Genomic DNA, 114,276 nt, shown 5'->3' on the forward strand with positions numbered 1-114,276 from the left:
CTAAGTACTCCTGCGCGACCGATAGCGAACAAGTACCGTGAGGGAAAGGTGAAAAGCACCCCGACGAGGGGAGTGAAATAGTTCCTGAAACTGGATGCATACAAACAGTCGGAGCCCGCAAGGGTGACGGCGTACCTCTTGTATAATGGGTCATCGACTTAGTCTAACTAGCAAGCTTAAGCCGTTAGGTGTAGGCGCAGCGAAAGCGAGTCTGAATAGGGCGTTAAGTTAGTTGGATTAGACCCGAAACCGAGTGATCTAGGTATGAGCAGGCTGAAGGTACGGTAACACGTACTGGAGGGCCGAACCCACGTCTGTTGAAAAAGACGGGGATGACTTGTTCCTAGGGGTGAAAGGCCAATCAAACTCGGAAATAGCTGGTTCTCCGCGAAAGATATTTAGGTATCGCCTCGGACGAATACCTTGGGGGGTAGAGCACTGGATGGGCTAGGGGGTCTCACCGACTTACCAAACCTAACCAAACTCCGAATACCCAAGAGTACTATCCGGGAGACAGACAGTGGGTGCTAACGTCCATTGTCAAAAGGGAAACAACCCTAACCTACAGCTAAGGTCCCCAAGTCACAGTTAAGTGGGAAAGCATGTGGGATTGCTTAGACAACCAGGAGGTTGGCTTAGAAGCAGCCATCCTTTAAAGATAGCGTAACAGCTCACTGGTCAAGCGATCCTGCGGCGAAGATGTAACGGGTCTAAAACTGTGCACCGAAGCTTAGGGTTTGCAACTTGTTGCAAGCGGTAGCGGAGCGTTCCGTAAGCCTGCGAAGCGGTACCTGTGAGGGGCCGTGGAGGTATCGGAAGTGCGAATGATGACATGAGTAGCGACAAAAAGTGTGAGAGACACTTTCGCCGAAAGTCCAAGGGTTCCTGCGCAATGCTAATCAGCGCAGGGTTAGCCGGCCCCTAAGTCGAGGCGGAAACGCGTAGACGATGGGAACCACGTTAATATTCGTGGGCCAGGTGGTAGTGACGGATCGCGCAGGTTCGTATCCCCTTATCGGATTGGGGGTGCGATGAGCCGGTTCCAGGAAATAGCTCCACCAATATTGACCGTACCCGAAACCGACACAGGTGGACTGGTAGAGCATACCAAGGCGCTTGAGAGAACTATACTGAAGGAACTCGGCAAATTGCACGCGTAACTTCGGGATAAGCGTGACCTCTATCGAGGCAACTCGGTAGGGGTGGCACAAAAGAGGGGGTGGCGACTGTTTATCAAAAACACAGGGCTCTGCGAAGTAGCAATACGACGTATAGGGTCTGACGCCTGCCCGGTGCCGGAAGGTTAAAAGGAGAGGTGCAAGCCTTGAATTGAAGCCCCGGTAAACGGCGGCCGTAACTATAACGGTCCTAAGGTAGCGAAATTCCTTGTCGGGTAAGTTCCGACCTGCACGAATGGCGTAACGACTTCCCCACTGTCTCCAGTATAGACTCAGCGAAATTGAATTCCCCGTGAAGATGCGGGGTTCCTGCGGTCAGACGGAAAGACCCCATGCACCTTTACTATAGCTTTACGCTGGCATTTGTGTCGGCATGTGCAGGATAGGTGGTAGGCTTTGAAGCCAGGGCGCTAGCTCTGGTGGAGCCGCAAGATGAGATACCACCCTTATCGTCATAGATGTCTAACCGCGGCATAACAGTGTCCGGGACAGCGTATGGTGGGTAGTTTGACTGGGGCGGTCGCCTCCCAAAGAGTAACGGAGGCGCGCGATGGTGGGCTCAGACCGGTCGGAAATCGGTCGCTGAGTGCAATGGCATAAGCCTGCCTGACTGCGAGACTGACAAGTCGAGCAGAGACGAAAGTCGGTCATAGTGATCCGGTGGTCCCGCGTGGAAGGGCCATCGCTCAACGAATAAAAGGTACGCTGGGGATAACAGGCTGATAATGCCCAAGAGTCCATATCGACGGCATTGTTTGGCACCTCGATGTCGGCTCATCACATCCTGGGGCTGGAGCAGGTCCCAAGGGTATGGCTGTTCGCCATTTAAAGTGGTACGTGAGCTGGGTTCAGAACGTCGTGAGACAGTTCGGTCCCTATCTGCCGTGGGTGTTGGAATATTGAGAAGAGCTGTCCCTAGTACGAGAGGACCGGGATGGACGAACCTCTGGTGGACCTGTTGTGGCGCCAGCCGCATTGCAGGGTAGCTAAGTTCGGACGGGATAACTGCTGAAAGCATCTAAGCAGGAAGCCTCCTTCAAAACGAGTATTCCCTTGAGAGCCGTGGAAGACCACCACGTCGATAGGCCGGGTGTGGAAGCGCAGCAATGTGTGAAGCTTACCGGTACTAATAGCTCGATTGGCTTGATCGTTCTCATTAATCTATGTCCGCATAGACTAGTCAGATGATCGGCTCAGAACACACCAACCAGTGCCCTTCAGCATGGGAAGCGCACTGGCAAAACAAAACAAACCAGAATTCACGAGCTTATGGTTTTCGCTGACCTTGTGGTTCTTGCGAGGGGCCCAGGACCCGATCCCATCCCGAACTCGACCGTCAAATCCCTCTGCGCCAATGGTACTAAGTCTCAAGACTTGGGAGAGTAGGTCACTGCAAGGTCTGCCAAAACCATAAGCTTCTCATTACACCGTCGAAACAAAAAAAGCCCCTCACACATCGTGAGGGGCTTTTTGCGTTTGGGGAGTTACTGAACAAAGAAGGCGCGGTGTCTCTGCAGGTACTGCTTGGTCTTCGCCAGTGCCTGTTTAGGTTTCCATTGGATACAATCCAGCAGGGTAGCCTTGATGCCAGGTTGCAGAAGGCTCGACTTCAAAATACGTCCATCGTCCTCCACCGCAATCAAGTGATGGTCGAACGCCCAATGTACCGACCCGGTCATGGGAACCGCATTGTCGATCTCGTCCGGTCCGAGGTCCACCAACCGGTGTATGTGGCAAACTTGAACTTCGGCATGTATTCCGTCAGGCGCCAGTTGCCCCCAGCCACTAAGCACGCACCTGGTTCCATGCCGAAGGAGAACTTGCATGCGGAGGCCCGGGTTCCGCTTGGCCCGTGTGCTACTCACCAACCGCCTGTTCACCACGGGTCCGGTGTCCACCTCCGGTGGAGGTCCGTAGTCGTAGCCCTGCTGAGCTTCATACGTGCGGACGGGCTTTTCATGGGGTATTTGGGCTAAGATGCGGGCGCTAACTTTCGCGCTGAGCCGCCGCACTCCGATAGAAAAGTGGCTGAAGGGGTGGCTCTCATCGGCAGCGTCAGCCTCGCGCTCACAACTTACGCCGTCGAGCCGTAGTGGAATGGTGACCGGAAAGACAAAGGCATCCGCCAATTCGGCCCACATGAAACGGTTGTTGGCGTGGTCTAGCTCCAAGTTGAGAAGTGTGGCCGACCCGAAGTAGCCGGGTCGCAAAGTGTCTCTCGGACCACACAGCAGCACCCTTTCACCCACTGCCTCAAGGGCCAAAGCGACTGACCTTCTTGGAAGCCTGACGAAACGCGGTATCGAATCCGCACTTTCAGAGCGAACCGTCAGGACCGCCGTAATCATGACCTGCGAGTTACTCCGCCTGTGCGTGATTACACCTATACCGTCTCCCGTTAAGCGCCGGTGAAGGCTGCGCACAGAGTGATGTTCGCTGAGCATTTGCGCATCTAGTCCAGCTTTGCAATGGTGGCGCCGACTCACATATCCGGCGGTTCGATGCGTTTTCTTGCTGTTCTCCTCCTCGCGCTTTTCTCCCTCACGACGATCGCTCAGGCGCAGATCCCTGGCTTGAACCTGTCGGGCGAAGAAGAGCCCGCTCCTGCCGCCAGTGATGCCGGCATCAACGAGCTCATCACCATCATCGAGAATGAGGAAACGCGGGCGGACCTGCTGGAGCGCTTGCGCGCGGTGGGTGCGCCACTTGAGCCCGCCGAGGAAGTGGTTGACCTCTCCATCGCCCGGCAGTTGGCCGAATATACCCAGGCGATAGCGGAAGGCGCTTCGGATGCGGTGGTCGCCACCGGGGTCTTCTTTGGCGAGGTGCAGGATGGGCTGAGCGGGAGCCTGGGAGCCGACTACGCCGTCTTGGGAAATCTCGCCCTCAACCTGCTGATGGTCGGGGCGGCGCTCTTTCTGAGCTTCTTTTTGTTGCGTCTGCTGGTCGCGTGGGCCGAGTTGCCGCTGGCGACGCGCGCCGCAGGACGGGGCTCCCTGGCGCGCACTGGCTTTGCCATTGGCGCGGGTCTGCTCGAGCTTGGGGCTGTGCTCCTCGCCTGGGCCGCGGGCTACGTCATCGCGCTATATGTTCTCGGCAACAGCTTTGGGCGCATCGGGATCAACCAGACCCTGCTGCTGAACGCATTCCTTGTGGTGGAACTGATCAAAGTGGCGATGCGCGTGGTGCTGTCGCCCCGCTTTCCCACACTGCGGCTTTTGCCAGTGGGCGACAACAACGCGGCCTATTGGTCGTTCTGGCTGGGCCGCATGATTTCGCTAATTGGTTACACTTTCATGTTCGTTGCTCCCGTGGTTGCCGCCAACCTCTCGGAGGTGCTGTCTGACGGGATCAAGGTGCTGGTGATGGTGACCGCCGTCGCGATCGGCATCCTCATCGTGCTGCAGTCCAAAGACGGTGTTCGCCTGTGGCTCAACGGCCTGGCCGCCAAGCGCGAGAACCGCGGGTTCGGGCAGGCGCTTGTCCTCTTGGGCCGCTACTGGCATGGAATCGCCATCCTCTATCTGGTGGCCCTACTGGTGCTGTGGTTCGCCAACCCGGAGACCGCGCTGCCCTTCATGATCGCGGCGACCATGCAGTCGCTCATCGCCATTCTCGTTGGCGCGGCGGTCGTCGGCTTCATCTCGCGCTTTCTCGGCGTGGGCCTGCACCTGCCCGAAGACGTCAAGGAGCGGCTGCCGCTCCTTGAGCCGCGGCTGCACACTTTTGTTCCCAAGGTGATGCAGGTTGTACAGTGGACCGTGATCGTCCTTGTGGCACTCGCCATCCTCCAGGCTTGGTCGCTGTTCAACTTCCTGGGCTGGATATCGAGCCCGGCCGGCCTGCAGGTGGTGGGTGCCGTAGTTTCCGCCGCCTTGATCGTGCTGGCCTGTATCATCGTTTATGTGGTGGTCGCCTCCTGGATCGAATACCGGCTCAACCCCAATTTCGGCAAGGTGCCCACCGCGCGTGAAAAGACGCTGCTGAGCCTGTTCAAGAACGCTTTTACGGTGGCGCTCATTGTCTTTGGTGCCATGCTGGCGCTCGCCCAGATCGGTGTGAACATTGCGCCGCTGCTCGCCGGTGCCGGTGTGGTCGGTCTCGCCATCGGTTTCGGCGCCCAGAAGCTGGTGCAGGACATCATCACCGGGATCTTCATTCAGCTCGAAAACATCATGAACGAGGGTGACGTTGTCGCGGTTGGGGATAAGACCGGCGTGGTCGAGAAGCTCACGATCCGATCGGTGACCATCCGGGACCTCGGCGGAACAGTGCATCTCATTCCGTTTTCATCGGTCGATCAGGTCAGCAACATGGTCCGCGGCTTCTCCTTCCACATTGCGGAAATCGGGGTCGCCTATGACAGCGATATCGATCAGGTGAAGCAGGCGCTGCGCGACGCGTTCGAGCGGTTGATGCAGAGCGAGCACAAGGAAGAGATCATCGACGAGCTCGACGTCCATGGCGTCACCGCCTTTGGGGATTCCGCCATCATGGTGCGCGTGCGCATCAAGACGCTGCCGGGTAGCCACTGGGCCGTCGGGAGGGCCTACAACGAAATCGTCAAGACGGTGTTCGAGGAACAGGGGATCGAAATTCCCTATCCGCACGTCACCTATGTCGCCCCGCCGCAGCGGGAGAAGCGCGGCGGCAAGCCATCTCTGCCCGACAGTGCTCCGCAGGCGGGCTGACGAAGGCGTGATCACGAACCGGTTTGCCTTAAGCGCATCTTAATTTGCTGCGTTAAAATGGTGTTACGCGCCCGTTGCGGCACAGCAGGGTGCGTGGGCGGACCTTACCTGTCCGTTGTGACCCAGGTTCATGCGTATCACGAGGCCCCGATGATCTCTTCGCCCCTTTCTCGCTCCGTCTGGTCGCGCCGTCTCTGCAGCGTGGCCGTCTCCGTGGCGCTGAGTTTTAGCGCCGCCGCACCGGCGTTCGCCAATAGCGCGGAGTTCGTGCGCAGTCTCTGGCCGCAAGCCGAGGCACGCGGCGTCAGCCGCTCCAGCTTCGAAGCGGCTTTTGCCGGCTATAACTACGTCCCGAAGGTCATGGAGCTCACGCGCAAGCAGCCCGAGTTCACCCAGACGGTAAAGCAATATCTCGACAAGCGCGTCACCGCAGCCCAGGCCAACAAGGGCAAGGCGATGTGGGGCGAGTGGGCGCAGACACTGGCCGCGGCCGAGCAGCGTTGGGGTGTGCAGCCCGAGATCGTTCTGGCGATCTGGGGCATGGAAACCAATTTTGGTGGCTTCATGGGCGGCGAGAACACCATTCACGCGCTCGCAACACTGACGGAAGGCGGGTATCGCGCCGATTTCTTCCGCGACGAACTGCTCACCGCCCTGCGGATCGTTTCTGATGGGCATGTAAGCCCCACTAACATGGTGGGCTCCTGGGCGGGCGCCATGGGGCACACCCAGTTCATGCCATCGAGCTTCATGCGCTACGCCGTCGATTTCAGCGGTGACGGTCGCAAGGACATCTGGAACTCGGTGCCCGATGCCTTGGGCTCAACGGCCAACTATCTCAAAAGCTTTGGTTGGCGGCCGGGCGAGACTTGGGGCTATGAGATCAAGCTCCCCTCGAATTTCGATTTCGCGGCAGCCCGCGGTATCGAGCGTGCGCCCTTAAGTCAGTGGCAAGCCATGGGTGTCCAGCGGGTTTCCGGCCGGCCATTCCCGCGGCCGACCGACAGTGCACGGCTCTACATGCCGGCAGGGGCGAGTGGGCCGGCCTTCCTGCTGTTGCCCAATTTCGATGTGATCAAGCGTTACAACAATTCCAATAGCTATGCCCTGGCGGTCGGTCACCTCGCCGACCGCATCCTGGGAAGCGGCGATTTCGCCACCCCATGGCCTGCGGGTGACTACGCGCTCACCAAGGCACAACGGGCAGAGGTCCAAACGCTGCTGAACCGCGCAGGATATGATGTCGGCTCGCCCGACGGGGTGGTTGGTCCCAAGACGCTGTCCGCGGTGATCGCCTATCAGACGCGGGCGGGCGTGCCGGCAGACGGACATGTCTCCGGGCGCCTCTTGGAGCGGCTTAAGCGATAGCTCGGCGGTAACACTCCGTTAACCATAAGCAGGCACGGTGTTGGTGCTTAAGCAGAGGGCAGGCAAATTCTCGGGCACCGAGAGGCCTGCCCTCGCCCATTTCTGGGTGGGTTTCCGAAACCCGTAGCTGCAGTGCTGAACCACAAAAAATCCGGCTTTGCCGAGTAGAAGGCGAATCGTTCTCCTTCAAGCGATTGCACCATGACCAAGATTTTTCGCCTCTTTCTAGCTGTGGCGTTCGCGACCCTCGTGGCGCTGCCGGCACAGGCTGTTTCCGTGATGGACCCGTTCAACCTGCCCGCGGCGATGGATGCCGGCACGGCCAAGGTGGGTGATGGCATTGCATATGCCGACGGACCACGGCACAAGCTCGACATCTATGCGCCCGAACAACGAGGGGATGCAGCACCCGTCGTCTTCTTCATCTATGGTGGCGGCTGGAGCCGCGGCGAGCGCTCCGACTATCAGTTTGCCGGGCGCGCCCTGGCTTCGCGGGGCTTTGTGACGGTCATCGCGGACTACCGCCTAGTACCCGAAGTGACCTATCCCGGATTTCTCGAAGATAGCGCCAAGGCGCTCCGGTGGGTTCAGGACAATATTGCGACCTATGGCGGTGACCCTAACCGCCTGTTCCTCGCTGGACATTCTGCCGGCGCTTACAATTCAGTGATGCTGGCGCTCGATCCCTCCTTCTTGCGGGACTATGGCGTAACACTGACCATCAGGGGCGTAGCCGCGCTGAGTGGGCCCTACGACTTCTATCCATTCGAATATGGGGAGGTGACGGCCGCTTTCGGATCAGCGCCAAATCCCCAAGGCACTCAGCCGATCAATCTCGTTACCTCGGATGCGCCCCCGATGTATCTGGCGACCGGCACCACCGATCCCATCGTGCGGATGCAGAACACCGAGCGGTTCGCGCAGAAACTGCAGCAGAACGGGGTGTGGGTTACGACGCGCTATTATGAAGGTTTCGGGCATATGGAGCCGGTGATCGCAATGGGCTCCATGTGGCGTTGGCGAATGCCGGTATTGGACGACATGGTCGCCTTTTTTCAGATGTTTGGTGCTTTCCCAAGCGGCGTGCCTTATGTGGCCGTTGCGCCCGAAGCACCCGAGCAGCTACCCGAGGCGATTGCCCCTATGGACCAGATCCTGACGCAACTCGACGCCATGTTCCAGCCCGTCGGGGACTGACGTCAAGGCGGGAATCGCGCTAGCTTTTCTCCATGGGGCAGCATCTCAGGTTTGCCGGCAAGGGCGAGATCGTGCAGCGGCGGGCGTTGGAAACGATCATCCGCGCTGATCCGGTGCTTATGGCCGTGCTGCGCGGTATGCGAGAGCTCGGCCTTCCAGATGCGCTGCTTGGATCGGGCGCGATCTACAATACGGTCTGGAACCTTACAGTTACCCATAAGTGCTCATGATGGGTCTTGAGCGATACGGGCGCCTTCAACGAGATCGGCGAGACGAGAGAAGCCTCTCCATACCACCGTGGTTCCGGGCGGCGCGTCGGAGCTTCGGTCGAGATACCCTCCGAGCCGCGCTACGGCGGTGATGTAGAAGTCAAGATTTCGGGTGTTGCCACGCTTGCGCTCTGGCATCGAACGCTCGAGTAGCCGGCATTCGATATCGGTGAAAACAGCGGCAGGTGATGCGGCCGGTGACCTGCGCCGAAGTATAGTCAGCCAGGACACGCGCCAAGCCACGACGCAACACAGCGCGATGCAGTTGGCCAGGCGATCGGCCGTAGTCAGGCGCAACTCCTCGATCCGGCATCCCGTCTTCAAAGTTTTGAAGAAGGTCTCGATGTTCCAGCGCAGGGCGTACCATTCGAGCTTGTGCACGGCGTCCGCGTGGGTTTTGACAGGCAGATTCGTGACTAGCTTCCACACGACCGGAGGCCGGCCTTCAGGCGGGTTGATCTCCTCAGCATAGACAATCTGCAATTCCTGATGCCGGTAGTTTTTCTGCTTACCGATTGGCGGGCGCACCGTCATCGTAGCGTGCCGGATTGACAGCACGGCATGCTGATCTTTGCCCTGTGCATCGCGGAACCGGATTTCATGCGTACCGCTAGACTGCACCGCCGCCATCACCTTGGCGATGGTCGTGTCGCCGTCCTCGGCAAGACGGTCCACGCAGCTCCGGACCAAGAAGCTGGTTCCGAGTTCCTCGGCCAGGCAGTAGAGTTCGTAGATGTCGCTTTCCCGGTCACCGATATGCACACAGCGCTCCGGCGCCCCCGTCAGTTCGGAGGAAAGGCGCAGATTGTCGAGCCAGCGCATGCTCTCTTTCTGATCGATCGGTACCCGTGTGGGGTTGATCTTGCGCTTGAGAGCGTCGGCACCCTTGAACTTGCTGCGCGACCAGAACTTGGCTGCTGTCAGGCCGAGCGGCAGGCCATCCGGCGTGATTGCCAGGCTGGCATGCATCAGCAGCCCGCAAACCGCACGCTTTTTATTGGTCCCGAACTTCGTGAACCCGATCTTTTCCGGTGCGGAACGCTTGAAGGAGAATTCCGTGGTGTCTTGCAAGATCAGAATGGGGCCATCGGTCGCCCGGATCCGAAGAGCCGAAGCCGCGAAGTGGCCCTCAAGAATTTTATCCTCGCTGATACTCTCATTAGAAAAGAAGCGGTACGCGGCCTTGGTGTTCGACCAGTCCTGAAACGCAGTCGGCAGAGACTTCCCCGGCCGCTCCCCCAATGCTTCGAGCATCGACCCAAGGCGCCGGTTCAACCGTGCATCGCCCAGGTCGCACCCCGCTAGTTCGTTATCGACCCACTTATCTCCAGCATCGTTCATGGCACCGTCCTCCGCGATTCGGTGCCAGACAAGGAATCACGGCGAATTCCTTCAGATCAAGGTTGGTCTGGTTCGGTCAGCATTTGTGGGTAACTTCAAGGTCTGGAACACGCTTACCGGGCGGCCGCCGCTGACCGGCATCAAGGATGCCGACGTGGTCTATTTCGATGACACGGATCTCAGCTACGAAGCCGAAGATGCCGTTATCCGCAGAGCTGCTGTTCAGTTCGCTGGTATTCCCCTGCCGGTGGAGGTGCGCAACCAGGCTCGCGTGCATCTGTGGTTTCCCCAGCGGTTCGGTTTTGCCTATCCGCAACTAAGCTGTAGCGCCGATATGATGCTCAACTTCGCCTCCAAGACGCATGCGGTCGCGGTGCGCCTGGAGGCAGACGAGAGGCTGCACATCGCTGCCCCTTTCGGCTTGGATGACATCTTCGCCTTCAGGGTGACGCCGAACGTGACCTTGCCGAACCGCGAAGCGCATGAGCGCAAAAGCGAACGAGCCAAGGCGGTTTGGCCGGAACTCACAATTGTGCTCTGGCCGGACTGATTGCGATCAGCCCCCTGGAAGTGGCTCCAGCACAATGGAGTCCGCCGAGCGCCTGACCGGGCCATGGTAGACTGCTTCGATGTTGTTCCCGTCGGGATCAAGGACGAAAGCGGCGTAGTAGCCGGGATGATAGTCGCGCTCGCCTGGAGCCCCGTTGTCGGTGCCGCCGGCGCGCAGGGCGGCGGCATAGAAGGCGTCGACGGTTGATCGATCTTTGGCCTGGAAGGCGAGGTGGATGTGGGTCGGCACAGACTTGGCATCCGCGGCATCGACAAACAACTCATCGACCTGGAACCAGCCTTCGCCCGAGACCTCGATCCTGATGCCGAGGACCGCCAGTACCGTTTCATAGAAGAACCGCGTATTTGGCAAGTTTCTGGCGCGGAGGTGGACATGATCGATCAGGCGACCGGTGTGATAGATCATGCGGGCATCCTTGTACTCAAAGAAAATCCCCGCCGGAGCGGGGATGATCATATTCGACAGGTCTCTTAATCCGCTTGGTCCGCAGAAGCGGCATTAAGCAGCCCATAGCGCTCTTCACCGATGCGGTTGTAGAGTTCAAGCTGGGTCTCGAGGAAATCGATGTGGCCTTCTTCGTCGGCCAGCAATTCGTCAAAAAGCTGCTTGGAGACGTGGTCGTGCAGTTCCGCGCAAAGCTCGCGGCTGTTCTTGTAGGCTTCGCGTGCTTCGTACTCACCCGCGAGATCTGCCTCGAGCACTTCCTTGATGGTTTGCCCGATGCGGAGCGGTGCGACGCGCTGCAGGTTGGGGTGGCCTTCTAGGAAGATTATGCGTTCGATCAAGCGATCGGCATGGTGCATCTCTTCGATGGATTCTGCGCGTTCTTTGGTCGCCAGCTTCTTGTAGCCCCAGTCGTCAAGAAGACGATAGTGCACCCAGTACTGGTTGACCGCGCCGAGTTCGAGAAAGAGGGCCTCGTTAAGCCGCTCGATGACCTGTGCTTCGCCTTTCACGACGTACTCCACTCCGTTGCTGCTTGAGCTTTGCAAGCCCGTTTTGTAGCGACACGAGTTCGCCTTCAGGGTGGGCCTGCTGTGAGTGGTACTTTTCGGTGACGCGAACGATAATGTCCACCACATTCGGGACACACCCGCCGCATTTTGCGCGCCGGTCGAGTTCCTTGTAGACCTTGGCGGGCACAACGAGCTGCCACGGATCAGCTTCGAGGAGCTCAAGGACGATGTCCTCGATCTCTTTCGACGTGATCATGTTGCACTGGCAGACGAGCATTGGCGCCCAAAGGTCCGGTGGAGCTATCGGGCGCATAAAGCGACCACATTAGCTGATTGTCAATGTCAGATATTGTCGCAAGTGGACATCCCCACAAGTGTGATCTCCTCACAACGGCGTGCAAGCGCTGAACCGGTCTTCCGTTGGGAGCGTATATCGTGACTGTCCGGAGTTATCGTTGCCTTGAAACTATTCAGTATCGCCAATGCGTTGGTCCCCAAGGACCTGAGTTCGTGCAGAGTAGCCCATGACATTTCCTATGGTCCGGCGGATCGGCACAAGCTGGACATCTATGCACCCAGACGCATGCGGAAGCCGCGCCCGGTGGTGTTCTTTATCTATGGTGGTTCGTGGCGGGACGGCGACCGCCGATATTATGAGTTTGCCGGCCGCGCCCTCGCTGCGCTGGGCTATGTGACCGTTATCGCCGACTACCGGCTGGTTCCCGAGGTGGAATATCCCGGCTTTGTTCAGGATGGTCTTGAAGCCTTCCGCTGGGTGGCGCGGCATATCGGCCAGTTCGGCGGGGATCCCAACCAGATCGCAGTCGCGGGGCACTCGGCCGGGGCCTACAATGCCCTGATGCTGGTGCTCGATGAGGCGTATCTTGCCCGTGCGGGATTGCTCAGCCGAGTGAAATGCGTTGTCGGCCTGTCTGGGCCCTACGATTTCTTTCCCTTCGATGGTCCGATATCCCTGCGGACCTTTGGTGCCGTGCCAGATCCGCGAGACACTCAGCCGATCCAACATGCCGGCAGCCATGTGCCCCCGATGTTTCTGGGGACGGGCGGCCAGGATCGGTTGGTACAACCTCGCAACACCGTGGCACTCGCAAAACGGCTCCGCACCCTCGGCGTGCCCGTGGTCGAGCGGCATTATGAGAAGCTCAAGCACGCCGGAACCGTGCTGGCGCTTGCGGTACCCGGCCGCTGGACCGCTCCTGTCCTCAAGGATGTTGCCGCGTTTCTGCGGGAGCATCTCGGCGAGTGAACGGGGCGCTCCTGCCGATCAGGAAACCTTCTGCTGTTCACCGGCATGGCGGCGGGCCGCGATCACGGCCGCCGAGGCGGCGGTGCGGTGCGCCGAGGAAAAGAACTCGCGATGGGCAAGGATGAGGATGGTGGCCACACAAACCGCGATGGAGAGCCATTCGGACGCGAACCAGGCGACCGTCGCCACCGAGAAATAGTAGGCGCGAATGCCGCTATTGAAGTTCTGCGCCCCCAGCGCGTTCATCCGCGCAATGGCATCCACCTCCGCCTCGCTGTTGGCGGTTTCCTGGTCCATGGCACCCAACATGATGCAGAAGTGATTGAACTGGCGGAGGGACAGGGTGAAGGCGAAAAAGGCCAGCACGAACATGGCCAGCATGACGACCAAGTGCAGTTGCACCTCGACGATGGAATAGGTGCGATCGAGAGACAGCGACTCCAGGGCCTGCATGAGGGCCGGCAATTGCCCGAAGACGGCGAACACCGCCAGCACCAGGAGAACCGCGGTCGACGCCAGGAAACTGACCGACTGCATGATGTTGCCAGAGAGAATGGCGTCGAATGGTGTGTCGCGGCGGGCCGCGTTGGCCACCCACCGGCGGCGCTGCAGGTTCATGATCACCGATAGGGAGGGCCGCAGCTTTTCCACCTGCGGCACCACGATGTTGTAGGCTAGGTAGCAGATCAGCGGGAAAAGGGTCGAAATCAGCGTCATGCCTGGCCTCCATCGTCCTCTTATAGCGTGATCCGCTCGCCGCGCGAGAGATCAGATTGGGCGAGGATAGCGGCGGTGTATCGCCTCGATTTCGTTGAGGATTTCAGGCGACAGGGTCACGTCCTGTGCCGCCAAGGCATTGGAGAGTTGGGCCGTACTGGTGGCGCCCACAATGACCGAGGTCATGAAGGGACGGGATAGGGCGAAGGCGATTGCCATCTGCGCCGGATCAAGGTTGTGCCGCTTGGCCAAGGTGACATAGTCGTTGGCAGCGGCTTCCGAGATCGGGTTCAGGCGCCAGAACGCCTTTTGATAGGCGGCGCGGCTGCCTTGGGGGATCTGCCCACCCGCATATTTTCCCGTGAGCAACCCGGCTGCAAGCGGCGAATAGGCCAGCAGGCCTACATCTTCGTGGTGGCTGAGTTCGGCAAGGTCGAGATCGAATTGCCGACGTATCAGGCTGTACTCATTCTGAACCGATACGAGGCGCGGCAGATTGCGCTCTTCAGCGATGCGAAGCCACTGCGCGATGCCCCAGGTGGTCTCGTTGGAAACCCCGACATGGCGGATCTTGCCCTGACTGACCAGATCACCGAGCGTCTCCAGCATGTCGGTGATATTGTCGATGACATCTGCAGTGTCCTGCATATGCGGCGCATAGCTCCAGCCATTGTCGAAGTTGTAGCTGCCACGCGATGCCCAGTGGATCTGGTAGAGATCAAGGTAATCCGTCTGCAATCGCTTGAGGCTGTCCTCGAGAGCAATGCGGATCGACGCGCCGTCGGCGCGCTGACCATTGCGGATGAAGCTATTGCCGCCGCCGGCGATCTTGCTGGCGATTATCCACCGGTCGCGCTTGCCTGCATTCTTCAGCCATTTGCCGATGATGGTTTCGGTCCGACCGGAAGTTTCACGGCTGCCAGGAACGGCATAGAGCTCGGCCGTGTCCATGAAGTTGACGCCAGCCTCGAGCGCCAGGTCAATCTGCGCATGTCCTTCCGCTTCGGTGTTCTGACTGCCCCAGGTCATGGTTCCCAAGCAGATTTCGCTGACCTCAAGATCAGTTCTGCCCAACCGCTTCAGCTTCATCATTCGTACTCGGTGCTCTAGAAAAACTGGCGCCACACTACTTAACCCCGCCCGAAATGACAGCGCTGGCGGGGACAAAAACGCCCTGCGTCAAAAAAGCGTCACAGGAAGCCTTTTGGGGGTTGAGGTCTCCGCGGGAGGTCCTTATATACGCCTCACGTCGACGGCGTTGGTCCGGCGGGCTTTGGCCCAAACCGGTGTAATAGCTGACGTTTGACGCGGGATGGAGCAGCCCGGTAGCTCGTCAGGCTCATAACCTGAAGGTCGCAGGTTCAAATCCTGCTCCCGCAACCAACAAAAGCCCAGTGAGCTCTCATGGCTCGCTGGGCTTTGCCTTTTTCGGGCACGCGACATCAACTTCTGACGTGGTGGGGAACCTGTCCTTTCTCCGGCTATTGCTCCGCTCGAAGGAGATTGCCGATGGCCGACGACAAGAGAAAGCTCAGCACCGGACCCAATGATCGTCCGCTCGATAGCACGGTTGCTCAGACCGGGAGCGGCATTCCCGACGACAGCTCCCTTCCACCCGAAATCAGTGACGAAGAAGTGGAGCGGGTGCGGCAAAAGCTCGAGGGCGATCCCCGCGAGCGCCTCCTCAAGGAAGTCGAAGAAGAGCAAAAGGCCTCGCAGCGGGGCTCCGAATAGTTCTCGTGCGCTAGCTTTGACGCGAGCGCGCCGTTGCGCGATGTAGGAAGCCTGCGGAGCCAGGAGAACTTTCGCCATGAGCCGGATCGAAGCGCTTGCCGATGCCATGACCCTGGAGGAGCAGGTCTCGCTCCTTTCAAGCCAGGATTTCTGGTCCGTTGGTGGCATGGAGCATCTCGGCATCGGCACGCTGCGCGTCACCGACGGACCCAACGGAGCGCGCGGTGGTGGCGGGTTGGTTGGTGGGGTGAAGTCGGCGAGTTTCCCGGTTGGAATCGCGCTGGGGGCGACGTGGAATGTCGATCTGCTGCGGCAGGTGGGCGATGCGCTGGCGGAGGAAACGCGGTCCAAGGGCGCTCACGTCTTGCTGGCGCCCACAGTCAATCTGCATAGAAGTGTGACCAATGGCCGGAACTTCGAGTGCTACTCGGAAGATCCCGTTCTAACGGCGAAGCTCGCGGTCGCCTATATCAAGGGGCTGCAAAGCCGTGGCGTGGGCGCGACAATCAAGCACTTCGTGGGCAATGAAAGCGAGATCGAGCGCACCAGCATTTCTTCTGATATAGATGAGCGGGCGCTGCGAGAACTCTACCTCGTGCCTTTCGAAGCGGCGGTTAAGGAGGGCAAAACCTGGGCTGTCATGACCGCCTACAACAAGCTCAACGGCACCTTCGCGAGCGAAAATGAACGCATTCTGAACGACATTTTGCGGGGCGAATGGGGGTTCGACGGCCTCGTGATGTCGGATTGGTTCGGCTCGCACTCCACAGCCGAGACGGTGAATGCCGGACTTGATCTCGAGATGCCCGGACCAACGCGTGACCGTGGTCAGAAGTTGGTCGATGCGGTGACGGCAGGGCAAGTCTCGCGCGAGACCGTGCGTGCGCGGGCGCTCAGCGTGTTGCGGCTGATGGAGCGGACGCGGGCGCTGGACGACCGCCGGCCGCCAGCCGAATATGCCGACGACAAGGCCTCCCATCGGGCGCTTATCCGCAAGGCGGGTGCCGAGGCAATGGTGTTGCTCAAAAATGTTGGCGTGCTGCCTTTGCCCGCGAGTATCGGCAAGGTTGCGGTGATCGGCCCCAATGCCAAGACGGCGCAGATCATGGGCGGGGGCAGCGCGCAGCTCAATCCACATTACCGAATCAGTCCTTATGATGGATTGCATGTGGCGTTGGGTGATGACCGCGTCATCTATGCCGAAGGCGCCACCAATCATCGCTTCCAGCCCCTCTTGGAGGGCTCCTTCATCGCCGAGTTCTTCGCTAATACCGAATTGGCGGGCCAGGCAGTGCATATCGAAGAGCACGAGAATGCCGAAGCCTTCTGGGTGGGCGGCGTTGGCGACGGCAAGGTTGATCCGCAGAGTTTTTCGGCACGGGTGACCGGATCCTTCGTGCCCAAGAAAAGCGGGTTACACCAGCTGGGACTCTTCAGCGCCGGGTTCAGCCGCTTGCTGGTCGACGGCGAGGTGGTGGTCGACAGCTGGACCAACTGGACGCCGGGCAGCACCTTTTTCGAGGAAGGCAATGACGAGGTCGTCGGCGCAGCCTGGCTTGAAGCTGGCCAGAGCTACCGCCTCGCCATTGAGTTCGCGACCAAGCCGCCTCGATGGCTCGGCTTAGCGGCCTTCCGCGCCGGCATTGGTCTGCCACTCGGCGACGAAGCCATTGCCGAAGCCGTGGAAGCTGCAAGACAAGCAGAGGTGGCGGTGGTCTGCATTGGGCGAACCGGCGAGTGGGACACCGAAGGCTCGGACCTGCCCAGCATCCAACTGCCGGGGCGACAGAATGAATTGGTGGCCGCCGTCGCGGCTGCCAATCCGCGGACAGTGGTGGTGCTGCAAACGGGCGGACCAGTCGAGATGCCCTGGATCGACGATGTCGCGGCCGTGGTGGAGGCCTGGTATCCGGGGCAGGAGGCCGGCAATGCCATTGCCGATGTGCTAACGGGACGGGCAGAGCCTGGCGGACGGTTGCCGCAGAGCTTTCCGGTGCGCTGGACCGATAACCCGACCCATTCGCAAGACCGGGAAGTCTATCCCGGGCTCGATGGACACGTGCGCTATGAGGAGGGGGTCTTCATTGGCTATCGGCACTACGAAAAGGTTGGCGTGGCGCCGCTTTTTCCTTTTGGCTTTGGGCTGAGCTATACGCAATTCGAGCTCAGCGAGTTCGTGGTGGACACTAGCCGCTTCGAAGCGGAAGGCCGCGTCGCGGTTCGGATAAAGGTGACCAATGTTGGCGCGCGTGCCGGTTCTACGGTGGTCCAGCTCTATGTGGGGGAAGCCTCCCCCAGCGTTCCGCGCCCGCAAAAGGAGCTCAAGGCCTTCGAGAAGGGGCGTCTGGCTGCGGGAGAAGGCGCCACGGTCACCTTGAACCTAGAGCCGCGCGACTTCGCCTTTTTCGACCTCGAGGCGGGGAATTGGCGGGTCAACCCGGGAACGTTCCACCTGATGGTGGGGACCAGTTCTGCAGACATTGCCTACCAGGCCGAGATCGTGCGGAAGGAAGGGCTGGCCATCCGGCCCTGATCATCACTGTTTCTCAATCGGCAACAGTGCGTGACGGTAGTTCGGCTTGTTCGGATAGCGTGCCTGTCCGATATCGGTGCCAGCAAAAAGGAGCCCTCGCATGGCCAATTACGTCTTCCGCACGGGTGGTAGCGACGATCCAGCCGCCCCCTTGTTCCTGGTGTTTCACGGCACCGGTGGCGATGAAAACCAGTTCTTCGACCTCGCCGGCGAGCTGCTGCCGGGTGGCCGCATTGTCGCGCCACGAGGCGATGTCAGTGAGAACGGCGCCTCGCGGTATTTCCGCCGCACGGGAGAGGGTGTCTATGACATGGCGGATCTGGCGAACCGAACCGAGGCGATGATTGGCTTTGTCCGCGAGCAGCAGGCCGGTCGATCGGGCAAGGTCGTCGGCCTGGGCTATTCGAATGGTGCCAATATCCTGGCATCAGCGCTGTTCAAGGCGCCCGATCTCTTCGACGCCAGCGTACTCATGCATCCGCTGATCCCCTTCGAGCCGCATGCTGCTGATTTCACCGGCAGGAAGGTGTTGCTCACGGGGGGCGTGCGCGACCCGATGGCACCCGCTGCCATGACGGAGGCACTGGCAGAGTACTTTCGTCGCAACGGCGCCGATGCCCAGTTGGTGTGGCATCAGGGCGGACACGAATTGCGGCCTGAAGAGCTGCGTGCCGCCCAACAATTCCTCTCCCCGATGGCGCAAATCCGCGCTTGAGCCAAACGTCTGTTTGAGGCGATTGCCCGCTCCTACGCCCGGTGTATAGTCCCGGGCGCAAGAGGGTGAGATCATGAAGCTTTGGGCTGGACTTGTGGGCGTCGTTGCGGCTGGTTTTCTGGTCAGTCCGGCGGTGGGGGCGAGTTTTGACTGCGCCAAGGCAGAGACACCCTTTGAGCGCGCCATCTGCGAGAATGCCGATCTCTCGCGTGCCGACGAGATCCTGGCCAAGGCCTTCGCCACGGCTCTGGGCGGACTGACCGACGGGGCTGCAGACAACCTTCGCGCCGACCAGCGTGAGTGGCTCGACTTTGTGCGCCGCGCCTGCACAAGCGATGCACAAGCGCTCTCGACCGGGAGCTATGATGAACGGGGGCAGAGCTGTCTGGTCAGCAATTTCAATAGCCGCATCGACGCGCTGGAGCAGAGTCGCATGATCGGTGGGCATCGTTTCCTGCCCGAGACGCGCTATCGCGCCCTGCAGGACCCGGACGAAGCTGGCAACCCCGAGTCAAACTGGCCGGTGGCGACCCATGAGATGGTTGTGCCGGTACTCGATGGCGACGACCCGCTGGCGGACCGGTTCAACCCGTTTGTGCAAGCTCTTGGGCGTGAGTTCAGCAACGAAGACGGCGCCAGCAATGATGAATACGCCCTCTCCGATGCAACTTCGGACACCTCCACTACGGTAAGCATCAAGGAGATCGCCGGAACGGAGCGCATCACGCTTGAAGCGAGCACCTATTGGTATGGGCACGGTGCGGCGCATGGCAATTACGGCATCTTCTACGTGCACTATCTGGTGCCGGAAGATCGGGAGCTTCGCGCTACGGACATATTCGCCGGCAAGAAGTGGGAAGAAACCCTGCTTGATGCCGCCTGGGAGCAGTTGCAGGCAGAGCACGGTGAGGCGCTGCAGGTGGAGGACAAGGCCGATATCGCCGAGATCGTGGTGGATCCGCGACGCTGGAGCTTCGAGAACCCTTATGGGTTGGTCATCCAGTTCCTGCCCTATGAAGTCTCGTCTTATGCCTACGGAGCGCCGACCGTAACAGTGGACTGGGCCAAACTGGAGACGATCCAGGCCGACGGCCTGGACGGCATCCGCTACGGTTTCTAGCCGGCTCAGGCCTGCAGGTCGCGCCATTCGGGATGGCGGCGGAACTGGGCGACGACATAGGAGCAGACCGGGGTGATTTTGAAGCCCTGCTCACGGGCGTCCTCGATGGCCTTGTGGACGAGCTTGGCCGCAATGCCGCGCCCTTCATATTCCCGCGGCACGCCGGTGTGGTCGATGACAATGGTGCCGTCCTGCTGCTTGGTGAAGGTCATCTCCGCCTCATAGCCGGGCGCCAGATGAATCACGTAACGGCCGCGGGTCGGCCCATCCTCGCGGGTGACGTTGTGCTCTTGGGACATGCGCTATCTCCAGTTCTCGCCGCTTGATGTGGGAACACCTGAGACCAAGGGCAAGTTGCCGTCAATTGGCGGGTCAGCACGGTTGACGGAGAACAGCGGGCCGTGAAGTCTCCATAAAATGACGATGGAGACACCGATGAACGAGATGCTACACCACATGATTGCTTCGGGGCCGCGCCCGGTGGCGCCTTTCTCTCATGCCGTCGAGGTAGATGGCTGGGTGTTCATCACCGGGCAGATGCCCACCAATCCCGAAGCGCCCGACGCGCCGCTCCCCGAAGGTATCGAGGCGCAGACCCGACGGGTGGTTGAGAACCTCCAAATCGTTCTGGGCGGCGTCGGCCTGGGCCTCGAGCATGTCACCATGGCCCGCATTTATCTTACGCAGTTCGAACGCGACTACGCCGCTCTTAATGCACTCTGGCCGAGTTTCTTCGCGCCGGGAAAATTGCCGGCACGGACAACAATCGGGGTGACGGCGCTGGCGGTGGGGGCGCTGGTGGAGATCGACCTCATCGCCAAGCGGTTATAGAGGATCACTCGGCGAGGAGGAATTCGGCAAGGGCGGTCAAGTCCTCCTCGGTCATGTGCGAGGTGGAATCGGCGATGACCTCGCCCATGGGACCACCAAGGACGTCGAAACCCGGCGTGAACCCATCCCGCAAGGTCTGCACGAGGGTGGGAACATCATAGCCCTCCTCGAGCAGTGCCGCGCGGGTGATCGCCGGGGCCCGGCCACCGGTGCCGCCGGGTGAGCCGGTGAGCGCGCGGTCCCAATCGAGGGCACCCAAGGCGTTGCGCGGCGAATGGCAGGCGGCGCAATGCGCTGGACCCAAAGCGAGGTATTTGCCGCGATTGTAGCTCTCCGAGCGGCCCGCTTCAGGCTCGAACCGACCGGGATCAAAGAAGAGGTTCTTCCAGCCGGCCATCGCCAGCCGCACATTGAAGGGGAAAGGCACCTCATGGGGTGGGGCCGGCTCGGCAACGGGGTCGCTGGCCATGAGGGCGGCATAGAGATCGGCCACCTCCTGATCGGTCATCAGCGTGTAATTTTCATAAGGAAAGGCGGGGTAGAGATGCCCCTGGGGCCCCATGCCATTGCTCAAGGCATCGCTGAACTGGGCCAATGTCCATCGGCCGATGCCCGCATCGGGGTGGGCGGTGATGTTGGGAGGCACGAAGGTGCCGAAAGGTGTTTCGAGCCTGGCGCCACCGGACAGGAACGCCCGGCCGTTGGCTGCATCGGTATGGCAGGATACGCAGCCGGCCATGCGGATAAGATAGGTGCCGCGTTCAACGTCACCCACCAAGGTAAGGTCGCGCGGCGGCCCCTCGACCGGGCGGAGGAAGAACAGGGCAGCACCCAGGCCGACCACGACGAGAATGCCACCGACCCAGAGCCACCGCCGCATTATACCCCCCGCATATGAACGCGGGAGCGATGAGAGCAGAGGCTGCAGCCGCTGGCAACTAACGCAAATGTTAAGAAGTGGTAGGGATTAAACGGCGAGCACCGCATCCACCTCGGCGCGGGTGGGCGGCTTGCACCCCTTGCGCCCGCAATTGATGCCCGCAACGACGGCACCGAAGTGCAGCATCTGGGCGAGTTCCTCGACCCTCAAGGCGGTGAGATTGCCGGGGGCGAGGAGGTCGCGCTCCTCGAGCCAGGTGAGAATGCCGGCCATGAGGCTGTCACCGGCGCCCACCGTGTCGCCGAAAACGGGCGGCTGGTGGATGGCGGCACTGGCCGAGGCGCTGGCGGTGAAAGCGCGCGAGCCCTTTTCGCCCAGGGTCACCACCACCAGTTCGCAATTGGGGCGGGCCAGGAGGTCGGCGGCGTGCTGCTCCAGGGAGCGTTCGGGATCAAGGGCGGCAAGGTCCTCTTCGGACACCTTGACCAAATGGGCGAGATCGAGAAAGCGGCCGAGCCGTTGCTTGTAGCCGGCGAAGTCACTGACCAGGCTAGGGCGCACATTGGGATCGATGGAGATTGTCGCGCCGCGCGCGATTGCCGTCTCGACCACCTGCACCCACGCCTCGGCTTCGTCGGGATCGATGGGGCAAAAGCCGCCGATCTGGTAAAGCGCGAGCGCCTCGGGCAGGGCCGCCACGGCCTTGTCGGCATCGATGGCGCCGTCGGCCTGGCGATAAAAGCCATAGCGTGCATTGTGGTTGTCATCGAAATTGACCACCGCAAGCGTGGTGTATTCGGGGACGCGCTCGGGCAGGAGGGGCACGACACCCGCGTCTGCCAGGGGCCCAAGGAGATAGTCGCCGAAGGCATCCGCCGAGATCGGGCAGAGAAAGCCGGTGTGGTTGCCCAACTTGCTCAGGGCAATGGCGCAGTTGAAGGGCGAGCCGCCGGGATGGGCGGTCATCACGATCTGCCCCTCGCCATCGCGGAGTGCGATCTGCCCGTCGGGCAGCATCACCTCCGCCTTGAGATCGATAAGGCTCTCTCCGCCCACAACAAACATCGACAGCTCTCCCCGCTTGGCCCGCTTCATCGGCGCCCGCGACATAGCATCTTTGTGCGGCAAGTCACCACAGAAGCTGCGTATGGCCAGCGTTTGCCGCGACTCTCGTGTTGACCTCTTCCCTTGGAAATGTTCAATCGAACCCACGACTATTCCGCGCGACTGGCACTATCGGGGGGCAATCCGAGCCGGTTGCGCGTGCTGGGGGAGGACTCTTCGGTGCGATTTCTCGCGGTGCTCGTTCGGGGCATCAGTGCGCTCAACTGGCTGGTAGGGCAGGTGCTATCCTGGCTGGCGCTGGGCTGTGTGCTCGTGTGCTTCACCGTGGTGGTGCAACGCTACTTCTTCAGCACCTCGCTGCTGTGGATGCAGGACCTTTACGTTTGGCTGAGCGGGGCCATGTTCACCGGTGTCGCCGGCTTTGCGCTGCTGCGGGACGACCATGTGCGGGTGGATATTTTCTACCGGCCGGCCTCGGTGCGGCGCAAGGCAATGGCGGACCTCTTCGGCGTGGTGTTTTTCCTGCTGCCCTTCATCTATGTCGTGTTGCTGTATGGCTGGCCCGCGGTGGCGCGCTCGTGGAGCTACTACGAGGGGTCGGGCAATATCGGGGGCATGCCGGGGCTGTTCATCCTCAAGAGCTTCATTGTGGTTTTCGCCATTCTGGTGGGCTTGCAGGGCATTGCCATGGCGGCCCGCGCCATTCTGGTACTGCGGGGTGAGGAAACCTTGCTGCCCGAGAAGCTCCGCTACATTCCGCACGACGTACAGGAAGCTGCTTGATGGATCCCGTTTTGATTGGCGAGATCCTCGCTGGCCTCATGTTCGTGGGCGTCATCGGCGTCCTGATGCTCGGCTTTCCAGTGGCGTTTTCGCTGGCCGGTACCGCGCTGATCTTTGGTCTCGTGGGCTGGTGGCTGGGCGTCTACGATCCGTCCAACTACGGGTCGCTAGCCGGGCGCTATATCGGTCTGATGACCAATGAAGTGCTGGTCGCGGTGCCGCTCTTTGTGTTCATGGGCGTTATGCTGGAGCGCTCGGGCATTGCCGAGCAGTTGCTGCTCACCATGGGCAAGCTCTTCGGCAATCTGCGCGGTGGCCTGGCGATCTCCGTGGTGGTGGTCGGGGCGCTGCTGGCTGCATCGACTGGCGTGGTCGGCGCCACCGTTGTCACCATGGGCCTGATCTCGCTGCCGGCCATGCTGCGCGCCGGCTATGATCCCAAGCTGGCGACTGGCGTCATCTGCGCCTCGGGAACGCTGGGGCAGATCATTCCGCCCTCGACGGTCCTCATCTTTATGGGTGACATGCTCTCGGGCATCAACGCTCAAGTGCAGATGGAGCAGGGCAATTTCGCACCCGAGCCGGTTTCGGTCGGTGCACTGTTTGCCGGTGCCATTCTGCCGGGCATTCTGCTGGTCGCTCTTTACATGGGCTGGGTGATCGTCAAGGCGATCATCGATCCGAAATCTGCGCCGGCTACCCCGGTGCCACCCGAGGAGCGCAAGGACCTCGCGCGCGAAGTTCTGGTCGCGCTCTTGCCGCCACTGCTGCTGATCATCGCCGTGCTGGGTTCGATTTTGGCGGGGGTGGCGACGCCAACAGAGGCCGCTTCGGTGGGCTCGGTTGGTGCGCTGATCCTGGCGGCGCTGCGCTGGAAGCTCAGCTTCTCCATCCTCCGGCAGGTGGTGATTTCGACCGCCACCATCACCTCGATGGTCTTCATCATCCTGTTTGGTGCCGCGGTGTTCTCCATCGTCTTCCGCATGATGGGCGGGGACAACCTGGTGCATGAGTTCCTCAGCAACATGCCGGGCGGCGCTATCGGCGCCACCATCATCGTCATGGCCATCATGTTCCTGCTTGGCTTCATCCTCGACACCTTCGAGATCATCTTCATTGTGATCCCGATCACCGCGCCGGTGTTGCTGGCCCTGGGCGTCGATCCGATCTGGCTGGGCGTGATGGTCGGCGTGAATCTGCAGACCAGCTTCCTAACGCCGCCGTTCGGCTTTGCGCTCTTCTACTTGCGCGGCGTGGCACCCTCGCGGATCAGCACCGGCATGATCTATCGCGGGGTTATCCCGTTCGTGATCCTGCAGATCATCGCGCTGGCACTGCTGTTCACGTTCCCGCAGCTGATCACGTGGCTGCCCGACGTGCTCTACTGATGAAAAAAAGCCCGGCGAGAGCCGGGCTTTTTTCTTAGGCTTGGTCCGAAGAATAGCGGCTGGTCCACCACTCGGACCAGCGGCGCTCAAGATCGGCAAACTCGCTGTCGACCATGCCATAGGTGGTCAGAAGGAGCGAGCCGCCGCCATGGCGACGTTTTTCAGTTACGTCCATATCGGTGACAACAAGCATGCCGCGGCCCCACTCGCCCACCTCGAGGATGGTTTGGTAGCGGGTCCTGCGCCGCACGGCACCGTTGAGCATGTCGCCAGTGTCCAGCACCGCCTCGAAGATGCTCCCTTCTGCGCTGTCGGCTACCTCAGCAAGACCCAGTGCCACCGAAGGCGGCGGGCTCGCCGGCTTGGCCGCCCCTGCCAGATAGATGGTGCGCCGGGCTTCGCTGGGATGCTGCTCCAGTGCAAAACGCAGTTGCTCGGTAAAACTGATCCAGCCTTCAACCATTCCGTCATAGGACGTCTCGATGTCGACCGGTGGGGCGTTGTAGCGCAGGATCTCTAGCCGAGTGGTCGTATCCTCTTCGGTCAGCTCAAAGCCATCAGCAATGCCCTGCCACTCCTCGAAGCGGATCGTATGCGTCGCCTCGTCGGCTGCTGCATGATCAAGGAAGATGAAGGCGATCTCCTCCTCCAGGGTTGAAGCCTCCCAGCCGAACCAGGTGGCGATGCGTTCGGGCTCGCGCACTGCGCGCCAAACCTCATCGATGGGTGCGGCGATGGTCGCCTCAACGAGAACCTGCCTTGGCAGGGTCGATGTATATTGAGCCATAGCCATCCTCCGGGCCGGTGCACCAATTGCAGGACTATTTGCCACTTCTGCACGAGGCGCAAACAAAAAGCCCGGGCACTTGTCCGGGCTTCGGTTTCCACGCCTGAGGGTGGATTATTCGTAGGAGATGTATTTCTCGCGCGCCAGGAGGAAGGGCACGTCGGTGCCTTGGGTGCGCTCACGCAGCAGGTTGAAGGCCGAGATAAAGCTTTCGGCCACTCGCTTGGTCAGGTCGTCGCCGCTCTCACGGATTTCGGTGATCAGCTCCATCGAAGCGACTGCACCAGCTTCGACGATCTCTTCGGGGAACTGACGAACCTGCACGCCATGCTCATCGACCAGGGCACGCAAGGCGCGCGGGTCGTTAGCGTACATGTCGGACGAAACATCGTCATAGGAGGCCTGCGCCGCAATGGCGACGAGTTCCTGGAGGTCTTCCGGCAGTTCGGCCAGCTTGGACTTGGAGACGACCAGCTCAGTCGCCAGGCCCGGCTCGACGAAGCTGGGGAAGTAGTAGTTCTTGGCGACCTGATAGAAGCCAAGGGCGAGGTCGTTGTAGGGGCCGACGAATTCGGCGGCATCGAGCGCACCGGACTGGAGGGCTGCAAAAATCTCGCCGGCAGCAAGGTTGGTCACCGAGGCGCCAAGCTTGGACCACACCTGGCCGCCCAGGCCCGGCGTGCGGAAGCGCAGGCCCTGAATGTCGGAAAGCCCGGTCAGCTCATTGCGGAACCAGCCGCCAGCCTGCGTGCCGGTGTCGCCGGAGAGATAGCCTTTGACGCCGAACTGGTCATAGACCTCGTCCCAGAGTTCCTGGCCACCGAGATAGCGAACCCAGGAGGCCAGCTCGCGATTGGTCATGCCGAAGGGCACGCCGGTGTAGAAGGAGAGCGCCTGGGACTTGTTCTGCCAGTAGTAAGCAGCGCCGTGGCTCATTTCAGCCGAACCGTCAATGACGGCATCGAGCGCCTGGAGGCCCGGTACCATTTCGCCAGCGGCGAAGACCTGCACGTTGAGGCGGCCGCCGGAGGCCTTGGTGATACGATCGGCCAAGCGCTGGGCGCCAACGCCGAGGCCCGGGAAGTTCTTGGGCCAGGTGGTGACCATGCGCCAGTTGTATGTGCCCTGCGCAATAGCCGGCGTGGCAAGCGTCGTGGCCGCTGCGGCGCCGATCGTGGCAACCGACGCGGACTTGAAAAACTCACGTCTCTTCATTCGTTTCCTCCCGAGGGGTCGCAGGCACCTCTTGCCTGCGATGCCGATGTCGCGCCCACCTTCAGTCAGCGGTGCGCATCAGTTCGGGCGCTAAAAAAGCAATACCAGCCGCTTCTGTCCAGCATGTTGCTGGTCCTGCGGCGATTTTTCTCGCGCCGAGATTAATTCGGAGGAGCCCGGATGAAAGCCACGGGAGCAGTGTTGGCGTCTCGATGATTGTCGGCTGGTGTCGGGTCACTAGGAGTACCTGACACGGAGCAGAGGCGTGGCTTGTTTGTGCAGCGCACCTGATTCGGGCCACGCTTCCGGTCGCATTGACGGCTAACATGTTAGTTGCTAGGCCCAGTCCAACCAAGACTGGAGCCGCCCGTTCATGCCGTCCCTCGACAAGTTCCTGACCATCGATGAGCTGATGGCAGAGGCCAAGCGCAAGGTGCCCAAACAGTTCTTCGACTATGCCGATAGCGGCTCGTGGACTGAAGGCACTTACCGGGCCAACCAGGAGGATTTTCGGCAGATCAAGCTGCGCCAGCGCGTCGCCGTCAACATGGAAGGGCGCACGCTTGCCACCACCATGACTTGCGAGCAGGCCAAGATGCCGGTGGCACTGGCCCCGACCGGCTTTACCGGCATGCAAAGCGCGGATGGGGAGATCAAGGCGGCGCGGGCGGCCGAGAAGTTTGGCGTGCCGTTTACGCTCTCGACCATGAGCATCTGCTCCATCGAGGATGTGGCCGAGAACACCTCCAAGCCGTTCTGGTTTCAGCTCTACATGATGCGTGACCGCGGCTTCATCGAGCGGCTGATCGACCGGGCCAAGGCGGCCAAGTGCTCGGCGCTGGTTCTAACCATGGACCTCCAGATCCTGGGGCAGCGGCACAAGGATCTGCGCAACGGTATGTCGGCGCCCCCCAAGTTCACGCCCAAATTCGTCTTCGAAATGGCGCGCAAACCGCGCTGGGCGATGCAGATGCTGGGCACCAAGCGGCATACCTTCCGCAATATCGTAGGGCATGTGGATGCGGCGGGCGATCTCTCCAAGCTCTCCGCCTGGACCAGCTCGCAATTCGATCCGGCGCTGTCCTGGAAGGAGATCGCCTGGGTCAAGGAGCGCTTCGGTGGCCCGGTGATCGTCAAGGGCATTCTCGATCCCGACGATGCCAAGGCAGCAGTGGCGCATGGCGCAGACGGGATCATCGTCTCCAACCATGGCGGGCGGCAACTGGATGGCGCGCCGTCCTCCATTCGCGTCCTCTCCGAGATTGTGGACGCGGTGGGCAACATCACAGATGTCTATATGGATGGTGGCATTCGCTCGGGGCAGGATGTGCTCAAGGCCGTGGCACTGGGCGCCAAGGGCACCTTCATTGGTCGCGCATTCCTTTGGGGCCTTGGCGCAGGCGGCGAGGCGGGTGTCACGCGCGCCCTCGAGATTATCCATCGCGAGCTCGACGTCACCATGGCCCTCTGCGGGGAGCGGGACATCAAGGATGTGGGCCTGCACAATATCTATTCGATCGATTGGCCGGCGCGGAATTCGCCTTTGGGCGCCAACGGCTAAGCTCTTGCCGGGCTTGGGCGCTTGAGCTCATATGCCGCCAAAGAGGGAGAGGCACATGCGTCCGGCCGAAGAGGTGCTCGAATATATCGACAAGTCGTTCTACGACCTGACGGTCCCGATCGCGACGCTCGACATCCTCCACGACAAATGCCGCTGGGCGGAAGGGCCGGTGTGGTTTGGTGACACAAACCTGCTCGTCTGGTCCGATATTCCCAATAACCGCATGCTGGCCTGGGTGCCCGAACTGGGCGTCACACCCTTCCGTACCCCGGCCAACTACGTCAACGGCAATACCCGGGATCGGCAAGGCCGGTTGATCTCCTGCTCGCATGGCGCCCGCGCTGTGTTGCGGACGGAGTGGGATGGCACGGTGACGACGCTGGTCGACAGCTACGCGGGCAAGCGGCTCAACTCGCCCAATGATGTGGTGGTGAAGTCGGACGGCACGATCTGGTTTACCGACCCGACCTACGGCATTATTTCCGATTACGAGGGCTACAAGACCGAGGCCGAGCAGGCGGGTTCCTATGTCTACCGGTTCGATCCGGCGGACGGCTCGCTAATGGTCGTGGCCGATGATTTTGTCCAACCAAACGGGCTGGCGTTCTCGCCCGACGAAAGCGTGCTCTATGTCGCAGAATCCGGTCGCAGCCACAATCCGGACGTGCCGCAACATATTCGGCAGTTCAGCGTCGATGGTGCCCGGCTGCGCAATGGCAGCGTCTTTGTCGACGTTGATAGCGGCTTGCCGGATGGTTTCCGGCTGGATGTGGACGGTAATCTGTGGACCAGTGCGGGGCCTTGCGTGAATGTCTACAATACTGCCGGGGCGCTGCTGGGGCGGATCAAGACGGGGCAGGCGACCTCCAACCTCACCTTTGGCGGCGCGCGGCGGAACCGGCTGTTCATCACCTCGAGCCACTATTTGATGGCGATCTATGTCGGTACCACCGGAGCGCAGCGCCCCTAGCGTGGACCCCAGCGGCTACATCCAAGCCCATCTGCGGCTGGAGCCGCTGGCGGGGCTGCCGCATATTCGCCTCTACCAGGCGCATTCGGGGAGCCGCCTGTCGCGGCTGATCCACGGCTATGATGCGCCGGCGCCCTATTGGGCCTTCCCCTGGGCGGGTGGCCTGGCGCTGGCCCATCATTTCCGCGCGCGTCCCGAGCTCATCGCGGGCCGACGCGTGCTGGATCTGGGCGGGGGTTCGGGTCTGGTGGCGATCAGTGCGGCGCTGGCGGGGGCGGAGGCGCGCGCCGCTGAGATCGACAAGAATGGCCAGGCGGCGATTGTGCTCAATGCCGCAGCCAATGGGGTCGCCATTCCCCTGGTCGAGATCGATCTAGACGGAGCTGCACCAAGCGGCGTCGACGTCGTTGCAGCCGGTGACGTGTTTTATGACGCGGATGTCGGGCGACATATGTTGGCGTTTCTCCGACGCTGCAACGCGGCCGGCCTTGATGTGCTGATCGGCGACCCGGGACGGCGGCACCTGCCAGCCGACCTTTTGCAGGAACTCGCTTCCTATTCGGTCGGTGATGTTGGCGACCCGCGGGATAGCGCCGGTCGCACCGGCAGTGTCTTCAAGCTGCGCTAGCGCAGTCCGTTACATCACCGCGCCGACTTGCCAGGGCACGAACTCGTTGTCGCCATAGCCGAGCTGTTCGGACTTGGTCTTTTCGCCCGAGGCGACGCGCAGCAGCAGGTCGAAAATCTGCCGGCCCTTCTCCTCGATCGAGACGCCCTCAACGATGTCACCGCAATTGATGTCCATGTCGTCGCCCATGCGGGCATACATTTCCGAATTGGTGGCGAGCTTGATCGATGGAGTCGGCTTGCAGCCATAGGCCGAACCGCGACCGGTGGTGAAGGCGAGGATATTGGCACCGCCCGCGACCTGACCCGTTGCCGAGACGGGATCGAAGCCGGGCGTATCCATGAACACAAAGCCTTTTTCGGTCACCGGCTCGGCATATTCATAGACCGCAGTCAGGGGGGTGGTGCCGCCCTTGGCCGCTGCCCCCAGCGACTTTTCGAGAATGGTGGTCAAACCGCCCAGCTTGTTGCCGGGAGAGGGATTGTTGTTCATCTCGCCGCGATTGCGACCGGTATAGTCTTCCCACCATTTGATGCGTTCGAGGAGCTTTTCGCCGACATCGCGCGAGACGGCGCGGCGGGTGAGGAGATGTTCGGCGCCATAGATTTCGGGCGTTTCCGAGAGAATTGCCGTACCGCCATTGCGCACCAGGATGTCGGCTGCCACACCAAGGGCGGGGTTGGCGGTGATGCCGGAATAGCCGTCCGAGCCGCCGCACTGAAGGGCTAGCATGAGTTCGGAGGCGTCCACCGTCTCGCGCTGGGCGCGCGCGGCGACAGGCAGCATTTCCTTGATGCGCTCAACACCCCAGTCGATCATCTTCTGGGTGCCACCGATCTCCTGGATGGTCATGGTCTGGAAGGTGTCGGTTTCCTGAAGGCCATAGCTTTCCTTCATCTTGTCGATCTGGAAGGCTTCGCAGCCTAGGCCAACCAGCAGTGCCGCACCGAGATTTGGATTGGCGGTATAGCCCCATTGAGTGCGGCGGAAGATCTGGTAGCCTTCGCCCTGGAGATCCATGGCGCAACCCGTGCCATGCACAAAGGGAATGACGCCGTCGATGCTGGGGTAATCATCGAGAATGCCGGAGCGGTTGATCGCTTCGGCCATGAATTTGGCAACGGTCGCCGAGCAGTTCACCGAAGTCAGGATGCCCACATAGTTGCGCGTGCCTACCCGCCCATTGGCGCGGCGGAAGCCTTGGAAGGTGGCGCGCTGGTCCAGCGGGATCATGTCCGGCGGGGTAGCCGCTTCGGCAAAGGCATAGTCATGCTTGAGCGACCCATCGGCGCCGCCCATACCGCAATTGTGCTCGTGCACCCACTCACCGGGCGCGATACGGTCCTTTGCGAAGCCGATGATCTGGCCAAACTTGAGGATGGCCTCGCCGGCGCCAATGGGACGCGTGGCAAATTTGTGCCCGCGCGGCACGCGCTTGACGATGGTCACGCCTTCGCGTGTCTCGATCCCCACCTCCAGATTGGCAAGCGCCACCGCAATGTTGTCGGTGGGATTGAGCACCAGCGTTCTGGTGTCGGGGCGAGTCATGGTCTCGGACATGGGGAGCTTTCGGGTCGGGTCTCAACTGCGCTTTACCGGATCGCCGATTGTCGCCAGATTGCGCCGCAAGCAGGCGTATCGCGATTGTAAAGCACCACGGCACTAACTAACATGTTAGCATGAAAACGGAAGCAAGTCCCTATTCTTTTCTGGTGCTCCCGACACCGTTAGCGCGCGGCAGTGTCACCACTGACGTCACTGCTGCCATCCGCAACGCCATCGTGGCCTTGTGGTTGGCGCCGGGAGAGACCATCGACAAATCCGCGTTGTGCGAGCGGCTGGGTGTGTCACGCTTCCCTGTGAGTGAGGCGTTGGCCCGATTGCAGGGGGAGGGGCTGGTCGATATTGCGCCCCAGCGCGGGTCCACCGTGTCGCTCGTCCGCATCGCGGATGTGCGTGAATATATGCTGATCCGGAAAGCGCTAGAGAGCGAAGCGCTGCGGGTGCTGATCGGCAATCACGATGCCGATGTTATTGAGGCGCTCCATGCCAACATGGCCGCACAGCGCGCCGCCGCGGAGCGCGACGACAGTGAGACCTTCCACCAGATCGACATCGAGTTCCACGACATCATCTCCCGCTCCATGCGGTTCACCAAGATCAAGGGGATCATCGACTCGGCCCGCGCCAATCTCGACCGCGCCAGGCGGTTGATCATCACGCCGCGCCGGCTAGCCCTCACCATCGCGGAGCACCAGGCGATTCTTGACGGTATTCTTGCCCAAGATGCCGAGCGCGCCACGCGGGCGATCCGCGCCCACATCGATGCGGTGATGGTGGAGCTTTTCGCCTTCGCCCGCGAGCACCCTGAGCCGTTTGCCGATGGTGACGTGCTCGAGCAAGACACATTCCCGTTCGGCTGAACGAACCTCCTGGAGGAGCCAAAAATGCTTAAGAACATCCCGCCGATCCTTGGTCCCGACCTCCTTGGCATCTTGCGGGCCATGGGACACGGCGACGAGATCGCTATTGTGGACGCCAATTATCCCGCCGATGCGGCTGGGCCGGCGCTGGTGCGGCTCGACGGGATCAGCGCAACCGATGTGCTCGACGCCGTGCTCGCCCTCATGCCGCTCGATGACTTCGTGGAGGAGGCGGCCATCTGCATGCAGGTGGTAGGTGATGCCAAAAAGCGCGAGCCGGTGATGGATGAGTTCGAAGCCATTGTGCAGCGGCACGAGCCCGAGATGTGCCTCGCCTCCCTCGAACGCTTCGCCTTCTACGAGCGCGTCAACAAGGCCTACGCCATTGTCCAGACGGGAGAACGCCGGCTCTATGGCAATATCCTCCTTAAGAAGGGCGTTATTCGTCCAGACTAAACACCCACGCCGAACCAATTGGCCCAAGGTCGGCCTCGACATGCTGACATGTTAGTGGCTAGACCTGCCTCACCGAAAAACGAAGGCTTGATCCATGAAACTGCTTCGCATTGGTGCCAAGGGCGCCGAAAAGCCCGCTCTCCTCGCTGAAGACGGATCGATCCGGGATCTCTCCGGCGTGGTCAGCGATATTGGGGGAGCGACCCTGTCCGATGAGGGCCTGGCGAAGCTTCGGGCGGCCGACTGGCAGGCGCTGCCGCAGCTGGATGCCGGCGAACGGATCGGACCCTGCGTGGCCGATGTGGGCAAGTTCATCTGCATCGGCCTCAACTATGCCGACCATGCCGCCGAAACCGGCGCGCCCATTCCCGCCGAGCCGATCATCTTCATGAAGGCGACGAGCGCGATTATCGGGCCCAATGACGACGTGATCATCCCCAAGAACGCGATCAAGCCGGATTGGGAAGTTGAGCTGGGCGTCATCATCGGCAAGGAAGCCCGCTACGTCGAAGAGGCCGATGCCCTCAACTATGTCGCCGGCTATTGCGTGGTGAACGATGTTTCCGAACGCCACTTCCAGACCGAGCGCGGCGGGCAGTGGGACAAAGGCAAAGGCTGCGACACCTTCGGGCCCATCGGTCCGTGGCTAGTGACCCGCGACGAAGTCGCTGACCCGCAGAAATTGGGCATGTGGCTGGAAGTAGACGGCAAACGCTACCAGGACGGTTCGACCAAGACGATGATCTTCGGGGTCGCCAATGTCGTGAGCTATGTCAGCCAGTTCATGAGCCTGCAGCCCGGCGACATTATCACCACCGGCACGCCTCCGGGCGTCGGCATGGGCATCAAGCCCGAGCCCGTTTGGCTCCAGCCGGGCAATGTCATGCGCCTGGGGATCGAGGGACTCGGCGAGCAGACCCAGAACGTCAAGGCCTACCAGGGCTAGCAGATTACAGGGCCGCCGGTTCACCGGCGGCCTTCTGGCTTTAGCGGTTCCGGGTCATCAGGTGCCGTTCCCAAGCATAGGCGGTCTCGACAATCTCCTCGAGATCGTCGTGTTCCGGCGTCCAGCCCAGCAGCGACCGCACCTTTTCACCGGTGGCGGTGATGGAGGCCGGATCACCCGGCCGGCGTGGACCTTCATCGGCGCGCAGATCAACACCCGAGACGCGGCGAACGGTATCGACAACCTCCCGCACGGAATAGCCTTGCCCATAGGCGCAATTGAGCGTTGTGCTCTCGCCGCCGGCACGCAGGTGCTTGAGCAGCAGCGCATGAGCGGCGATGAGATCGGTCACATGGATATAGTCGCGCACGCAGGTGCCGTCGGGCGTCTCGTAGTCGGTGCCAAAGATGTCCATCTTCTCGCGCTGGCCAAGTGCGGTCTGGCAGGCGACCTTGATGAGATGGGTGGCGAGCGGCGTGGATTGGCCGGACCGCTTGCCAGGATCTGCACCCGCGACGTTGAAATAGCGCAGAACGCCAAAGGTCAGAGGGTGGGCGGCCGCAACGTCGGCCAGCATCCACTCCGTCATCAGCTTGGATCGGCCATAGGGAGACATCGGATTGAGCGGCGTCGTCTCGACGACGGGCGCCAGGCCGGTCATGCCATAGACTGCAGCGGTGGAGGAAAAGATGAAGTGCTTGACCCCGCCCTTGACCGCCGCCTCGACCAGATTGCGCGAAGTCGCAGTGTTGTTGCCGTAGTATTTCAGCGGATTGCTGACCGATTCCGGCACCACGATGGAGCCAGCAAAGTGAACGATTTCGGTGATGCCGTGTTTTTCGATCAGCGCGACGACGAAATCGATGTCACCGGCGTCGCCCTGCTCGAAACGGGCGCGACCATCGATGGCCCAGTCGAAACCGGTGATCAGATTGTCAAGCACGACGACGTTTTCACCCGCGTCGGCAAGATGAAGGACCATGTGGCTGCCAATATAGCCAGCGCCGCCGGTGACCAGGACTGCCATGCGTTAACTCCAACCTATCAAAGACTTATTTCCCGCGATGCTATTTAGCACAAGTTGAGATAGCTTTACGACCAGCCCCTCAGAAGGAGTATTTGATTTTGCCTAAGCGCGTACGTACGGCCGTATTCCCAGTTGCAGGTCTTGGCACCCGTTTCCTGCCGGCCACCAAGGCGATGCCCAAGGAAATGCTGACGGTCGTCGATCGGCCCCTGATCCAATACGCAGTCGATGAAGCGCGCGAAGCCGGCATCGAGCACCTGGTGTTCGTAACCGGCCGCAACAAGGGCGTGATCGAGGATCATTTCGACCGGCAGTTCGAGCTGGAAACCACGCTAGAATCGCGCGGCAAGCACGAGGCTCTGGCCGAGTTGCGCAAGGAACTGCCCTCCGCCGGCCACACCAGCTTCACGCGCCAGCAGGAGCCGCTGGGCCTGGGACACGCGGTGTGGTGCGCGCGTGATATCGTGGGTGACAGCCCCTTCGCGCTGCTGCTGCCCGACATGATCTTCAAGGCCTCCCCCGGCGTCCTCAAGCAAATGATGGATGCCTATGAAGAGCATGGCGGCAACGTCATCGGGGTCGAGGAATGCGATCCCAAGGATGTCGCCAGCTATGGCATCATTGAGCGCGGCGAAGGCCCGGACAAGGGCTTTGAAATCACCGGCATGGTAGAAAAGCCCAAGGTCGGCGAGGCGCCCACCAACCTGTTTATTTCGGGCCGTTATATCCTCCAGCCGGAGGTGTTCGGACTCTTGAGCCAGCAGACCCGCGGCGCTGGCGGCGAAATCCAGATCACCGACGCCATGCACACGCTGATGAAGCAACAGCGCTTCACCGGCGTGAAATATGACGGCAAGGTCTTCGACTGTGGCTCCAAGCTGGGCTTCCTCACCGCCAACGTGGTGTTTGCCCTGGACCGCGACGATATCCGTGACGGTTTCGTCAAGGAGCTCCGGGCGCTCGATCTCAGCGAGCAGATCGAAGGCTAGCGCGAGAGGGTGACGCCCAGCGTCACCTGATGGCTGTCCTCACGCCCGGTGCTGGTGCTGTCGACCCGGTCATAGAGGTAGTCGGCCGTTACGGCAGTGTGGGCGTTGACGGTGTAGTCGGCGCCCGCGCCAAGACCATAGCTGGTTTCCGTCTCACTTGACCCGATAAAGCGCGCGCTGGACCAATCGGCTAGCGCGCGCAGCGCCAGCCAGGAATTGACCGTATAGCCCAATTCGGCACTGGCGTTCTGTTCAACGCGGGTGGTGCCAGGGTTACTGGGTCCGGGCGGTGCTACCTCGGTGGCAAAGGCGGCCCTCATGCGCCAGGTCGGGTCGGGCGTAAAGGTGATGCTGGCATCATAGAGCTGCGTGGTGACTTCGCCGAGGCTGGCGTCATCGAACCGCCGGACGGCGAGGCCCGTCGAGGCCGTTGCCTCGAGAGTGCTGTTCCAGCGACCGGTGATGCCACCCTCGATTTGCGTGTCGGTGGCGTTCTGGGTCAGGCCCGCCGAAGAGGTCTCGTCGAAAAGATCGCGGCCATAGCCAGCCTCCCCGAACACTTCGAAAATGGGCGTAGCCTGGAAGCCGACCCGCAATCCGCTGTCGAGCGCCCAATAGTTCTGGACAGAATTGTCGTTGACCGTGCCGTCGATGAGCGTCGTGGGTCCATAAAGGTTGCGCTCGGCGCCGCCTGACAGACCGACATTGAACCGACCGAACTGCCGGGTGATGCCAATATCGAGATTCCCGCTGATGTTTTCGGCCGGAACTGCGACATCGCTGTCGACGCCCGGTGTGCCTGAAAGCGCTTGCGAGAACGTTAGACTGCCCGTTGTGGTGAGATCGGTCACGCTGTCGAGGGCGTAGCCGGCGGTGAGACCAAGGCGAAGGCCGGTAACGTCAATCTTGCCATCAGTGGGGCGTACGATCTCGGCGCCGCCGCTGATGGCAACGGCCGAGCGAGATCCCACATGATCGAAGGCGAACTCAGGCACAAGGAAGGTATCGAAGCGCTCGCCTCTGGTGCCCTTGGTATAGGCGCCGCGGAGGGCCAGGGACCAGTCGATGTCGAAATAAGGGTGATAGGGCTCGTTTACATCTTCGCCGTCCGTCAGAACTGGCGCAGCCGGATAGATGTGCGGAACAAGCCGCTCGTTGTCGGTTGCTGACCCATCGCCGGGCGGGAGAACGGGGCCGGACAGGGCAGGCACGACCAGGCCCAGGGCACATAGCGCTGTCGCGCTTGCCCGCCATGCCAAGTGCCGCAACGCCAAGGGCAAGATCCGCTCCATTTGTTCGAAAAACGATGGCGCCGAAACCGGCTGCCTCGGGGCCATTCTTTCCACTTTATGGTTAACGATCCCTTGTCGGCTGGAGCGATTGCGGAGAACGGATCAGGCCCGCTTGGTGGCCTCTGCCCGAATCGGAACGACTCTGCTGGCGGACTCGTTGGATCGGCACGAAACCAGCTCAAAGAGCGCTCCAATGCCAGCAGCGTCACGACCCATCTGGAAAGGCCAATTGCGCCTCTCGCTCGTCTCCATTGCGGTGGAGCTCTATACCGCCACCAAGGCGAGCGCCAAGCCAACCTTCAACCAGATCCACAAGCCCACCGGAAAACGCATCCACTATGAAAAGGTGGTGGAAGGCGTGGGTCCGGTCGACCGCGACGAAATCATCAAGGGCTATGAGTTCGAAAAGGGCAACTACATCGAGCTCACCGAGGACGAGATCGACGCGATCAAGCTCGACACCAAGAAGACGCTGGAGCTGACCCAGTTCGTGGGTGCCTGCGAGATTGACCCTATCTACTATGACAAACCCTACTTCGTGGTGCCCGCCGACGAGCTGGCCGAAGACGCTTTCCGCGTCGTTCGCGATGCGCTGCGCCAGAGCGAAAAGGTGGGCATTGGCCAGTTGGCGTTGCGCGGCAAGGAATACCTCGTGGCGATCAAGCCGACTGGTACGGGGCTGTTGCTCGAGACGCTCCATTACGAGGAAGAGCTCCGCAAGGCCGATCCGTATTTCGCGGAAATCTCCGCAGCCAAGGCCGATCCTGATCTGCTGGATGTCGCAACCGCTCTGATCGAGAAGAAAACCGCCAAGTTCGACGCCAAGGTCTACAAGGATCACTACCAGGCAGCCTTGCGCGAGTTGATCGATGCCAAGATCAAGGCCAAGGGCAACAAGATTGCGGTCAAGCCGGAGAAGGACGAGCCACGGCCGAGCGGCTCGAACGTTGTCGACCTGATGGCGGCCCTGAAGTCGAGCCTTGAAGGCAGCAGCGAGCCACCCGAGAAGGCTCCGGCACGCTCGAGCAAGCCCAAAACGGCAGCGGCCAAACCAGCTGCGGCAAGCAAGCCGACGGCAAGCAAGCCTGCCGCCTCCAAATCGGCGCCCCGCAAAAAGGCGAGCTGACGGACATGGCCAGTAAAGCCGACACGCTGCTCAAGGAATACCAAGCCAAGCGCGACTTCACTAAGACGCAGGAGCCAGCGGGCGCAATCGGTGATACTAAAGGGCAGGCCTTAAGCTTCGTGGTTCAGAAGCACGACGCCACCCGCCTACATTACGATTTCCGCATCGAACTGGATGGCGTGCTCAAAAGCTGGGCGGTGACCAAGGGTCCCTCGGAAAACCCTGCCGACAAACGGCTGGCCGTCCATGTAGAAGACCATCCGCTCGACTATGGCAATTTCGAAGGCACGATCCCCAAGGGCGAATATGGCGGTGGCACCGTCATGCTCTGGGATCAGGGAACCTGGGAGCCGATTGGCGACCCGCATGAGGGGATCGAAAAGGGTGACCTCAAGATGCGCATCAATGGCAAGCGCATGAAGGGCGAATGGGTCCTCGTCCACATGAAAGGACGGGACACCAAGCGCAAGTCCGGGCCGGCACGAGAAAACTGGCTGCTCATCAAGCATCGGGACGATCAAGCGCGCGAGGAATCGACCCTGGTCGAACGGTTTACCACCTCGGTCACGACCGGACGCGATCTCGATGGCATCGCCAAGGGGCTAAAGCCCAAGAAGAAGACCGATACGCCGGCCCAAGCGGTGTGGCACTCGGACCGGGACAAGCCGGTGGCCGAGCTTGCCGTTCCCAAGTCCAAGAGCCGCGCCAAAGGCGAGGGCAAGAGCGGCAAGGCCCCGGCGCTGCCCGAATTCCGCTCGCCGCAACTGGCGACCCTCGTCGACCAGGTGCCCGATACGCCCGGCTGGCTGTTCGAGATGAAATATGACGGCTACCGCTGCCTGGCTGCGATCGCCGGCGATCAGGTGCGGGTCTATACGCGCAATGCCAATGACTGGACCGAGCAGTTCGCAGCCATCATCCCACCCCTGCGAACCATCACCGATGGCTCCGCGCTGATGGACGGCGAACTCTGCGCATTTGACGAAAAGGGGCGGACCGACTTCTCGACCCTCAAGGCGCACCTTTCCAATGGCGGGCCGCTGACCTATTTCGCCTTTGATCTGCTGGAGCTTGCTGGCGAGGACCTCACCGGGTTGCCTCTGACCCAGCGAAAGCAAAAGCTGCAGGACTTGCTCGGCCCGGGGGATAGTACATCGCTGGTGCAGTTCTCACCGCATGTGGAAGGCAATGGCCTGCGCGTGTTCGAGACCATCTGCCGGGAAGGGCATGAGGGGGTGATCGCCAAAAGGGCTGACGCGCCCTATCGAGGTGAGCGGTCGCGGTCGTGGCTCAAGATCAAATGCATCAAGCGGCAGGAATTCGTGATCGCCGGCTGGACGACTTCGACCAAGAAGAAGACTTTTGCCTCGCTGATGCTGGGAACATGGGAAGACGGCAAGCTCATCTATCGGGGTCTGGTGGGCACCGGCTTCACCATGGACGGCGCCGCTGCTCTGCAAAAGGAGCTGGATGCGCGCGCGCAGAAGGAGAACCCGTTCACCAATCTGCCCCGCGAAGCCAAGCGCAACGCCAATTTCGTCAAACCGGAACTGGTCGGCGAAATTGCGTTCACCGAGATGACGCCCGACGGGGTGTTGCGGCATCCATCTTTCCAGGGGCTCCGGGAGGACAAGCCCGCCGCACAGGTGAAGGTGGAAAAGCCGGTGCCGGTGGACGTGGCCGAGCCAGTGCCCCTGGAGGCAAAGGCCGGTATCGAGGCCGCCGCCAAGGCCGGGGTTCACTTCACCAGTCCCGAGCGCATCGTCTATCCCGGACAGGGTGTGACCAAGGCGGAGCTTGCGGCGTATTACGCAGCGGTTGCCGAGCGCATGCTGCCCTATGTCGAGAAGCGCCCGCTGAGCCTGGTGCGCTGCCCGCAAGGCCGCGCCAAGCATTGCTTCTTCCAAAAGCACAATAGCGGCAGCTTCCCCGAAGTGATGAAGTCCGTGATGATCACCGAGAAGGATGGCCACGAGGAGGACTATTTCTACGTCGACAGCCTCGGGGGCCTGCTCGGCGGCACCCAAATGAACGTGCTCGAATGGCACCTCTGGGGCTCCCGCATCAAGGATGTCGACAAGGCCGAGCGCATCATCTTCGATATCGACCCGGACGAGGGTCTCGGCTTCGATCACGTGCAGGCTGCCGCCAAAGATATCGCCAAGCTGCTCGAAGAGTTCGACCTCAAGACCTATCCACTGATCAGCGGCGGGAAGGGCGTGCATGTGATCGCCCCAATCACGCCCAAGCTGGAATGGCCCGAGATCAAGGCGTTCTGCAAGGGCGTCGCCCAGTTGCTCGCCACCCGCGAGCCCGACCGGTTCGTCGCCAATATGAGCAAGGCCAAGCGCAAGGGCCGCATGTTCATCGACTATCTGCGCAATGAACGCGGGTCGACCGCTATTGCGCCGTGGTCCAGTCGGTCGCGCCAGGGGGCGCCGGCGGCGGTGCCCATTGGCTGGGATGAATTGGATAAGATCCAGGCAGCCAACCAGTTCACGCTGGCTGCCGCTGCGGAACGCGCCAAGCTGCCCGATCCTTGGGAAGGCTATTTCACCACCAAGCAGACTGTGACCAAGACCATGGTCAGCTCGGTCAGCTAAGGCATCGGCACATTTACGCGGCGATCGATGGTGAGCGTCACCACGATCACAATGAACGCAAACAGCACGAGCCCGCCTGCCAAGAGGTGCGCCTCCTGCCATTGCAGGCGCTCGACATAGTCATAGAGCGCGATGGCGACGACCTTGGTCTCTCCCGGAATGTTCCCACCGATCATCAGCACCACGCCAAATTCCCCCACGGTGTGGGCGAAGGTCATCACTGCGCCAGTGATGTAGCCGGGACGGGCCAGTGGCAGCGCGACGCGCCAGAAGGCCTGCCATTTGTTCGCGCCCAAGGTCGCCGCCGCTTCGAGCGGGTCGGCACCAATGGCGGCAAAGCCATTGCGCAGCGGCTGCACCATGAACGGTAGGGAATAAAAGAACGAACCGATCACCAGCCCGGTGAAGGAGAAGGCTAGGGTGCGACCACCCCAAAGGCTCGCGATAGCGCCGCCCGGTCCGTTCGGTCCCAAGGCAATCAGGAGGTAAAATCCGAGCACAGTTGGCGGCAGCACCAAGGGCAGGGCAACGATTGCACCGACGACCTCGCGAAAGCGGCTGTCACTTCGCGCCAGCCACCAGGCAATAGGCGTGCCGATTATCAGCAGAATAATGGTGTTGATGCTGGCGAGGGCCAGGGTGAGGCGGATGGCGGGCCAGAGATCGGACAGGCTCATGCTATCCGTCCGCTATTCACGGCGATACCCCGCAGCCTCGATGATCTCGGTGGCGGTCTCACCCCGCAGGAACTGCATGAAGGCACCAGCCGCAGCATTGGCGACGCCCCTTTCCAGCAGCACGGCATCCTGAGCAATGGGCTGGTAGAGCTCGGTAGGCACGATCCAGACATTGTCCTTGCCGAGGACCTGGCTGGCGGCCACGAAGCCTAACTCGGCATTGCCGGTTTCAACGAACTGCAAGGCCTGGGTGATGCTGTCGCCGATCACGAGCCTGGCCTGGACAGCCTCTGCCAGTCCAAGTGCTGACAGGACCTCCAGCGCGGCGCGACCATAGGGAGCCGCTTGGGGGTCGGCGATGGCGAGGTTGTCGAACTCTACCGAAAGGACGTCCATCCCACCGGTGACATCGAGGGTGGTGCTGTAGAGCGCCAGGACGCCGGTGGCATAGGTAAAGACACTGCCTTCTATTCCCGAACCCTGCTCGACGGCGAGGGCCGGGCGCTCGGCGTCGGCGGCCAGGAAAATGTCAAACGGCGCGCCCTGCACAATTTGCGCGTAAAGCTGCCCGGTCGCTGCGGAACTGAGCAACAGTTCGTGCCCGGTTTGCTGTGCAAAAACGCGGCTCAGTTGTTCTGCCGTTGCGGTGAAATTTGCGGCAACGGCTACCCGCACCGTCTCGGCATGGGCGGGCCCTCCTAGCAGCAGAAAGAGCGCTAGCGCCCCAAGCCGCATGGCCTAGCCGCGGAGCGCCGAGGCCTCCCGCGCCAGCGCCTCCACCCGCGCGAAGTCGCCACTCGAGAGGGCGTCGGCAGGCATGATCCAGGAACCACCAACGCAGATGACGTTAGGCAGGTCGAGGTAAGTCTTTGCGTTGATTGGCGTAATGCCGCCCGTTGGGCAGAAGGTGATGTCTGGCAGGGGCGAGGCGAAGGCCTTGAGGACCGGCGCGCCACCCAGCGCTTCGGCTGGGAAGAATTTGAGAAAACTATAGCCGCGCTCCGCCGCCGTCATGGCCTCGCTGGGCGAGCCGATGCCCGGCAGCAGCGGAATGCCGATATCATCTGCGGCGTCCAGAATGCGCGGCGAGATGCCGGGGGAAACCATGAACCGGCAACCAGCATCGACTGATTGCTGCATATGAAGCGGCGTGCGCACGGTGCCCGAACCCACGATGGCCCCTTCCACCTTGCCCATCTCTTCCATGACTTTGAGGGCGTTGGGCGTGCGCAGCGTCACCTCAAGGATGGGTAGGCCGCCGGCGACCAGCGCCTCTGCCAAAGGGCGCGCCTTGCTTACATCATCCAGGATAATGACCGGCACCACGGGCGCGAGGGAGAGGATGGAGCGGATGGCATTGGCGTCTTGCGGCATGGCGAACCTCGTCTCTGGCGGCTGAGAACCGTTAGGGCGACGGCGGCGCTATCGCAAGCCTGTTCTCATTCCACCGGGTGTCACAGCTCTTGCAACCGTTCGAAGAACTGCTTGCGATGCCACGTTATGGCCATCGGGTCGGGCCACCGATCCCGGCTCGCCGGCAGGTGGAGCTTGCCCGACACGGCGGCAGTTTCGCGTACTTCTTGCTCTATCTGGCTGCAATCGATGATGATCTCCCAGGAGGGGCCGATGGTCCAGGCGAAGCGCTGGAAGGGCGCGGCGGCTTCATCACGCAAAAACAGAAAGTTGCTGGCGTGAACGGTGCCTCCTTCCGGAATTGGGCGGATCGGCGTGGCCATGGCATCCTTGGTGGTCTGATGACCCGAGAAGCTGCAAATACTGCCATAGTCGCCCGCAACCTGGCGGGCCAGGGCCTCCAGCGTGTCCATTGTCAGGAAGTCCGCCTGGGGGGCCTCTTCTATGGACAGCAAGGCGAAGTTTCCTTCCGCCACGATCCTGTCGAAGTCAGCGTCGCTGATCAAAACCATGGTTTCTTGTGGCGGATGGAGGACAGGAACAGGTTGGCCCAGCCGTACAATGTCTCGGAGGAAAAGGTCCACCTGACCATCGCCGCTCTGGGAAAAGCCTTCCAGCACTGCGGTGGCGAAGAAAGCTCCGGCATCCGCTTCACTGGAACGGCTTAGAACGATCACTCTGGCACCCCGCTCATGTGAATAGCGGCTGCTAAGCTCAGATTTCACGGGGACGGAAAGCAGCGTTTGTACAAACAGCGGGGGTATGACACCAATATCCACTACAAACGCCGGCAACTACATTCCTCGGAAAAGCGTACCTCAGTTGAAGTACGTATATCTCGAATTGGCCCTGCCGGGGGAGGAATTCGTATGCGAGTAGTCTGGACTTTACTGGCGCTGATAATGGCGAGCGCCACACCCGCCGCTGCGCAGCCGGTGGAGAGCTTCGAGCAGTTTATCGCCAACTTCCGCAGCAAGGCGGTTGCCGCTGGCGTGCGTCCGGAGATTTATGACGCGGCGCTGGTAGGTAATTCACCCGATCCGCGGGTGCCCGATCTAGTGACGACCCAGCCTGAGTTCACGACGCCCATGTGGGACTATATCGAGGGGCGGGTTACCAATAGCCGGATAGAGCGGGGTAAGGCCGCGATGGATCGAAACGCTCAGCTTTTCGCCACGGTCGGTGCGGCCTATGGCGTTGATCCCTATCTCCTGGGTGCCATCTGGGGCATGGAAACCGACTATGGCAGTGTACTGGACAATCAGGGATTGATCCGCCCGATCATTCGGTCCCTGGCGACTCTGGTGCATCAGCGGCGCACGCGCCTTGCGGAGGATGAGAAGGACCTTATCGCGGCCTTGCTGCTGGTGCAGCAGGGCCCCAAGAGTGCCGATACGCTCGTGGGGTCATGGGCAGGCGCTATCGGCCACCTGCAGGTCAATCCCTCCAATGTGCTGGCGCATGGCACCGATGGAGACGGCGACGGGCGAGTGGACCTGCATGCCTCCCTGGCCGATGCGCTGGCGACCAGCGCCCGCTTTCTGCGGGGCTTGGGCTACCAGCCCGGGTTGGATTGGGGCATGGAAGTCGTTGTGCCAGAAGGGTTTGACTACCTGCTCGCTAGCCGCACGCAAATGCGACCGGTTTCATTCTTCGCGGAACGTGGCGTCAGCCGGGTGGCAGGGCGGCAGTTTAGCGATTCCAACCTGCCCGTCTTTCTCTATGTTCCCGCGGGGAAAGACGGTCCCAAATTCCTGATGACCGGCAATTATCTGGTACTCAAGGGCTATAATTTCTCGGACAGTTACGCCATGGCCGTAGCCCATTTAACCGATCGGCTGAAGGGCGGCGGGACCTACGTCGATGATTGGCCGCGCAACACTAGCTTTCCCAATCTGGCGCAGCGGCAGGCCATTCAGGCCAGCCTGAAGCAACTCGGCTTTTACCAGGGCGAGGTGGACGGTCGGTTAGGCCCTATCACTCAGGAGGCCTATGCGCGCTTCCAGGCGGCGAGGGGTGAGGTGGCAGATGGGTTCATCACTCGTGCCGCCTATGACGCGCTCATAGCAGCGAGCCAGTAACAAGCGGGCGAAGGTGTGGCCTCCCGCCGTCGCCTTTGCTAGGAAGTCAGCATGATCCGCTACGCTCTCGCTCTGCTCGTTGGCATGCTCGTCTTCATCGACGTGGCGCCGGCCTTTGCGCAAAGCGATGATACTATCGTGGTGGCGCAACAGCAGCGGCGGCGGACCCTGTTCGATCTGCTGTTCGGCGAGGAGCAGCAGCAAGCGGCGCCTCCACCCGCACAGGCGCAGCCACAACCTTCGAGGCAACCCGCACCGGCGCCGCAGCAGACAGCCGCGCCAGAGCCTGAACCGGAGCCTCCGCCAAGTGAACCGCAGACGGAAAAATCGAGTGAAGCGACACGCCTGGCGGTGTTCGGCGACTCGCTGGCCAACGACCTTAGTGCGGCGCTGGACCGCTTCTACGCTGATGATCCGAATCTGGAGGTCATCAACCAGGGGGTCAGCAATTCGGGTTTCGTACGGGACGACTACTTCGACTGGAATGCCGCGGTCGCCGAGGAGATCGCCGAGGACAGCTTCGATATCGCTGTGGTCACGATCGGCATCAACGACCGGCAGGATATCAGCGCCGATGGCGCTTTTTACGAGCCGCTGACGGAGGGGTGGACTGCGGCCTATCAGGCCCGCATAGCCGATTTCATCGGGCAATTGCGAGCGGCTGGAAAGCCGGTGGTGTGGGTTGGGCTGCCGCCGATGTCGCGCTCGGAATATTCCGCCGCGATGAGCCAAATTAGCAATATTCAGCGGCTGGCGGCCTTCTCAGGCGGCGCGGAATTCATTGATATCTATGAACGATTTCTGGGAGAGGATGGCAAGTATTCGTCGCAAGGCCCCGATGTGAGTGGGCAGAACGCACGAATGCGCAAGGATGACGGCATCCACTTCTCCGCGGCAGGTGCGGACAAGCTTGCCTTCTATATCAGCCAGTCGTTGCGGACGTTCTATCGCGGGGGGGCGGTGAGTGTTGCGGTGGTCGATCCGCTGGCGGAGACCGACGCCGGCGCGATGCTGCGACCGCCCTTCCAAGGGCTGGGACAGACACGATTGCTTGAGGTAGCGGGAGCCATTGTGCCAATCAGCCGGGCCCCGGCGCGCGCCGGTGGGTTGCTGATCGCGACGGGTGCGCCGAGCGAAGCTAGTGCCCCGTTCTCGCTTGAGGAGATGATGAGCGCGCCGGTAGGCCGGGCCGATGCGTTTGGGGTCGGGATCGATCCCGACACGGTGCCGGTCGAGAACGCCGGCGGACGCTAGTTTTCGAGGAAGCGGACGGCGCCGATATGGGGCAGGTTGCGATTGCGCTGGGCGTAGTCGATGCCGTAGCCGACGACGAATTCGTCAGGAATATCAAAGCCCACCCAACGCGCGGTGACATCGGTCTCACGCCGGGACGGCTTGTTGAGCAGGGCGCAGACTTCCATGCGGCGGGGATGGCGGGTGCCGAGGATCTCAAGGACGTGCTTGAGGGTGTAGCCGGTGTCAACGATGTCCTCGACGACGAGGACGTCGCGCCCCTGGATCTCGCCGCGTAAGTCCTTGAGAATTCGTACTTCCCTGCTCGATTGCATGGAATTGCCGTAGGACGAGGCTTCAAGAAAATCGACTTCCACTGGCAGGTCGAGCTCGCGGACAAGGTCGGCGATGAAGATGAAAGAGCCGCGGAGAAGGCCGACGACGACGAGCTTGTCGGTGTCGGCAAAATGGGTGGAAATCTCCTTAGCGAGGGCTTCAACGCGGGCGGCAATCGCCTTGGCGGAGATCAGTTCGTCGACGACATAGGGCTTCTGCGTCATGGCGTGGCCATATCCTGCATTTTCAAACGCTTAGCCGGAAGGTCCGGGCCCGGACTGTTGCACAAAAAGGGACAGAACCACAGCAAAAGCGGTCTGTTCTGTCCCAAAAGTGCTAACGCGGCAGGCTGGTCGCGCCCATGAGGTCGAAGTCGATGGAGCGCGCGGCCTGTCGGCCCTCGCGGATCGCCCAGACCACCAGGGACTGACCGCGGCGCATATCGCCAGCGGCATAGACCTTGGGAGCCGTGGTCTTGTAGCTCATCGTGTCAGCAAAGAGATTGCCGCGCTTGTCCAGTTGGGCGCCGAGTTCGGTCAGCATGCCTTCGTGCACCGGCGAGGCAAAGCCAATGGCAAGGAGCACAAGATCGGCCTTGATGATGAAATCGGTGCCGGGGATGGGCTGGCGCTGACGGTCGACGCGGGCGCATTCGACGCCGCTGACATGGCCCTTGGCGTTGCCGAGGATCTTCATGGTGCCGGCAGCGAATTCGCGGATGGCGCCCTCGGCCTGCGAGGAGGAGGTGCGCATCTTGACCGCCCAGTTGGGCCAGTTGGTCAGCTTGTTCTCCAGTTCGGGCGGCTGCGGACGAACGTCGAGCTGCGTCACGGCAATGGCGCCCTGGCGGAAAGACGTGCCAACACAATCACTTGCGGTGTCACCACCACCCACCACCACGACATGCTTGCCGGCGGCGGTGAGCTGGAATTCACCCGAGACGTCCTCGCCGCCCAAGCGACGATTCTGCTGGACGAGGAAGGGCATGGCGAAGTGCACGCCGTTGAGATCGACGCCTTCGGCCTCGACCAGGCGGGGCTTTTCAGCGCCACCACAGAGCAGCACCGCGTCGTGCTGGCGTTGCAGATCTGCTAGCGGAGTGTTCACCCCGACACTAACGCCATAGTGGAAAGTGACACCCTCGGCTTCCATCTGGCTGACGCGGAAGTCGATGTGCTGCTTTTCCATCTTGAAGTCGGGAATGCCATAGCGGAGGAGACCACCGGCCTTGGGCTCGCGCTCATAGATATGCACGTCGTGGCCGGCGCGGGCGAGCTGCTGGGCAGCGGCCAGACCGGCGGGACCCGAACCGACGACACCGACGGACTTGCCGGTCGTTTCGGCTGCAATCATCGGCTTGACCCAGCCCGAGCGGATGGCCTTGTCGGCAATGGCCTGTTCCACCGTCTTGATGGCGACCGGCACGTCCTCAAGGTTGAGCGTACAGGCTTCCTCGCAGGGGGCGGGGCAGATGCGGCCGGTGAACTCGGGGAAGTTGTTGGTGGTGTGGAGGTTGCGCGCGGCTTCTTCCCAATCGCCGTGATAGACGAGGTCGTTCCAGTCCGGGATCTGGTTGTGGACCGGGCAGCCGGTGTCGCCGTGGCAGAACGGAATGCCGCAATCCATGCAGCGCGCAGCCTGATCGGCGACGCGCCCTTCACTCATTGGAATGGTGAACTCGCCGAAATGGCGCACGCGGTCGGAGGCCGGCTCATAGCGCGGCTCTTCGCGTTCGATTTCGAGAAAGCCTGTTACCTTACCCATGGCTTTGCTCCTAGTTCAGAAGGTCTTCGGAATAGGGTTCGCAAGATGCCGAAACGTATTCGGCCCCGGCAAACTCTGGAATGTTCATGGCTTCCACCTGCCGTTTGAAGGTGGGGAGCTGCTGTTTATAGGTGGACTGGCAATCGCTTAGACTAAGCCCGTCAGGGGCCGTGAACAGCAGCGACTTCATCGACCCGTCGGGCAGCCGGTATTGCAGCACCACGGCTGCCTCCGGTGCGGCCAGGGCGGGCGCGGCGGTAGCGATCGTCACAGCGATAGCTGCGAAAAGCTTATTCATCCATTCCTCCCGTCTGCCCGGCTTTTGAACCGGCAAGATCTCGTGCCTGGGGTGCGACCCCACCCGGCCTCCCCGTTGAGGGGGAGGGGCGATGCGGTGAGCGCAATAGGAGCGTGGCATCATTCCGCCGCCACGCCCATGCCGCCGGCGGCACGCTTTTTTTCCATCTCGCGAATGGCGCGGCGGTATTCGACGGGCATGACCTTGACGAATTTGGGCCGCATCTCGACCCAGTTGTCCAAGATGTACTTGGCGCGGCTGGAGCCGGTGTAGTGCAGATGGTTGGAGATGAGCTGGTGCAGCCGCTCGTCATCGTGCTTGGTCATGTCGCCGGAGATGTCGACGCGGCCATGCCATTCGAGATCGCCACCATGGTGGTGAATCTTCTGCATAAGTTGCTCTTCCTCGGCCACTGGCTCGAGTTCGACCATGGCGAGGTTGCAGCGGGAGCGGAAGCTCTCGTCCTCGTCGAGGACATAGGCAACGCCACCACTCATCCCAGCCGCAAAGTTGCGGCCGGTGGCGCCAATGACGACGACAACGCCGCCCGTCATGTACTCGCAGCCATGGTCACCGGTACCTTCGACCACGGCGATGGCGCCCGAGTTGCGGACGGCGAAGCGTTCCCCGGCAATGCCGCGGAAGTAGCACTCACCCGAAATGGCGCCGTAAAGGACGGTGTTGCCGACGATGATCGACTGTTCCGGGACGATGGCAGCCTTGTCGGACGGGCGCACGACAATGCGGCCACCAGAGAGACCCTTGCCGACATAGTCGTTGGCGTCGCCAACCAGATCGATGGAGATGCCGCAAGCGAGGAAGGCCCCGAAGGACTGGCCGGCGGTGCCGTTCAGCTTGATCGAGATGGTGTCCTCGGGCAGGCCCTCGTGACCATACCGGGCCGCCAGGGCACCCGACAGCATGGCGCCGGCGGAGCGGTCCCGCGAGCGGATCGGCAGATCGATCTGCACAGGAGTGCCGCTCTCGAGTGCCGGCCTTGCCAGTTCGATCAGCTTGCGATCGAGCACGGCCTCGAGGTGATGGTTCTGCGTCTCGGAGTGGTAGAGCGTGTCGCCGCCGATGGGGTCGGGCTTGTAGAAGACCTTGGCCAGATCGATGCCTTCACCCTTCCAGTGCTCGGTCAGCTTGCGCTGGTCGAGCAGGTCGGAACGGCCGATGAGTTCGCTAAGGGTGCGGGCACCCAGCTCGGCCATCAGGCTGCGCAGCTCTTCGGCGATGAAGAAGAAGTAGTTGATGACGTGCTCGGGCGTGCCCTTGAAGCGCTTGCGCAGCACCGGGTCCTGGGTGGCAACGCCCACCGGACAGGTGTTGAGGTGGCACTTGCGCATCATGATGCAGCCCGCCGCGATCAGGGGGGCGGTGGAGAAACCGAACTCGTCGGCACCCAACAGAGCCCCTACCAGCACGTCACGTCCGGTCTTGAGGCCACCATCGACCTGCAGGCGCACGCGGGAGCGCAACCGGTTGAGCACCAGCGTCTGGTGGGTCTCGGCAAGGCCGATTTCCCACGGGCCGCCCGCATGCTTGAGCGAAGTCAGCGGCGAGGCGCCGGTGCCGCCATCATAGCCTGAGACCGTGATGTGGTCGGCGCGAGCCTTGGCAACGCCGGCCGCGACGGTGCCCACGCCCACTTCGGACACGAGCTTGACCGAGATATCGGCCTGCTCATTGACGTTCTTGAGATCGTAGATGAGCTGCGCCAGATCCTCGATGGAATAGATGTCGTGGTGCGGGGGCGGGCTGATAAGGCCCACGCCAGGTGTCGAGTGGCGCGTCTTGGCGACGATCCAATCCACCTTGTGACCGGGCAATTGTCCGCCTTCGCCGGGCTTGGCACCCTGCGCAACCTTGATCTGGATCTGGTCGGCATTGACCAGGTATTCGGTGGTGACGCCAAAACGACCCGAAGCAACCTGCTTGATGGCCGAGCGGAGGGGATTGCGCGAGCCGTCGGCCAAAGGCTTGTAGCGGTCTGGCTCTTCGCCACCCTCGCCGGTGTTGGACTTGCCGCCGATCCGGTTCATGGCCACCGCCAGGGTGGTATGGGCTTCACGGCTGATCGAGCCAAAGCTCATGGCGCCGGTGACGAAGCGCTTGACCAGTTCGGCTGCCGGCTCGACCTCCTCGAGCGGCACGGCGGGGCCGAGCGGCTTGATGTCGAAGAGGTTGCGAATGGCCAGATAGCCGTTGTCGCCGCCGTTCACGCGGGCCGCAAAGCTGTTGTAGCGGTCCTGGGCGGTTTCGGGCGAAGCCTCGAAGGTGCGGACGGCGTGCTGGAGGTCCGCGACGACATCGGGGCTCCAGGCGTGCTTTTCGCCGCGGATGCGGTAGCCGTATTCGCCGCCGACATCGAGCCCCTTGCGCAGTTCCATGCTGTCGCCAAAGGCGTCATCATGGCGGCGCTTGGTTTCCTCGGCGACCTCCTTGAGGCCGACCCCTTCGATGGTGGTAGCGGTGCCGAAGAAGAAGCGGTTGACGAACTCGGTGGATAGACCGACCGCATCGAAGATCTGTGCGCCGCAATAGGACTGGTAGGTGGAAATGCCCATCTTGGACATGACCTTGAGCAGACCCTTGCCCACGCTTTTGATGTAGCGGTGAACCACTTCTTGGGCGTCGACTTCCTCGGGGAACTCGCCCTCGGCTTGCAGAGCCGCCAGCGCTTCGAAGGCGAGATAGGGGTTGATCGCTTCGGCGCCATAACCGGCGAGCATGGCGAAGTGGTGCATCTCGCGCGCTTCGCCGGTTTCCACCACGAGGCCCGAAGAGGTGCGAAGGCCCTTGCGGATCAGGTGGTGATGCACGGCGGCGGTCGCCAGGAGGGCCGGGATCGGGATGCGATCGGCGGCGACCAGGCGGTCGGAGAGGATGATGATGTTGTATTCGCCCCGGACTGCCGCTTCAGCCGCCTCGCAGAGGTGGTTGATGGCCGCTTCCATGCCCTGGGCGCCTTCGTCCGCGGGGTAGGTGATATCCAGCGTGCAGGTCTTGAACTGGTTGTCAGGCATGGCACCGATGCCGCGGATCTTTTCGAGATCCTCGTTGGTGAGAATGGGCTGACGCACCTCGAGGCGCTTTTCGCGGGAGCTGCCTTCGAGATCAAGGATGTTGGGGCGCGGGCCGATGAAGGACACCAAGCTCATCACCGATTCCTCGCGGATCGGATCGATGGGGGGGTTGGTGACCTGGGCGAAGTTCTGCTTGAAGTAGGTGTAAAGCAGCTTGGACCGCTGGCTCAGCGCGGAGAGGGGCGTGTCGGTGCCCATCGAGCCGACGGCTTCCTGACCGGTGGTGGCCATCGGCGCCATCAGCAGCTTGATGTCTTCGGTGGTGTAGCCAAAGGCCTGCATGCGATCGAGCAGGGACTCGCTGGTCTGGGGCGCTTGGGGCTCGGTCTCGGGCAGGTCCTCAAGCACGATCTGGCTGCGGGCGAGCCACTCGGCATAGGGGTTCTTGGTGGCGAGCGCCTGCTTGATCTCGCTGTCGGAGATGATGCGGCCTTCTTCGAGGTCGATCAGCAGCATGCGGCCGGGCTGGAGGCGCCAGCGCTCGACGATGTCCTCGTCGGGGATGGCAAGCACGCCCGATTCGGAGGCGAGCACGACGTGACCCTCACGCGTCACGAGATAGCGCGCAGGACGCAGGCCATTGCGGTCAAGAGTGGCCACGACATAGCGACCGTCCGAGAGCGACATGGCGGCAGGGCCGTCCCAGGGCTCCATGAGGGCGGCGTGGTATTCGTAGAAGGCGCGACGCGTTTCATCCATCAGCGGATTGCCGGCCCAGGCTTCGGGGATCAGCATCATGGCGGCGTGCGGCAGCGAATAGCCGCCGCGCACGAGGAATTCGAGCGCGTTGTCGAAGCAGGCGGTGTCGGACTGGCCCTCATAGGAGATCGGCCAGATCTTGGTGATGTCGTCGCCGAACTTGGGCGAGGAGACCGAAGCCTGGCGGGCGGCCATCCAGTTAACGTTGCCCCTGATGGTGTTGATCTCACCATTGTGGGTGGTCATGCGGTAAGGGTGTGCCAGCTTCCAGGAGGGGAAGGTGTTGGTGGAAAAGCGCTGGTGAACCAGCGCGATGGCGCTCTCGAACTGCTCGTGGTGCAGGTCGGGATAAAAGGCGCCGAGCTGTTCGGCCAGAAACATGCCCTTGTAGACAATGGTCCGCGCCGACATGGAGACGACATAAAAGCCGTTGTCGCTCTGGGCTTCAGGGATCTCGCCATAAACGGTGTTGGAGATGACCTTGCGCACGATAAGGAGCTTGCGCTCGAACTCGTCGAGGGTGAGGCCGTCGGGCCGGGCGATGACCATCTGCTCGATGATCGGCTGGGTGGCAATGACGCCTTGGGAGAGCCTGGAATTGTCGGTGGGGACAATACGTTCGCCCAGAAGGGTGAGGCCTTCCTGGGACAGGCAGCGCCGCACGGCCTCGGCGCAGCGATCGCGCAGGCCGGGCGTGTTGGGATAGAACAGCATGGCCACGGCGTAGTGGTGCTTTTCTGGCAGGGCGACATCGAGCACGGCCTGGAAAAAGGCGTGCGGCGTCTGCACCAGAATGCCCGCACCGTCGCCCATCAGCGGGTCGGCGCCCACGGCGCCGCGGTGTTCCAGGTTCTCGAGGATTTCGAGACCCTTTTGCACCACTTCGTGGCTGGGCTTGTTCTTGATGTTGGCGATCATGCCGATGCCGCAGGCATCGTGCTCATGCGCGGGGTTGTAGAGGCCCTGCGCGGCGGGACGACCATCGACACGCTTGCCATCAAGGATCAAGGTTTTACGGGGTGTGGCCGTGGTGGTGACCGGAGAAAGACTTCCGTTCCGCTCGTGTGCCATATCGTAACCTCGCTCTTTGGTGCCACCCGTCACCGGGTGTGTTGCTATGTCGTTGCATCCTGCTGGTGCCGGCGGGCCGGCGGGGTTGGATGCGTTGTTCGTTCCTCTGTGGGCGCGTTGCTGAAGCGGGTCGTACACAGTACGGCTCGAATGAGCAATCTTCGTCCATTCTTGGGGAGTGGCACTGCATCCAAATGGCCACTCAATTCGGGCTCGAGATCTGCCTTGCGGCGTGGCCTGGAACCGAAGTCCGACCTCTCGATATCAGCCCCGCCTGTCCGTTTCCGCTAATGGCATAGCGGGCCAGCCGGATCGGCGTGCGCGCTGGCCGCGGAGAGCGGGGCGACGCGTTGGATAGGACAACCGTGTTGACCTATCTAGACCACATTTGCATAATTCCAAAGTGGGAGCAAGCAGGAATTGCGGCAGCAATAGGATTTCGCCAACTCTCCCATAGGATTTGTGCTGAGCGGGCGGCGCAAAGGAAAAGGCGCAGCCATGACGGCTGCGCCCCCGGACAGCTCAAGGATGGTGTCGGTTAGTTGACCGACTGGTCCTCGATGGTCTGCTGACCGCCATTGGCGGCGCTGATCTGGATGGTGCGCGGCTTCTTGCTCTCGGGGAGCTCGCGCTTGAGTTCCAGATGGAGCAGGCCGTTTTCGAGCGTGGCGCCGTGAACCTCGACATAGTCGGCGAGCTGGAAGCGCAACTCAAAGGAGCGCTCGGCAATGCCGCGGTGGAGGAATTCACGCGCCTTGTCGCCCTGTTCGGCCGGCTTGGCGCCCTTGACGACCAGGCTGTTCTCCTTGGTCTCGATGGCGATATCGCCCAGCGCGAAGCCCGCCACCGCAATGGAAATGCGGTAGGCATCATCGCCGGTGCGCTCGATATTGTAGGGCGGATAGGTCTTGGCTTCCTGCCCGACAAGCGTGTCGAGACGGTTGAACACGCGGTCGAAACCGACGGTGGACCGATAGAAGGGGGAAAAGTCGAAGGTCTGCATTTGTCACATTCTCCGTAAAGCAACGTGTGTTCCCGGGGTGGTTTTCCGTTGGCTCCCTGAAGCGGCGAGCGGGGTGGAAAACAGGCCCGAGGTCCCCGGAAATCCGGCGGACGCAACAAATGTAGGCGGCGATTTTGGCCGTTCAAGACCCTCAAATGGCCTTGATGATGAACCGTTTCTGAACAACGGATTGGGGTCCAGTTCAGGGGGGCGGCGCTAGAAGAGCTGGCAATGCGGTCCCATCACCCCGCCCCCCGCATGGGCGCCGCATAACGGAAGCTGGCATCTGGCAACAGATGCCAGCTTTTTCTTTGGTGGCAGACTCTCTTCACAGGATGGGGCGGGTTTGGTCTAAGACGGGGCACACGCGCAGGGGACCCCTCATGAACGCCATTGTCGACCCGCACGGACCCGACCTGGTCAATTTGCCGTCCAACCCCATGCCCGAGGGTGGGCGCGCGGGCTATTTCCAGACCTATGACAATGTGCGGCTGCGCTATGCCATCTGGCCCAAATCGGCCGAACATCGCGGCACCATCTGCCTTGTGCAGGGGCGCACCGAATTCATCGAGAAATATTTCGAGACCATCGCCGATTTGCGCGCACGCGGGTTTGCCGTGGCGACCTTCGACTGGCGCGGCCAGGGCGGCTCGGAGCGGATGACCGGCAATCCCAAGCTGGGCCATGTCGATCGGTTCGACGACTATTGGTGCGATCTCAAGAGCTTCCATGGCGAAATCCTGCTGCCCGATTGCCCGCCGCCCTTTTACCTCGTGGGCCATTCCATGGGCGGGCTCGCCTCGCTCTTTGCCGCCGCGCATGACCGGATGATGTTCGACCGGGTATTTCTTTCTGCGCCCATGGTGGCGCTGGATCGCCAGCCGCTGTCGCTGGGGGGCATGGCCAAACTGGGCGAGGCGCTGAGTTTTGTGGGGTTGGGCAAGGTGCCGGTGCGCCGGGGCGCCGATAAGCCGATGAGCGAAGAGAGTTTCCCCGGCAATCCGCTGACCTCTGATCGCCGTCGCTATATGCGCGGGGTGGAACTGGTGCAGGCCAAGCCTGAACTCGAGGTGACCTCGCCCACGATCCGCTGGGTGGCGACCGCCATGGCGGCGATGGCCCAAGCCAATGGCGATGATTTTCCGGCGCGGATCGGCATTCCGCTGTTGATGCTGGGCGCAGCGCGGGACGAAGTGGTGTCGACCGCCGCCATCGAGCGGTTGGGCCTGCGTCTGCGCACCGGCCGCCATGCGGTGATCGCCGGCGCGCGACATGAACTCTTCATGGAGAACGACGCCATCCGCGGGCAGGTGCTCGCGGCGTTCGACGCGTTCATCACCGAACAGAGCGGCTAAGGCCTTTCAATAAGTCTACCCGAGTGCCTTCAGGCGCGGTTGACGAGATCCAGCGCCTTGTCGAGGAGGGCGGGGGTTGCGGCGGCGATGACGTTGCCGCCGGCGGTGGGCTCGCTGCCATCCCAGCATGCGATGGCGCCGCCCGCTTCGCGGATAATGGGAACGAGCGCGGCGATGTCGTAGGTGTTGAGGAACGGCTCGACCACGAGATCGGCATGCCCAGCGGCGAGCAGGGCGTAACCATAGCAATCCATGCCGAAGCGCTGGAGGCGGGTCGCCTGCTCCACTGCTTGCCACTTGGCCGCGAGTTGGGGCGTACTGAAAAGCGCCGGTGTGGTGGTAAAGACGCGGGCTGCGGCGAGTTCGGTTTCGCCCGAGGTGCGCAGGGCGGTGGTGGTTTCGCCCCGCCGATATGTGGCGCGGCCGGGGATGGCGAGAAAGGTCTCCCCGATGAAGGGCTGGCTCATGAGGCCGGCGACGGCCACCCCATCTTCGGCAAAGCCGATCAGCGTGCCCCAGACCGGTGCACCGGAGATAAAGGCGCGGGTGCCATCGACCGGATCGATGATCCAGCTGTGGCGGCCCTCGCCCATCGTGCCCCACTCCTCCCCAACGATGGCGTGATCGGGGAAGTGCCCGCCGATGACAGCGCGGATAGAGGTTTCAGCGCCGCGATCGGCTTCGGTCACCGGGTCGAAACCCTGGGCCAGCTTGTTGTCGATGCTGAGCCCGGTGCGAAAAAGGGGCAGGGTGCGCAGGGCGGCCGCGTCGGCGGCGGCCAGCAAGGTGGCTTCAATGCGGGCGAAATCGATCGGGGACAGCGACATGGGAGTTCCGGGCAGGGGCGGCCCCCAGGCTTTACTCGGCGGCGGCCTTTTGGGGCAAGGGGTGGCTGCCCACCAGTGAGACCAGATCGATGCCGATCAGCGCCATGACGAGCCGGTCGACAATGCCGCGAATGGCATCGAAGCCGCGATGCTTGGTGAGCGTCGCTTCGTTCATGTAAAGGTGCCGGCTGATCTCGATCTGCAGCGCGTGGACGCCATGTTGCGGGCGACCATAGGAGCGGGTGGAAAAGCCCCCGGCATAGGGGCGATTGCGCGCCACGCGCAGCCCGGCGCTGGTGAAGATGGTTTCCACCAGATCGACCAGAGCGGGCGCACAGGTGGTGCCATAGCGATCGCCCAGGACAATATCGGGCGCGGCGCGATCGGCCGCTCGAGTGATGCGCGGCATGGAGTGGCAATCAATGAGGATGGCGACGCCAAAGGCCGATAGCGCTTCGCTGAGCAGGCCCTGCAAGGCGGAATGATAGGGGTGATAGATGCCCTCGATGCGCATGCGGGCATCTTCCAGCGTCAGCCGCTCGCGGTAGATGGGCTTGTTCTCGGCGACGACACGGGCCAGCGTGCCCAAGCCTGCCGCTACGCGGGGCGAAGTGGTGTTGTAGCGATCCGACAGCGGTTCGACGAACATGGTGGGATCGAGTTCCCAGGGCTCGCGATTAACGTCGAGATAAGCGCGGGGAAAATGGGCGCGGAGCAGGGGGGCACCCAAATGGGGCGCGCGGCTGTACAATTCGTCGACCCAGCCATCTTCGGACTGGCGGATGGAAAGGTGATCGAGCCGGGTCATCGCCAGGAACCGCTCGGGGTAGACGCGGCCGGAATGGGCTGAGTTGAACACCAGCGGGGCAACCAGCCGTCGCGGCCGGATCGTCTCAAATGCCGGCTGATCCCAATAGTCGGACCGCACGCTTCCTCCCGGGCAGGGCGCGTCTTTGGATCGCGCCGGGTGATTTGCCAGATATCTTGGGGCCTTGGGCGGAGTTTGTCCAGATTGTCACACAATCGGGTTCATATCGGCACACCCCGTTGCATGGCCTCAAACTTCGCTTAAACATCTCCCCCTAGTATATGCGACTCAGCGGGCAGGGCGGGCTAGAACCCGCCGCCAACAGATGAAGAGGCCGGAGACTTTGATGAAGCGTATTCTGCTCGCCGAAGACGACAACGACATGCGCCAGTTCCTGACGCGCGCGCTCAAGACCGCGGGCTATGAAGTGGTGTCCTTCGACAACGGGCTTTCGGCCTATGAGCGGCTGCGCGAGGAACCGTTTTCATTGCTGCTGTCCGATATCGTGATGCCGGAAATGGACGGGATCGAGCTGGCGCGGCGTGCGACCGAACTCGATCCAGACCTCAAGGTCATGTTCATCACCGGCTTTGCCGCGGTGGCGCTTAATCCCGATAGCGATGCGCCCAAGGAGGCTTCGGTGTTGTCCAAGCCGTTCCACCTCAAGGACCTCGTCAACGAAGTCGAGCGCCTGCTGGCGGCCTGATTTCCACAGGGCCGCAGAAGAGCCCCAATATGCCCCTTGACCGGGTCGCGGCTTTTGTGGTCTATCCCCGCCACCGGAACGGCCCAGCCGTTTGGTCCCGGAGAGATGGGCGTGTAGCTCAGCGGGAGAGCACTACGTTGACATCGTAGGGGTCACAAGTTCGATCCTTGTCACGCCCACCATCTCTTTTCTTTCCCTGCCGACAAGGCAGCGGGTGCGTAGCTCAGCGGGAGAGCACTACCTTCACACGGTAGGGGTCACAGGTTCAATCCCTGTCGCACCCACCATTTACCAGATTTTGGCGGTGAGGCCGGGCTTCAAGCGCTGAAGTCCTGCGCTTCCGGTGCTCACGTGCCTGATGCACGCTGCGCGCCGGTTCTCTGACATCAGCGCTTTCGCCTCGGCCTGACCGCAAACTCAGGCAAATGGTGCCCCGAACCGGTGCGGTTCTCGCGAATGCAGATTCTCGGTGTGTTTTTACCGACGCAAAGGCCGCATCGTGCCCTGAAGGGGTTCCGCGCTCCTACCACATGGTCTGTTTGGCGCGTTCGGGCCAGGACTGGTCGTAGGTGTCGCCGCCGACCTGGTTTTCGGTCATGCTGGCGAGCATCTGGCCGGGGGTGGGGAGCGCGGTGGCGGGGATATGGCGCTCGGGATTCCACAGGTCCGAGCGGATGATGGCGCGAGCGCATTGGAAATAGAGTTCGTCCACTTCCATGACGATCACGGAGCGGGGCGGCTTGTCGTCGACGGCGAAGCTATCGAGCAGAGCGGGGTCGATGCTGAGTTGGGCTCGGCCATTGGCGCGCAGGGTGGTGCCGGAGCCGGGCAGGAGAAACAAAAAGGCACAGCGCGGGTCGCGCACGATGTTGCGTAGCGAATCGATGCGGTTGTTGCCGCGCCGATCGGGCATCATCAGCGTGGTCTCATCGTGGATGCGCACAAAGCCCGGCTGGTCGCCGCGCGGCGAGCAGTCGATACCTTCGGGGCCAACTGTGGCGAGGGCGGCAAAGGCGCTGGCCTCGATGAGGCGCCGGTAGTCGGGCGTCACGCGGCGGGCGACCTTGACCTTGGAGGCTGGAGCGGGGGCGGGCGTATAGAGCGCTTCGAGCTCTGCGATGGTGGTGACGATGGTCATTTCAGTCACTTTGGCTTGATGGCGCGGGAGCGCGGGGCGGGGGTGCGGAGCGGGCACGGCTGCACTATATCTAGACCATGTTTGATTTTTTCCGAAAGCGGGAGAGGCCGATGGATGCCCACACATACCCCGTCACGCGCACCGATGCGGAGTGGCGCGAAAAGCTGACGCCCGAGCAGTACCAGGTGATGCGCGAGCATGGCACCGAGCGGCCGGGCTCGTGTGCGCTGCTGCATGAAAAGCGGCCGGGGACGTTCAGCTGCGCGGGCTGCGATACGCCGCTGTTTGAAGCGACGCTGAAATTCGAGAGCGGCACGGGCTGGCCCAGCTTCAACGATCCGCTGCCCGGTTCGGTCGAAACGACCACCGACCGCAACTATGGCATGGTGCGCACGGAGGTGCATTGCGCCACCTGCGGCAGCCATCTGGGGCATGTGTTTCCAGACGGGCCGCCGCCGACCGGGCTGCGCTACTGCATCAATGGCGTGGCGCTGGAGTTCCAGCCGGCGGAGTAGGTCATTAGGTTGTGTAGACATGGCACCCTCGGATGAAAGTCCGGGGGTGTTTTTGTTTGCTTTTGGCGGTGAGTGGCCCCCCCCCCAGGCCTCCCCCGGAAGGGGGAGGAGCAGGGAGGGTTAGGTGCCTCTTGGTTTGGCGCGGTTGGTCGCCTGGGCGGTGAGGGGATCGTCGGGCCAGAAGTGGCGGGGATAACGGCCCTTGAGATCCTTGGCGACATCGCGCCAGGAGCCGCGCCAGAAGCCGGGCAGGTCGCGCGTGGTCTGGATGGGCCGGTGGGCGGGGGAGAGGAGGACCAGCAGCAATGGCACCTTGCCGCCGGCGACCGCCGGATGGCGGTCGAGCCCGAAGAGCTCCTGCACACGCACTTCAAGGGCGGGGCCGTTTTCGGCGGCGTAGTCGATGGGCAGGTGCGAGCCGGAGGGGGCATTGAAATGGCTGGGGAGGAGCTTGTCGATCTCCTGGCGCGCCGACCAGGGGAGGAGCGTATCGAGCGCGGCGCCCAGATGCTCGGCGGTGATGGCGGCAAGGCGGGTTTCGCCTAGGAGATGCGGGGCGAGCCAGTCGGGATCGGTCGCGAGCGCCTGATCGGAGAGATCGGGCCAGGGCGCGCCGATGGTCTGGTGGAGGAAACTGGCACGGGCGCGCAGGGCCTTTTGGTCGCGGCTCCAGGGCAGGCTTTCAGGGCGATCGAGGGCGGCTTCGGCGAGCAGCTGCGCGGCTTGGTGGAGGTCGGAGATGGCTACCGGTTCGTCGGCGAGGCGGAGTGCGTCGAGCTGGCGGGTGCGGCGGGCGCGCACGCTGCCCGACGCGGGGTCGAAGCTGAGGATTTCGCCATGGATGATGCGGGGGGCAAAGAGCTCTTCGAGATCAGCGCGGTCGAGGGCGGCGGCGCTGCGGATGCGGCTGGTGGCGGCAGTGCCGGTGACATCGGCGACCACCAGAAAGGGCGCTGCGCCGAGCGCATCGGTCTGCTCGAGGGTAGCCTGGCGGCCATTGGCGAGGCGAAAGCGGCCGCGCGCACCGGCGGCCTGGGCAATGCGATCGGGAAAGGCGCGGGCGAGGTGACGGCCCGGGGCGCGGTTGCTGCCAATGCCTCCACCAGCAAGGCTCGCCCAGCGGCGGGCAAGCGCTCGTGCGTCCGTGGCGCGCTTGGAGCGATCGGTGCGGAAGCGATCGAGACGCTGGGCGAGGTCGATGCTGTCACCGCCCAGGCCCCGTTCGGACAGGAGCATGGCGAGTTCCGCCGCGCTGGTGGCGTCGTCTTCCCCCGCAGCGGCAATGACCATGTGGGCGAGGCGCGGATGGAGCGGCAGGCGGGCGAGTTGCTTGCCCATAGCGGTGATGTGGCCTCCGCCATCGAGGGCGTCGAGGCGCTGCAACAGGCCCACGGCTTCGGCCCAGGCGGGTTTTGGCGGCGGATCGAGAAAGGCGAGCGCCGCTGGATCGGTGACGCCCCAGGCGGCGAGATCGAGGGCGAGGGGGCTGAGATCGGCCGCAAGGATCTCAGGCGTGTCAAAGGGTTCAAGGGCGGCGGTCTGCCCCTGGTTCCACAGGCGGATGGCGATGCCGGGGCTAGTGCGGCCGGCGCGGCCGCGGCGCTGGTCGGCGGCAGCGCGCGAGACGCGCCGAGTTTCGAGGGTGGTGAGGCCGGTGCCCGGCTCATAGACGGGCACGCGGCGGAAGCCGGAATCGATGACGATGCGGACCCCATCGATGGTCAGCGACGTTTCGGCGATCGAGGTCGCGAGCACAATCTTGCGGCGGCCCCCTTCGGCGGGGCGAATGGCGCGGTCCTGCTCGGCCGGGGTGAGCTGGCCATAGAGTGGGGCGATATCGACCTGGGCCGGGACGCGGCTGGCGAGGCGCTCGGCCGTGCGGGTGATCTCGCCTTGGCCGGGCAGAAAGACGAGCATGGAGCCTTCGTGCTCACGCAGGGTCGCGAGGATAGCGGCAGTGACCTGGTCTTCAAGGCGGCCCAGCGGATCGGGTTCGCGGTAAAGCGTTTCCACCGGAAAGGCGCGGCCGCGGCTTTCGATCACGGGTGCATCGCCCAGGAGCCGGGCGACGCGGGCGCCGTCGAGCGTTGCGGACATGACGAGGACGCGCAGATCGGGGCGGAGGGCGGCGGCGTCGAGCGCCAGGGCAAGGCCGAGATCGCCATCGAGACTGCGTTCATGGAATTCGTCAAAGAGCACGGCGGCAATGCCGGTGAACTCGGGATCATCAAGCGCCATGCGGGTGAAGACACCTTCGGTGACGATCTCGATACGGGTCTTAGCCGAGACCTTGTTGTCCATGCGCACGCGATAGCCGACGTTCTCCCCCACGTTTTCGCCGAGCAGCCGGGCCATCTGCGCGGCGGCGGCGCGCGCGGCGAGGCGGCGTGGCTCGAGCATGAGGATGCGACCGTCGCCGCGCCAGGATGCATCGAGCAGGGCGAGGGGCACGCGGGTGGTCTTGCCGGCGCCGGGCGGCGCGACGAGCACGGCATAGGGGCCGGAGGCCAAGGCCGCATGGAGGGCCGGCAGGGCGTCGTCGATGGGCAGGGGCGGCAGGGACATTGGTGGTCAGTAGCGGTTTTGGGGCGGGGGGCTCAAGGGGGCGTCCTTTAGAGAAGAACCCCCACCCGGCCTCCCCCTGGGAGGGGAGGGGCGAATGAGGGGTGGGATGGGGGATGTTGGGCAACGCGGGAGGAGTGTCGGCGTTCTGCGGGAGAGCGGTGGGAGCGGAGAGGGGTTCGCAGCGGGTTCCCGGCGTGGAATAGTCCGGAAAGTTCGGAGGAGCCGCAGCCATGAATCTCGTCACCATCGCCAGTGACCAATTGAGCGTCGCCATCTCCCCGCTGGGGGCGGAGATGCAGCGCCTGACGACCAGCGACGGACGGGATTGGCTGTGGGATGGCGACCCGGCATTCTGGACGGGACGGGCGCCGATCCTTTTCCCCATTGTGGGCAAGGCGCCCAACGATCAGGTGCGGATCGAGGGTGAACTCTACCCCATGGGGCAGCACGGCTTTGCGCGACGGACTGAATTTGACCTTGTGTCGAGCGAGGCAAGCTCGTGCCGGTTTGAACTGAGCGCAAGCGGCACGACGAAGTCGATCTACCCGTTCTCGTTCCGGCTGACGCTCGACTATCGCGTCGAGGAGCGGAGCGTCCACATCGCTGCGGTGGTGGAGAACCGGGACGAACAGCCCATGCCGTTCGGCTTTGGCTTCCATCCGGCATTTCTGTGGCCGCTGCCGGGATGCGAGGGTGAGCCGCACTGGGTGCGCCTGGACAATAGCGCCGAGCCAGCCATGGTGCGCCTGGCCGCTGGGTTGGTAAAGCCCGAGCGACTGCCATCGCCCTTCGAGGGCGGTGACGTAACCGTGCAGCACGCGTTCTTCGATGCCGATGCGATGATCTTCCCAGATGGAGCCGGGACTGGCGCGCGCTTCCAGTCAGGTGAAACGGCGGTGCAGCTGGGTTGGCATAACCTGCCGAACTTTGCACTGTGGTCAAAGCCAGGGGAAGCGCCCTTCCTCTGCCTCGAACCCTGGCACGGCATGGCCGCCGAGGTGGATGGGTCGGACCGGATTGAGGACCGCCCGTTTACGACGGTGCTGGAGGCGGGGAAGTCAGCGCAGTTTGGGCTGCGGGTGGAATTGGTGGGGTGAATCTAGGAACAGCCCCCTCCTGGCCTCCTCCCGAAAGGGGGGTGGGCTACACTTTGGGGCGGTGTCTCGCTAGGCCGATTGGCGGCGCACGCCGAGGCGGGACATTTTTTCGCTCAGCGTACGGCGGGGGACCTGGAGGGCGTCAACGACGGCGGCGATGGAGTCGTTGTGACGCGCCAGCTCGGCTTCGATGACGTGGCGCTCATAGGCGGCGACGCGTTCGGCGAGGCTGGCTGCAGCGGGCGCGGGCGAGGCTTCGGCGCCGAGGAGATTGCCCAGGGAGCGGCCGGGAGCATCGAGGCCGAGCGCGAAGCGCTCGGCGGCGGCGCGCAGTTCGCGCACATTGCCGGGCCAGGAATGGACCATCAGTGCATTGACGTCGGCGGGGTGCAGCGAGGGCGCGGGCTTATCGAAGCGGCGTGCGGCTTCGGCGAGGAAGTGATGGAAGAGCAGCACGCAGTCATCGCCGCGGTCCCGGAGCGGAGCGAGCGGAATGGTCGCCATGTTGAGCCGGTAATAGAGATCGGCACGGAAGCGGCCGGCTTCGCTTTCGGCGCGCAGATCGGCTTTGGAGGCGGCGATGATACGGATGTCGAGCGGAATGAGCCGGTTGGACCCGACGCGCTCCACCGCCCGCTCCTGGATGACCCGCAGCACCTTGGCCTGGGCCAAAAGCGGCATGGATTCGATTTCATCCAGCAGCAGCGTGCCGCCATTGGTAAATTCGAACTTGCCGATGCGCTTGTCGCGGGCGCCGGTATAGGCGCCGGCCTCGTGGCCGAAGAGTTCGGACTCGATGAGCTCGGCGGGGATCGCGGCGCAGTTGACGGCGACAAAGGGACCCGCCGCACGCGGCGAGAAATCATGGAGGCATCGCGCCACGACTTCCTTGCCGGTGCCGGTTTCGCCCAAGAGGATGACGTCGGTGGGGATGGCAGCGAGCTCGCGCACGAGATGGCGCAGATCGTCCATGAGGCGGGAGGTGCCGATGAGGCGGGTCGCCAATTCGCTTTCCCCGCCATCAAGCTTGCGGCGGAGCTCGGAAACCTCGCGCTTGAGCGCGATCTGTTCGGCGGCCCGGCGGAGTGTCTTGACCAATTGCTCGGGCACATAGGGTTTTTGGAGGAAGTCGAAGGCGCCGGCGCGCATGGCTTCAACGGCCATAGGCACATCGCCATGGCCGGTGATGAGAATGACCTCGGTGGCGATGGCGCGCTCGCGGACGGCTCGCAGCAAATCCATCCCTGAGAGGCCAGGCATGCGCACATCGGTGAGCACGACATGGGGCCGAACGTCATCAAGGAGGGCCAGCGCCTCGGTGGCGTTGGTAGCGACATGGGCGGTGAAGCCCGACAGGCGCAGCCATTGTTCGAGGGCGACGCGCATCATTTCCTCGTCGTCGACGATCAGGATAATGGGTTCGCTCACGCGACGGTCTCCTCTCGGATCTGAACTTGGGCGGCCAAAGGCAGGCGCACGGTGAAGGTGCTGCCTTTGCCGGGGCGGCTGGCTACGGTGATGACCCCACCGATATCGCGGACGAGGCCATAGGAAATCGACAACCCTAGGCCCAAGCCACGGCCGGCTTGCTTGGTGGTGTAGAAGGGATCGAAGAGGCTCCCCAGCTCGGCTTGGGGAATGCCCGCGCCGGTATCGGCAATGCTAACCTCGGCGCTGGCGCCGCCAGTGGCAACGCCGATGGAGAGGACGCGGACCGGCGTGTGCTCCATGGCGTCGGCGGCGTTGGAGAGGAGGTTGATCAGCACCTGCTCGAGATGGATGGGGTTGCCCCTCACCAGCAGCGGACCGCGATGCCGGCGATATTCGACATCGACACCAAAGGCCTTGAGCTTATGGTCGACCAGGTCGAGGGCGTTGGCGATGACGCTGCCGATTTCCGCGGTCGCGTCGATGCGGGTTTCCTTGCGGGCGAAGGTCTTGAGGTGACTGGTCAGCGAAGAGAGACGGTCGACCACCTTGTCCATGCTGGAGAGAATACCGACGATATCCTTGTCCTGCCGCTGGGCGGCGACAAGCCGGGCACTGGCGATATAGGTGGCGAGGGCCGAAACGGGCTGGCTGACCTCGTGGGCGACGCCAGCGAGCGCCTGGCCAAGGCTGGCGAGCTTGGCCGCCTGCACAAGACTCTGTTGAGCCTCGCGCTCGGCGTTTTCAGCGCGGATGCGTTCGGCGATCTCGGCACGCAGGGCCTCGTTGGTGATGTAGAGGTCCTCGGTGCGCTCGGCGACCCGCTGCTCAAGCTGCTCATGATCGGAGAGGCGCTGTGCCACGGCCTGCTGGCGCTGGACGAGGAGCGTTGCAATCAGGAGGAGAGCCGTCCAGCCAAGCGCGGCGGCGCTCGCGGCAATTGCGGCGCTGGCATTAAGGGGCCCGGCGGGGCTGAACGATAAAATGCGCCAGTCATGCTTGGGGAGCCGCATTTCCTCGACGAGAAAATAGCCTGACGCCTCGGGATCCTTGCTGTCGATATAGGCGAACTCGGTGCCGCGCGAGGGCCAGCGATCGACCAGGATGCCGGTGTTGTCGATGCCGTTTTCGCCGTAGCGCTGGTCGGACGAGACGATCTCCGCCCGATCGGGGCGGATGGTGCGCAGGGGGCGATAGCGCCAGTCGGGGCGGGTGGACAGGATAACGACATCATTGAGATCGGCGATGGCAATGAGTTCGCCCGAACGCCACCAATTGGCTTCGATCTCCCCGAGATTAATCTTGGTGACCGCAACGCCGATGGGGCCATTGGGACCGTCCACACGCTGGGAGAGGAAGTAGCCGGGCACGCTGGTCGAGATGCCGAAGGCGTAGTAGTTCGCCCGCCCCATGGCCATCGCGTCGGCAAAATAGGGGCGGAAGGCGTAATCGGTGCCGACGAGGCTGGTCAGCGTCCACCAATTGCTGGCGGCAACAACATGACCCTCGGCGTTCATCAGGAAGATCTCGCCGGCGCCGGCCGTCTCGTTGATTTTGCTGAGATAGCCATTGGCCGCTTCTACGGCAGCGGGGTCGTCGGGGTTTTCCAGCGCCGCGCGGGATTCGCGGGCTTGGGAGATAGCGGCGGGCAGATAATGGTAGCGCTCGATAATGGCCTCGAGCGTGCGGTCGAACAGGGCTAGGCGTCGTTGCGCCAGTTCTTCGGTGTCGCGAATGGCTCCCGTGAGGGCGATTTCGAAGGCGACCCAGGCGACAAGGGCAATGGAGACGAGCGCACCGGCGGCGGCGGCCACCCGCCACCAACCCCACGGCAATCGCAAGGCCGCAAGCCACCTCATCGCTATCCTCCCCTGCAATCGGCAAGAACTTGCCGGCCACAGCGATTCTTTTGGGCAATTTCTTGCCGGCGGTTCTAGCATAGGCTCTTGCAGCTGCATACCTGCCTTGCATTTGCCGGGTGGCACAGCGATTGCAAGAGACTGGATGCGGTTGGCCAACGAACGCCGACCCCCATGTTCAATTCGGGAGGACTACAATGAAGACGACAACCCAACTGCTTGCCGCCGGCCTGCTCGCCGGCAGCGCTTTTGCTGCGACTGCGGTCGTGGCGCAGGAATTCCCAACCCAGCCGGTTACCATCGTCGTGCCGTTCTCGGCCGGCGGCCCGACCGACACCGTGACCCGCCTCGTCGCCCAGGCGATGAGCGAGGATCTGGGCCAGCAAGTGGTGGTGCAGAATGTTGGCGGCGCCGGTGGTACGCTGGGTGCCGGCCAAGTCGCCGCCGCTAATGCGGATGGCTATACGCTGCTGCTCCACCATATCGGCATGTCCACGGCTCCTGCGCTATACGCCAGCCTGCCTTATGACCCGGTCGAGGACTTCGAACCGATCGGTCTGGTCACCGAAGTGCCGATGACCATCGTCGCCCGCAAGGATTTCGAGCCCGAGACGCTCGAGGACCTTATTGCCCATGTGAAGGAGAATGGCGAAGACGTCACCTATGCCAATGCCGGCATCGGGGCGGCAAGCCAGCTTTGTGGCCTCCTGTTCATGGATGCGCTCGGCACGCAGATGACCGAGGTGCCCTATCAGGGCACGGGCCCGGCCATGACCGACCTCCTGGGTGGCCAGATAGATATGATGTGCGACCAGACCACCAATACGACCAGCCAGATCCAGGCCGGCGAGATCAAGGCTTATGCCGTCACCACGCCCGAGCGCATCGACGTGCTGCCCGACGTGCCGACCATGGCCGAAGGCGGCATCGAGGACTTCGAGCTCTCCATCTGGCACGGCCTTTATGCCCCGGCGGGTACCGATCAGGCGATCATCGACCGGCTCGCGCAGTCGCTGCAGACCGCCCTCGCCGATGAAACGGTGGGGACGAGCTTTGCCGAACTCGGGACCGAACCAGTCGCCGCCGACGACGCGACCCCCGATGCGCTCAGCGAACGCCTCAGCAACCAGATCGAGCTCTGGGCTGGCGTGATCGAAGAGGCCGGCGTTTCGGCGCAGTAAGCGCCACACCGCGCGCCAAATCGAACCTCCGGCCGCCAAGAGCCGGGGGTTCACTTTTCAGGGGGAGACTGGATGGCATTTTCCGCATCCAAGAAGGATGTCGCAGCGGGCGGCATGTTTGTGGCGTTCGGCGCCTATTTTGCGCTCGAGGCGATGACCTACGAACTGGGAACCCCGTTCCGCATGGGACCGGGCTTCATGCCGGTGGTGCTGGGCGGCATTCTGGTGGCGCTCGGTATCGCAACGGCTGCCGCCGGTCTTCGCAAGGGGGAGGCCGACGAACGGACGCCCTGGCCCTGGCGGGGCATTGTTCTGGTGCTAGGCACGATCATCTTTTTTGCCGCCACTATTCGCGGGCTGGGCTTTATTCCGGTGGTGTTTCTGTCGGGGCTGGCGACGGCGCTGTCGAGCCGCAACAATAGCTGGCTTTCCGCTGTCATCATCGCCACCGGCCTCTGCACTCTTTGCATGCTGATCTTTGTGGTGGGCCTCGGGCTCATCGTGCCGTGGTTCGGCCCCTGGCTGCAGTTCTAGGGCGGGAGACCCCAATTGGACCTACTTTCTTCGCTCGCCCTCGGCTTCACCGTCGCGCTCGACCCGATCAACATTCTCTACTGCTTCATCGGCGTGCTGCTGGGCACGCTGGTGGGCGTGCTGCCGGGCATTGGACCCACGGCGACGATCGCCATGCTGCTGCCGATCACCTTTACGCTGCAGGCGGAAACGGCGCTGATCATGCTCGCCGGTATCTATTACGGCGCCCAATATGGCGGCTCGACCACGGCGATCCTGATCAATTTGCCGGGTGAGAGTTCCGCTGCGGTGACGGCTATCGACGGCTACCAGATGGCGCGACAAGGGCGGGCCGGCCCGGCACTTGCAACCGCGGCGCTGGGGTCGTTCTTTGCCGGTTCTGTTGCGACGCTCTTGCTCGCGTTTTTTGCGCCGCCGTTGGCAAGAGCAGCGCTCAATTTCGGGGCGCCTGAGTATTTCTCGCTTATCGTCCTTGGCCTCCTGGTCTCCATCGCCCTGGCGCATGGGTCGATCATCAAGGCGCTGGGCATGATCGTGCTCGGCCTGCTGCTCGGCATGGTGGGGCAGGATATCTATACCGGCACGCCCCGTTTCACTTTCGGCTTCCGCGAGCTTTTCGGCGGGCTCAACTTCGTGGCCGTGGCGGTGGGCGTATTCGGCGTCGCCGAAATCCTGCGAAATCTCGAAAACGAGCACGAGCGAGATGTCGGGGTCAAAGAGGTTAAGAACCTCTGGCTGACGCGCGAGGACTTCCGGCGCATCATCATGCCGGTGCTGCGCGGCACCGGGCTGGGGTCGATCCTGGGCGTTTTGCCCGGTGGTGGGCACATCCTTTCGGCCTTTGCCTCCTACTCGGCCGAAAAGCGCTTGTCCAAGCACCCCGAAGAGTTCGGCAAGGGGGCTATCGAAGGCGTGGCCGGACCGGAATCGGCCAACAATGCCGCGGCCCAGACCTCGTTTATTCCGCTGATGACCCTGGGCATTCCCGCCCATCCGGTGATGGCGCTGATGATCGGCGCCTTTATCCTGCAGGGGATTACGCCGGGCCCCAATGTCATCAACCAACAGCCGGCGCTGTTCTGGGGCATCATCGCCTCGATGTGGATCGGCAATCTGCTGCTGGTGGTGCTCAACTTGCCGCTGGTGGGGCTATGGGTAAAGATGCTCTCGATCCCCTATCGGATGCTGTTTCCCGCCATCGTCTTGTTCGCCTGCATTGGCACCTATTCGATCAATCAGAACATCTACGACATCTATGCGATCGCCTTCTTCGGCATCGTTGGCTACCTGCTGATCCGCTTCGGTTGCGAACCGGCGCCGCTGCTCCTGGGCTTCGTGCTGGGACCGCTGCTGGAGGAACATTTGCGCCGGGCGATGATCATCTCGCGCGGCGATCCGATGATCTTCCTTGAGCGCCCAATCTCGGCGGTGTTGCTCGCTCTAGCGCTGTTGTCGGTGGTGATCGCCGTGCTGCCCAGCATCAGGCAGAAGCGCAAGGAAGTGTTTGTCGAGGACGATTGAGGGGTACCTACCCCCACCCTGGCCCTCCCCCTCGAAGAGGGAGGGAAGACCGTCGAGAGATGAAATTATTCGGCGGCGCCGCGTTCGTCGATCATGGCGTCGGGGCCGTTGGGATCGCCCGGCGCGGTTTCGGCGCCGAGATCAGGAAAGGCAATGATGCGGTTGTTGCGGAAGTCGACCCGCAACACCAGAAGGCCCCGTTCCTCGAACCAGGTGAGGAGGCGGCGGGCACGGCTGGCGGAATGCGTGCCATAAAGGCGCGCCAGAGTGGCGTCGCTGGGGCAGGGCGCGCCGGTAAGCGCTGCCTGGGCCAAGACTAGAAACACCCCCTGCACGTCATCGCTAAGCGTTTGCGACAGTGTCAGCGCTTGCTGCCAGCCATCGGATTGAGCCGTTTCCGCATCGGGCGCCACACGGGCAACGGCGAGGCGCCGCTTGAACTCGGGCAGGGCCGGTGGCTCGCCGGGCACGCGGCGGATGCGGCAGCGGACGAGGAAGTCCTGATATAGGACGGCGACCGTGCGGAAGCTCGCATCAGGGTCGCCGAGCAGTTCGACCATGATATCGTCGATCTGACGGCCGCGTTCGGCCTCGTCGATCTCGGGGAAAAGCGATTGCGGAGCCGGCGTTTCGCCTTGCGGCCGGGAACGGACGACCTGGGCCAGGATGTCGTTGGTGGAGGGCGGCGGCGGTGGCGGCGGCCGGCGCACGACGGGGCGCACGGCTTCGTCCGGGTCCGCAGTGAAAATCAGATCAGCGGCGTCTTCGGGCGCTTCGGGGAGCGGCGTCAGCTTGGGGCTGGTAGAGCGGGCGGACGTTTCGACCGCACCGATGGTGATCGGCAGCGGCCGGCGGGAAATGGCCGGCCCCAAGGCCACGAAGTGGCCGCGGGCCAAATCGCGGAACTGTTCGGCCTGGCGCTTTTCCATGCCCAGCAGATCGGCAGCGCGCGCCATGTCGATGTCCAGGAAGGTGCGGCCCATCAGGAAGTTGGACGCTTCGGCCGCGACGTTCTTGGCCAGCTTGGCAAGGCGCTGGGTAGCAATGACGCCCGCCAGCCCGCGCTTGCGGCCGCGGCACATGAGGTTGGTCATGGCGCCCAGGGAGAGCTTGCGCGCTTCATCGGAGACTTCGCCGGCCACTGCGGGCGCAAAGAGCTGGGCTTCATCGACCACGACCAGCATGGGGTACCAGAAGTCACGATCGGCATCGAACATGCCGCCCAAAAAGGCGGCGGCGGCGCGCATTTGCTGCTCGACGTCGAGACCTTCGAGGTTAAGGACGACCGAAACGCGATGCTGCCGAACACGCGCGGCGATGCGCGTGAGTTCCGCCTCGGTGCGGGTGGCGTCGACCACCAGATGCCCGAACTTGTCGGACAGTGTGACGAAATCGCCTTCCGGATCAATAATGCACTGCTGCACCCAGGGCGCGGATTGCTCGAGGAGCCGCCGCAGCAAATGAGACTTGCCCGAGCCGGAATTGCCCTGGACGAGGAGGCGCGTGGCCAGCAGTTCTTCGAGGTCGAGCGTGGCGGGCTGGTGGCCGGCCGTCATCCCCATGTCGATCGCTACCTGCATCGGTTCTCCTGGCGCCGATGCGTCACATCCCACTCGATCCGGAACAACACGCACGGCGTAACTGATGCCGGACTGTAGCACAGGACCGTACCGATTCGGTCACCGCGCGAAGGAATGCCCACAGCTCAGGTGGGGTGGGCTGTTGCCGCGCCCTTGCTTGTATGGCAGTTGATAGGGGGCGCATGGCGCAGACGAGGGAATGACGATCATGGTGATGGCGGAGGTGCTCGAGCCGGGGGAGGCGACCATGTCGCTTCGCGTGGTGCATGCGCTGCGCGACGACATCATCACGATGAGCCTGAAGCCCGGCGATGTGATCTCGGAAAGCGACATTGCGGGACGCTATGGCGTGTCGCGGCAGCCGGTGCGGGAGGCGTTTATTCGTCTGGCGCAGTTGGGGCTGTTGTTGATCCGGCCCAAGCGCGCCACGGTCATCAAGAAGATTTCGCCCGAGGGCGTGCGGCAATCGCGCTTCATCCGTGAGTCCATCGAGGTCGAAATCGTGCGACGGCTAGCCGGCCAACCAGGGCGGGATACGGCCGAAGTGCTGAACGGGCTCATCATCGAACAGGAAGAGGCATCGGCGGCGGACGACTCTCGGCGCTTCCATACGCTTGATGAGCTTTTCCACCGTACGCTCGCCCGGCTGGCCGGAGTGGAATATGCCTGGCAGCTCATCGACGAGCACAAAATCCAGCTCGACCGGGTGCGCTATCTGACGCTCGGTGTGTCCTCGAGCCAGCGCGCCATCAGTGAGCACAAGGCGATTGTCAGTGCTGTGGTGGCAGGCGACGTTGTTGCCGCGGAGGCCGCGATGCGGGCGCATCTGGCGCGGGCCGAAGTGCTGCTGGCGCAAACCATCACCGATTTTCCTGAATATTTCGAGTAGGCTGGTGGCTGCGAGCCTTGCAACTGCTGCATGTCTTTTCTGCCAATCAATCACTTGATTGATAATAGTGGCGGCGGTAGAGAGCCGCTCCATGAGCGAAACCCACACCAAGCGCGAAACCACTGACGAACGCCGGACCGCGATTGCCGCCGCAGCGCGCGGGCTGATCGTCGAGAAAGGCCTTGAGGGTCTGCGCACGCGCGACATTGCGCAGCATGTCGGCATCAATGTCGCGACGCTGCACTACCACGTGCCCAGCAAAGCGGCCCTGGTGGAGTTGGTGGCGGAATCCATCCGCGACGACTTCAAAGCCCAGGCGCAAAGCCGACAGCGCGCGGGCCGGACGGGCCTCGAACTGCTGCGCATGGAGTTCGAGGACTTCCAGCAATTGCGCAGCGACAAGCCCGAGCTTCTGATCGTCATGGCGGAGCTGGGTGAGCGTGCCCGCCGCGATCCCGAAGTGGCGGCGATCATGTCGCCGATGCGCGTGTTCTGGATCAACCAGATCGCCGACATCCTGCGGCAGGGGGTGGTCGATGGCTCCTTTCGCCAGCCGCTCGATGCCGATGCCGGAGCGCTGCTCTTTACCGGCGCCCTTTCCGAATTTGCCCGCACAGGAGGCCGCTTTGGCGATGCGCAGGCGCTCTACACCGAACTCGAGCGCGCGTTTGTGCGCCCGCAAGCGTCACAAGGATAAAACCGATGTCCGATACCACTGCTGCAGCACCCGATCCGCGCCGCTGGCCGGCGCTCTTTGTGCTGCTGATCGCCAATTTCATGAACCTGATCGATGTCACCATCGTCAACGTGGCGCTGCCCTCCATGCGCGATGGCCTGGGCGCTACCGACAACCAGATCGAATGGGTGGTCGCGGCCTATATCCTCGCCTTTGCGCTGGGATTGCTGCCTTTCGGGCGGTTGGGTGACATCGTGGGTCGCACCAAGATGTTCCTCTGGGGCACGGTGGCTTTCACCACCGCATCGGCGCTGTGCGGGCTGTCGCCCAGCATCGAATTTTTGATCTTTGCCCGCGTGCTGCAAGGCCTGGGCGGGGCAATGATGGCGCCGCAGGTGCTGGCCATCGCCACCGTCACCTTCCCACCGCACGAGCGAGGGCAGGCCTTCTCCCTGTTCGGGCTTTCGGCCGGGCTGGCGTCGGTGTGCGGCCCAATCCTGGGCGGCGTGCTGATCGGCGCTAATCTCTTCGGCATGGACTGGCAGCCGATTTTCCTGGTCAACGTGCCGATCGGCATTGCGGCGGTGGTACTGGGCTGGTTCATCATCCCCCGTACGCCGGGGAATGCCGAGCTCCGCAATGATTATGTGGGAATAAGCCTCTTTGGCCTGGGCATCGTGGCGGTGGTGTTTCCCATCGTTGAAGGCCGTGCCTATGGATGGCCACTCTGGGCGTTCGCGATGATGGGCGCCGGGCTGCTGTTGCTCGCCGGCTTTGTGCTGTGGACGCGCAACCGGGCGCGCCTCAACGAACCGCAATTGCTCAATTTCAGTCTCATCAGCAATCGGCAGTATATGTTCGGTGCCTTTGTCACCACCGTCTTTGCCTCGGGCATTCCGGGCATGTTCATGGTGATCTCGCTGCTGCTGCAGGGCGGGTTCAATTTTACCCCGCTGCAGTCGGGGCTGACCAACACGCCGTTTTCGGTGGGCGTCCTGATCGCCTCAGTGATCGCTGGGCGTCTCGGCAGCCATTATCTGCGAGGCCGGCTGGCTGCTTCGGGGGCGCTGCTGAGCGGGGGGATTTTGTGGCTGCACTTCTATATCGCCGGGGTGGGCGACAGCATCAGCTCATGGGCCTTCTTGCCGCCGCTATTGATCGCTGGCGTGGGGCTGGGCCTGGGCTTCTCCTCCCTGTTCCAGCTGGTGCTGGCCAATGTCCCGCCGCGCGACGCGGGGGCAGGGTCGGGTGCGCTGCAGGCTTTCCAGCAGGTTGGCGGGGCCCTAGGCGTGGCGCTGATCGGAGAGATCTTCTTTTCGAGCCTGGGCCGCGGGTTTGCAGCCGGCGAGGCTCAGCACCAGGTGTACGCTACCGCTTCGAGCCTGGCGCTCTGGTATGTGGTGGGGGTGTTCGCCCTGGTGCTGGTCATGGTGCCGCTGTTCCGCCGGGGTGGGCAGGGGCAGGGCGCCCCCGCGCATGTCGCCGCGGAGGTGTAGGAGCGTAGCTTTGCTGCCCGGGCAGGGTTCAGCCCCTTCCCTTACCTCCCCGCAAGGGAGAGGGTGGCTGCGCGAGGACAGCGTTTTGGACAAGAAAAAGGGCCGCTCGGGAGAGCGGCCCTTGCCAGTTTCGGGAGGAGACTGGGTAGGATCGCTGCGAAAAACTGCCGGGATCCGAAAGGGTGGAACACCGAAACCGGTGCTCTGTTAACCGAAACTGTCTCACACAGGTGCGGCAGCCGCTAGCGCATTTCGGCCACAGGTAGCGGGAAAGCGTCAGCTTGATGTCAGGTGTACCCCCACCCGGCCTCCCCCTGAGAGGGGGAGGAGAAGAGGCGCGGTCCCTGAGGAAGGGAGGGTTAGAGAGGCGGCTCCTACCGCACGATCAGGGTGCCGGCGCCGTGCTCGGTGAAGAGTTCGACGAGGACGACGTGCGGGGTCTTGCCGTTGAGGATGACGACGCCTTCCACACCATTGTCCAAGGCTTCGAGGCAGGTCTCGACCTTGGGGATCATGCCGGCTGAAATGGTGCCGTCGGCGATCAGTGCCTTGGCCTCGCTGACGGAAAGCTCGGGGATGAGCTTTTTGTTCTTGTCGAGCACGCCGGGTACGTCGGTGAGGAACAGGAGGCGCTTGGCGCCGAGCGAGCCGGCGATGGCACCAGCGAAGGTGTCGGCGTTGATGTTGTAGGTGTTGCCGTCGCGGCCGGGCGCCACCGGAGCAATCACCGGGATCATTTCGGAGCGGGCGAGGAGATCGAGGAGGGTCCGGTCCACTTCGACCGGCTCGCCAACATAGCCGAGATCGAGCAGTCGCTCGATATTGGATTCGGGGTCGATGAACTTCTTTTCGGCTTTCTTGGCGAAGACCATGTTGCCGTCCTTGCCGCACAGGCCAATGGCCCATTCGCCTTCGGCATTGATGGTGGCGACGATTTCCTTGTTGATCGAGCCGGCGAGAACCATCTCGACGATTTCCATGGTCCGCTTGTCGGTGACGCGTAAGCCCCCTTCGAACTTGGATTCAATGCCGAGGCCCTTAAGCATTGAGGCAATCTGGGGGCCACCGCCATGGACAACGATGGGGTTGACCTTGGACTGCTTGAGGAGGGCGATGTCGCGGGCGAAGGCCTGTTGCAGGTCCGCATCGCCCATGGCGTGGCCGCCATATTTCACCACGACCGTCTTGCCCTCGTAACGCTGCATATAGGGCAGCGCCTGAGCCAGAATGCCCGCATCGTGCGAGAAGCGGTCGGTCGAATTGTTCGGTTCAGTCATGGACGGACCTGGCTCCCCTTGCGTGGCATGGCCGGAAAAGACCGCAACGGGTCTAGAGCATGAACGCGCAAAGGAAAAGACGGTTGTGAGTGCATCGGGTTCTGATCTCTTTTCCCCGCCCATGCGTTGTTGTTCAATGAGGCGCCTGAGGGGGCGCTGCGAGGGAGACTTCCAGCCATGGCTCTGCCCAACGCGTCGCAAGAGGTCGCGGATCTGATCGGGCGTTGCGCCCTGCGGGACCGGGAGGCGTTTCGCACGCTCTATCAACGCACAAGCGCGAAACTCTTCGGCGTGGTGCTCCGTATCTTGAAGGACCGTTCGGAAGCCGAAGAGGCAATTCAGGAAGTCTACGTCAAGATTTGGCAGCGTGCTGATCGATACGTGGCCGGCACGACTAGCCCTATCAGCTGGCTTGTGGCGGTGGCGCGCAACCACGCGCTCGACATTCTGCGGGCTCGCCGCCCGGCCGCCGACGATCTCGACGTTGCCCTCGAAATACCCGATGCCGGTCCAACGCCGGAGCGGGCGACCGAGGACGGCCAGGAGCGCGCGCAGATTGAGAGTTGTCTGCAAACGCTCGAGCCGGACCGCGCCGATGCTGTGCGAGGAGCCTATCTCGATGGCTTCAGCTATGATGAACTGGCGCGCCGCCATGCGGTGCCGCTCAACACGATGCGAACCTGGCTACGGCGGAGCCTGCTAAAACTGAGAGAGTGCCTGACGGCATGAGCGACACCGATCACACCGAAGATGAAGGCGACCGGCACCGGGTGCTGGTGGCCGAATATGTGCTGGGGCTGCTAGACCAGGCAAATCATGCCCGTGTGGAACGGCTGATCGAGGCCGATGCGGGCCTGCGGGCCGAACGGGATTTCTGGCTCATGCGCTTGTCTGCGCTCGATGAGAGCTTTGAGCAAGTACAGCCGCCTGCCCATGTGCTGGGGGCGCTGGAGAAGCGGCTCTTTGGCGTGGAAAAGAGAACCAGTTGGTGGGACTCCCTGGCCTTGTGGCGCGGGCTGACGGCTGGCGCATTGGCAGTCGCCGTGGCGGCGATCGGTCTTTCCCTGGTTCAGCCGGCGCCCGATGTGGCGAGCCTTACAACGCAATTGGTGGCGGCGCTCGACGCCGAAGACAGCGATGTACGTTTTGTGGCTCTTTATGACGGCAGCGGGGCGGTGCGTCTGACCGCGCTTTCGGGTGAGGCCGTGCCGGACCGTGACTACGAACTCTGGGCCATCCAGGGCGGCGACCCAATTTCCATGGGTGTCGTTTCTGTCGCGGACCGCAACACGGTGATGATCGGCCCCGAAGTGATGGAAGGCTGGGGCGAAGGATCGGTTCTGGCGATTACGCTGGAGCCGGAAGGCGGAGCGCCAGGTGGCGTCCCAACCGGTCCGGTCGTTGCGCAAGGCGCCGTGACACAGATCTGAGCGGTGTTGTTGCAGCAGAGGGTAAATTGCGGTGATAGGGCCAATCGCAACTTACGCGCTTTCATCACGCTTGGATCAGCACAATCTAAGAAAATGTGCGTTCACTAAAAATAATCGCCCAAATGCATTTTTTCTGAAACTGGATGAATTCATCTTCCGTATCTCCTCATGTCCCGAACGATAATCGGGGACGAAATATGAGGAAGGAACAGAACAATGAATATCAATCTTCGCACCCTAGCCGTTACCACCATGCTTTCCGCTTCCATGTTCGGCGCTTCCGCCGTTTACGCTCAGGACAATCCTGAAGTTGGCGGCGCAGCCATGGACCCGGCGATGAACATCGTCGAGAACGCTGCGAACTCGGCTGACCACACCACGTTGGTTGCAGCCGTCCAGGCTGCTGGTCTTGTCGAGACGCTGTCGGGCGAAGGCCCGTTCACCGTATTGGCCCCGACCAATGCGGCTTTTGACGCCCTGCCAGCCGGCACCGTCGATACGCTGCTGATGGAAGAAAACAAGGATCAGCTGACCGAGATCCTCACCTGCCACGTGATCCCGGCCCGTGCTCTGTCCACCGACATCGTGTCGATGGTTGAGGAAGACGGCGGTGAGCATATGGTCGAGACCGTTGGCGGCTGCATGCTGACCCTGGCCGTTGATGGCGACACTGTCACGGTGACCGACGAAAACGGCACGACTGCCAATGTGACCATTGCCGACGTGATCCAGTCTAACGGCGTGATCCACGTCATCGACGCCGTGCTGACCCCCGCTTCGTAAGGGGCAAACCTCGAGGACCCGGTTTCCTCCACGGGTCCTCACCATAGTTTGACGCGCTAAATGCTGCCCTCAAGCATAGAATGGCCGTCAAACCTAGGCTCCGCGCGCTCGCCGCTCCCCTCGGCGGCCCAGCCGCGGGGCCGTTCTTTTTCTGGGAAGGTATTCGACATGCTTATTGCCCGACGTAATCTGCTTTTGGGTGGCTCGGCGCTGGCGGCGCTCTCGGCTTTTGCCGTCCTGCGGCCAATGAGCGACAGCCACGCCGCCGAAGGCAGCTTCCCCTTCGAGCTCAGCGAAGAAGAGTGGCGCGCTCGGCTGGAGCCGGCCGCTTATGACGTGCTGCGCCAGCATGGCACGGAGCGCCCCTACACCTCGCCGCTCAATGACGAGAAGCGCGCTGGCACTTTTCATTGTGCCGGGTGCGACCAGGCGCTGTTCGATTCGGCAACGAAATATGACAGCGGGACCGGGTGGCCGAGCTTTTACACCTACCTTGAGGACGCCCTGGGCACATCGGTCGACGAGTCCATGTTCATGACCCGTACCGAAGTGCATTGCTCGCGTTGCGGCGGGCACCAGGGACATGTGTTCGAAGACGGTCCACAGCCGACCGGGCTGCGCTACTGCATCAATGGCGTAGCGCTGAACTTCGTGCCAGCGACGGCCTAGCGATCACAAGCGCTCCAGAGCGGAACGATCAGTGCGCCCCGCTGGTTGGACTCCCACAACAAGGAGTACGACTATGAGCAAGGAAAGCACCGACAAGGCTCAAGATAGCAAATCTAAAGTGGACAAAATGAGCACTGGCGGCCATCTGGGCGGTACCAATTTCGGCCAGGTTCCCGGCGACGCCAAGATGAAGGACGACCGCGAAGGTGGCGACAAGGCTCGCCCGAACGACGGCAGCAACTAGTCCAACGCAAGCCTGATTTGCAGCGGCCGGTCCGGGATTGCCCCGGGCCGGCCGTTGCCGTTATGTGGATGGCAATGCCATCGCGATGCTCCCTCCCATGAAACTCACCATTCTTCAAACGGGCGAAGTGCCCGAGACGCTACGCGGCCGCTTCGGGCCCTATCCTGGCATGTTCGAGCGCATGTTCGACCAGACGGGCCGGAGCTTCGCCTACGAGGTGGTGAAGGTTTCCGAGGGCGAGCCGCTGCCGGACGCCGGCGCGCTCGAGGGGGTCGTGCTGACCGGCTCCTCGGCTGGCGTTTACGATGACTTCCCCTGGATGGAGCCGCTACGCGAGTTCATCCGCGATGCTTACGCCAAAAAGACGCCGATGCTGGGGATCTGCTTTGGGCACCAGATCATGGCTGATGCGCTGGGTGGTGATGTCCGCAAGAGCGAAAAGGGCTGGGGCCTGGGGCGGCACTCCTATGCAGTCAAAGCCACGCCCGAGTTCATGCGGGCAGCTCCGACGCTGCTCTCGGTGGCCTGCTCGCACCAGGACCAGGTGATTACGCCGCCAGAGGAGGCCGAGGTGATCCTGGCTTCCGAATTCACCCCTAATGCTGGCCTGGTCTATCGCAATGGTGCGGCATTGAGCTTTCAGCCGCATCCTGAATTCGATGACGACTACATGTTGGCGCTGGCGGAACTGCGGCGGGGCCGGGCGCCTGACGAGGTGGTGGAGCGTGCCATTGCTTCGGCGACGACGCCATCGGACAGCCGCGAAGTCGCTGGGTATATCGCTCGTTTCCTCAAAGAACGGTAAGGCTCAGCTTTCCAGCAACATCGCGATTTCCGCACGCAGCTCGGCAAGGCCGGTGCCCTTTTCGGACGAGGTCAGCATCACATGCGGGTGGGCGGCGGGGCGCTTGGCGATGGCCGCCTGGGTGGCGGCAATCACCTTGTCGAGGTCTTTCTTGAGCGGCTTGTCGGCCTTGGTCAGGACCACCTGATAGCTCACCGCTGCCCGGTCGAGTTCGTTCATTACGGTGAGGTCATTGTCCTTGGGGCCGTGGCGACCATCGACCAGCACATAGACGCGACGCAAGGTGGCCCGGCCGGTCAGATATTGATGGATGAGGCGGGTCCAGGCCCGCACCTTGTCCTCGGGCGCCTTGGCGTAGCCATAGCCTGGCATGTCGACGATGCGCAGTTCTTCGCTCTGGGACTCGAAGATGTTGAGTTCCTGCGTCCGGCCTGGAGTATTGGAGGTGCGGGCGAGACCGGACATGCCCACCAGGGCATTGATCAGGCTGGACTTGCCGACATTGGAGCGACCCGCAAAGGCGATCTCGATTTTATCCATGGGGGGCAGGTCGTCGAGACGGACACAGCCCTTCACGAAGAGGAATGGCCGCGCAAAGATCAGGCGCCCACGTTCGACGATCTCTTGTGGGTATTGGCTGAGTTCAGGCTGCATGGGTCTCTTTCAGGTTCGTGGCGCTGGCGGCGGGGGCGCGGCATGGTTTAGCAGCCAAGCCGCGCCCTTGGTAGCCAAGGGGTAAAAGAAGAGGGCGCCTTGCGGCGCCCCTGTCTTTATTTGGTGGTTTCGGCCGGCTTGGGCTTCCGGCGGAAGCTGTCGACGATGTTGCCGAACAAGTTCACCTCGGCGCCGTGGCGCTTCATGATGAACCATTGCTGTGCCACCGAGAGGGTGTTGTTCCAGGCCCAGTAGATCACCAGACCCGCCGGGAAGGTGCCCAGCATGAAGGTGAAGATCACCGGCATCCAGTTGAAGATCATCGCCTGGGTCGGATCGGGTGGCGGCGGGTTGAGCTTCATCTGCACCCACATGGTGATACCCATGATGACCGGCCAGACACCCAGATGGAGGAAGCCGCCCAGGATCGGGATAACGGTTGGGTCCCAGGGGATAAGACCAAAGAGGGTGAAGATGTTGGTCGGATCGGGTGCTGCAAGGTCGCGGATCCAGCCAAAGAACGGCGCGTGGCGCATGTCTAGGCTGATGAAGATCACGGTATAGAGCGCAAAAAAGACCGGGATCTGGATCAGGATGGGCCAGCAGCCCGAGACCGGATTGATCTTTTCCTTGCGATAAAGCTCCATCATGGCCTGCTGCTGGGCCGGCCGGTCGTCCTTGAGGCGCTCCTGGATGGCCTTCATTTCGGGCTGGACGCGCCGCATGGCGGCCATGGAGGCATAGGAGCGGTTCGCCAGCGGGAAGAAGATCGCCTTGACGATCACCGTCACCGCCAAGATGGCGAGGCCGAAATTGCCGAGGATCCCGTAGAGGAAGTTCAGCAGGTAATACATCGGCTTGGTGATGAAGTGCAGCCAGCCCCAGTCGATCAGCAGTTCGAGCCGGTCGAAGCCGTATTGCTGCTCGTAGGAGGTGATGACCGCCTCTTCCTTGGCGCCGGCGAAGACATAGGTCTCGTTGCTGGCTGCACCGCCTGGAGGAACCACAACCGGAGCAGTCTCGACGAAACTCGTCTGGTACTCGTCATAGGCGCCGGGATTGCGCCAGTTGAAGCGGGCGTTGATGGTCTGTCCGGGCTGCGGCAAGACAGCGGTGGCCCAGTATTTATCGGTGAAGCCAAGCCAGCCGGTGGTGTTTTCGTAGGTGATCTGCTGATCGTTCTGCAGGTCGCCATATTTGCGCGACACCAGATTGTTGGCACCCAAGACGCCGTGCAGGCCTTCATGCTGAATGAAGAAGTTCTGCACCTGGGGCGTACCCTGCCGCTCCACGCGGGCGTAGGGATAAAGAGCGACCGCGCCTTCGGTCTGGTTTTCGACGGTCTGCGTGACGGTGAACAGATAATGCTCATCGACCGAGAAGGTGCGGCGGAAGATCAGGCCTTCGCCATTATCCCAGACCAGGGTCACCGGGTTCTCGGCGGAAAGAACGGTGTTCTCGCCCTCGACCGACCACACGGTTTGAGCCGTAGGCACATCGACTTCGGCGCCAGCAGCGGGCACCCAGCCCTGTTCGACGAAATAGGCGTTTGGCGCCCCGGACGGGGTCAGCAGCGTAATGATGGGCGAAGCGGGGTCAGTGGTCTCGCGATACTGCTTGAGTTCGAGATCATCGAGACGCGCGCCGGTCAGGTTGATCGAACCATGCAGGTCCAGCGTGTCGATCTCGACGCGCGGGCTCGCGGCAATTGCTTCGGTACGCTCGGCGTAGATCTGCACGCCATTGACCGTCTGGGGGGAGGCAGCGGTGCCTGGCACGGCATCAGCGGCGGGCGTGGCCAGAGCCGGATCCTGTGCGGCCTGCTGCTGCGCGGCGATCTCGGCCTGGCGCTGCGCCTGCTCGAGTTGCGGTCCAGCAATGAAGTACTGCCAGCCGAACAGCACGATCATGCTGAGTACGATGGCGAGGATCACATTGCGATTATCGTTCATGGTCGGGAGTTCCGTGGGCCGCGGCCAGGGGTGGTGGAGCGTTCGCCGCTCGGCCTGGGATTGTGCACGCGCCCGACGGACGCCCCCAGATCGGCAACCAGCTTGCTGAAGGGCTCGCTCAACGCTTCCCTTCGGCCGACCAGCACATAGTCATGATGGTCGCGAAAGTCATCGGCGCATGCTGTCACAGCCGCACGAAGGCGGCGCTTGATGCGATTGCGCTCGGGAGAATTGCCCGTCTTCTTGGTGACGGTAAAGCCAATGCCGGGCACCGGATCGTCGGCTGGCGCTGCCTGCAGCCCAAACGCAGACCGCCCGGCGCGATTGCCCCGGGCAGCCCGTAAGAACTGGGAACGCTTGGTGAGCCGGCGCAAGGTGCGGGTCGGCTGCTCCATGGCCGTCATCCGGCCAGACGGCCTTAGGCCGAGAGCTTCTTGCGGCCCTGGTTGCGGCGGCGATTGAGAATCGCACGGCCGTCCTTGGTCGCCATGCGGGCGCGGAAACCGTGGCGACGGGCACGCACGAGCTTGGAAGGCTGGTAAGTACGCTTCATGACATCAAACCGCGTCGGGCGCGGTTCCTCTTGTTTGCTGCTCTCGCAAGAATTTCGGTCACACGTGAGCGCGGCGCGCCATGGGTGTGGGGTTGCGGGGGTCTATAGGGAAAAGCCGGCCGCAAGTCAACGCGCGAGAGATGCCCATCCGGCACAACAATCTGCAGTTGTCATCGCTGTGACGAGACCGCATAAGTCCCGCCATAACCTTCTTTACGCCTTGGGTGGCATGGCCGGCATCATTAAACCAGACCTCTGTATCGTGAGCGCGGGCGCCTTGGGCCTCGGCATCGCCATCAATGCGAGCCGCCGCGGCGGCTCGGTGGTCCTGGTTGATCGGGGCGAGGAACCGGGAGATGGTCCGCAGGCGCGGCTGGCAAAGGCGGCGCTGCTGGCGAGCGCCGCACGGGCTCATGCCCTGCGACACGCCGAAAAGGTCGGGCTGGTTGCCACCGAGCCAAAGCACAATTTCCACGCGATCAGCGAACATGCTGCGGCCTGCGCCGCCAGCGCCGCCCCGCGTGATAGCCAGGAGCGGCTCGAGGCTTTGGGCATCACCTATCTCACTGGGGAGCCGCGCTTCACGGACGGAGCCACCCTCAGTGTGGGAGATAGTCTTGTCAAGGCCGGACAATTTGTCCTTGCCGGGGGCAGCCGTCCAGCCATTCCCGAACTTCCCGGGTTGGCGGACGTGCCGTTTTTCACGCCCGACACACTGCTTGAGAATGTGCGCAAGCTCACCCATCTGGTTGTGATCGGCGGGACGCCCGAGGCGCTGGAACTGGCGCAGGCCTATTGCCGGCTCGGCTCGGAGGTGACGCTGGTGCCCCAGGGCGGGTTGCTGACCCAGTTCGACCCCGAATTGGTGGCGCTGCTGGTGCGGGCGCTGGGGGAAGAAGGCCTCACCATCATCGAAGGGGCGGACGTCACGGCTATCCAGAAGCGCAACCAAGGCATCGGCGTCAGCATTCGCCATGCCGATGGCAGTGAAGGCAAGCTCGACGCCTCCCATCTCCTGGTTGCCAGCGGACGCACCGCCGAGATCGATGGCGAGTGGCTTGCTGCAGCGCGCCTCAAGCGCGATCGCCAGCATCCCGAGCGCCTGGCGCTGAATGGCAAGGGACGCAGTTCGAACTGGCGCGTCAGTGTGATCGGCGGCATGGCTGGCGAATTCACCCCGCACGGGGCGGAGCACCAGGGCGAGATCGTGCTCGACCGCATTTTTGGGGGCAAGGGCGGGCAGTTCGATCCGCTTGGCGTGCCCCGCTATGTCGGCACCGCGCCAGCATTGGCGCAAGTGGGGCGGCTGACGCCGCACATCGAAGCTCGTGCCGGCGAAGCGGTGGTGCGCGCGAGCCTGGCGGAGAACGAAGCCGCTCTGGCGCTGGCGAGCCCCTTCGGCTCGGCCAAGCTCCTGGTCGACAAAAAAGGCGCCATTGTGGGCGGTGGGGTCGTTGGCGCGGGGGCCGGAGAAACCATCGCTTCCCTCGCCATGGCCATGGAGCGCGGCCTCGATGCTGCTGGGCTCAGCCGTTTGGTCCTGCCGCATCCCAGCCTAGCCCAAGTGCTGGTGGAGCTCGGAGCCATCTACCTGTCCGGGCAGCCAGCCAAGCCACGGCGGCTGCGCAGGCTGCTGCCCTAGAATGCGTTTTTGGGGAGAGCCGCCTGGGAGGGGGTTCCGCCGGAATCGCGCTCCCCTATAATGGCCGGGATGAAAGCCAAGCGCAGCGTTCTCCCCGGCCGGTTCTCCGGACTTTCGATCAAGCTGATCGCCACCATTATGGGGGTGATCCTCCTTGTCGAGGTCGTGGTCTACCTTCCCTCGCTTGCGATTTTCCGGGCCAATTGGCTGGAGGACCGGCTGCGCGTGGGCGTGGTGGCGGCGCGGGTGCTGGATGCGGTGCCCGACGTGATGGCGCTGCCGCGCAACCTCACCGATAGACTGCTGACCTCGGCGGGCGCCTATGCCATCGTTTACCGGCGGGAAGGGCAGAGCCAGCTGATCGAACTAGCTGAGCCGGTGACGCCCGCAGCGGTTGTCACGGCCGATATGCGCCAGCGTGACCTGTTCAGCCTGATCGGGGGAGCTTTCGACACGCTGTTTGCCGGACCGGGCCGCACTCTGCGCATTGTGGGCGAGGGCGACATCAATGCCAGTATGGTGGAACTGCTGATGCCTGAATGGCCGTTGCGGCAGGACATGCTGGCCTATTCGCGCCAGATTGCCTGGGTGAGCCTGGCCATTGCGGCGATCACCGCGGTGGCCCTTTACCTGCTCGCCAGCTCGCTGTTCGTGCATCCCATTCGACGGCTCACCGCCAATATGCTGGCGTTTCGGCAGGCGCCGGAAAATGCTGCTCTTATCATCGATCCGTCGCATCGCCGCGACGAGATCGGCATTGCCGAGCAGGAACTCGCGGCCATGGAGGCAGAGCTCTTTTCCATGCTGCGGCAGCGGCGGCATTTGGCCGATCTGGGGCTAGCGGTCGCCAAGATCAACCATGATCTGCGCAACACGCTGACCTCGGCGCAATTGCTCTCGGACCAGGTGGCGACACTGGACGATCCCAAGGTGCAGCGCCTGGCGCCGCGCCTAGTGACAACACTCGACAAGGCCATCGGCTTTGCCCAGTCGGTGATCGACTACGGGCGCGAGACGGCGGCATTACCCGTACTTGCCCCGGTCGGTATGCGGGCCCTGGTGGACGATGCCGCCTTCGACGCCCGCCTGGTGGGCCATCCGGACATCCGCTTTGCCAATATGGTACCCGAGGAGCTGGTGCTGAACATCGATGCGGGGCAGTTGGGCCGGGTCTTTGTCAACCTCCTTAAGAATGCCCGTGAGGCGCTGGAGGGCGCCGCTGGCAATCTCACCGACGCAGTGGTGACGGTTGGGTTTGCCGAGGGCGAGGACCGGCTGGTGCTGTTTGTTGCCGATACCGGGCCGGGCTTGCCGCCACGGGCGCGGGACAATCTCTTTGTGGCGTTTGAAGGCTCAGCGCGCGCGGGGGGCACCGGCCTGGGCCTAGCGATTGCGCGCGAAATCACTGAGGCACATGGCGGCCAGTTGAGCCTAGCCGAAGTCGAGCGCGGCACCCGGTTCGAGCTCAGCCTGCCCAGTGGGCTACGGGTTGTGGAGTAGTTTGGGGTAGCGGGATAAAAACTCGCTGCGCCTTCTTGCCAAGCCGGAATGGCCCATGTATGGGTGGCGCCGCTTCAGGCCAATGAGCACTTCGCGCTCCGCCTCAAGCTCGCCGCCAAGTCGGCATGCGCGCCCGTAGCTCAGCTGGATAGAGCACCAGACTACGAATCTGGGGGTCAGGAGTTCGAATCTCTTCGGGCGCGCCACTTCCGTTCAAAACTGCGAACACCAAAAGTGCCGGACTTCCCAGCAATAACTTGTTCCAGCGTTGCCTTGTCTCCGACAATTCTGACGACCTCGTCATCGACCTCGATGCGATCGACCACGGAGCGGATGTAGGCCTTGCGAAACGGAATCTCTCCGTTTGCAATGTTTTCCCGCATCATGCGTCCGAAGCGTTCCACCAGTTCAAGCGGAACAACTGGCGGGTTGCCGGTGTGCGTCTGGATGCGGTCAAGCGCCGCTTCAGCTTTCTCGCGCTGGTTCTTGAGCTCGGTGATGCGATCTCGCAGGATATCATCGAGCTCGGCGACACCTTCTTCAATCATCCGATACAAGCGCCGCAGCTTATCTTCTGCCTCGGTCTTGTCAGCTTGCAGGCGTAAGATTCTGCCTTCGACTTCGGCAGCCTTTTGCGCCCGTCGCTCACCCAAGGAGCTGAGCAGGCTTGCCAGCCGCTCGGTTGTGAACAGCCGATGGGAGAGGTGCTGAACCACAAGGTCGTCCAGTGTGTCCATCCGGATGGAGCGCCCCTTGCAAGCAGACTTGCCCACTCGCGCACAGGTCGAGCAGGTATAATAGCGATGCACCTTGCCATTCTTGGAAGTCCCGGTGCGAAGGGTCATTGCTCCCTCGCAACTGGCACAAACAGCAAGGCCCGTGAGGAGGATGGGTCCTGTCGTCACCCGCGGTGGCGTGGTCTTTGGGTTCTTGGCCTTGAGAGTGTCCTGCACCGCATCGAATGTGGTGCGCTCTATGATAGGCGGCACCTCGACGATGATGTGTTCCGAACTAGGCTTCGCCTGCAGCGTCTTGGAACACCGCTTGTTGAAAACCCACTGTCCGATATAGACGGTGTTGGTCAAAATGCCATGCAAGGTCCCGACGCCGAAGCGCGCATTGCGCTTGGTGCGATATCCTTGCTGGTTGAGACGCTTGACGACTTCCTTGACGCCAAGGGGACCCGACTTGCCGTCCCCCTGCAGGTACAGCTTAAAAATCAGCCGCACGAGTTCGGCCTCGACCGCATCAACTTCAAGTCGCTTCTTAACGCGGGCGCCGCGCTTTTCCACCTCTTCAGTCCGATAGCCCAGCGGCACCGGGGAGCCGTTGTAAAAGCCCTGACGAGCATTCTCGCGCATGGCGCGCAGCACATGCTTGCCGTTCTCGCGGCTCTGATACTCGTCAAAAAGCGCAATCACCTGCCGCATCATTACCTGAGCAGGATCATCGCCCAGCTCCTGCGTAATCGAGACTACCCGCACACCGGCTTTCGCGAGCTTGCGGATGTACATTTCCAGTCCGAAGGAATCGCGGAACAGACGGCTGTAGCTGTGGACGAGAATAACATCGAACGGCCGATCGTCATCTAGTGCGCGTTCGATCATCTTCTGGAATTCGGGGCGCACGTCGTCGGTAGCCGACGCGCCGGGCTCAACGAACTCTCCCACGAACCGCCAGCCCTTGGTGATGCAAAAGCCGGAAATCTGCTTGCGTTGATCGGGGATGGAGAGGTCGGATTCCGCTTGGCGCCCCGTCGACACGCGCAGGTAGGCGCAGGCACGCACGGGTGCCTCCAAGACCTGGGGCTCGAATGCGCCAGCGGGCGAAATTGCGGTCATTTCTTATGTCTTTCTCTTTGATCGAGCAGCAGTTTTCCAGTCTTGGAGGAGACTATCAAGTGCTTCTCCGAGGTAGGTTTCGATAGTCTCCAGCTCTTTGTCGGTCACCGGGACATGCTCGGTCCAACAGTCAACCACAGTCGGTGCCCCGGTCGGGTTGACCGCCAGTGCTTTCGCTGTTTCTGATCCCGGAACTTGCGAGCGAGATGGGTTGAGCGCGCGCTTACTCACGGGAAAGCTCCCGCGACGGCGTTCTGACCAGCTTGGTTTCAGCGACCCGATCGACTTGCTGCGTCGGCTTCAGATAGTCGAGCGTCGACACCTTCAACCTTGAGGTGCTGAACGCGGAACTCAGAACGGAGAGGCGCTCGTCGTCATCGACAGCACGTCCTCGCTCACTCAACAACCGCTTTGCTTTGACATGAACGTCGAGTGCCTTGCGGTCCACAAACAGATGGGTAGCCTCGCGGGCACGGCTCGCCGCGACAAAGATGTCGTGCCGGTCCATACTTGGCTCGGCCAGAACGAAGGCCTGCTCTGTGGTCAGCCCCTGCGCGCCGTAGCAGGTGGTCGCATAGGCATGGACGAGCTGCAGGCGGGCCTTGTCGTCGGAGTACTCCTCTGGGGAGAACCGCACCTTGCGGGAGCCGACCTTGACAACGATCTCGGTCTGATCGAGGCCGGTTCGGTCCACCTGCACAACTGTTCCGATGGTGCCGTTGATGACGCCCAGGGCATCATTGCGCTGCAGGAAGCGCACTGAATCGCCCCGTGCCAACGCAATGCTATGGGTTTGTCCGGAGGGGGTGGTCGCCTCGAATGCCGTTTCGGAGCTGGTGTCGATCTCGCCTCTGGCACGGAGTAGGGCTCGGGCCGCAGCGTTAAGCGCCAGCACTTGCCGGTTGGACTTGGCGATCATCAGCGCCGTGCCTTCACCATGCTGTGCGCAGTGCCGGTCCCAGGCGTTTGCGAGCTGAGTCACCGTCTCTCGGGGACTGGCGCAAAGGTGAAGGTTGTCGTGTTGGGAAAACGCTGCGAGAGCGTCTGGCGCCTTGCCCTGGCCGAGGGCGGTTACGGCTTCTCGCGCCCACTGATGGCGTTGGCGCACAATGGTGTCGACGCGCTCGACGCCAAGTGCATCGGCCACGATGCGCAAACCTGGGCCGCCGATCGGCTGCAATTGCCGGCGATCACCAATCAAGCGGACAGCGACCTGGCGTCCGGCTCGCCGAGCACTTTCCACCTCTACGAGCAGGCGGTCCATCTGCTTGCTGGTCATCAGACCTGCTTCGTCTACCAGCAGCACTGTCTTATCAGTGAGGAACTCTTGGTCGTGCTCAGCGCGGGCAATCCAACTGTCCACGGCTCGAGATTCGATACCGAGATCATCATGAAGCTGATTGGCGATCTTCCAGGCAGTTGAAGCGCCAATCACGCGCCAGCCGTGATCCTGCCAAACCTGCGCAACCGGCGCCAGCAGAGTGGTCTTGCCCACTCCAGGGCCGCCTTCGATGATAGACAATGCTCTTGCCGCGCACGCGCTGCGTGCGGCGGCGGCTTGTTCGGGATTAAGGCCGAACGATCCCAGGAGTTCTTCGACGCGATTGACCGGCGGCGGTTCGACTGCGATGGCGGCGATGTGCTCGGCTCGGGCAAACAATCCCTGCTCAAGCGCGATCACCTCAGGCGTCGAATAGATCGCGTGACCCCAGGCATCCTCAGCGAGTGTGACGACACGGCCCTCCCTTTCGAGACGGGCGAGAGCGTCCGCCAAAGAGAAGGTGCCGTTGTCCTCGACCAGAGCCGCTGCCACCGCGGCAACCAGATGCCGGCGCTCGAAGGTACTCGCGCGGTCCGTCAGTTGCGCAAGGACGTCATTGAGCAGCGTGCTTGCAGGGTCTGCTTCATCAAGGGTCCGATCCAGATCAATGGATCGGTCCAACTTCCAGGTACGCGCTCGCTCCACGATCTGCTCGGGCGCATGCCCAAGCTCGCGGCACTTATCGCGCCAGAACTCATGGCGCTCGATACCCTCAATTTGCCGCTTGGACTGGCGCGTGCTGAGTGCCTTGGCCGCAGCCAAGGCTGGAGCGTCGGCAGTTGTGATACCCAGTTCGGCAAGTTCATCGGTGATTTCTTGGCGCCGCGCCGAAAAATAGGCGCAGAGCTCAGGGTCAACGCCGGCCACCTCGAAGATGCCGTTTGATCCGGTCACCTCGATACCGAAGCCCAGCTCGCGCAAACCCTGAGCGAGGGCCCTGTGGTAGAGCGCGCCAGCGGCCATCTTCCACGCGAACAGAACTCTGCCGTCGATACGGCCAACACTGCCGTCGGCCCGTGTGGCCAGTGACAAGCAAATAGCGTGCGTGTGCAGGGCACAATCCGCGAACGTCTGGCCGTCGCTATGCAGCGCCGGGCGCGCCTCGCCATGCTGGAAAGCGGCAACGCTGAGCGAGACCTTCTCTAACTGCTGCCCGCCGTGGCCGCGCCGGCAGAAGGCGGCGTTTTCATCGAGCATTCTGATGGCGGTTTGCACCGCACCCTGTTGAACCGCTTCCAGTTGCTCACGCAGTTCGCCGCCGGCGATGCCCCAGAGCAGGGACATCGACTTGGGGCTGGAAAAGGTGATGTCGTAGCCGCCGACCTGCTCGACGCGATTGCCGTCGTTGGTGAGCAGGGAGCGCCCGTTTTCATCGAGCGCTCCATGAAGGCGCTCGAAGAGCTCTGCTTGCACCACTTGACCGGCTGTGATGCCGAAATCTGTTCCACCGACCCAGATGCCCTGTGGTTCGCGGTCGTCCAGATAGTATTCTGTGCGGCTCAGATAATACTGTGCTGTGGTGCCGGCTGCGATGCTCGCGACCATGAAGACCTCCGAATTGGAGGATCTCCACTAAGCCTATCCATCGCTCGGTAGCGCGGAAGCCAATTCGCAGATCGCTAAGCTCCGATGACGTTTGACAGGAAGGGTCAGTCGTTGCGCGCCCTCCGAGGAGTGGCGCCGCCGGGTCCCAAAAACCTGCGAATTGGCTTCCGCGCTACACGGTTGGAAATACTGCTTTGCTGGGGGCACTCGAACTCGGATTCGAGAGTAACCAGGAGTTATCGACCATGGCTCAAAAGCCAACCAAGATGAGCGTGTCCCTGCCGGCACTGCTCTGCGCCATCAGCCAGGAATCGGCTGTCGGCAAGACTACCTTCATGACTGTGCTCGCAGACGTCTTGACGCTTGCAAGCCAGCCTTACGTCGTCTTCCAGGCAGACGACAAGCCCCGGCTCCAGCAGATGCTGGGTACCCGCGTCGTCGATCTCCAGCCTGATCCCGATCTCCTGCTCACCCAGCCTTCGTTGCTGCGAACCGCCTACACCCCGCTCTATTCTGCATGCGAGCAGGCGCGAAAGACCGGCACCTCAGTGCTGCTCGACGGTGGTGCCCGGGAAGTTGAAAGGCTCGCTGGGTTCTTCACCGATATCGAGCTCAGTGCAGATCTCGACACCTGGAAGCTGCCCATGTTGGCCGCGGTTCCAGTGCAGGCAGACCCCGAGTCCATTCTCGGCGCAGCCATGACCTGGCGACGCATGACCGAAGCTGTCCCGAACGTTCGTCTAGTGCTGGTGGAGAATCTCCATGACCGTGGCCGGATTGAGCAACTGAGCGCTTCAAGTCCGGCACGGCGGCTGTTCGAATCCGAACTGTTGCCGCTGGTGGCTGGATCTCCGCGGCTCGTCATGCCGGCGCTCCTGACCGACTTCTGGCAACCCTTTGAGGAATCCGGCACGCGCTTTCTCAAGGTGATGGCGCTCGAGGCGGAAGAAGGCGCCGCAATGTTCGGCATGAACACCGGCGAGTTCAAGCTGGCACGGGGTCAAGTCACCCGCTTCTTCAAGCATATGCAAGCGCAGATCGAGAGCATTCTGGTGCTTGCCGCAAAGGGGAACGGCGATGTCTGACAACCCTGACAATGGAGCAAAGGGAGCGCCGGGGACACCCCCGGCGCTTCCCTCCGATGCGGACGTTGCCCGCAACGACCGCGAAGCTCGCCTGGAGATTGGGCGGAGGGCCCGCAGGATGGCAGCTCGGTGCATCGAGGAGGGTGCTCCCGTGAGCCCGAGGGTGCTGCGGACCCTGGGACCTGCAGGTCAGGCCTATTTCTTCAAGGTTCTGCGCAGGCAGCTGGACAGTCAATTCAAGACGGTCCAGGAGGCGGCCGCTAAATCCGAAAACCAGAACGCTGCAACGGCTCCAAGATCCGACAGCGGGGCACCCTTGCTGATTAGCGCCGAAACCTGGTCGGATCAGCGCCAGAAGGAACGGTCCAGGTACGGAATGCGAGCGGTGAAAGTCGGCTTGTACGTCGCGCTTACCCTCACCCTCGCAGCCAGTACCCTTTTGCACTTCCATCAAGATCGAGAGCTCCTCAACGCGCTCATCGGCTTCCTGCAAGGAATTTCTCATGTGCTTCGATAAGCTCAACGTCGGCTTTACGCCGCGCAAGCATCCCGCCAACGCCGTGCTTGCAAGCCTGATCTGGTCCGTCATCTTCGCTACGATCGCCTTCGCTGCCCTTATGCTGGCGGTCCCTATCTACGACGTCTGGGGAAAGAGTCATGCTCCCTCCGCATCCCTGCGGGTGCTTGAGCAGTACTGGCGTGGAGAGATCGACGACGCCTTCTGGTTCCGCCTCCACCTGGCGCTCCTTATCGGGGGCATCGCCGGCATTGTCGTGGGCGTTCAGTTCTGGCGGACAACGCCCGTCTCCGAACCCTTCCGGCTGCTCAATCCGGCCGACCCCAAGATCCACTACGAGGAAGCCGCCGAGATTGCGCTGAAGCGGGCTTTTGCCAGGGACGCAGGAGCCAAGTCCGGGCGAGGCATCTTCATCGCCCCATTCATTGCCCTGACCGACCGGCTGGAGCGCAAGAACATTCTCATCGCGGGCGCCACCGGGTCGGGTAAGTCCAATATCGGCTTTGCATTGGCAGAACAGGCCATTGAGCGCGGCGATGTAGTTGTTCTGCATTGCACCAAGGGTGATGTCACAAGGGCTTTCAGGACGGAAGACATCGTCCTGCTTTCCCCTGCTCATCGGGATGGTTGGGCCTGGGACATCGGCGCCGATATCGACGGTCGCGCTGCGGCTGCCGAGTTCGCTGTAGCCGTGATCGAGGAGGCCAAGGAGTCGTTCTTCTCCAACACCGCCCGGTTGGTTCTCATCGACATGATCGTCGCCCTGATTGAACAACGAGGAAAGCGATGGGGACCGCGCCAGCTACTTGAGGTGGTGCTCTCTGAGCATCAGGCAATTGTTGAGATGATTGGCAAGCTCGACCTCAATGCCAGCCCACTGATCACCACGGGCAATCCCGACGAGCTCTCGCGCACCATGGAAAGTGTCCTTGCCACGCTGATTTCGGGAGCTCTGACGACCTTGCGGCCCATGGCTTATGCGTGGAGCAGGTTGCCGCGTAGCCGCCGCTTTTCCATCAAAGCTATGCTGTCGCCCGGTTGGAAGGGGCCGAAGGTTCTGATCGTGCAGTCGCACCCTGCCTTCGAGGTTCTGTCCACAACTGTCTGCGGCGGGGTGCTGCGGCGCATTTGCCAGCAGGTTGCCGCTCCACGCTCTAAGGGAACCATTGTCCCCAGGGTCACCATGGTACTCGACGAATTTTACTCTCTGGGGCGCATCGAAAAGATGGACAAGAGCCTTTCCGTTGCTCGCGAGCAGGGGCTTGCAGTGACAATTCTGCTCCAACACTTAGGGCAACTGGGCATTTACCGAGAAGAGGCGTCGGCGCTCCAGAGCCTGTTCCAGATCAAGATTTTCGGCAAGCAGGAGACAGGAGAAGCAACGACAGCGCTCTCAACGATGCTCGGCAATCGGCGGATTGCGGTGACCGAAGAGAACCGCTTGCCCGAAGCGAATGACAAGCGCAAGTATGTCTCGCATACCCTCGAATATCCGGTGTTTTCACCAGCGCAGTTCGCCGGTGAACTGGGTAACTTCTATCCCGGCACACCAGCTGAGATCATCCGAGCGCTACTGATCTACAACGGAAATGCACATCGGATCGACTGGCCACCAACTCAGTGGCAAGCTCAGAGCGAGGGCTTTGTCGAAGCCGCATGGACCAAAACAGTGCAGCGAACGCAAGACACCCATACCAGTTAAAAGGTATCAAGGAGCATCGGGGGACCCGGTGCTCCACTGCCTTATCCCCGTACACCGGCTGCGGAGAATTGCTCTCCTCCAGTCCGTTCTCGCTGACAACAGCGCTTTGCTCAATGGCATTCTATCGCAGGGCAGTTGTTTTTCGTCCGCATTCCCAGCTTGCTGCGTGCCTCGCCGTATAGCCGTCGCGGCTGCTTTTGCGTCCCCATGCGGCCGCCCGGTTCGTCGCACTTGGGGGCTTCACTGCTATGGTCCCATAGGTCATGGGTTTCCAGGCGGATAGCTGCACCCCTCTACCGGCTTGCCTATCAGGTCCTGCTTACCTGGTGGGCTCCCGTTTCCAGCGTCTCTGCATTCACCACGCTAGGCCCGTGCTGAGGCGGCACCCCGCTCTCCTTGTGCTACCTAGTCCCTTCACCGGATTTTCGATCAACCCACAAGAGGTCCGCTACGCCTGCGTCCGGCCGGAACAGCTAGGCCGTTCCGGTGATCGCATCCGGCTCATGAACACTTCGGGCGCTGTCGAGCGGGGATGGACCTCGCCAAAGCACAGGAACCCGACAATGTCGCACGATATCAATCTCGTCCGGAGAGCTGCCTGGCACCTCGCCAAAACCTTGATGGTCTCCGTGGTCCTTTTTCGAGCCGGTAGCGAGTTCGCGATCATGGAAGCTAGAGACTATGACGGCGACGAGGCCGCCATTCTTGAGGAATTTGATCCGTTCAAGTCGTGAAAGGATTTGGCCGGAGCAGAGCTCCGGCTTCTTTTACCGCCCAGGTGAAAGGTGGTTGGCTGGGACACTTGCGGTGGGCTTCGCGGCAGGGAGTGAGAGAATTGCAGTGCTATCCGTGACGGTGTGGAAGGCGCGAGAGCGACTTGCGCCTGCCCGTCGCGGAGCCTTCCCAATGTCACAAGCCAAACCAGCTTCCCGCCAGGACCGGAGCAACATCTATGCGGAGATCACCGACACCATCATCGCCGAACTGGAGGCCGGGCGATTCCCCTGGGTTCAACCCTGGGGTAAGCCAGGGTCGTTGTCATCGCTCGATCTGCCGCGGAACGCCACCACCAACCGCCCCTATTCCGGCATCAATGTCTTGATTCTCTGGGGCGCGGTGTTTGAGGGCGGCTATGCCAAGCAAAGCTGGCTGACCTTTCGCCAGGCGCATGCCCTGGGGGGCAGCGTGCGCAAAGGCGAACGTGGTACGACTGTCGTTTATGCCAGCCGGTTCATCCCGGGGGAGAACCGTAGAGCTGTTCGGCCAAGCGAAGAGGGGCGCGGTATCCCCTTTCTCAAGCGCTTCACCGTGTTCAATATAGAACAATGCGACGGATTGCCTGCCGATATCGCCGTAGCGGCGCCGCGGCTTCCGCCGGACCTTATCGTACCTGCCGCTGAAATGTTAATAGACGCCACTGCCGCGGACTTTCGTATCGGCGGCGCCAGAGCGTACTACAGTCCCAGCCATGATTTCGTGCAGGTTCCACCGCCTCAGGCTTTTTTCGAGCCAATCAACTGGCACCGAACCGCCTTTCATGAGCTGGGCCACTGGACCGGCCACGGCTCTCGGCTGAAGCGGGATCTTACCGGCTCCTTTGGCTCGAAGAGCTATGCTCGCGAGGAGCTTGTCGCGGAGATCACCGGCGCCTTCGTCTGCGCTTCGCTCGGCATCATCCCAACCGTCCGGCACGCCGACTATGTTGGTGCCTGGCTCGAGCTCCTGCGAGAAGACGATCGGGCCATTGTCCGCGCTGCTAGCGCAGCGTCCAAGGCAGCCGACTATTTGATGGCCTTCCTGCCAGCTGCCGAGTCTTCGAGCCGCGCCGTAGGGCAGGCGGCCTGAAATGCCTAGCCCTTCACCCGGCGCCGATGGCAGGCAGAGGGAGAGGTCGGCGGGGGATTGAGTGACGGGAATAGGAGGTCGGGAGAGAGGCTCCCGGCCAGCCCGTCCGGAGATCCAAACAGATGGCGAACTCGGTTCAGAAGATTACCCTCAGCGCCTCGCGAGACATTCCATTCAATCAACTGGTGTTGAGCCAGGCCAATGTCCGTCAGGTCAAGGCAGGCCTGTCCATCGAGCAGCTGGCCGAAAGCATTGCCCAGCGCACGCTCCTGCAGAGCCTCAGCGTGCGGGCCATCGTTGACGGGGAGGGCAAAGAGACCGGCATGTTCGAAGTTCCAGCAGGTGGGCGGCGCTTCCGCGCCCTGGAACTGTTGGTCAAGCAGAAGCGCATGAGCAAGTCCCAGCCTGTGCCATGTGTCATTCGGGACAGCGGCATTGCCGAAGATGACTCCCTGGCTGAAAACATCGAGCGGGCGGACCTGCACCCCCTCGATCAGTTCCGCGCCTTCCTCAAGCTCAAGGAGAAAGGCCTGGGGGAAGAAGAGATTGCCGCCCGTCAGTTCGTCAGCGTCGCCGTCGTCAAGCAGCGCCTCAAGCTTGCAGCGGTTTCGCCGCGCCTGCTCGAGCTTTATGCAGAAGGCGAGATGACTCTCGAGCAGCTGATGGCTTTCACGGTCAGCCATGACCATGATCGACAGCAACAAGTATGGGCGGCCATTGCCGCCGGTTGGAACAAGCAGCCATACTACATCAAGCGGATGTTAACGGAGGGGGCGATCCGAGCTGACGACCGCCGAGCACTCTATGTTGGGGTCGGTGCATATGAGGCCGCTGGTGGCACCATCGTTCGTGATCTCTTCGAGCCCGACAATGGTGGATGGCTCCAAGAACCATCCTTGCTCGAGACCTTGGCTCGCGAGAAGCTCGAGCGTGAGGCCGAGGCAATCAAAACTGAGGGGTGGCTCTGGGTGGAAGCTGCACTCGACTTCCCCTACGGACATGCCGATGGCCTGCGTTCGCTCTGGGGTGAGGCAACCGACCTGACCGCTGACGAGCGCGCCGCACGGGAGGCTCTCAAGGACGAGTATGAACGTTTGCAGGAACAGTATGCCGGTGCTGACGACCTCCCCGAAGTAGTCGATCAGCGCTTAGGCGAAATCGAGACGGCTCTCGACAAACTCGATAACCGTCCACTGCGCTACGACCCCGAGGAAATAGGCCGAGCTGGCGTGTTCATCAGTCTTGATGCTGATGGCTCTGCTCGGGTCGAGCGCGGTTTCGTCCGTCCGGAGGACGAAGTGAGGCCAAGTGACGATAACGGCGATAGCCAGGAGCCGAACGGCGGTGCCGAGCCGGGGGGAGTGGACGAACCAGGCCCCGACCGCTTGGCGGCGAGGTCGAAGGCTCGATATCGCCTGGCGCCACAGAGGACGACGACGACGCCGTTCGCCCGCACTCGGATCGACTGCTGCTGGAGCTTACGGCCTTCAGGACGTTGGCCTTGCGGGATGCGCTTGCCAATGAGCCGAGCGCGGCCTTTCTCACCATGCTGCATGGTTTGTGCCTGCAGGTTTTCTATCCCCACCAAAGTCAGGAAACCTGTCTAGAGCTGAGCCTGAGAAGCACCACCCTGCAGTCGCAGGCTCCAGCGCTGGGCGACACTTTGCCAGCCAAAGCCATCGCTGCGCGACATGGCGCCTGGCAAGCCCAGTTGCCCACCGATCCCAAGGGCTTGTGGGCGGCTGTATCTGAACTCGACACCGACAGCCGCCACATGCTGTTCGCCCATTGCGTGTCGCTCGGGATCAATGCTCAGCACGAGCCATGGAACCGCAACTCGGGCCGGCAGCGGAGTGCCAGCAACGTTGCGCGCGCTGCATCACTCGATATGAGCGCAGCAGGTTGGATGCCGACTGCCGAAAACTACTTCGGTCGCGTTTCGAAGGCCCGAATTCTCGACGCGGTTCGCCAGGGCAAGGACGAGCGGTCCGCGCAACGCATCGAACACCTGAAGAAGGCGGAGATGGCAGTGGAAGCTGAGCGCCTGCTCAGCGGCACCGGTTGGTTGCCTGAGCCCATGCGCACCCCGGCCGAGGAGCCGGTCGAGATCATCGCCGTGCCCCCGTGCGGTGAGGAGGAATTCGAGATTCCCGCCAGATCGGATGAGGGTCAGAATGAGGACGAGATCGATCCCGAAGTCATGCATGGGGTTGCCGCCGAGTGACATCTTCCAGCACCGGAGCGCCAAGCGCTCCGGTGTGCCCACTTCACGCGAGTACTGCTATGCTGGAAAAACTGACAGCGGCGGCGCTGGCGCAGGCGCTTGCGCACCGTGCCGAGCCAGTGTGCCGCCACTATCTGTCGAACGGTACCAAAGCCGGGCGATACTGGACAGTCGGAAACGTCGGCAACGTGCCTGGACGCTCCCTCTACGTCCGACTGAGTGGGCCGCTTTCTGGCCCAGGTGCGGCGGGGAAGTGGCGGGACGCCCAAACTGGCGAACATGGCGATCTTTTGGACCTGATCGCTCAGGTATGCGGTTTGACCAAGTTCGGGGAGATCGCTGCCGAAGCGCATCGCTTCCTTGGCACTGCGGAACTACCTACCGAAACGAGTAAGGCTGGCCATATTCGCGCCACCACTGGGTCGGCCGAAGCTGCGCGTCGTCTTTTTGCCCGGGCGCAATCGATCGAAGGAACCCTTGGAGAGCGGTATCTGCGAGGGCGTGGAATCACCCATTTGGGTGGAGCCTCCATGCTCCGCTTCCATCCGAGCTGCTTTCATCGCGATCATACCGGCACAATGACGCGGCTTCCCGCCCTTGTCGCCGCAATCACTGACAATGCCGGAAACGTCACCGGTGTGCACCGCACCTGGCTCAGCCCGGACGGTACGGGCAAAGCTCAGGTTAAGACGCCCAGGCGTGCTATGGGTCAGCTTCTCGGGAATGGCGTGCGCTTTGGTTTTTCAACTGACACTCCTGCGCCCACGATGGTGGCTGGCGAGGGGCTTGAAACCATGTTGTCGCTTCGAACCGTATTGCCCTCCATGCCGATGATTGCAGGGCTTTCTGCCGGACATTTGGGGGCGCTCATTTTGCCCCATGGTGTGCGGCAACTTTATCTTGCTGGCGACAATGACCAAGCCGGTCGGGCCGGGATGGAGCGTCTGCGACAGAACGCAGGCGGATCGGGCCTTGAGGTCTTGGTGCTACGGCCCCAGCTGGGCGACTTCAACGACGATCTGCGACGCCTGGGAACTGACGTCCTGCGCAGGTCAGTTGTGGATCAACTCGCGCCACAGGACCGGGCATTCGCCGTTCTCTCCCCAAACACGGCTCTCTGAAATCCCGTGTGCCTAAGCTCGCTGCGCCAAATCAAGCCCAAGGGTCAGCCTTTGCTTGCGTGTCATACCCGTGAGTGGCCTTCCAGCAAGCGATCGCGCCGCAATCGGCTGGGACTGCAATGGCGAAGGGCAAGTGTTTTCCGCCGGACCCTGCGGGCCCTTTGCATCGCCAGGCAAAACACCTGCCCTTCGTCATCCTCCGCCGCGCTCCGGCCGGCGCGTTCGCTTGCCGGTGCAGGCCCATCTTGATGGCGGCCAAAGGGATCGCATGGAAGGCCGCAACGGTACGGCCTGCAGCAAAGGAGCTTCATCATGATGTTCGATCTTTCCGAAGCAAACGAGCCCGACCATCTCCAATCCCCGACCAGCCGCGTCACCAGTGATCTCGAGCTCTACGGCTATCGGCCAACCCGCGAGGAGCATGATCATCGCCCACTGCCCGATGATCAGACTGTCACCGGCACGCTCGCCGAAATGTTCGATGTCCTTAGCGCGGCCCTGACCGACACCTGTCTCGAACCCGAACTCGAAAACCTGCTCTGGTCCACAGTCAACACCTTCCACCGCACAGTCGATCGCATGCAGCGCCAGCTCGACCGCAACGAGGACGCACAGAAACGCAGTCAGCTTGAGCAGGATGGTTCCGAGGTAAAGTCCGTTGCCCTCGAGCATCTCATCGAGGAGGGGCAACTCCTTTCGGAGCGGCGGGACAGCATGGAGTTCTTCCGCGACACAGCCGCTGAGCTCTTCGAGATGCGCACAGGCTCGGCCTGGCGTCCCCGTGCTGGCTCCATGATCAACCACAAGCATCTCACCGCAGCCCTTATCGACAGCCGGGACTATCTTGCGGCCAAGCGGCGCGCGGAAACCCTGCCGCTCCTCCAGCCAGGAACAAGGATTGCCTTTGCCGGTGGGCTCGACTGTAATGACCACCAGAAGATCTGGGATGTGCTCGACAAGGTCCGGGCAAAACACGCTGACATGGTGCTGCTGCATGGCGGCAACCCCCGCGGAGCAGAACGAATTGCGGCTTCATGGGCAGAAAACCGCAAGGTTGTGCAAATTACCTTCAAGCCGGACTGGACCCGGCACGCCAAGGCGGCACCCTTTAAGCGTAACGACCAGCTGCTCGCCACCTTGCCGACAGGTGTGATCGTGTTCCCCGGTTCAGGCATCACCGACAACCTGGTCGACAAGGCTCGCCAGCTCGGCATCCCGGTTTGGAAGTTCGGAGAGGGGCGCGCATAGCGCCCCTTATCTTCCACTGCGCCTGCAAGATAGGATCGTGTCCTTCGGCGTGGTGTAACTGAGGCAGGGCCTCCACGCATATCCGGCTTGGCCGGGTTGGTCAGCGTGCGGGGACTGCCGGCAGGCTGACGAGGGGATCATCGCTCAAATGGGCAACGGATTCCAGCGACATGTATCTGGCGCGCTGCACAGCCCACTCATCGTTTTGCTCGAGCAGGATGGCGCCCACGAGCCGGACGATGGCATCCTCGTTGGGGAAGATGCCCACCACCTCGGTCCGGCGCTTCACCTCGCCATTGACCCGTTCTATCGGGTTGTTCGAGTGAAGCTTGGCCCGATGCTCCTTGGGGAAGCTCATATAGGCGAGGACGTCGTGCTCGGCCTCATCCATGATGGTGGCGAGCTTGGGCACGCGAGTGCGGATCTGGTCGGCAACGGCGCGCCATTGGATACTTGCGGCCTCAGGGGTCTCCTGGGCGAAGGCTGTAGCGATAAAGGCGCTGGCCACCCGGCGACCGCTCTTGCCAGCATGAGCAAGGACGTTGCGCATGAAGTGAACCCGGCAGCGTTGCCAGGTTGCACAAAGGACCTTGGTGACAGCCGCCTTGATGCCTTCATGAGCATCGGAGATGACCAGCTTCACGCCTCGTAGGCCGCGGCGGGTCAGCTTGCGCAGGAACTCGGTCCAGATCGCCTCGGCTTCCGAGGTGCCGATCTCCATGCCCAGCACCTCGCGTCTACCATCGGCGTTGACGCCGATAGCCATGATGGCAGCCACCGAGACAATGCGGCCACCCCGGCGCACCTTGAGGTAGGTGGCGTCGATCCACAGATAGGGCCAATCGCCCTCGATCGGTCGGTCCAGGAACGCTTTAACCTTACCGTCGATCTCCTCGCATAGCCGGCTCACCTGGCTTTTGGAGATGCCGCTCATGCCCATGGCCTTGACCAGGTCATCTACCGAGCGGGTGGAAATGCCTTGGATGTAGGCTTCTTGGATCACTGCCGTCAGCGCCTTCTCCGCCATCCGGCGCGGCTCAAGAAAGCCAGGGAAGTAGCTGCCCTTGCGCAGCTTGGGGATGCGCAGCTCGACTGTGCCGGCTCGTGTCTCCCAGTCCCGTTCGCGGTAGCCATTGCGCTGGACCCGCCGCTCAGTGCTCTTCTCGCCATAAGCGGCGCCGGTGGCAGCGCTAACCTCCAGCTCCATCAACCGTTCAGCAGCAAAGCCAATCATCTCGCGCAGAATATCGGCGTCGGGGGTCTTCTCTACCAGCGTGCGCAGGTTCATCATCGAGTCGGTCATCGGTGGTCCTTCAGGTGCAGGGTTGGGGTAAGCAACCAGACCTTACCGGAAATCCGTCGATGACCACCCAGCCGCTCGCTCGCTACGGCGCTCGTAATGGCGCGCTCGCGAGCGGCTTGACCAGCTCAGTTACACCACGTCGCGGGACACGACCCAAGATAGCGAACAGCCGTTTCGCGTCCCCACCGGTGAAGCCGATCCATATGGATGTATGTCGAAGTAGCGGACTTCGACTATACATCGCTGGATGCAAGCACAGGTGCAATCGTCATGGGACCAATCATACGCTCCATCCAAGCTGACGATCGAGGACCATGGGAAGCCCTCTGGCGAGCCTATCTCACCTTCTACGGCGCCGTTCAGGAACCAGACGCAATGGAGCTAACCTGGCAGCGCCTCCTCGAACCTGAGGAGCCAGTGCACGGTCTTGTGGCAGAGCTAGATGGTGCAATCTTCGGGCTGGTCCATTTCGTCTACCACCGCTCGACTTGGACGTCAGGCCCTTGTTGTTATCTCCAGGACCTCTTCACCGCAGAGGCTGCGCGGGGGCAGGGCGTCGGCACCGCGCTCATCGGGGCGGTCTGTGAGCGCGCGAAAGCTGATGGCGCAAACCGGGTCTATTGGCTCACCCACGAATCCAACGACGTTGCGCGTGCACTCTACGACAAGATCGCCATCAGGAGCGGCTTCATTCAATATCGTCGCCAACTGTAACGTCCGCGGCGGATCTGCCGGGCCCCTTTTCAGCAACTGGCTGCCTGATACCCCTAGTTGAAACGCTCAAGACGCTAGCCGGCCATTGCCATGGTAGCTAACCCCGGCAGGTTACCATGTCGACTTGCACCCAGCAGTTGCGGGGCTGCACCATCTCCGCGTGCTCCGGCCAAGCGCAAGAAAACGCTCGGCGGCTTGCTGGTGACCATCTCCTTTTGCACGACATGTGCGGTGAAGTTTTTGAGTTCCCGAGCGGGTCATGCAAGCAGCAATCTGGTGAAGGGCATGGCGAGCAATCCTTCAGCGCCGCTCCATTTGTCAGTCGCTTCGTTCACCACCCCCGTTTTCTGTCGCCGTTGTTCGTCGCGTCAACCTTGCCGTCAACCCGTGAAGGGTTCCCCTGCGCGTGCCGCTTCGGTGACTTCGGTCTCCTGCTCCTTTCTGTTGGCGCCATCGGGGGATGGTCCCCGAGCAACCTCAAAATTGGAGAACTGAAATGGCTACCATCGCAACCCTGACCCACAAGATCGACGGCTCGCTTGAAGGCACGCTCACCACCCTCAACGTTTCTGCACCCATCGCCATCGTGCCCAACGCACGCAAGGTCAAGGACAACGAACCCGACTTCCGCATCATCTCCCGCAAGAACGGCTTCGAGCTCGGCGCCGGATGGAACAGGATCAGCCAAAGCACCGGAGCTGAATACGTTTCGGTCTCCCTCAGCGCCCCGGAGTTCGGCACCATCTACGGTAACGTCGCCGCAGCGCCAGGTGAGGACGACACCAAGAAGGTGATCATCTGGAACCCAGCAAACTAAGCAACACTCTCCGGTCCCGCCGAAAGGCGGGACCGGCCAATGGGAAGCCTCGAGTTGGGCGCCCCTGCAAATGCACGCCTCTCCGTCAGGCAACACCATCTGCATTAGGCAAGTAGTGGAACCAGGTCATATCCAATTCGGTGAACGTTTCGGCGTCGACTCCAAGTGCCTCCACAATGGCATCTGCGAGGCCTATCAGCAGAAGAGTTACCTCTGCCAATGTGGATTTCTCGGCGAGCGCGATAGCGTTCACTCGCAGGAAATCTCTCAATTGCCGGAATGAAACGTTGGGCATCTCTATGTCATCAAGAGCCCATGCGAGATATTCGTCGAAGGCCACCTGGATCGGCTCGTCTACCGGCCGATCATCTATGGGCAGGATTTCCTGCAGCATTAGCGAAAGTTGGTGGAGACGTGCAGACGAAGAATCTAGGTGATCACGTTCCAAACGAGCGGCAGTGATTGGTAGTACCATTTTCTGTAGGTGCCTTGGTTATGTAAGCCCGCGTTCACTGACGGGCTCAAGAAGATAGTGGCGCAAGTTTGCCAATAGCTGGGGCGATATGGGCCATGGCCTCCCGCCTCCCAGCTTACCGCTGGCCTTGAGGCCGTCGTTCAACGGCTTCGATCAGAGCTTGTCAGCCTTGCCTCGCTCGAGGCAGAGGAGGTGCCGAGAAGCCACTTCGGGTTCTGAGCAGATTGGCGGCGGCTCTCCAGGGTTGCGGACGCGCACTGGGAAAGTGCAAGAGTGGACCGCGGATGTGCAGGTGATCGGCATGCCTTGCCACCGCCCATGGCTGCTCAGCATTACGCGTCCACTCATACCGAACATCGATCTGACGGTCGGTTCGACTGATCTCTTGTGCAGCTAGGAGCAGTTCCCGCCAGATGCCTTCCGGCAATACGGACTGCAAAAGCCACCATGCCTCTGCCCCAGACTGAAATTCTGCCTCTGAGAAATCATCCCAGAAGTCGCCGCCGAGTGTCGCATGACCCTGGCGCCTCAGCTCACCAAGCCAGTGGGCAATCATCAACAGCGGCTCGGGAGGCTCATCCGGTTCGCTTGCGTCGAAAGTCATGCCGCTGAGATGGCCGATAATGAGGTCTTCTGTCGTCAAGCCAATCTTGATTTGCTCTATCGTTGCGGCTCGGCCCCCAATACCACCAATGTCGTCCAACATCTTCTCGAGCTCAGTTTGCAGGGCATGTCGACGATCTTGAGCCGGGGGGCGGTTGGGGAGTCTGCCAGCTCCAATGGGGCGCCGGCGCCTCCCCTCGGCTCTTATCTGCGCGCGCTCCCGTAGGAGGCCATCAGTTAGGATATCGGGAAGTTGATTGGTGCTTGCGTGCCACGCAATCCTCCGTAGGGTCGCAACCCACTGGGAGAGCCAGGCCATCACCATCTCTGGGGTGACGGGGACGTGCTGCTCTTGAGCAGCACGCGGCCAATGGCGAGCATTATGAAGAGCATGGCAAACGTCTGCGCGCAGCTCAAACTTGACCTGAGATCTTATATTTGGAAGCTCCTGACCGCCAAAGTAGCCTTGAGCAACTGCATCACGCCCTTTGCGCACCCAGGAGCCCGGGGTTCCTTCGAAGCCCGGATGAATAACGTCCAGGTCGTTGGCACACCCTCTCCCGAGCAACAAGCCTTCCCACTCGACGAGCAAGTATCGGCCTCGATCATCTTCCCCGTAAAGTGGCGCCAAAGCGCCGGAAACTTTTTCTGTCAGCAGCGTTCGCGCCGCTTCTCGGTTTCCTTCCGCAGCAAGCTCATCCTGCCATCCAAAGAAATCGGGGCCGAGCATGCTTACGACTTCATCAAGCAGGATGGCATGGCCGTGAACCGCCCGTTTGTGTGCTGTGGTGAAAAGGCTGTCCAGCTTCTGACCACGGCCGCCTTTACGGAGCTCAAACTCGCAGACGTACCCCTGCTTTACAAACAACTTTTCCGCTCTTGGGAATGCAATGAAGGGCCAGTGTTCAAGGCTGGAGCGCGTTAGCAGCTTAGGGGTAACTTCTCGACGAAATCTGGCCTGATAATCTAAGAGGATTCTGTCGATGACAGCATCATCGCTGAACCGGTCGGCATCGATGAAGACATAGCCGACGTACCCTTCCGTTGAAGGGGACACCGGCGGTTCTATGACCTGATCCACCGCGTTCCGAGGATCCTCGTGATCCCACTCATCGACAGGCTCGTATTTGTTCAGTTCAGCGAGGCGGGACATCTTGTTCCTCAAGATTTCACATTGTTCAGGCGAGCGACAACCAGCTCAAGTTCGTCCATCGAGACGTCTTTGTCCGTCATCGAGGTTTGGGCAGTAGACGGAAGGGCGGGTATACGACGGGCGCCCCTTTGATGGTCAGCATCAGACGCCAGCCTAGAGCGCTCCGCCGACTTCACTCGGTTTCGCTGTTGGGCAGGTCTCTCCGGAGGGGCAGCGTCCTGTGGGTGCCTCGCTGCTGTAGAAGTTCTGTCAAAGGCAACGCGTAGATGGTCGGAGGAGTACGGGCGGCCATCCTGCATGACCGCGCCAGCCCTCTTCAGCAGATTTGCGAGTGCTCGCCACGTAAGCCCGCGAGAGCGAAAGCCCGCGATCGCAGTCCTGTGCTGCCGGACGACCCTCTCAAGTGGAACGCGCTCACCATCGAGGATGAGATCCTCGAAGAACGATTTTGCCCACTGATTAGGTGTTTGCTGCGTCATAGCAGCTGCTTCTACATTGGTCCTGTTTCGCCACTGTTAGAAAGAACCGAGCAATTTGAAGCATTTCCGAAATGCTCTATTTTGCTCTTCTCACACCTGTGCACCGGTGGTGCGGGACATGCCAATCGATACAAGGCACCGGCCCAAGAGTTCGAATCCCGCTCTCTCCGCCAGTTCCCTTAACGAACAATTCTTCACAGTTTCCTATCTCGGGCTCAGGGCCGGGATTTGCGGTCATCTTTCTAGAAAGCTGTGAAGCTGCGGCGTGCACCAAACTTCCACGTTTCTCTCTGAACCGGGCATTTTCTCCAGATCTCTGAAGTCGACTACCTCGCTTCAGAGGGGAATATAGGCCGATTCCAATTAGGCAGTTTTTCAGCCTTGCGCCCCGTTGCGGTCGGTCGGCAGCCGCGGTCGCTAGCAGACATTCACCCGAAGCGGGCTGACGTCCAGCTCGAGTGGTGACGCGTTTGCGAGCCAGAACAACCGACAGTTCCTCAGGGCAGCGACTAGAAGGCCCTCCCATAGACCAACGATCAAGAGCAGCTGGTTCCAGCAGACCATTTTAACGCCGGGAAACTTTGGTCGCTTCGATGACGACATCATTCAAGCCAATTTCTTGCGATCCGCCCAGCCTCATGAGCTCAACTACTCGGAGTCCGAAGAGGAAAGCCGCGAATGGGTAGCTTGTCTTGCGGGGCATGCGAGCAGCCGACAAGGACCGGGGTGGAGCGGCCACGGAGTTTCTCGTCACTTTGTCCCAAAACCGGCTCACACCTCAGACGCGGGACGTGGAGACGATCGTAAATGCGTCGGTTCCGGACGCACCCTTGGTGCCGTTCCTCCAAACAGTTTGCTCCGCCCGTATCCCCGACACATCTCCGGACGTGGCGAAGCCTCAAGATGATCCCACCGCGAGCGACCGACAAAAGCAGTTGCTTAGTGCGGACACAGGTTCGGGCATGAGCTAGTGCTGTGTGAGGCTGGAGACGGCCACGTCACCGACACGCCACTGAAGCAGGCGACACCTCGATTGTCACAGGTCGTGAGTCAATGAGGACGCTCCTATCGTCTGAAATGATTCTCAGTCCTCGACCCTCAATCGAGCATGACCTAAATTCCCCTCCACCAAGAAGAGGCCCAGATCTTATCCTTGTTGTGCTTGGTCCAACTGAACTCCTTCCACATGGAAACTTTGACTCCATTGCTGATACCGTACTTGTTGTCGTCGTTCAGCTTCTCGTAGACTCGGTTGGTGATCCAAGTGCCGTGGTCCGCGCTTTCTGCAGTCAGTTTCGCAGCCAGGTTTGCGCTGTTACCTATCCAAACAAGATCGTTATCGCCACGCGCGCCGCTCCGAACGGTCCGAACTAATCCCGTGTCCAGCCCGACCGTATGTCGGATCTTGAACGTGGACGATTTGTAGTAGGCCTCTAGCTGCGGCTGCAATAAGTTCTTGACCGCGTAATTTATCTTGAAGGCACACCGCAACGCGTCGTTGCATTGTGAGCTCCCGATGAACACGACCATCACCCTGTCGCCGTCGTAACCGACTACCGTGCCACCAGCGTTGTTGGCTAGGCGGGTTGCCGCGTAGAGGAAGGACTTATAGACTTCGGCAGCGAAATACCAATGATGGTTCTCGACCAGTGCGGTTGATTGGTCCAAATCGGCATAGAGAACAGTTGCTCTTTCAAACTTCACTGCGTCATTGCCCAGCGCGACATCTTTGGCGCTAGGCACCTTTTGACCGTCACGGACAGACCAGTGAGTGCTGAACGTGTCTTTCGCGTTAGCCTTGATATCGTCCGCGAGTCCCATGTCAGCTTCCTAGAGGGCCAAGGTCGGTCACGAGCTCTCGCAGTTGATTGCAAGCGGGCGCCATTGCAGCCGCCGTATACTTGGCATCCGCTACGGTCCTATACAGTATCGTCGTCACTCCGGTGAGATCTGAAGGAAGCTCAACTTCGTCGCCGCGCGGTTCGAACAGGATAGCTCTTTGTCGCCCTAACCGGCCCATGAAGTAACCAACCTCGAATATTACGTTGTCCCGAGGCGAACGCACCACTGCGTCCCGGCTAGAAACCTCCTCGTCCGGCTGTGCGATCGCGACTGCGAAGTCGGCGGTGGCGAGGGCGCCTTCGAGGTTCTCCAAGGTGTATTTACCGGCGCGGAAGACACCGTCCGTCCAAACAACCACGTTGTAGGGATCGTGATCTAGTGCGGTCTGGATGGCACGTGCAATGGGCAGCGCTTCGACGGACGAGATGATGAAAATCTCGATCTTCTCGCGCGGCACTCCTACGTGCTTGTTCCGCTCCAAAAGCCTCCTCGCGAGGTCCTTGGCGAAAAAGCGCCACAAGCGCGGGTGGCCATCTGCCAATCTTGTGAGCGCTGCCTCCGAGATGCGGCCCGCCAGTACAGGTTCAGAAGCGATCACGGTCGCCGAGCGCTTCTGCAATGGATTGACCGCTGACATCTCGCCGACTGTTTGGCCGGCATAGCGCGTGGCGATGTGCTTACCGTTGATCAAAACCTGAACCGTGCCGGTCAAGATCATCAGGAGGTCATCGTCTTGAGCGTTCTGTTCGATAAGAACAGAACCAGCGTCGTACTCGAGCACATGAAGGTCAGCTGCGATGTCCTCTGCCAGTTCGATGTTGCCTTCTACGAACCTTTGCTCAAGAAGTGCTTCAACCAGCCGTGTGTGGCCCGCCTGCCCTGTGAATTTGTCTTTCATGGGCCCTCCAAGGCAGAGAAGGCCAGAGTCGCTACCTCAAGGCAATGCATAACTATTTCGCTGTTTCAGTCCTCCACATGGGTGCTGATCTCGTTGAGCAGACCACATCCCGGGATTTAGGAACGGCTTTTGCATCAAGCTGAACGGTCCGACAGTGCAAGGGACGGAGTTTAACGCGTTGCGCGACTGTATGAGATAGGGAGTTGCCACATGTCCGCGACCCGGCGAACGGCAGTCTTGCACTGGGTGCAGTCTAAGGAACAGCCGGTCCGCAGTCCAAGTCTAATCGCCTCGACATGTGGGGCAAACGAAAACAACACGTCTACGGCCGATCGTTACCGAATGATAAGCGGCATGTGTGACGCTAAGGAAAATTGAGGCAACGCATGCGCGATACTGCAAACACAAAATCACTCGGCAACTTTGTATGGTCCATCGCCGAAATCCTCCGCGGGGACTTTAAGCAATCCGAATATGGCAAGGTCATCCTGCCCTTTGTCGTCATGCGCCGCCTGGACTGCCTCCTCGAGGGCTCCAAGGATGCAGTGCTCGCCGCTGCACAGTCGCTGCCAGACGGTATCGACGATAGCACCAAGGACATGATCCTCTTTGGCGCCATAGGCGACAAGGTGAAGGTCTATAACCTCTCGAAGTTCACCTTCGAGACCCTGCGCGGCCAGGACCCTCGCCAGCTCCACGATAACCTCGTCGACTACATCACAAAGTTCTCTGGCAATGTACGGGACATCTTCCTCGACAAGTTCCTTTTCACCGACCAGCTCAAGCGCCTCAAGGATGGTGGCATCCTCTGGAACGTCTTCGAGCGCGTTTGCGAGATCGACCTCCATCCGGAGGCGGTCAGCAACGTGGAGATGGGCTACCTGTTCGAGGACCTGATCCGGCGGTTCTCGGAAATCTCGAACGAGACGGCCGGTGAGCACTTTACTCCCCGTGAGGTGGTGCGCCTGATTGTGGACCTGCTGATCGCCAACGACGATGCCAAGCTCACCGGCAAGGGCATCATCCGCCAGATCTACGACCCGGCGTGCGGTACCGGCGGCATGCTGGCGATGGGGGAGGAGGCGCTAACCGCGTTCAACCCCTCAATCCGCGTCGAACTCTTCGGACAGGAACTGAACCCGGAATCCTTCGGCATCTGCAAATCGGATATGCTGGTGACCGGCCACAATCCCGAGCAGATCGCCTTCGGCAACACGCTCACCCAGGACGCGCACAAGGGTAAGCGCTTCCATTACATGCTTTCCAATCCGCCCTACGGCGTGGACTGGAAGAAGTATCAAGACCCGATCAAGGCCGAGGCCGAGAACATGGGGCACGACGGCCGGTTCGGTGCCGGCACGCCCCGCATCTCGGATGGCCAGTTGCTTTTCCTGCAGCACATGATCTCCAAGATGCGTGACGACGAGGCAGGTTCGCGCATTGGCATCGTCATGAACGGCTCGCCCCTCTTCACGGGCGGAGCAGGGTCAGGCGAGAGCGAGATCCGCCGCTGGATGCTGGAGAACGACTGGGTAGACGCGATCATCGCACTCCCAACGGACCTGTTCTACAACACCGGCATCCAGACCTATGTCTGGCTTCTGACCAATCGCAAGCTGCCTAACCGCGTCGGCAAGGTGCAGCTGATTGATGCCTCGGGCGAACGCTTCTGGAAGTCCATGCGCAAATCGCTGGGCTCCAAGCGCCGGGAAATCACCGATGAAGCCCGGGCCGAGATCGTCCGGCTCTATGCCGAGTTCCTCAATGGCGAGAGCGGGGAGGGCGACGTCTCCAAGATCTTCCTCACCACAGATTTTGGCTATCGCGAGATCCGGGTCGAACGACCGCTGCGGCTCATCTTTCAGGCTAGCGCCGAGCGGATCAGTCGGCTGGATGGTGATAAAGCCTTCCTCAAACTGACCGAGGAGGAACGCGAGGAGCTCAAGGTCGCCTTGGTTGGCATGGGCGATGAGGTGATCCGCGAGCGCAGCGCCTTCGAGAAGGCGTTTGCTAAGGCGTTGAAGGTTGCCGGCCTGAAGATTGGTGCGCCGGTCAAGAAGGCGATCCTTTCAGCTTTATCCGAGCGGGATGAGGGCGCGGAGATTTGCCGCAGCGCCGATGGCAAGCCAGAGGCCGATACAGAGCTTCGCGATCACGAGCTGGTGCCGCTGAGTCAGGATCGGCGAAACTATTTCGAGCGCGAGGTGACCCCCTTTGTGCCAGGCGCGTGGATGGACGAGAGCTACCGTGATCGCGATGGCGAGGTCGGCCGGGTCGGTTACGAGATCAACTTCAACCGGTACTTCTATCAGTATGTGCCGCCGCGGCCACTGGAGGAGATCAGCGCCGAGTTGAAGCAGCTTGAGGCAGAAATCGCTGGGCTGCTTCGAGAGGTCTCAGCATGATTACCCTTCAGCAACGGGTCCATTCGACAGTGCCTCCAGCATCGTGGCAGCGCACAAAGCTGCACCGAGTGCTTCGCGTGCGGAGTGGCAATAAGAATGCAGGAATGGCTGAGCAGAACTTGCTCTCACTCAGCTACGGCCGCATCGTACGCAAAGACATCGATGCATCTGGGGGGCTTCTCCCTGAGAGCTTTGAAACCTACCAGATCGTTGAGCCGGGCAACATCGTCATGCGTCTCACCGACCTTCAAAATGACAAGCGCAGCATACGCCAGGGACTGGTGAAAGAACGGGGGATAATCACCTCTGCCTATGATGCGTTGGCGGTCCCAGAGGGCGATGACCCGAGGTTCTGGGCGTATGCTTTGCTTGCTCTTGATTTGGCCAAATACTATTATTCTTTGGGGGGAGGTGTTCGGCAGTCGATCAAGTTCTCCGATTTTCCGAACGACTGGATTGCCCGCCCGTCTGGTGACCATCAGAAGCGGATCGCTGATTTCCTCGACCGCGAGAGGGCTTTGATCGATCAGTTGATCGAGAAGAAGCAGCGATTATTGGAAGTACTGGCCGCCAAGAGATCCTCCGAGATACTGCTGGGGGTCAGTAAAGGGCTTGTATCTAGTGCTCACATGAAGCCAAGCAGGCTCGGCACCGGGCAGACAGTGCCAGACCATTGGAATGAGCTAAGACTGTCGCTGACTTGCCGCTTTGCACAAGGCAAGGCGCACGAACCGTTCTTTGAAGATGATGGGACGTTCGTCGCAGTTACCGCTCGGTTTGTCTCTACGGGTGGCGCACACGCCAAGAGGTGCTCCACGAACCTTTCCCCCGCAAGAATCGGTGACATTCTAATGGTCATGAGCGATCTGCCAAACGGCCGAGCCTTGGCCCGCTCCTTCTTGGTTGACCGAAATGATCTGTACGCAGTCAATCAGCGGGTGTGCGTTGTTACGCCCAAGGAGGGAGACAGCCGGTACTTCTCCTATCAGCTGAACAGGAATGACCAGCTGTTGCGCTACAATGATGGAATCAACCAAACTCACCTCAAGACCCGCTACTTCCATGAGATGGTGCTTCGGGTACCTCCTTTGGAAGAGCAGGTGCAAATCGCCGACCACCTCGATCATATTGTCGAACGTGTCGATGCGGCCATCACGCAAACGGAGATCTCTATCGACCACCTGAGGGAACTCCGCTCAGCTCTCATCACCGCCGCCGTCACCGGCCAGATCGATGTCACCACCTGGGGCAAGCAGTCCCAGACCGATCGCCGCCTCGACAAGATTCAGGAGGAGATGGGCGCATGATCTCTCTCAACGCGCACAGCATCCATAAGGAGAAGACCTTCCAGGAGCACCTGGTCTCCCAGCTCGTCACGGGTGAGGGCTATCTGCGCCGGGTCGCCAGCACGAACTATGACCGCAGCCTCGCCATGGATAAGGACCTGGTGCTGCGCTTCATCAAGGAAACCCAGCCTAACGCCTGGGAGCGCCTCGCGCAGCACTACGCCAGCTCGGCTGACGCCACGTTCTTCAAGCAGCTCGAGCGGTCACTGAAATCCCGTGGGCTGCTGGACGTGTTGCGCAAGGGCATCAAGATCGTGCCAGGCATCCAGTTCACGCTCTGCAATTTCCGGCCCGCCAGCGAGCTTGAGCCGCGCCGTGTTGCCGAATACCGGGCCAACATCCTCTCGGTGATGGACGAGGTCGAATACAGCGAGAAGAACGGCAACCGCCTCGACGTAGTGCTGTTCGTCAACGGCCTGCCGCTGGTGACCATCGAGGCCAAGAACCTCCTCACCGGCTCCACCTTCCGCAACGCCGAGCAGCAATACCGCAAAGACCGTGCGCCGGCCGGCGAGCCGCTGCTGACCTTCAAGCGCGGCGCCCTCGTGCACTTCGCAATCGACGAGGACAATGCCTCGATGACGACGCGGCTTCAGAATGGCAAGACGCGCTTTCTGCCATTCAACCGCGGCCGCGATGGCGGCGCCGGCAATTCAGACATCGAGAACGAGCACCGCATCGCCTATCTCTACCAGGCCGGCCCATGGGGCGACGCCACCTTCTCCCGTGCGGTGTTGCTCGACGTCATTGGACAGTTCATGCATCTCGACGTCACCGGCGACAAGGAGACCATGATCTTCCCGCGCTTTCAGCAACTGGACGCGGTTCGCAAGCTCATGGCGCACGCCAAGGCTAATGGAGCTGGCAACAACTACCTGATCCAGCACTCGGCCGGCTCAGGTAAATCTAACACCATCGGCTGGCTGGCCCACCATGCGATCAATTTGCATGACGCCCTCGACGCCCAGGTCTTTCACACGGCCATCATCGTTACTGACCGTGTGGTGCTCGATCGCCAGCTCCAGGGCACCGTCGCCCAGTTTGAGCAGACCAGTGGTGTGGTCAAGAAGATCGACGGCACGTCCCGCCAGCTCAAGGACGCCATTGCCCGTGGCGCAAGGATCATCATCACCACGATTCAGAAGTTCTCAACCGACCACCTCAAGGAACTTTCCGGGCAGGCCGGAAGAACTTTCGCTGTGATCATCGACGAGGCCCATTCGAGCCAGTCGGGCAAGAGCGCGCAGGCCATGAGCGATGCGCTCACTCGTGACGAGGGCACCAGCGATAACATCGAGGACGTGATCGCCGAATATCAGCGTGCCCGCGGTCCGCAGCCCAATATCAGCTTCTTTGCCTTTACCGCCACGCCGCGCAACGTCACCCTCGAGCGCTTCGGTATTAAGGGTACCGATGGCCTGCCGCACCCCTTCCATCTTTATTCGATGCGCCAAGCGATCGAAGAAGGCTTCATTCTGGACGTGCTCCAGAACTACATGACTTATAAGGCCTACTATCAGCTGGAAAAGGCCATAGAGGACGATCCCGAGCTCAGCGGCCGGCAGGGACAGCGCAAGATCGCGCGCTATGCGAGCCTGCATCCCACAGCCATCGGGCAAAAGGTCGAGATCATCGTCGAGCACTTCCGCCGGCACGTCATGCACGCGCTGGACGGCCAGGCTAAGGCAATGATCGTCACCCAGAGCAGAGAGCATGCGCTGCGCTACTATTTCGGAGTGAAGAAGTACATCGATGACCAGGGCTATGCCGACCTCAAGGCGTTGGTAGCCTTCTCTGGCGAGCTCGAGATTGACGGT

General features: G+C 61.8%; 97 protein-coding genes, 4 tRNA genes, 2 rRNA genes and 1 pseudogene (2 of these 104 only partly in view). 61 read left to right on the forward strand and 43 right to left on the reverse strand.

Going from position 1 to position 114,276, the window contains the following annotated elements; all coding sequences use genetic code 11:
• Window positions 1–2,329 (forward strand): 23S ribosomal RNA (locus tag QOV41_RS02650) (it extends 392 nt beyond the left edge of the window).
• Window positions 2,330–2,461: 132 nt separating this feature from the next.
• Window positions 2,462–2,577, forward strand: a 5S ribosomal RNA gene (gene rrf / locus QOV41_RS02655).
• A gap of 85 nt (window positions 2,578–2,662) precedes the next feature.
• On the opposite strand, the gene QOV41_RS02660 is transcribed toward rrf, so the two are convergent.
• Window positions 2,663–3,319 carry an HNH endonuclease gene (locus QOV41_RS02660; RefSeq protein ID WP_284579321.1) on the reverse strand — a complete coding sequence of 219 codons (657 nt, stop codon included), beginning with the start codon at window positions 3,317–3,319 and terminating at the stop codon, window positions 2,663–2,665.
• Window positions 3,320–3,679: 360 nt separating this feature from the next.
• Between QOV41_RS02660 and QOV41_RS02665 the strand changes: the two genes are divergently transcribed.
• The 4 genes from QOV41_RS02665 (at window position 3,680) to QOV41_RS02680 (ending at window position 8,664) form a co-directional block, all read left to right on the forward strand.
• Window positions 3,680–5,869 (forward strand): mechanosensitive ion channel domain-containing protein, encoded by a 2,190-nt coding sequence (locus tag QOV41_RS02665; RefSeq protein WP_284579323.1) that lies wholly within the window; start codon window positions 3,680–3,682, stop codon window positions 5,867–5,869.
• A gap of 150 nt (window positions 5,870–6,019) precedes the next feature.
• Window positions 6,020–7,237 (forward strand): lytic murein transglycosylase, encoded by a 1,218-nt coding sequence (locus tag QOV41_RS02670; protein ID WP_284579324.1) that lies wholly within the window; start codon window positions 6,020–6,022, stop codon window positions 7,235–7,237.
• 201 nt (window positions 7,238–7,438) lie between these two features.
• On the forward strand, window positions 7,439–8,434 hold the full coding sequence (locus QOV41_RS02675) for an alpha/beta hydrolase (protein WP_284579326.1): 996 nt from the start codon (window positions 7,439–7,441) through the stop codon (window positions 8,432–8,434).
• 32 nt (window positions 8,435–8,466) lie between these two features.
• On the forward strand, window positions 8,467–8,664 hold the full coding sequence (locus tag QOV41_RS02680) for a nucleotidyltransferase family protein (RefSeq protein ID WP_284579327.1): 198 nt from the start codon (window positions 8,467–8,469) through the stop codon (window positions 8,662–8,664).
• Here the strand turns inward: QOV41_RS02680 and QOV41_RS02685 are convergent.
• Window positions 8,659–10,044, reverse strand: coding sequence for an IS4 family transposase (locus QOV41_RS02685; protein WP_284579328.1), 1,386 nt, complete (start codon window positions 10,042–10,044; stop codon window positions 8,659–8,661). The genes QOV41_RS02680 and QOV41_RS02685 overlap by 6 nt on opposite strands.
• 85 nt (window positions 10,045–10,129) lie before the next feature.
• Here QOV41_RS02685 and QOV41_RS02690 point away from each other — a divergent pair, with 85 nt between their 5' ends.
• Window positions 10,130–10,594, forward strand: a complete 465-nt coding sequence (locus QOV41_RS02690) for a nucleotidyltransferase family protein (RefSeq protein WP_350150416.1) — start codon at window positions 10,130–10,132, stop codon at window positions 10,592–10,594.
• 6 nt (window positions 10,595–10,600) lie between these two features.
• Here the strand turns inward: QOV41_RS02690 and QOV41_RS02695 are convergent, their stop codons facing one another.
• Genes QOV41_RS02695 through QOV41_RS02705 form a run of 3 tightly spaced genes read right to left on the reverse strand, consistent with a single transcriptional unit; the run spans window position 10,601 to window position 11,848 of the window.
• Window positions 10,601–11,071: a VOC family protein gene (locus tag QOV41_RS02695; RefSeq protein WP_284579330.1), complete on the reverse strand. Its 471-nt coding sequence runs from the start codon at window positions 11,069–11,071 to the stop codon at window positions 10,601–10,603.
• Window positions 11,072–11,085: 14 nt separating this feature from the next.
• Window positions 11,086–11,571 (reverse strand): bacterioferritin, encoded by a 486-nt coding sequence (bfr, locus tag QOV41_RS02700; RefSeq protein ID WP_284579331.1) that lies wholly within the window; start codon window positions 11,569–11,571, stop codon window positions 11,086–11,088.
• The gene (locus QOV41_RS02705; protein ID WP_284579332.1) at window positions 11,537–11,848 is read right to left on the reverse strand and encodes a (2Fe-2S)-binding protein; all 312 of its coding nucleotides are present in this window, start codon (window positions 11,846–11,848) and stop codon (window positions 11,537–11,539) included. The genes bfr and QOV41_RS02705 overlap by 35 nt, the downstream gene beginning before the upstream one ends.
• A 183-nt stretch (window positions 11,849–12,031) precedes the next feature.
• Here QOV41_RS02705 and QOV41_RS02710 point away from each other — a divergent pair, with 183 nt between their 5' ends.
• Complete coding sequence (locus QOV41_RS02710) at window positions 12,032–12,838, forward strand: alpha/beta hydrolase (RefSeq protein ID WP_284579333.1); 807 nt, start codon at window positions 12,032–12,034, stop codon at window positions 12,836–12,838.
• Window positions 12,839–12,856: 18 nt separating this feature from the next.
• Here QOV41_RS02710 and QOV41_RS02715 read toward each other — a convergent pair whose 3' ends face one another.
• A complete protein-coding gene (locus tag QOV41_RS02715) occupies window positions 12,857–13,555 on the reverse strand; it encodes a DUF599 domain-containing protein (protein ID WP_284579335.1) in 699 nt (232 codons plus the stop codon).
• 51 nt (window positions 13,556–13,606) lie between these two features.
• Complete coding sequence (locus QOV41_RS02720) at window positions 13,607–14,644, reverse strand: aldo/keto reductase (RefSeq protein ID WP_284581156.1); 1,038 nt, start codon at window positions 14,642–14,644, stop codon at window positions 13,607–13,609.
• Between the two features lie 217 nt (window positions 14,645–14,861).
• On the opposite strand from QOV41_RS02720, the gene QOV41_RS02725 reads away from it, so the two are divergent.
• The 5 genes from QOV41_RS02725 (at window position 14,862) to QOV41_RS02745 (ending at window position 19,657) form a co-directional block, all read left to right on the forward strand.
• A tRNA-Met gene (locus tag QOV41_RS02725) sits at window positions 14,862–14,938 on the forward strand.
• Window positions 14,939–15,064: 126 nt separating this feature from the next.
• Entirely contained in the window at window positions 15,065–15,289 is a 225-nt protein-coding gene (locus tag QOV41_RS02730; RefSeq protein WP_284579337.1) for a hypothetical protein, read from the forward strand.
• A 76-nt stretch (window positions 15,290–15,365) separates the two neighbouring features.
• Window positions 15,366–17,822: a beta-glucosidase family protein gene (locus QOV41_RS02735; RefSeq protein WP_284579339.1), complete on the forward strand. Its 2,457-nt coding sequence runs from the start codon at window positions 15,366–15,368 to the stop codon at window positions 17,820–17,822.
• Window positions 17,823–17,922: 100 nt separating this feature from the next.
• Window positions 17,923–18,537 carry an alpha/beta hydrolase gene (locus tag QOV41_RS02740; RefSeq protein WP_284579340.1) on the forward strand — a complete coding sequence of 205 codons (615 nt, stop codon included), beginning with the start codon at window positions 17,923–17,925 and terminating at the stop codon, window positions 18,535–18,537.
• Window positions 18,538–18,610: 73 nt separating this feature from the next.
• Complete coding sequence (locus tag QOV41_RS02745; RefSeq protein ID WP_284579342.1) at window positions 18,611–19,657, forward strand: DUF3298 domain-containing protein; 1,047 nt, start codon at window positions 18,611–18,613, stop codon at window positions 19,655–19,657.
• Between the two features lie 5 nt (window positions 19,658–19,662).
• Here QOV41_RS02745 and QOV41_RS02750 read toward each other — a convergent pair whose 3' ends face one another.
• The gene (locus tag QOV41_RS02750; protein ID WP_284579344.1) at window positions 19,663–19,956 is read right to left on the reverse strand and encodes a GNAT family N-acetyltransferase; all 294 of its coding nucleotides are present in this window, start codon (window positions 19,954–19,956) and stop codon (window positions 19,663–19,665) included.
• Window positions 19,957–20,101: 145 nt separating this feature from the next.
• On the opposite strand from QOV41_RS02750, the gene QOV41_RS02755 reads away from it, so the two are divergent.
• Window positions 20,102–20,488 (forward strand): RidA family protein, encoded by a 387-nt coding sequence (locus tag QOV41_RS02755; protein ID WP_284581158.1) that lies wholly within the window; start codon window positions 20,102–20,104, stop codon window positions 20,486–20,488.
• A 4-nt stretch (window positions 20,489–20,492) separates the two neighbouring features.
• Here QOV41_RS02755 and QOV41_RS02760 read toward each other — a convergent pair whose 3' ends face one another.
• On the reverse strand, window positions 20,493–21,368 hold the full coding sequence (locus QOV41_RS02760) for a cytochrome c (protein WP_284579346.1): 876 nt from the start codon (window positions 21,366–21,368) through the stop codon (window positions 20,493–20,495).
• 87 nt (window positions 21,369–21,455) lie between these two features.
• Complete coding sequence (locus QOV41_RS02765; RefSeq protein WP_284579347.1) at window positions 21,456–22,433, reverse strand: PfkB family carbohydrate kinase; 978 nt, start codon at window positions 22,431–22,433, stop codon at window positions 21,456–21,458.
• A gap of 129 nt (window positions 22,434–22,562) precedes the next feature.
• Between QOV41_RS02765 and QOV41_RS02770 the strand changes: the two genes are divergently transcribed.
• Window positions 22,563–23,216 (forward strand): TRAP transporter small permease subunit, encoded by a 654-nt coding sequence (locus QOV41_RS02770; protein ID WP_284581160.1) that lies wholly within the window; start codon window positions 22,563–22,565, stop codon window positions 23,214–23,216.
• A complete protein-coding gene (locus tag QOV41_RS02775; RefSeq protein ID WP_284579349.1) occupies window positions 23,216–24,604 on the forward strand; it encodes a TRAP transporter large permease in 1,389 nt (462 codons plus the stop codon). The genes QOV41_RS02770 and QOV41_RS02775 overlap by 1 nt, the downstream gene beginning before the upstream one ends.
• A gap of 34 nt (window positions 24,605–24,638) precedes the next feature.
• On the opposite strand, the gene QOV41_RS02780 is transcribed toward QOV41_RS02775, so the two are convergent.
• Both QOV41_RS02780 and QOV41_RS02785 read right to left on the reverse strand, forming a co-directional pair.
• Window positions 24,639–25,391 carry an SRPBCC family protein gene (locus QOV41_RS02780; RefSeq protein WP_284579351.1) on the reverse strand — a complete coding sequence of 251 codons (753 nt, stop codon included), beginning with the start codon at window positions 25,389–25,391 and terminating at the stop codon, window positions 24,639–24,641.
• 114 nt (window positions 25,392–25,505) lie between these two features.
• The gene (locus QOV41_RS02785; protein ID WP_284579353.1) at window positions 25,506–26,606 is read right to left on the reverse strand and encodes a TRAP transporter substrate-binding protein; all 1,101 of its coding nucleotides are present in this window, start codon (window positions 26,604–26,606) and stop codon (window positions 25,506–25,508) included.
• 373 nt (window positions 26,607–26,979) lie between these two features.
• On the opposite strand from QOV41_RS02785, the gene QOV41_RS02790 reads away from it, so the two are divergent.
• Genes QOV41_RS02790 through QOV41_RS02800 form a run of 3 tightly spaced genes read left to right on the forward strand, consistent with a single transcriptional unit; the run spans window position 26,980 to window position 29,765 of the window.
• Window positions 26,980–28,167: an alpha-hydroxy acid oxidase gene (locus QOV41_RS02790; RefSeq protein WP_284579355.1), complete on the forward strand. Its 1,188-nt coding sequence runs from the start codon at window positions 26,980–26,982 to the stop codon at window positions 28,165–28,167.
• A gap of 55 nt (window positions 28,168–28,222) precedes the next feature.
• Complete coding sequence (locus tag QOV41_RS02795) at window positions 28,223–29,137, forward strand: SMP-30/gluconolactonase/LRE family protein (protein WP_284579357.1); 915 nt, start codon at window positions 28,223–28,225, stop codon at window positions 29,135–29,137.
• Window positions 29,106–29,765, forward strand: coding sequence for a class I SAM-dependent methyltransferase (locus QOV41_RS02800; RefSeq protein ID WP_284579361.1), 660 nt, complete (start codon window positions 29,106–29,108; stop codon window positions 29,763–29,765). Before QOV41_RS02795 ends, QOV41_RS02800 begins: the two co-directional genes overlap by 32 nt.
• A 9-nt stretch (window positions 29,766–29,774) precedes the next feature.
• Here the strand turns inward: QOV41_RS02800 and QOV41_RS02805 are convergent, their stop codons facing one another.
• On the reverse strand, window positions 29,775–31,325 hold the full coding sequence (locus QOV41_RS02805) for a UxaA family hydrolase (protein ID WP_415926739.1): 1,551 nt from the start codon (window positions 31,323–31,325) through the stop codon (window positions 29,775–29,777).
• 119 nt (window positions 31,326–31,444) lie between these two features.
• On the opposite strand from QOV41_RS02805, the gene QOV41_RS02810 reads away from it, so the two are divergent.
• The 3 genes from QOV41_RS02810 (at window position 31,445) to QOV41_RS02820 (ending at window position 33,590) form a co-directional block, all read left to right on the forward strand.
• Complete coding sequence (locus tag QOV41_RS02810) at window positions 31,445–32,188, forward strand: GntR family transcriptional regulator (protein ID WP_284579363.1); 744 nt, start codon at window positions 31,445–31,447, stop codon at window positions 32,186–32,188.
• A 24-nt stretch (window positions 32,189–32,212) separates the two neighbouring features.
• Entirely contained in the window at window positions 32,213–32,644 is a 432-nt protein-coding gene (locus QOV41_RS02815; protein ID WP_284579365.1) for an RbsD/FucU family protein, read from the forward strand.
• Between the two features lie 94 nt (window positions 32,645–32,738).
• Window positions 32,739–33,590: a fumarylacetoacetate hydrolase family protein gene (locus QOV41_RS02820; RefSeq protein WP_284579366.1), complete on the forward strand. Its 852-nt coding sequence runs from the start codon at window positions 32,739–32,741 to the stop codon at window positions 33,588–33,590.
• A 40-nt stretch (window positions 33,591–33,630) separates the two neighbouring features.
• Here the strand turns inward: QOV41_RS02820 and galE are convergent, their stop codons facing one another.
• Window positions 33,631–34,617, reverse strand: coding sequence for a UDP-glucose 4-epimerase GalE (gene galE / locus QOV41_RS02825; RefSeq protein ID WP_284579368.1), 987 nt, complete (start codon window positions 34,615–34,617; stop codon window positions 33,631–33,633).
• Between the two features lie 98 nt (window positions 34,618–34,715).
• Between galE and galU the strand changes: the two genes are divergently transcribed.
• Window positions 34,716–35,606, forward strand: coding sequence for a UTP--glucose-1-phosphate uridylyltransferase GalU (gene galU / locus QOV41_RS02830; RefSeq protein WP_284579369.1), 891 nt, complete (start codon window positions 34,716–34,718; stop codon window positions 35,604–35,606).
• On the opposite strand, the gene QOV41_RS02835 is transcribed toward galU, so the two are convergent.
• Entirely contained in the window at window positions 35,603–36,886 is a 1,284-nt protein-coding gene (locus tag QOV41_RS02835; protein ID WP_284579371.1) for an outer membrane beta-barrel protein, read from the reverse strand. The two genes, galU and QOV41_RS02835, sit on opposite strands and share 4 nt — an antisense overlap.
• A gap of 205 nt (window positions 36,887–37,091) precedes the next feature.
• Between QOV41_RS02835 and ku the strand changes: the two genes are divergently transcribed.
• On the forward strand, window positions 37,092–38,024 hold the full coding sequence (gene ku / locus QOV41_RS02840; RefSeq protein WP_284579373.1) for a non-homologous end joining protein Ku: 933 nt from the start codon (window positions 37,092–37,094) through the stop codon (window positions 38,022–38,024).
• Window positions 38,025–38,029: 5 nt separating this feature from the next.
• Entirely contained in the window at window positions 38,030–40,627 is a 2,598-nt protein-coding gene (ligD, locus tag QOV41_RS02845) for a DNA ligase D (RefSeq protein WP_284579374.1), read from the forward strand.
• Here the strand turns inward: ligD and modB are convergent.
• The 4 genes from modB to QOV41_RS02865 all read right to left on the reverse strand — a co-directional run bounded on the left by modB (window position 40,624) and on the right by QOV41_RS02865 (window position 43,394).
• Window positions 40,624–41,304, reverse strand: a complete 681-nt coding sequence (gene modB / locus QOV41_RS02850; RefSeq protein ID WP_284579376.1) for a molybdate ABC transporter permease subunit — start codon at window positions 41,302–41,304, stop codon at window positions 40,624–40,626. The two genes, ligD and modB, sit on opposite strands and share 4 nt — an antisense overlap.
• A 12-nt stretch (window positions 41,305–41,316) precedes the next feature.
• Window positions 41,317–42,039 (reverse strand): molybdate ABC transporter substrate-binding protein, encoded by a 723-nt coding sequence (gene modA, locus QOV41_RS02855; RefSeq protein ID WP_284579378.1) that lies wholly within the window; start codon window positions 42,037–42,039, stop codon window positions 41,317–41,319.
• A gap of 3 nt (window positions 42,040–42,042) precedes the next feature.
• Window positions 42,043–42,678 carry a bifunctional 4-hydroxy-2-oxoglutarate aldolase/2-dehydro-3-deoxy-phosphogluconate aldolase gene (gene eda / locus QOV41_RS02860; protein ID WP_284579380.1) on the reverse strand — a complete coding sequence of 212 codons (636 nt, stop codon included), beginning with the start codon at window positions 42,676–42,678 and terminating at the stop codon, window positions 42,043–42,045.
• Between the two features lie 80 nt (window positions 42,679–42,758).
• The gene (locus QOV41_RS02865) at window positions 42,759–43,394 is read right to left on the reverse strand and encodes a hypothetical protein (protein WP_284579381.1); all 636 of its coding nucleotides are present in this window, start codon (window positions 43,392–43,394) and stop codon (window positions 42,759–42,761) included.
• Window positions 43,395–43,586: 192 nt separating this feature from the next.
• On the opposite strand from QOV41_RS02865, the gene QOV41_RS02870 reads away from it, so the two are divergent.
• Together QOV41_RS02870 and QOV41_RS02875 are read left to right on the forward strand one after the other, a co-directional pair.
• A complete protein-coding gene (locus QOV41_RS02870) occupies window positions 43,587–44,798 on the forward strand; it encodes a lytic murein transglycosylase (protein ID WP_284579383.1) in 1,212 nt (403 codons plus the stop codon).
• A 51-nt stretch (window positions 44,799–44,849) separates the two neighbouring features.
• On the forward strand, window positions 44,850–46,052 hold the full coding sequence (locus QOV41_RS02875; protein WP_284579385.1) for an SGNH/GDSL hydrolase family protein: 1,203 nt from the start codon (window positions 44,850–44,852) through the stop codon (window positions 46,050–46,052).
• Here QOV41_RS02875 and hpt read toward each other — a convergent pair.
• From hpt to QOV41_RS02900, 5 genes are all read right to left on the reverse strand, one after another.
• Entirely contained in the window at window positions 46,049–46,591 is a 543-nt protein-coding gene (hpt, locus tag QOV41_RS02880) for a hypoxanthine phosphoribosyltransferase (RefSeq protein WP_284579387.1), read from the reverse strand. The genes QOV41_RS02875 and hpt overlap by 4 nt on opposite strands.
• 112 nt (window positions 46,592–46,703) lie before the next feature.
• Entirely contained in the window at window positions 46,704–48,131 is a 1,428-nt protein-coding gene (locus QOV41_RS02885) for a glutamate synthase subunit beta (RefSeq protein ID WP_284579389.1), read from the reverse strand.
• Window positions 48,132–48,141: 10 nt separating this feature from the next.
• A complete protein-coding gene (locus tag QOV41_RS02890; protein ID WP_284579391.1) occupies window positions 48,142–48,429 on the reverse strand; it encodes a hypothetical protein in 288 nt (95 codons plus the stop codon).
• A 119-nt stretch (window positions 48,430–48,548) separates the two neighbouring features.
• On the reverse strand, window positions 48,549–53,288 hold the full coding sequence (gene gltB, locus QOV41_RS02895) for a glutamate synthase large subunit (protein ID WP_284579392.1): 4,740 nt from the start codon (window positions 53,286–53,288) through the stop codon (window positions 48,549–48,551).
• A gap of 538 nt (window positions 53,289–53,826) precedes the next feature.
• Window positions 53,827–54,291, reverse strand: a complete 465-nt coding sequence (locus QOV41_RS02900) for an Hsp20 family protein (protein WP_284579393.1) — start codon at window positions 54,289–54,291, stop codon at window positions 53,827–53,829.
• A 383-nt stretch (window positions 54,292–54,674) separates the two neighbouring features.
• On the opposite strand from QOV41_RS02900, the gene QOV41_RS02905 reads away from it, so the two are divergent.
• Complete coding sequence (locus QOV41_RS02905) at window positions 54,675–55,646, forward strand: alpha/beta hydrolase (protein ID WP_284579394.1); 972 nt, start codon at window positions 54,675–54,677, stop codon at window positions 55,644–55,646.
• 29 nt (window positions 55,647–55,675) lie between these two features.
• Here QOV41_RS02905 and QOV41_RS02910 read toward each other — a convergent pair whose 3' ends face one another.
• Window positions 55,676–56,473, reverse strand: a complete 798-nt coding sequence (locus tag QOV41_RS02910; RefSeq protein WP_284579396.1) for an inositol monophosphatase family protein — start codon at window positions 56,471–56,473, stop codon at window positions 55,676–55,678.
• 31 nt (window positions 56,474–56,504) lie between these two features.
• Window positions 56,505–57,401 (reverse strand): N-formylglutamate amidohydrolase, encoded by an 897-nt coding sequence (locus QOV41_RS02915; RefSeq protein ID WP_284579398.1) that lies wholly within the window; start codon window positions 57,399–57,401, stop codon window positions 56,505–56,507.
• A 226-nt stretch (window positions 57,402–57,627) separates the two neighbouring features.
• Between QOV41_RS02915 and cpdR the strand changes: the two genes are divergently transcribed.
• From cpdR to QOV41_RS02930, 3 genes are all read left to right on the forward strand, one after another.
• Complete coding sequence (gene cpdR / locus QOV41_RS02920) at window positions 57,628–57,987, forward strand: cell cycle two-component system response regulator CpdR (RefSeq protein WP_284579399.1); 360 nt, start codon at window positions 57,628–57,630, stop codon at window positions 57,985–57,987.
• Window positions 57,988–58,094: 107 nt separating this feature from the next.
• Window positions 58,095–58,169 (forward strand) — tRNA-Val (locus tag QOV41_RS02925).
• Between the two features lie 30 nt (window positions 58,170–58,199).
• Window positions 58,200–58,274 (forward strand) — tRNA-Val (locus tag QOV41_RS02930).
• A 236-nt stretch (window positions 58,275–58,510) separates the two neighbouring features.
• On the opposite strand, the gene QOV41_RS02935 is transcribed toward QOV41_RS02930, so the two are convergent.
• On the reverse strand, window positions 58,511–59,125 hold the full coding sequence (locus tag QOV41_RS02935; RefSeq protein ID WP_284579400.1) for a pyridoxamine 5'-phosphate oxidase family protein: 615 nt from the start codon (window positions 59,123–59,125) through the stop codon (window positions 58,511–58,513).
• Window positions 59,126–59,235: 110 nt separating this feature from the next.
• Here QOV41_RS02935 and msrB (QOV41_RS02940) point away from each other — a divergent pair, with 110 nt between their 5' ends.
• Window positions 59,236–59,640, forward strand: coding sequence for a peptide-methionine (R)-S-oxide reductase MsrB (msrB, locus tag QOV41_RS02940; RefSeq protein WP_284579401.1), 405 nt, complete (start codon window positions 59,236–59,238; stop codon window positions 59,638–59,640).
• Window positions 59,641–59,760: 120 nt separating this feature from the next.
• Here the strand turns inward: msrB (QOV41_RS02940) and hrpB are convergent, their stop codons facing one another.
• Window positions 59,761–62,205 carry an ATP-dependent helicase HrpB gene (gene hrpB, locus QOV41_RS02945; protein ID WP_284579403.1) on the reverse strand — a complete coding sequence of 815 codons (2,445 nt, stop codon included), beginning with the start codon at window positions 62,203–62,205 and terminating at the stop codon, window positions 59,761–59,763.
• A 230-nt stretch (window positions 62,206–62,435) separates the two neighbouring features.
• Between hrpB and QOV41_RS02950 the strand changes: the two genes are divergently transcribed.
• Window positions 62,436–63,302 carry an aldose 1-epimerase family protein gene (locus QOV41_RS02950; protein WP_284579405.1) on the forward strand — a complete coding sequence of 289 codons (867 nt, stop codon included), beginning with the start codon at window positions 62,436–62,438 and terminating at the stop codon, window positions 63,300–63,302.
• A gap of 69 nt (window positions 63,303–63,371) precedes the next feature.
• On the opposite strand, the gene QOV41_RS02955 is transcribed toward QOV41_RS02950, so the two are convergent.
• Together QOV41_RS02955 and QOV41_RS02960 are read right to left on the reverse strand one after the other, a co-directional pair.
• Window positions 63,372–64,730, reverse strand: a complete 1,359-nt coding sequence (locus QOV41_RS02955; RefSeq protein WP_284579406.1) for a sigma-54-dependent transcriptional regulator — start codon at window positions 64,728–64,730, stop codon at window positions 63,372–63,374.
• Window positions 64,727–66,589, reverse strand: a complete 1,863-nt coding sequence (locus tag QOV41_RS02960; protein ID WP_284579408.1) for an ATP-binding protein — start codon at window positions 66,587–66,589, stop codon at window positions 64,727–64,729. Before QOV41_RS02960 ends, QOV41_RS02955 begins: the two co-directional genes overlap by 4 nt.
• Window positions 66,590–66,786: 197 nt before the next feature.
• Between QOV41_RS02960 and QOV41_RS02965 the strand changes: the two genes are divergently transcribed.
• The 3 genes from QOV41_RS02965 to QOV41_RS02975 all read left to right on the forward strand — a co-directional run bounded on the left by QOV41_RS02965 (window position 66,787) and on the right by QOV41_RS02975 (window position 69,825).
• Window positions 66,787–67,770 carry a tripartite tricarboxylate transporter substrate-binding protein gene (locus QOV41_RS02965; protein ID WP_284579410.1) on the forward strand — a complete coding sequence of 328 codons (984 nt, stop codon included), beginning with the start codon at window positions 66,787–66,789 and terminating at the stop codon, window positions 67,768–67,770.
• Window positions 67,771–67,842: 72 nt separating this feature from the next.
• Window positions 67,843–68,304 (forward strand): tripartite tricarboxylate transporter TctB family protein, encoded by a 462-nt coding sequence (locus tag QOV41_RS02970; protein ID WP_284579411.1) that lies wholly within the window; start codon window positions 67,843–67,845, stop codon window positions 68,302–68,304.
• Between the two features lie 15 nt (window positions 68,305–68,319).
• Window positions 68,320–69,825, forward strand: coding sequence for a tripartite tricarboxylate transporter permease (locus tag QOV41_RS02975; protein WP_284579412.1), 1,506 nt, complete (start codon window positions 68,320–68,322; stop codon window positions 69,823–69,825).
• A 65-nt stretch (window positions 69,826–69,890) separates the two neighbouring features.
• Here QOV41_RS02975 and QOV41_RS02980 read toward each other — a convergent pair whose 3' ends face one another.
• Window positions 69,891–71,405: a helicase HerA domain-containing protein gene (locus tag QOV41_RS02980; RefSeq protein ID WP_284579413.1), complete on the reverse strand. Its 1,515-nt coding sequence runs from the start codon at window positions 71,403–71,405 to the stop codon at window positions 69,891–69,893.
• 199 nt (window positions 71,406–71,604) lie between these two features.
• On the opposite strand from QOV41_RS02980, the gene QOV41_RS02985 reads away from it, so the two are divergent.
• The 3 genes from QOV41_RS02985 to QOV41_RS02995 all read left to right on the forward strand — a co-directional run bounded on the left by QOV41_RS02985 (window position 71,605) and on the right by QOV41_RS02995 (window position 74,466).
• A complete protein-coding gene (locus tag QOV41_RS02985; protein ID WP_284579414.1) occupies window positions 71,605–72,294 on the forward strand; it encodes a GntR family transcriptional regulator in 690 nt (229 codons plus the stop codon).
• Window positions 72,295–72,385: 91 nt separating this feature from the next.
• Window positions 72,386–72,991: a TetR/AcrR family transcriptional regulator gene (locus QOV41_RS02990; protein ID WP_284579415.1), complete on the forward strand. Its 606-nt coding sequence runs from the start codon at window positions 72,386–72,388 to the stop codon at window positions 72,989–72,991.
• A 5-nt stretch (window positions 72,992–72,996) separates the two neighbouring features.
• A complete protein-coding gene (locus QOV41_RS02995; RefSeq protein ID WP_284579417.1) occupies window positions 72,997–74,466 on the forward strand; it encodes a DHA2 family efflux MFS transporter permease subunit in 1,470 nt (489 codons plus the stop codon).
• A gap of 374 nt (window positions 74,467–74,840) precedes the next feature.
• On the opposite strand, the gene argB is transcribed toward QOV41_RS02995, so the two are convergent.
• Window positions 74,841–75,743, reverse strand: coding sequence for an acetylglutamate kinase (gene argB, locus QOV41_RS03000; protein ID WP_284579418.1), 903 nt, complete (start codon window positions 75,741–75,743; stop codon window positions 74,841–74,843).
• A 177-nt stretch (window positions 75,744–75,920) separates the two neighbouring features.
• Here argB and QOV41_RS03005 point away from each other — a divergent pair, with 177 nt between their 5' ends.
• From QOV41_RS03005 to QOV41_RS03030, 6 genes are all read left to right on the forward strand, one after another.
• Complete coding sequence (locus QOV41_RS03005; protein WP_284579419.1) at window positions 75,921–76,472, forward strand: sigma-70 family RNA polymerase sigma factor; 552 nt, start codon at window positions 75,921–75,923, stop codon at window positions 76,470–76,472.
• Window positions 76,469–77,173, forward strand: coding sequence for an anti-sigma factor (locus tag QOV41_RS03010; protein WP_284579421.1), 705 nt, complete (start codon window positions 76,469–76,471; stop codon window positions 77,171–77,173). The genes QOV41_RS03005 and QOV41_RS03010 overlap by 4 nt, the downstream gene beginning before the upstream one ends.
• 252 nt (window positions 77,174–77,425) lie before the next feature.
• Window positions 77,426–77,956 carry a fasciclin domain-containing protein gene (locus tag QOV41_RS03015; RefSeq protein ID WP_284581162.1) on the forward strand — a complete coding sequence of 177 codons (531 nt, stop codon included), beginning with the start codon at window positions 77,426–77,428 and terminating at the stop codon, window positions 77,954–77,956.
• A 174-nt stretch (window positions 77,957–78,130) separates the two neighbouring features.
• Window positions 78,131–78,625 (forward strand): peptide-methionine (R)-S-oxide reductase MsrB, encoded by a 495-nt coding sequence (gene msrB, locus QOV41_RS03020; protein WP_415926763.1) that lies wholly within the window; start codon window positions 78,131–78,133, stop codon window positions 78,623–78,625.
• A gap of 73 nt (window positions 78,626–78,698) precedes the next feature.
• Window positions 78,699–78,869 carry a hypothetical protein gene (locus tag QOV41_RS03025; protein WP_284579425.1) on the forward strand — a complete coding sequence of 57 codons (171 nt, stop codon included), beginning with the start codon at window positions 78,699–78,701 and terminating at the stop codon, window positions 78,867–78,869.
• A 97-nt stretch (window positions 78,870–78,966) separates the two neighbouring features.
• Window positions 78,967–79,674 (forward strand): type 1 glutamine amidotransferase, encoded by a 708-nt coding sequence (locus QOV41_RS03030; protein ID WP_284579426.1) that lies wholly within the window; start codon window positions 78,967–78,969, stop codon window positions 79,672–79,674.
• 3 nt (window positions 79,675–79,677) lie between these two features.
• Here the strand turns inward: QOV41_RS03030 and yihA are convergent, their stop codons facing one another.
• From yihA to rpmH, 4 genes are all read right to left on the reverse strand, one after another.
• The gene (gene yihA / locus QOV41_RS03035) at window positions 79,678–80,328 is read right to left on the reverse strand and encodes a ribosome biogenesis GTP-binding protein YihA/YsxC (protein WP_284579427.1); all 651 of its coding nucleotides are present in this window, start codon (window positions 80,326–80,328) and stop codon (window positions 79,678–79,680) included.
• Window positions 80,329–80,444: 116 nt separating this feature from the next.
• Window positions 80,445–82,280, reverse strand: coding sequence for a membrane protein insertase YidC (yidC, locus tag QOV41_RS03040; RefSeq protein ID WP_284579429.1), 1,836 nt, complete (start codon window positions 82,278–82,280; stop codon window positions 80,445–80,447).
• Complete coding sequence (rnpA, locus tag QOV41_RS03045; RefSeq protein WP_284579431.1) at window positions 82,277–82,675, reverse strand: ribonuclease P protein component; 399 nt, start codon at window positions 82,673–82,675, stop codon at window positions 82,277–82,279. Before rnpA ends, yidC begins: the two co-directional genes overlap by 4 nt.
• A gap of 23 nt (window positions 82,676–82,698) precedes the next feature.
• Window positions 82,699–82,833, reverse strand: a complete 135-nt coding sequence (gene rpmH / locus QOV41_RS03050; RefSeq protein WP_284579432.1) for a 50S ribosomal protein L34 — start codon at window positions 82,831–82,833, stop codon at window positions 82,699–82,701.
• Window positions 82,834–83,062: 229 nt separating this feature from the next.
• Between rpmH and QOV41_RS03055 the strand changes: the two genes are divergently transcribed.
• From QOV41_RS03055 to QOV41_RS03065, 3 genes are all read left to right on the forward strand, one after another.
• Window positions 83,063–84,475, forward strand: a complete 1,413-nt coding sequence (locus QOV41_RS03055; protein WP_284579433.1) for an FAD-dependent oxidoreductase — start codon at window positions 83,063–83,065, stop codon at window positions 84,473–84,475.
• Between the two features lie 60 nt (window positions 84,476–84,535).
• Complete coding sequence (locus QOV41_RS03060) at window positions 84,536–85,975, forward strand: sensor histidine kinase (protein WP_284579435.1); 1,440 nt, start codon at window positions 84,536–84,538, stop codon at window positions 85,973–85,975.
• A 129-nt stretch (window positions 85,976–86,104) separates the two neighbouring features.
• Window positions 86,105–86,181: transfer RNA gene (locus tag QOV41_RS03065), tRNA-Arg, on the forward strand.
• Here the strand turns inward: QOV41_RS03065 and QOV41_RS03070 are convergent.
• Together QOV41_RS03070 and mobF are read right to left on the reverse strand one after the other, a co-directional pair.
• Window positions 86,152–87,816 carry a recombinase family protein gene (locus QOV41_RS03070; RefSeq protein WP_284579437.1) on the reverse strand — a complete coding sequence of 555 codons (1,665 nt, stop codon included), beginning with the start codon at window positions 87,814–87,816 and terminating at the stop codon, window positions 86,152–86,154. The two genes, QOV41_RS03065 and QOV41_RS03070, sit on opposite strands and share 30 nt — an antisense overlap.
• Before the next feature lie 223 nt (window positions 87,817–88,039).
• Window positions 88,040–90,682 (reverse strand): MobF family relaxase, encoded by a 2,643-nt coding sequence (gene mobF, locus QOV41_RS03075; protein ID WP_284579439.1) that lies wholly within the window; start codon window positions 90,680–90,682, stop codon window positions 88,040–88,042.
• 245 nt (window positions 90,683–90,927) lie between these two features.
• Between mobF and QOV41_RS03080 the strand changes: the two genes are divergently transcribed.
• The 8 genes and pseudogenes from QOV41_RS03080 to QOV41_RS03115 all read left to right on the forward strand — a co-directional run bounded on the left by QOV41_RS03080 (window position 90,928) and on the right by QOV41_RS03115 (window position 100,424).
• Window positions 90,928–91,767 (forward strand): hypothetical protein, encoded by an 840-nt coding sequence (locus QOV41_RS03080; RefSeq protein WP_284579441.1) that lies wholly within the window; start codon window positions 90,928–90,930, stop codon window positions 91,765–91,767.
• A 151-nt stretch (window positions 91,768–91,918) separates the two neighbouring features.
• Window positions 91,919–92,284: a hypothetical protein gene (locus tag QOV41_RS03085; RefSeq protein ID WP_284579442.1), complete on the forward strand. Its 366-nt coding sequence runs from the start codon at window positions 91,919–91,921 to the stop codon at window positions 92,282–92,284.
• The gene (locus QOV41_RS03090; protein ID WP_284579444.1) at window positions 92,271–93,986 is read left to right on the forward strand and encodes a type IV secretory system conjugative DNA transfer family protein; all 1,716 of its coding nucleotides are present in this window, start codon (window positions 92,271–92,273) and stop codon (window positions 93,984–93,986) included. Before QOV41_RS03085 ends, QOV41_RS03090 begins: the two co-directional genes overlap by 14 nt.
• 563 nt (window positions 93,987–94,549) lie before the next feature.
• Window positions 94,550–94,720 carry a hypothetical protein gene (locus tag QOV41_RS03095; RefSeq protein ID WP_284579445.1) on the forward strand — a complete coding sequence of 57 codons (171 nt, stop codon included), beginning with the start codon at window positions 94,550–94,552 and terminating at the stop codon, window positions 94,718–94,720.
• A 172-nt stretch (window positions 94,721–94,892) separates the two neighbouring features.
• Window positions 94,893–95,831: an ArdC family protein gene (locus QOV41_RS03100; RefSeq protein WP_284579446.1), complete on the forward strand. Its 939-nt coding sequence runs from the start codon at window positions 94,893–94,895 to the stop codon at window positions 95,829–95,831.
• Window positions 95,832–95,953: 122 nt separating this feature from the next.
• A pseudogene (locus QOV41_RS03105) lies at window positions 95,954–98,055 on the forward strand (ParB/RepB/Spo0J family partition protein).
• Between the two features lie 62 nt (window positions 98,056–98,117).
• Entirely contained in the window at window positions 98,118–99,176 is a 1,059-nt protein-coding gene (locus QOV41_RS03110) for a DUF7146 domain-containing protein (protein WP_415926764.1), read from the forward strand.
• 312 nt (window positions 99,177–99,488) lie between these two features.
• A complete protein-coding gene (locus tag QOV41_RS03115) occupies window positions 99,489–100,424 on the forward strand; it encodes a DUF2493 domain-containing protein (RefSeq protein ID WP_284579450.1) in 936 nt (311 codons plus the stop codon).
• 100 nt (window positions 100,425–100,524) lie between these two features.
• On the opposite strand, the gene QOV41_RS03120 is transcribed toward QOV41_RS03115, so the two are convergent.
• The gene (locus tag QOV41_RS03120) at window positions 100,525–101,727 is read right to left on the reverse strand and encodes an IS256 family transposase (protein ID WP_284577339.1); all 1,203 of its coding nucleotides are present in this window, start codon (window positions 101,725–101,727) and stop codon (window positions 100,525–100,527) included.
• Between the two features lie 270 nt (window positions 101,728–101,997).
• On the opposite strand from QOV41_RS03120, the gene QOV41_RS03125 reads away from it, so the two are divergent.
• Together QOV41_RS03125 and QOV41_RS03130 are read left to right on the forward strand one after the other, a co-directional pair.
• A complete protein-coding gene (locus tag QOV41_RS03125) occupies window positions 101,998–102,441 on the forward strand; it encodes a GNAT family N-acetyltransferase (RefSeq protein WP_284581164.1) in 444 nt (147 codons plus the stop codon).
• A gap of 496 nt (window positions 102,442–102,937) precedes the next feature.
• Window positions 102,938–103,258, forward strand: coding sequence for a DUF736 domain-containing protein (locus QOV41_RS03130; RefSeq protein ID WP_284579452.1), 321 nt, complete (start codon window positions 102,938–102,940; stop codon window positions 103,256–103,258).
• Between the two features lie 85 nt (window positions 103,259–103,343).
• Here the strand turns inward: QOV41_RS03130 and QOV41_RS03135 are convergent, their stop codons facing one another.
• The 4 genes from QOV41_RS03135 to QOV41_RS03150 form a co-directional block, all read right to left on the reverse strand.
• On the reverse strand, window positions 103,344–103,652 hold the full coding sequence (locus tag QOV41_RS03135; RefSeq protein ID WP_284579453.1) for a hypothetical protein: 309 nt from the start codon (window positions 103,650–103,652) through the stop codon (window positions 103,344–103,346).
• Window positions 103,653–103,896: 244 nt separating this feature from the next.
• Entirely contained in the window at window positions 103,897–105,489 is a 1,593-nt protein-coding gene (locus QOV41_RS03140; protein WP_284579455.1) for a hypothetical protein, read from the reverse strand.
• Between the two features lie 1,592 nt (window positions 105,490–107,081).
• Window positions 107,082–107,789 carry an adenylate/guanylate cyclase domain-containing protein gene (locus QOV41_RS03145; protein WP_284579456.1) on the reverse strand — a complete coding sequence of 236 codons (708 nt, stop codon included), beginning with the start codon at window positions 107,787–107,789 and terminating at the stop codon, window positions 107,082–107,084.
• Between the two features lies 1 nt (window position 107,790).
• A complete protein-coding gene (locus QOV41_RS03150) occupies window positions 107,791–108,708 on the reverse strand; it encodes a TIR domain-containing protein (RefSeq protein WP_284579457.1) in 918 nt (305 codons plus the stop codon).
• Window positions 108,709–109,094: 386 nt separating this feature from the next.
• Between QOV41_RS03150 and QOV41_RS03155 the strand changes: the two genes are divergently transcribed.
• The 3 genes from QOV41_RS03155 to QOV41_RS03165 form a co-directional block, all read left to right on the forward strand.
• Window positions 109,095–111,113, forward strand: a complete 2,019-nt coding sequence (locus QOV41_RS03155; RefSeq protein ID WP_284579458.1) for a type I restriction-modification system subunit M — start codon at window positions 109,095–109,097, stop codon at window positions 111,111–111,113.
• Window positions 111,114–111,217: 104 nt separating this feature from the next.
• Window positions 111,218–112,420 carry a restriction endonuclease subunit S gene (locus QOV41_RS03160; RefSeq protein WP_284579460.1) on the forward strand — a complete coding sequence of 401 codons (1,203 nt, stop codon included), beginning with the start codon at window positions 111,218–111,220 and terminating at the stop codon, window positions 112,418–112,420.
• Window positions 112,417–114,276, forward strand: the 5' portion of a protein-coding gene (locus QOV41_RS03165) for a type I restriction endonuclease subunit R (RefSeq protein WP_284579461.1). Its footprint extends 1,128 nt past the window's final position; only the first 1,860 of its 2,988 coding nucleotides appear in the window; the start codon lies at window positions 112,417–112,419; its stop codon lies beyond the right edge, outside the window. The genes QOV41_RS03160 and QOV41_RS03165 overlap by 4 nt, the downstream gene beginning before the upstream one ends.

Source organism: Devosia sp. RR2S18, assembly GCF_030177755.1.
Lineage (GTDB): Bacteria > Pseudomonadota > Alphaproteobacteria > Rhizobiales > Devosiaceae > Devosia > Devosia rhizosphaerae.

Bases quoted from the DNA above. Each gene is read 5' to 3' on its own strand.
- QOV41_RS03060 (WP_284579435.1), top strand. From the start codon at position 84,536: ATGGCCGGGATGAAAGCCAAGCGCAGCGTTCTCCCCGGCCGGTTCTCC.
- QOV41_RS03030 (WP_284579426.1), top strand. From the start codon at position 78,967: ATGAAACTCACCATTCTTCAAACGGGCGAAGTGCCCGAGACGCTACGC.
- ku (WP_284579373.1), top strand. From the start codon at position 37,092: ATGCCAGCAGCGTCACGACCCATCTGGAAAGGCCAATTGCGCCTCTCG.
- QOV41_RS02675 (WP_284579326.1), top strand. From the start codon at position 7,439: ATGACCAAGATTTTTCGCCTCTTTCTAGCTGTGGCGTTCGCGACCCTC.
- QOV41_RS02735 (WP_284579339.1), top strand. From the start codon at position 15,366: ATGAGCCGGATCGAAGCGCTTGCCGATGCCATGACCCTGGAGGAGCAG.
- modA (WP_284579378.1), bottom strand. From the start codon at position 42,039: ATGCGGCTTGGGGCGCTAGCGCTCTTTCTGCTGCTAGGAGGGCCCGCC.
- QOV41_RS03090 (WP_284579444.1), top strand. From the start codon at position 92,271: ATGTGCTTCGATAAGCTCAACGTCGGCTTTACGCCGCGCAAGCATCCC.
- QOV41_RS02810 (WP_284579363.1), top strand. From the start codon at position 31,445: ATGAAAACGGAAGCAAGTCCCTATTCTTTTCTGGTGCTCCCGACACCG.
- msrB (WP_284579401.1), top strand. From the start codon at position 59,236: ATGGATGCCCACACATACCCCGTCACGCGCACCGATGCGGAGTGGCGC.
- QOV41_RS02905 (WP_284579394.1), top strand. From the start codon at position 54,675: ATGAACGCCATTGTCGACCCGCACGGACCCGACCTGGTCAATTTGCCG.
- QOV41_RS02995 (WP_284579417.1), top strand. From the start codon at position 72,997: ATGTCCGATACCACTGCTGCAGCACCCGATCCGCGCCGCTGGCCGGCG.
- mobF (WP_284579439.1), bottom strand. From the start codon at position 90,682: ATGGTCGCGAGCATCGCAGCCGGCACCACAGCACAGTATTATCTGAGC.
- QOV41_RS02780 (WP_284579351.1), bottom strand. From the start codon at position 25,391: ATGGCTCAATATACATCGACCCTGCCAAGGCAGGTTCTCGTTGAGGCG.
- QOV41_RS02670 (WP_284579324.1), top strand. From the start codon at position 6,020: ATGATCTCTTCGCCCCTTTCTCGCTCCGTCTGGTCGCGCCGTCTCTGC.
- eda (WP_284579380.1), bottom strand. From the start codon at position 42,678: ATGCCGCAAGACGCCAATGCCATCCGCTCCATCCTCTCCCTCGCGCCC.
- QOV41_RS02770 (WP_284581160.1), top strand. From the start codon at position 22,563: ATGTTCAATCGAACCCACGACTATTCCGCGCGACTGGCACTATCGGGG.
- QOV41_RS03070 (WP_284579437.1), bottom strand. From the start codon at position 87,816: ATGACCGCAATTTCGCCCGCTGGCGCATTCGAGCCCCAGGTCTTGGAG.
- QOV41_RS02660 (WP_284579321.1), bottom strand. From the start codon at position 3,319: ATGTGGGCCGAATTGGCGGATGCCTTTGTCTTTCCGGTCACCATTCCA.
- QOV41_RS02985 (WP_284579414.1), top strand. From the start codon at position 71,605: ATGACGATCATGGTGATGGCGGAGGTGCTCGAGCCGGGGGAGGCGACC.
- QOV41_RS03135 (WP_284579453.1), bottom strand. From the start codon at position 103,652: ATGCTGCAGGAAATCCTGCCCATAGATGATCGGCCGGTAGACGAGCCG.
- QOV41_RS02960 (WP_284579408.1), bottom strand. From the start codon at position 66,589: ATGAGGTGGCTTGCGGCCTTGCGATTGCCGTGGGGTTGGTGGCGGGTG.
- QOV41_RS02745 (WP_284579342.1), top strand. From the start codon at position 18,611: ATGAAGCTTTGGGCTGGACTTGTGGGCGTCGTTGCGGCTGGTTTTCTG.
- QOV41_RS02950 (WP_284579405.1), top strand. From the start codon at position 62,436: ATGAATCTCGTCACCATCGCCAGTGACCAATTGAGCGTCGCCATCTCC.
- galE (WP_284579368.1), bottom strand. From the start codon at position 34,617: ATGGCAGTCCTGGTCACCGGCGGCGCTGGCTATATTGGCAGCCACATG.
- QOV41_RS02740 (WP_284579340.1), top strand. From the start codon at position 17,923: ATGGCCAATTACGTCTTCCGCACGGGTGGTAGCGACGATCCAGCCGCC.
- QOV41_RS03160 (WP_284579460.1), top strand. From the start codon at position 111,218: ATGGCTGAGCAGAACTTGCTCTCACTCAGCTACGGCCGCATCGTACGC.
- cpdR (WP_284579399.1), top strand. From the start codon at position 57,628: ATGAAGCGTATTCTGCTCGCCGAAGACGACAACGACATGCGCCAGTTC.
- QOV41_RS03115 (WP_284579450.1), top strand. From the start codon at position 99,489: ATGATGTTCGATCTTTCCGAAGCAAACGAGCCCGACCATCTCCAATCC.
- yidC (WP_284579429.1), bottom strand. From the start codon at position 82,280: ATGAACGATAATCGCAATGTGATCCTCGCCATCGTACTCAGCATGATC.
- QOV41_RS02680 (WP_284579327.1), top strand. From the start codon at position 8,467: ATGGGGCAGCATCTCAGGTTTGCCGGCAAGGGCGAGATCGTGCAGCGG.
- QOV41_RS02820 (WP_284579366.1), top strand. From the start codon at position 32,739: ATGAAACTGCTTCGCATTGGTGCCAAGGGCGCCGAAAAGCCCGCTCTC.
- QOV41_RS02750 (WP_284579344.1), bottom strand. From the start codon at position 19,956: ATGTCCCAAGAGCACAACGTCACCCGCGAGGATGGGCCGACCCGCGGC.
- QOV41_RS03145 (WP_284579456.1), bottom strand. From the start codon at position 107,789: ATGGGACTCGCGGACGATATCAAGGCTAACGCGAAAGACACGTTCAGC.
- yihA (WP_284579427.1), bottom strand. From the start codon at position 80,328: ATGCAGCCTGAACTCAGCCAATACCCACAAGAGATCGTCGAACGTGGG.
- QOV41_RS03015 (WP_284581162.1), top strand. From the start codon at position 77,426: ATGCTTTCCGCTTCCATGTTCGGCGCTTCCGCCGTTTACGCTCAGGAC.
- QOV41_RS03140 (WP_284579455.1), bottom strand. From the start codon at position 105,489: ATGTCCCGCCTCGCTGAACTGAACAAATACGAGCCTGTCGATGAGTGG.
- QOV41_RS02765 (WP_284579347.1), bottom strand. From the start codon at position 22,433: ATGTTTGTTGTGGGCGGAGAGAGCCTTATCGATCTCAAGGCGGAGGTG.
- QOV41_RS02800 (WP_284579361.1), top strand. From the start codon at position 29,106: ATGTCGGTACCACCGGAGCGCAGCGCCCCTAGCGTGGACCCCAGCGGC.
- QOV41_RS03150 (WP_284579457.1), bottom strand. From the start codon at position 108,708: ATGAAAGACAAATTCACAGGGCAGGCGGGCCACACACGGCTGGTTGAA.
- QOV41_RS02720 (WP_284581156.1), bottom strand. From the start codon at position 14,644: ATGAAGCTGAAGCGGTTGGGCAGAACTGATCTTGAGGTCAGCGAAATC.
- QOV41_RS02705 (WP_284579332.1), bottom strand. From the start codon at position 11,848: ATGCTCGTCTGCCAGTGCAACATGATCACGTCGAAAGAGATCGAGGAC.
- QOV41_RS02775 (WP_284579349.1), top strand. From the start codon at position 23,216: ATGGATCCCGTTTTGATTGGCGAGATCCTCGCTGGCCTCATGTTCGTG.
- QOV41_RS02970 (WP_284579411.1), top strand. From the start codon at position 67,843: ATGGCATTTTCCGCATCCAAGAAGGATGTCGCAGCGGGCGGCATGTTT.
- QOV41_RS02980 (WP_284579413.1), bottom strand. From the start codon at position 71,405: ATGCAGGTAGCGATCGACATGGGGATGACGGCCGGCCACCAGCCCGCC.
- QOV41_RS02870 (WP_284579383.1), top strand. From the start codon at position 43,587: ATGCGAGTAGTCTGGACTTTACTGGCGCTGATAATGGCGAGCGCCACA.
- gltB (WP_284579392.1), bottom strand. From the start codon at position 53,288: ATGGCACACGAGCGGAACGGAAGTCTTTCTCCGGTCACCACCACGGCC.
- QOV41_RS02760 (WP_284579346.1), bottom strand. From the start codon at position 21,368: ATGCGGCGGTGGCTCTGGGTCGGTGGCATTCTCGTCGTGGTCGGCCTG.
- QOV41_RS03155 (WP_284579458.1), top strand. From the start codon at position 109,095: ATGCGCGATACTGCAAACACAAAATCACTCGGCAACTTTGTATGGTCC.
- QOV41_RS02885 (WP_284579389.1), bottom strand. From the start codon at position 48,131: ATGGGTAAGGTAACAGGCTTTCTCGAAATCGAACGCGAAGAGCCGCGC.
- rpmH (WP_284579432.1), bottom strand. From the start codon at position 82,833: ATGAAGCGTACTTACCAGCCTTCCAAGCTCGTGCGTGCCCGTCGCCAC.
- QOV41_RS03125 (WP_284581164.1), top strand. From the start codon at position 101,998: ATGGGACCAATCATACGCTCCATCCAAGCTGACGATCGAGGACCATGG.
- QOV41_RS02730 (WP_284579337.1), top strand. From the start codon at position 15,065: ATGGCCGACGACAAGAGAAAGCTCAGCACCGGACCCAATGATCGTCCG.
- QOV41_RS03005 (WP_284579419.1), top strand. From the start codon at position 75,921: ATGGCTCTGCCCAACGCGTCGCAAGAGGTCGCGGATCTGATCGGGCGT.
- QOV41_RS03095 (WP_284579445.1), top strand. From the start codon at position 94,550: ATGTCGCACGATATCAATCTCGTCCGGAGAGCTGCCTGGCACCTCGCC.
- rnpA (WP_284579431.1), bottom strand. From the start codon at position 82,675: ATGGAGCAGCCGACCCGCACCTTGCGCCGGCTCACCAAGCGTTCCCAG.
- QOV41_RS02795 (WP_284579357.1), top strand. From the start codon at position 28,223: ATGCGTCCGGCCGAAGAGGTGCTCGAATATATCGACAAGTCGTTCTAC.
- QOV41_RS03025 (WP_284579425.1), top strand. From the start codon at position 78,699: ATGAGCAAGGAAAGCACCGACAAGGCTCAAGATAGCAAATCTAAAGTG.
- QOV41_RS03055 (WP_284579433.1), top strand. From the start codon at position 83,063: ATGGCCGGCATCATTAAACCAGACCTCTGTATCGTGAGCGCGGGCGCC.
- QOV41_RS02665 (WP_284579323.1), top strand. From the start codon at position 3,680: ATGCGTTTTCTTGCTGTTCTCCTCCTCGCGCTTTTCTCCCTCACGACG.
- QOV41_RS02755 (WP_284581158.1), top strand. From the start codon at position 20,102: ATGCTACACCACATGATTGCTTCGGGGCCGCGCCCGGTGGCGCCTTTC.
- QOV41_RS02900 (WP_284579393.1), bottom strand. From the start codon at position 54,291: ATGCAGACCTTCGACTTTTCCCCCTTCTATCGGTCCACCGTCGGTTTC.
- QOV41_RS03010 (WP_284579421.1), top strand. From the start codon at position 76,469: ATGAGCGACACCGATCACACCGAAGATGAAGGCGACCGGCACCGGGTG.
- QOV41_RS03080 (WP_284579441.1), top strand. From the start codon at position 90,928: ATGGCTCAAAAGCCAACCAAGATGAGCGTGTCCCTGCCGGCACTGCTC.
- hrpB (WP_284579403.1), bottom strand. From the start codon at position 62,205: ATGTCCCTGCCGCCCCTGCCCATCGACGACGCCCTGCCGGCCCTCCAT.
- QOV41_RS02785 (WP_284579353.1), bottom strand. From the start codon at position 26,606: ATGAAGAGACGTGAGTTTTTCAAGTCCGCGTCGGTTGCCACGATCGGC.
- QOV41_RS02890 (WP_284579391.1), bottom strand. From the start codon at position 48,429: ATGAATAAGCTTTTCGCAGCTATCGCTGTGACGATCGCTACCGCCGCG.
- QOV41_RS02805 (WP_415926739.1), bottom strand. From the start codon at position 31,325: ATGTCCGAGACCATGACTCGCCCCGACACCAGAACGCTGGTGCTCAAT.
- QOV41_RS02790 (WP_284579355.1), top strand. From the start codon at position 26,980: ATGCCGTCCCTCGACAAGTTCCTGACCATCGATGAGCTGATGGCAGAG.
- QOV41_RS02875 (WP_284579385.1), top strand. From the start codon at position 44,850: ATGATCCGCTACGCTCTCGCTCTGCTCGTTGGCATGCTCGTCTTCATC.
- QOV41_RS02935 (WP_284579400.1), bottom strand. From the start codon at position 59,125: ATGACCATCGTCACCACCATCGCAGAGCTCGAAGCGCTCTATACGCCC.
- QOV41_RS02965 (WP_284579410.1), top strand. From the start codon at position 66,787: ATGAAGACGACAACCCAACTGCTTGCCGCCGGCCTGCTCGCCGGCAGC.
- argB (WP_284579418.1), bottom strand. From the start codon at position 75,743: ATGACTGAACCGAACAATTCGACCGACCGCTTCTCGCACGATGCGGGC.
- QOV41_RS02715 (WP_284579335.1), bottom strand. From the start codon at position 13,555: ATGACGCTGATTTCGACCCTTTTCCCGCTGATCTGCTACCTAGCCTAC.
- hpt (WP_284579387.1), bottom strand. From the start codon at position 46,591: ATGACGCAGAAGCCCTATGTCGTCGACGAACTGATCTCCGCCAAGGCG.
- QOV41_RS02685 (WP_284579328.1), bottom strand. From the start codon at position 10,044: ATGAACGATGCTGGAGATAAGTGGGTCGATAACGAACTAGCGGGGTGC.
- QOV41_RS03100 (WP_284579446.1), top strand. From the start codon at position 94,893: ATGTCACAAGCCAAACCAGCTTCCCGCCAGGACCGGAGCAACATCTAT.
- QOV41_RS03130 (WP_284579452.1), top strand. From the start codon at position 102,938: ATGGCTACCATCGCAACCCTGACCCACAAGATCGACGGCTCGCTTGAA.
- modB (WP_284579376.1), bottom strand. From the start codon at position 41,304: ATGAGCCTGTCCGATCTCTGGCCCGCCATCCGCCTCACCCTGGCCCTC.
- ligD (WP_284579374.1), top strand. From the start codon at position 38,030: ATGGCCAGTAAAGCCGACACGCTGCTCAAGGAATACCAAGCCAAGCGC.
- QOV41_RS03120 (WP_284577339.1), bottom strand. From the start codon at position 101,727: ATGACCGACTCGATGATGAACCTGCGCACGCTGGTAGAGAAGACCCCC.
- QOV41_RS02990 (WP_284579415.1), top strand. From the start codon at position 72,386: ATGAGCGAAACCCACACCAAGCGCGAAACCACTGACGAACGCCGGACC.
- QOV41_RS02695 (WP_284579330.1), bottom strand. From the start codon at position 11,071: ATGATCATCCCCGCTCCGGCGGGGATTTTCTTTGAGTACAAGGATGCC.
- QOV41_RS02815 (WP_284579365.1), top strand. From the start codon at position 32,213: ATGCTTAAGAACATCCCGCCGATCCTTGGTCCCGACCTCCTTGGCATC.
- QOV41_RS02910 (WP_284579396.1), bottom strand. From the start codon at position 56,473: ATGTCGCTGTCCCCGATCGATTTCGCCCGCATTGAAGCCACCTTGCTG.